The 114,904-nt window shown below is 63.7% G+C and carries 98 protein-coding genes and 4 tRNA genes (1 of these 102 only partly in view); 41 read left to right on the top strand and 61 right to left on the bottom strand.

The features are described 5' to 3' along the window. On the top strand, positions 1-4,002 hold a 4,002-nt coding region (locus tag CKW13_RS04295; protein ID WP_141233951.1), incomplete at its 5' end, for an Ig-like domain-containing protein. An 80-nt stretch (positions 4,003-4,082) separates the two neighbouring features. Here CKW13_RS04295 and lapD read toward each other — a convergent pair. From lapD to CKW13_RS04315, 4 genes are all read right to left on the bottom strand, one after another. Continuing rightward, entirely contained in the window at positions 4,083-6,023 is a 1,941-nt protein-coding gene (lapD, locus tag CKW13_RS04300) for a cyclic di-GMP receptor LapD (protein WP_095107360.1), read from the bottom strand. Between the two features lie 21 nt (positions 6,024-6,044). Next, the gene (gene lapG, locus CKW13_RS04305) at positions 6,045-6,749 is read right to left on the bottom strand and encodes a cysteine protease LapG (RefSeq protein ID WP_095107361.1); all 705 of its coding nucleotides are present in this window, start codon (positions 6,747-6,749) and stop codon (positions 6,045-6,047) included. Between the two features lie 74 nt (positions 6,750-6,823). Further along, positions 6,824-7,222, bottom strand: coding sequence for a YbaN family protein (locus tag CKW13_RS04310; RefSeq protein ID WP_176465045.1), 399 nt, complete (start codon positions 7,220-7,222; stop codon positions 6,824-6,826). Between the two features lie 10 nt (positions 7,223-7,232). After that, positions 7,233-7,820, bottom strand: a complete 588-nt coding sequence (locus CKW13_RS04315; protein ID WP_095107363.1) for a YecA family protein — start codon at positions 7,818-7,820, stop codon at positions 7,233-7,235. 275 nt (positions 7,821-8,095) lie between these two features. Between CKW13_RS04315 and recQ the strand changes: the two genes are divergently transcribed. Together recQ and CKW13_RS04325 are read left to right on the top strand one after the other, a co-directional pair. Beyond that, positions 8,096-10,222 carry a DNA helicase RecQ gene (recQ, locus tag CKW13_RS04320; protein WP_095107364.1) on the top strand — a complete coding sequence of 709 codons (2,127 nt, stop codon included), beginning with the start codon at positions 8,096-8,098 and terminating at the stop codon, positions 10,220-10,222. Between the two features lie 120 nt (positions 10,223-10,342). After that, entirely contained in the window at positions 10,343-10,777 is a 435-nt protein-coding gene (locus CKW13_RS04325) for a MarR family transcriptional regulator (RefSeq protein ID WP_095107365.1), read from the top strand. 56 nt (positions 10,778-10,833) lie between these two features. On the opposite strand, the gene CKW13_RS04330 is transcribed toward CKW13_RS04325, so the two are convergent. Then, on the bottom strand, positions 10,834-11,349 hold the full coding sequence (locus CKW13_RS04330) for a cytochrome b (protein ID WP_095107366.1): 516 nt from the start codon (positions 11,347-11,349) through the stop codon (positions 10,834-10,836). A gap of 393 nt (positions 11,350-11,742) precedes the next feature. Next, positions 11,743-13,932: a patatin-like phospholipase family protein gene (locus CKW13_RS04335; RefSeq protein WP_095107367.1), complete on the bottom strand. Its 2,190-nt coding sequence runs from the start codon at positions 13,930-13,932 to the stop codon at positions 11,743-11,745. A gap of 71 nt (positions 13,933-14,003) precedes the next feature. On the opposite strand from CKW13_RS04335, the gene CKW13_RS04340 reads away from it, so the two are divergent. Further along, entirely contained in the window at positions 14,004-14,291 is a 288-nt protein-coding gene (locus tag CKW13_RS04340; protein ID WP_095107368.1) for a SelT/SelW/SelH family protein, read from the top strand. A gap of 41 nt (positions 14,292-14,332) precedes the next feature. On the opposite strand, the gene CKW13_RS04345 is transcribed toward CKW13_RS04340, so the two are convergent. Next, positions 14,333-14,623, bottom strand: a complete 291-nt coding sequence (locus tag CKW13_RS04345; protein ID WP_095107369.1) for a hypothetical protein — start codon at positions 14,621-14,623, stop codon at positions 14,333-14,335. 151 nt (positions 14,624-14,774) lie between these two features. Next, positions 14,775-15,659, bottom strand: a complete 885-nt coding sequence (locus CKW13_RS04350; RefSeq protein ID WP_095107370.1) for a DMT family transporter — start codon at positions 15,657-15,659, stop codon at positions 14,775-14,777. Between the two features lie 192 nt (positions 15,660-15,851). Between CKW13_RS04350 and CKW13_RS04355 the strand changes: the two genes are divergently transcribed. After that, a complete protein-coding gene (locus tag CKW13_RS04355) occupies positions 15,852-16,673 on the top strand; it encodes a UDP-2,3-diacylglucosamine diphosphatase (protein ID WP_095107371.1) in 822 nt (273 codons plus the stop codon). On the opposite strand, the gene CKW13_RS04360 is transcribed toward CKW13_RS04355, so the two are convergent. Beyond that, positions 16,670-16,981, bottom strand: a complete 312-nt coding sequence (locus tag CKW13_RS04360) for a DUF962 domain-containing protein (RefSeq protein WP_095107372.1) — start codon at positions 16,979-16,981, stop codon at positions 16,670-16,672. The two genes, CKW13_RS04355 and CKW13_RS04360, sit on opposite strands and share 4 nt — an antisense overlap. A gap of 166 nt (positions 16,982-17,147) precedes the next feature. Between CKW13_RS04360 and CKW13_RS04365 the strand changes: the two genes are divergently transcribed. Next, on the top strand, positions 17,148-18,209 hold the full coding sequence (locus CKW13_RS04365) for an AraC family transcriptional regulator (protein ID WP_095107373.1): 1,062 nt from the start codon (positions 17,148-17,150) through the stop codon (positions 18,207-18,209). Here CKW13_RS04365 and CKW13_RS04370 read toward each other — a convergent pair. After that, positions 18,166-19,620, bottom strand: a complete 1,455-nt coding sequence (locus CKW13_RS04370; RefSeq protein WP_095107374.1) for a TrkH family potassium uptake protein — start codon at positions 19,618-19,620, stop codon at positions 18,166-18,168. The two genes, CKW13_RS04365 and CKW13_RS04370, sit on opposite strands and share 44 nt — an antisense overlap. Positions 19,621-19,740: 120 nt before the next feature. Between CKW13_RS04370 and CKW13_RS04375 the strand changes: the two genes are divergently transcribed. Next, on the top strand, positions 19,741-20,313 hold the full coding sequence (locus CKW13_RS04375; RefSeq protein ID WP_095107375.1) for a nitroreductase family protein: 573 nt from the start codon (positions 19,741-19,743) through the stop codon (positions 20,311-20,313). A 119-nt stretch (positions 20,314-20,432) separates the two neighbouring features. Here CKW13_RS04375 and CKW13_RS04380 read toward each other — a convergent pair whose 3' ends face one another. The 6 genes from CKW13_RS04380 to CKW13_RS04405 form a co-directional block, all read right to left on the bottom strand. Beyond that, positions 20,433-21,776: a HAMP domain-containing sensor histidine kinase gene (locus CKW13_RS04380; RefSeq protein ID WP_095107376.1), complete on the bottom strand. Its 1,344-nt coding sequence runs from the start codon at positions 21,774-21,776 to the stop codon at positions 20,433-20,435. A gap of 105 nt (positions 21,777-21,881) precedes the next feature. After that, on the bottom strand, positions 21,882-22,319 hold the full coding sequence (locus CKW13_RS04385; RefSeq protein ID WP_095107377.1) for a Spy/CpxP family protein refolding chaperone: 438 nt from the start codon (positions 22,317-22,319) through the stop codon (positions 21,882-21,884). Positions 22,320-22,499: 180 nt separating this feature from the next. Then, positions 22,500-23,177 (bottom strand): response regulator transcription factor, encoded by a 678-nt coding sequence (locus tag CKW13_RS04390; protein WP_095107378.1) that lies wholly within the window; start codon positions 23,175-23,177, stop codon positions 22,500-22,502. Between the two features lie 7 nt (positions 23,178-23,184). After that, complete coding sequence (locus tag CKW13_RS04395) at positions 23,185-23,595, bottom strand: translation initiation factor 2 (protein ID WP_095107379.1); 411 nt, start codon at positions 23,593-23,595, stop codon at positions 23,185-23,187. A 109-nt stretch (positions 23,596-23,704) separates the two neighbouring features. Then, positions 23,705-24,004: a YciI family protein gene (locus tag CKW13_RS04400; RefSeq protein WP_095107380.1), complete on the bottom strand. Its 300-nt coding sequence runs from the start codon at positions 24,002-24,004 to the stop codon at positions 23,705-23,707. A gap of 1 nt (position 24,005) precedes the next feature. Next, positions 24,006-24,602: a septation protein A gene (locus CKW13_RS04405; RefSeq protein WP_095107381.1), complete on the bottom strand. Its 597-nt coding sequence runs from the start codon at positions 24,600-24,602 to the stop codon at positions 24,006-24,008. An 87-nt stretch (positions 24,603-24,689) separates the two neighbouring features. On the opposite strand from CKW13_RS04405, the gene CKW13_RS04410 reads away from it, so the two are divergent. The 8 genes from CKW13_RS04410 (at position 24,690) to arfB (ending at position 32,404) form a co-directional block, all read left to right on the top strand. Further along, positions 24,690-25,553 carry a PHP domain-containing protein gene (locus CKW13_RS04410; protein ID WP_095107382.1) on the top strand — a complete coding sequence of 288 codons (864 nt, stop codon included), beginning with the start codon at positions 24,690-24,692 and terminating at the stop codon, positions 25,551-25,553. Positions 25,554-25,566: 13 nt separating this feature from the next. Next, positions 25,567-26,196, top strand: coding sequence for an L-threonylcarbamoyladenylate synthase (locus CKW13_RS04415; protein ID WP_095107383.1), 630 nt, complete (start codon positions 25,567-25,569; stop codon positions 26,194-26,196). A 120-nt stretch (positions 26,197-26,316) separates the two neighbouring features. After that, positions 26,317-27,015 carry a ScpA family protein gene (locus tag CKW13_RS04420; protein ID WP_176465061.1) on the top strand — a complete coding sequence of 233 codons (699 nt, stop codon included), beginning with the start codon at positions 26,317-26,319 and terminating at the stop codon, positions 27,013-27,015. A gap of 12 nt (positions 27,016-27,027) precedes the next feature. Continuing rightward, positions 27,028-27,978, top strand: a complete 951-nt coding sequence (gene scpB / locus CKW13_RS04425) for an SMC-Scp complex subunit ScpB (protein ID WP_095107385.1) — start codon at positions 27,028-27,030, stop codon at positions 27,976-27,978. A 6-nt stretch (positions 27,979-27,984) separates the two neighbouring features. Continuing rightward, entirely contained in the window at positions 27,985-28,176 is a 192-nt protein-coding gene (locus CKW13_RS04430; protein WP_095107386.1) for a DUF1289 domain-containing protein, read from the top strand. Between the two features lie 142 nt (positions 28,177-28,318). Next, positions 28,319-29,521, top strand: coding sequence for a 23S rRNA pseudouridine(2605) synthase RluB (gene rluB, locus CKW13_RS04435; protein ID WP_095107387.1), 1,203 nt, complete (start codon positions 28,319-28,321; stop codon positions 29,519-29,521). Positions 29,522-30,395: 874 nt separating this feature from the next. Then, positions 30,396-31,817 (top strand): amino acid permease, encoded by a 1,422-nt coding sequence (locus tag CKW13_RS04440; RefSeq protein ID WP_095107388.1) that lies wholly within the window; start codon positions 30,396-30,398, stop codon positions 31,815-31,817. A gap of 173 nt (positions 31,818-31,990) precedes the next feature. Next, the gene (arfB, locus tag CKW13_RS04445; RefSeq protein WP_095107389.1) at positions 31,991-32,404 is read left to right on the top strand and encodes an alternative ribosome rescue aminoacyl-tRNA hydrolase ArfB; all 414 of its coding nucleotides are present in this window, start codon (positions 31,991-31,993) and stop codon (positions 32,402-32,404) included. 62 nt (positions 32,405-32,466) lie between these two features. Here the strand turns inward: arfB and CKW13_RS24390 are convergent, their stop codons facing one another. The 5 genes from CKW13_RS24390 to phhA all read right to left on the bottom strand — a co-directional run bounded on the left by CKW13_RS24390 (position 32,467) and on the right by phhA (position 35,440). Further along, complete coding sequence (locus CKW13_RS24390) at positions 32,467-32,643, bottom strand: hypothetical protein (RefSeq protein WP_095107390.1); 177 nt, start codon at positions 32,641-32,643, stop codon at positions 32,467-32,469. A gap of 71 nt (positions 32,644-32,714) precedes the next feature. Next, a complete protein-coding gene (locus CKW13_RS24710) occupies positions 32,715-32,846 on the bottom strand; it encodes a hypothetical protein (RefSeq protein WP_256576508.1) in 132 nt (43 codons plus the stop codon). 149 nt (positions 32,847-32,995) lie between these two features. Beyond that, a complete protein-coding gene (locus CKW13_RS04455; protein ID WP_095107391.1) occupies positions 32,996-34,192 on the bottom strand; it encodes an amino acid aminotransferase in 1,197 nt (398 codons plus the stop codon). After that, on the bottom strand, positions 34,192-34,548 hold the full coding sequence (locus tag CKW13_RS04460; protein ID WP_095107392.1) for a 4a-hydroxytetrahydrobiopterin dehydratase: 357 nt from the start codon (positions 34,546-34,548) through the stop codon (positions 34,192-34,194). The genes CKW13_RS04455 and CKW13_RS04460 overlap by 1 nt, the downstream gene beginning before the upstream one ends. Before the next feature lie 106 nt (positions 34,549-34,654). Beyond that, positions 34,655-35,440: a phenylalanine 4-monooxygenase gene (gene phhA / locus CKW13_RS04465; RefSeq protein ID WP_095107393.1), complete on the bottom strand. Its 786-nt coding sequence runs from the start codon at positions 35,438-35,440 to the stop codon at positions 34,655-34,657. A gap of 370 nt (positions 35,441-35,810) precedes the next feature. On the opposite strand from phhA, the gene CKW13_RS04470 reads away from it, so the two are divergent. Next, the gene (locus CKW13_RS04470; RefSeq protein ID WP_095107394.1) at positions 35,811-37,361 is read left to right on the top strand and encodes a sigma-54-dependent transcriptional regulator; all 1,551 of its coding nucleotides are present in this window, start codon (positions 35,811-35,813) and stop codon (positions 37,359-37,361) included. 228 nt (positions 37,362-37,589) lie between these two features. Here the strand turns inward: CKW13_RS04470 and CKW13_RS04475 are convergent, their stop codons facing one another. Next, on the bottom strand, positions 37,590-41,060 hold the full coding sequence (locus CKW13_RS04475; RefSeq protein WP_095107395.1) for a PAS domain-containing hybrid sensor histidine kinase/response regulator: 3,471 nt from the start codon (positions 41,058-41,060) through the stop codon (positions 37,590-37,592). Positions 41,061-41,247: 187 nt separating this feature from the next. Between CKW13_RS04475 and CKW13_RS04480 the strand changes: the two genes are divergently transcribed. From CKW13_RS04480 to CKW13_RS04490, 3 genes are all read left to right on the top strand, one after another. Beyond that, on the top strand, positions 41,248-41,559 hold the full coding sequence (locus CKW13_RS04480) for a cupin (protein WP_095107396.1): 312 nt from the start codon (positions 41,248-41,250) through the stop codon (positions 41,557-41,559). A 104-nt stretch (positions 41,560-41,663) separates the two neighbouring features. Further along, positions 41,664-42,815 (top strand): TDT family transporter, encoded by a 1,152-nt coding sequence (locus CKW13_RS04485; RefSeq protein WP_095107397.1) that lies wholly within the window; start codon positions 41,664-41,666, stop codon positions 42,813-42,815. Between the two features lie 85 nt (positions 42,816-42,900). Then, a complete protein-coding gene (locus CKW13_RS04490; RefSeq protein ID WP_095107398.1) occupies positions 42,901-44,775 on the top strand; it encodes an MFS transporter in 1,875 nt (624 codons plus the stop codon). A 55-nt stretch (positions 44,776-44,830) separates the two neighbouring features. Here the strand turns inward: CKW13_RS04490 and sugE are convergent, their stop codons facing one another. Then, positions 44,831-45,148 carry a quaternary ammonium compound efflux SMR transporter SugE gene (sugE, locus tag CKW13_RS04495; protein WP_095107399.1) on the bottom strand — a complete coding sequence of 106 codons (318 nt, stop codon included), beginning with the start codon at positions 45,146-45,148 and terminating at the stop codon, positions 44,831-44,833. Between the two features lie 116 nt (positions 45,149-45,264). Then, on the bottom strand, positions 45,265-46,185 hold the full coding sequence (gene rdgC, locus CKW13_RS04500) for a recombination-associated protein RdgC (protein ID WP_095107400.1): 921 nt from the start codon (positions 46,183-46,185) through the stop codon (positions 45,265-45,267). 160 nt (positions 46,186-46,345) lie between these two features. On the opposite strand from rdgC, the gene CKW13_RS04505 reads away from it, so the two are divergent. The 9 genes from CKW13_RS04505 to CKW13_RS04545 all read left to right on the top strand — a co-directional run bounded on the left by CKW13_RS04505 (position 46,346) and on the right by CKW13_RS04545 (position 49,807). Continuing rightward, positions 46,346-46,421: transfer RNA gene (locus tag CKW13_RS04505), tRNA-Val, on the top strand. A gap of 19 nt (positions 46,422-46,440) precedes the next feature. Then, positions 46,441-46,517: transfer RNA gene (locus tag CKW13_RS04510), tRNA-Asp, on the top strand. Positions 46,518-46,704: 187 nt separating this feature from the next. Then, positions 46,705-46,780: transfer RNA gene (locus tag CKW13_RS04515), tRNA-Val, on the top strand. Positions 46,781-46,799: 19 nt separating this feature from the next. Continuing rightward, a tRNA-Asp gene (locus CKW13_RS04520) sits at positions 46,800-46,876 on the top strand. Positions 46,877-47,127: 251 nt separating this feature from the next. Then, positions 47,128-47,841, top strand: a complete 714-nt coding sequence (locus tag CKW13_RS04525; RefSeq protein ID WP_095107401.1) for an FKBP-type peptidyl-prolyl cis-trans isomerase — start codon at positions 47,128-47,130, stop codon at positions 47,839-47,841. A 285-nt stretch (positions 47,842-48,126) separates the two neighbouring features. Continuing rightward, complete coding sequence (locus CKW13_RS04530; protein WP_095107402.1) at positions 48,127-48,582, top strand: YkvA family protein; 456 nt, start codon at positions 48,127-48,129, stop codon at positions 48,580-48,582. 113 nt (positions 48,583-48,695) lie between these two features. Continuing rightward, positions 48,696-49,037, top strand: a complete 342-nt coding sequence (locus CKW13_RS04535; protein WP_095107722.1) for a helix-turn-helix domain-containing protein — start codon at positions 48,696-48,698, stop codon at positions 49,035-49,037. Then, positions 49,034-49,405: a hypothetical protein gene (locus CKW13_RS04540; protein ID WP_003179080.1), complete on the top strand. Its 372-nt coding sequence runs from the start codon at positions 49,034-49,036 to the stop codon at positions 49,403-49,405. The genes CKW13_RS04535 and CKW13_RS04540 overlap by 4 nt, the downstream gene beginning before the upstream one ends. Then, positions 49,406-49,807 (top strand): hypothetical protein, encoded by a 402-nt coding sequence (locus CKW13_RS04545; protein WP_095107403.1) that lies wholly within the window; start codon positions 49,406-49,408, stop codon positions 49,805-49,807. Here CKW13_RS04545 and CKW13_RS04550 read toward each other — a convergent pair. Further along, positions 49,773-51,584, bottom strand: a complete 1,812-nt coding sequence (locus CKW13_RS04550) for a bifunctional diguanylate cyclase/phosphodiesterase (RefSeq protein WP_095107404.1) — start codon at positions 51,582-51,584, stop codon at positions 49,773-49,775. The genes CKW13_RS04545 and CKW13_RS04550 overlap by 35 nt on opposite strands. Positions 51,585-51,706: 122 nt before the next feature. Further along, a complete protein-coding gene (locus CKW13_RS04555; protein ID WP_176465046.1) occupies positions 51,707-53,782 on the bottom strand; it encodes a carboxy terminal-processing peptidase in 2,076 nt (691 codons plus the stop codon). Between the two features lie 139 nt (positions 53,783-53,921). Between CKW13_RS04555 and CKW13_RS04560 the strand changes: the two genes are divergently transcribed. Continuing rightward, positions 53,922-54,884 carry a zinc-binding dehydrogenase gene (locus tag CKW13_RS04560; protein ID WP_095107406.1) on the top strand — a complete coding sequence of 321 codons (963 nt, stop codon included), beginning with the start codon at positions 53,922-53,924 and terminating at the stop codon, positions 54,882-54,884. A gap of 128 nt (positions 54,885-55,012) precedes the next feature. Here the strand turns inward: CKW13_RS04560 and CKW13_RS04565 are convergent, their stop codons facing one another. From CKW13_RS04565 to CKW13_RS04590, 6 genes are all read right to left on the bottom strand, one after another. Beyond that, entirely contained in the window at positions 55,013-55,666 is a 654-nt protein-coding gene (locus CKW13_RS04565; protein WP_095107407.1) for an HAD family phosphatase, read from the bottom strand. Positions 55,667-55,700: 34 nt separating this feature from the next. Next, positions 55,701-56,690, bottom strand: a complete 990-nt coding sequence (locus CKW13_RS04570) for an ABC transporter ATP-binding protein (RefSeq protein WP_095107408.1) — start codon at positions 56,688-56,690, stop codon at positions 55,701-55,703. Further along, positions 56,687-57,487, bottom strand: coding sequence for an ABC transporter permease (locus CKW13_RS04575; RefSeq protein ID WP_095107409.1), 801 nt, complete (start codon positions 57,485-57,487; stop codon positions 56,687-56,689). Before CKW13_RS04575 ends, CKW13_RS04570 begins: the two co-directional genes overlap by 4 nt. Further along, positions 57,474-58,319, bottom strand: coding sequence for an ABC transporter permease subunit (locus tag CKW13_RS04580; RefSeq protein ID WP_095107410.1), 846 nt, complete (start codon positions 58,317-58,319; stop codon positions 57,474-57,476). The genes CKW13_RS04575 and CKW13_RS04580 overlap by 14 nt, the downstream gene beginning before the upstream one ends. After that, on the bottom strand, positions 58,316-59,122 hold the full coding sequence (locus tag CKW13_RS04585; RefSeq protein ID WP_095107411.1) for an alkaline phosphatase family protein: 807 nt from the start codon (positions 59,120-59,122) through the stop codon (positions 58,316-58,318). Before CKW13_RS04585 ends, CKW13_RS04580 begins: the two co-directional genes overlap by 4 nt. 142 nt (positions 59,123-59,264) lie before the next feature. After that, entirely contained in the window at positions 59,265-60,332 is a 1,068-nt protein-coding gene (locus CKW13_RS04590) for an ABC transporter substrate-binding protein (protein ID WP_095107412.1), read from the bottom strand. 326 nt (positions 60,333-60,658) lie between these two features. On the opposite strand from CKW13_RS04590, the gene CKW13_RS04595 reads away from it, so the two are divergent. After that, the gene (locus CKW13_RS04595) at positions 60,659-61,372 is read left to right on the top strand and encodes a UTRA domain-containing protein (protein WP_095107413.1); all 714 of its coding nucleotides are present in this window, start codon (positions 60,659-60,661) and stop codon (positions 61,370-61,372) included. Here CKW13_RS04595 and CKW13_RS04600 read toward each other — a convergent pair. From CKW13_RS04600 to minC, 12 genes are all read right to left on the bottom strand, one after another. Further along, the gene (locus CKW13_RS04600) at positions 61,348-63,714 is read right to left on the bottom strand and encodes an RND family transporter (protein ID WP_176465048.1); all 2,367 of its coding nucleotides are present in this window, start codon (positions 63,712-63,714) and stop codon (positions 61,348-61,350) included. The genes CKW13_RS04595 and CKW13_RS04600 overlap by 25 nt on opposite strands. A gap of 19 nt (positions 63,715-63,733) precedes the next feature. Continuing rightward, positions 63,734-64,915, bottom strand: coding sequence for a hypothetical protein (locus CKW13_RS04605; protein ID WP_095107415.1), 1,182 nt, complete (start codon positions 64,913-64,915; stop codon positions 63,734-63,736). Beyond that, entirely contained in the window at positions 64,912-65,715 is an 804-nt protein-coding gene (locus tag CKW13_RS04610; RefSeq protein ID WP_095107416.1) for an outer membrane lipoprotein-sorting protein, read from the bottom strand. Before CKW13_RS04610 ends, CKW13_RS04605 begins: the two co-directional genes overlap by 4 nt. 55 nt (positions 65,716-65,770) lie before the next feature. Next, a complete protein-coding gene (locus tag CKW13_RS04615; RefSeq protein WP_095107417.1) occupies positions 65,771-67,066 on the bottom strand; it encodes an aminotransferase class I/II-fold pyridoxal phosphate-dependent enzyme in 1,296 nt (431 codons plus the stop codon). Between the two features lie 25 nt (positions 67,067-67,091). Further along, positions 67,092-73,169, bottom strand: coding sequence for a type I polyketide synthase (locus tag CKW13_RS04620; protein ID WP_095107418.1), 6,078 nt, complete (start codon positions 73,167-73,169; stop codon positions 67,092-67,094). Positions 73,170-73,647: 478 nt separating this feature from the next. After that, on the bottom strand, positions 73,648-75,801 hold the full coding sequence (locus CKW13_RS04625) for a mechanosensitive ion channel family protein (RefSeq protein WP_095107419.1): 2,154 nt from the start codon (positions 75,799-75,801) through the stop codon (positions 73,648-73,650). A gap of 75 nt (positions 75,802-75,876) precedes the next feature. Further along, a complete protein-coding gene (locus tag CKW13_RS24395) occupies positions 75,877-76,053 on the bottom strand; it encodes a hypothetical protein (RefSeq protein ID WP_176465049.1) in 177 nt (58 codons plus the stop codon). 115 nt (positions 76,054-76,168) lie between these two features. After that, positions 76,169-77,458: a M18 family aminopeptidase gene (locus CKW13_RS04630; RefSeq protein ID WP_095107420.1), complete on the bottom strand. Its 1,290-nt coding sequence runs from the start codon at positions 77,456-77,458 to the stop codon at positions 76,169-76,171. A gap of 85 nt (positions 77,459-77,543) precedes the next feature. Beyond that, positions 77,544-78,179: an RluA family pseudouridine synthase gene (locus tag CKW13_RS04635; protein WP_095107421.1), complete on the bottom strand. Its 636-nt coding sequence runs from the start codon at positions 78,177-78,179 to the stop codon at positions 77,544-77,546. Positions 78,180-78,312: 133 nt separating this feature from the next. Next, positions 78,313-78,567 (bottom strand): cell division topological specificity factor MinE, encoded by a 255-nt coding sequence (minE, locus tag CKW13_RS04640; protein WP_019693048.1) that lies wholly within the window; start codon positions 78,565-78,567, stop codon positions 78,313-78,315. After that, positions 78,567-79,379, bottom strand: a complete 813-nt coding sequence (minD, locus tag CKW13_RS04645) for a septum site-determining protein MinD (protein ID WP_020295538.1) — start codon at positions 79,377-79,379, stop codon at positions 78,567-78,569. The genes minE and minD overlap by 1 nt, the downstream gene beginning before the upstream one ends. 191 nt (positions 79,380-79,570) lie before the next feature. Then, positions 79,571-80,308 (bottom strand): septum site-determining protein MinC, encoded by a 738-nt coding sequence (gene minC, locus CKW13_RS04650; protein ID WP_095107723.1) that lies wholly within the window; start codon positions 80,306-80,308, stop codon positions 79,571-79,573. A gap of 119 nt (positions 80,309-80,427) precedes the next feature. On the opposite strand from minC, the gene CKW13_RS04655 reads away from it, so the two are divergent. The 3 genes from CKW13_RS04655 (at position 80,428) to CKW13_RS04665 (ending at position 85,364) form a co-directional block, all read left to right on the top strand. Beyond that, the gene (locus CKW13_RS04655; protein WP_095107422.1) at positions 80,428-81,357 is read left to right on the top strand and encodes a lipid A biosynthesis lauroyl acyltransferase; all 930 of its coding nucleotides are present in this window, start codon (positions 80,428-80,430) and stop codon (positions 81,355-81,357) included. Between the two features lie 30 nt (positions 81,358-81,387). Beyond that, the gene (locus tag CKW13_RS04660) at positions 81,388-82,539 is read left to right on the top strand and encodes a patatin-like phospholipase family protein (RefSeq protein ID WP_095107423.1); all 1,152 of its coding nucleotides are present in this window, start codon (positions 81,388-81,390) and stop codon (positions 82,537-82,539) included. A 95-nt stretch (positions 82,540-82,634) separates the two neighbouring features. Beyond that, a complete protein-coding gene (locus tag CKW13_RS04665) occupies positions 82,635-85,364 on the top strand; it encodes an RHS repeat domain-containing protein (protein WP_095107424.1) in 2,730 nt (909 codons plus the stop codon). 119 nt (positions 85,365-85,483) lie between these two features. Here CKW13_RS04665 and CKW13_RS04670 read toward each other — a convergent pair whose 3' ends face one another. The 8 genes from CKW13_RS04670 to puuE all read right to left on the bottom strand — a co-directional run bounded on the left by CKW13_RS04670 (position 85,484) and on the right by puuE (position 93,567). Then, positions 85,484-86,269 carry an outer membrane protein OmpK gene (locus CKW13_RS04670; RefSeq protein WP_095107425.1) on the bottom strand — a complete coding sequence of 262 codons (786 nt, stop codon included), beginning with the start codon at positions 86,267-86,269 and terminating at the stop codon, positions 85,484-85,486. Positions 86,270-86,651: 382 nt separating this feature from the next. Further along, positions 86,652-87,437, bottom strand: a complete 786-nt coding sequence (locus CKW13_RS04675; RefSeq protein ID WP_095107426.1) for an outer membrane protein OmpK — start codon at positions 87,435-87,437, stop codon at positions 86,652-86,654. A 132-nt stretch (positions 87,438-87,569) separates the two neighbouring features. Further along, positions 87,570-88,928 carry a nucleobase:cation symporter-2 family protein gene (locus CKW13_RS04680; RefSeq protein WP_095107427.1) on the bottom strand — a complete coding sequence of 453 codons (1,359 nt, stop codon included), beginning with the start codon at positions 88,926-88,928 and terminating at the stop codon, positions 87,570-87,572. Between the two features lie 140 nt (positions 88,929-89,068). After that, positions 89,069-90,370: a urate hydroxylase PuuD gene (locus CKW13_RS04685; protein ID WP_095107428.1), complete on the bottom strand. Its 1,302-nt coding sequence runs from the start codon at positions 90,368-90,370 to the stop codon at positions 89,069-89,071. Positions 90,371-90,421: 51 nt separating this feature from the next. Beyond that, positions 90,422-90,925, bottom strand: a complete 504-nt coding sequence (locus CKW13_RS04690; RefSeq protein WP_095107429.1) for an ureidoglycolate lyase — start codon at positions 90,923-90,925, stop codon at positions 90,422-90,424. 120 nt (positions 90,926-91,045) lie between these two features. Continuing rightward, positions 91,046-92,041, bottom strand: a complete 996-nt coding sequence (alc, locus tag CKW13_RS04695; RefSeq protein WP_095107430.1) for an allantoicase — start codon at positions 92,039-92,041, stop codon at positions 91,046-91,048. 87 nt (positions 92,042-92,128) lie between these two features. Next, entirely contained in the window at positions 92,129-92,644 is a 516-nt protein-coding gene (gene uraD / locus CKW13_RS04700; RefSeq protein WP_095107431.1) for a 2-oxo-4-hydroxy-4-carboxy-5-ureidoimidazoline decarboxylase, read from the bottom strand. Continuing rightward, positions 92,641-93,567 (bottom strand): allantoinase PuuE, encoded by a 927-nt coding sequence (gene puuE / locus CKW13_RS04705; protein ID WP_095107432.1) that lies wholly within the window; start codon positions 93,565-93,567, stop codon positions 92,641-92,643. The genes uraD and puuE overlap by 4 nt, the downstream gene beginning before the upstream one ends. A 434-nt stretch (positions 93,568-94,001) precedes the next feature. Between puuE and uraH the strand changes: the two genes are divergently transcribed. The 3 genes from uraH to CKW13_RS04720 all read left to right on the top strand — a co-directional run bounded on the left by uraH (position 94,002) and on the right by CKW13_RS04720 (position 103,927). Then, on the top strand, positions 94,002-94,355 hold the full coding sequence (gene uraH / locus CKW13_RS04710; protein ID WP_095107433.1) for a hydroxyisourate hydrolase: 354 nt from the start codon (positions 94,002-94,004) through the stop codon (positions 94,353-94,355). Positions 94,356-94,539: 184 nt separating this feature from the next. Beyond that, complete coding sequence (locus CKW13_RS04715; protein ID WP_095107434.1) at positions 94,540-99,747, top strand: dermonecrotic toxin domain-containing protein; 5,208 nt, start codon at positions 94,540-94,542, stop codon at positions 99,745-99,747. A gap of 91 nt (positions 99,748-99,838) precedes the next feature. Then, positions 99,839-103,927, top strand: a complete 4,089-nt coding sequence (locus CKW13_RS04720) for a dermonecrotic toxin domain-containing protein (protein WP_141233952.1) — start codon at positions 99,839-99,841, stop codon at positions 103,925-103,927. Between the two features lie 6 nt (positions 103,928-103,933). Here CKW13_RS04720 and CKW13_RS04725 read toward each other — a convergent pair whose 3' ends face one another. The 3 genes from CKW13_RS04725 to CKW13_RS04735 all read right to left on the bottom strand — a co-directional run bounded on the left by CKW13_RS04725 (position 103,934) and on the right by CKW13_RS04735 (position 106,749). Continuing rightward, positions 103,934-104,560 carry a LysE family translocator gene (locus tag CKW13_RS04725; protein ID WP_095107436.1) on the bottom strand — a complete coding sequence of 209 codons (627 nt, stop codon included), beginning with the start codon at positions 104,558-104,560 and terminating at the stop codon, positions 103,934-103,936. A 78-nt stretch (positions 104,561-104,638) separates the two neighbouring features. Then, positions 104,639-105,988: an NCS2 family permease gene (locus tag CKW13_RS04730; protein WP_095107437.1), complete on the bottom strand. Its 1,350-nt coding sequence runs from the start codon at positions 105,986-105,988 to the stop codon at positions 104,639-104,641. Between the two features lie 326 nt (positions 105,989-106,314). Further along, the gene (locus CKW13_RS04735; protein ID WP_095107438.1) at positions 106,315-106,749 is read right to left on the bottom strand and encodes a MarR family winged helix-turn-helix transcriptional regulator; all 435 of its coding nucleotides are present in this window, start codon (positions 106,747-106,749) and stop codon (positions 106,315-106,317) included. An 83-nt stretch (positions 106,750-106,832) separates the two neighbouring features. Here CKW13_RS04735 and CKW13_RS04740 point away from each other — a divergent pair, with 83 nt between their 5' ends. Further along, entirely contained in the window at positions 106,833-107,990 is a 1,158-nt protein-coding gene (locus CKW13_RS04740) for a PLP-dependent aminotransferase family protein (RefSeq protein WP_095107439.1), read from the top strand. Between the two features lie 40 nt (positions 107,991-108,030). Here the strand turns inward: CKW13_RS04740 and CKW13_RS04745 are convergent, their stop codons facing one another. The 5 genes from CKW13_RS04745 to CKW13_RS04765 form a co-directional block, all read right to left on the bottom strand. Further along, positions 108,031-108,402: a glutathione S-transferase N-terminal domain-containing protein gene (locus CKW13_RS04745; protein ID WP_095107440.1), complete on the bottom strand. Its 372-nt coding sequence runs from the start codon at positions 108,400-108,402 to the stop codon at positions 108,031-108,033. 100 nt (positions 108,403-108,502) lie between these two features. Further along, complete coding sequence (gene folE, locus CKW13_RS04750) at positions 108,503-109,048, bottom strand: GTP cyclohydrolase I FolE (protein WP_003204506.1); 546 nt, start codon at positions 109,046-109,048, stop codon at positions 108,503-108,505. Positions 109,049-109,124: 76 nt separating this feature from the next. Continuing rightward, positions 109,125-109,682, bottom strand: coding sequence for a Smr/MutS family protein (locus tag CKW13_RS04755; RefSeq protein ID WP_095107441.1), 558 nt, complete (start codon positions 109,680-109,682; stop codon positions 109,125-109,127). Between the two features lie 73 nt (positions 109,683-109,755). Continuing rightward, positions 109,756-110,076 carry a hypothetical protein gene (locus CKW13_RS04760; RefSeq protein ID WP_095107442.1) on the bottom strand — a complete coding sequence of 107 codons (321 nt, stop codon included), beginning with the start codon at positions 110,074-110,076 and terminating at the stop codon, positions 109,756-109,758. A 133-nt stretch (positions 110,077-110,209) separates the two neighbouring features. Continuing rightward, positions 110,210-110,800 carry a cysteine hydrolase family protein gene (locus tag CKW13_RS04765; RefSeq protein WP_095107443.1) on the bottom strand — a complete coding sequence of 197 codons (591 nt, stop codon included), beginning with the start codon at positions 110,798-110,800 and terminating at the stop codon, positions 110,210-110,212. A gap of 236 nt (positions 110,801-111,036) precedes the next feature. Here CKW13_RS04765 and prmB point away from each other — a divergent pair, with 236 nt between their 5' ends. Next, positions 111,037-111,945 carry a 50S ribosomal protein L3 N(5)-glutamine methyltransferase gene (gene prmB / locus CKW13_RS04770; RefSeq protein WP_095107444.1) on the top strand — a complete coding sequence of 303 codons (909 nt, stop codon included), beginning with the start codon at positions 111,037-111,039 and terminating at the stop codon, positions 111,943-111,945. A gap of 89 nt (positions 111,946-112,034) precedes the next feature. Here prmB and CKW13_RS04775 read toward each other — a convergent pair whose 3' ends face one another. Further along, positions 112,035-113,429: a class II fumarate hydratase gene (locus CKW13_RS04775; protein WP_095107445.1), complete on the bottom strand. Its 1,395-nt coding sequence runs from the start codon at positions 113,427-113,429 to the stop codon at positions 112,035-112,037. 192 nt (positions 113,430-113,621) lie between these two features. On the opposite strand from CKW13_RS04775, the gene CKW13_RS04780 reads away from it, so the two are divergent. The 3 genes from CKW13_RS04780 to CKW13_RS04790 all read left to right on the top strand — a co-directional run. After that, on the top strand, positions 113,622-114,137 hold the full coding sequence (locus tag CKW13_RS04780; RefSeq protein WP_095107446.1) for a DUF2059 domain-containing protein: 516 nt from the start codon (positions 113,622-113,624) through the stop codon (positions 114,135-114,137). Positions 114,138-114,145: 8 nt separating this feature from the next. After that, entirely contained in the window at positions 114,146-114,445 is a 300-nt protein-coding gene (locus CKW13_RS04785) for a BolA family transcriptional regulator (RefSeq protein ID WP_095107447.1), read from the top strand. A gap of 102 nt (positions 114,446-114,547) precedes the next feature. Beyond that, on the top strand, positions 114,548-114,904 hold the 5' end (the start) of the coding sequence (locus tag CKW13_RS04790) for a rhodanese-related sulfurtransferase (RefSeq protein ID WP_095107448.1). 582 nt of this gene lie beyond the right edge of the window; only the first 357 of its 939 coding nucleotides appear in the window; the start codon lies at positions 114,548-114,550; its stop codon lies off the right edge, out of view.

Below are 114,904 nucleotides of genomic sequence, written 5' to 3' on the forward strand. Positions count from 1 at the left end.
TTGGTGGACGGTAACGGCACCACGGCCACCGACTCGCTGGACGTGAACATCGTCGATGACGTGCCAACGGCCAAAGACGACAGCAACACCCAAACTGCGACTGAAACCCTCACCAGCCTCACCGGCAACGTGCTGGACAACGACATCCAAGGCGCAGACCGCGTAACCACCGGTCCATCGGCCGGCCCCATTACCGGCGGTACATTCACTGGCACCTACGGCACCCTGGTTCTGGGGGCGAACGGTACTTATACCTACACCCTTGACCCCAACAATCCCGCCTTCAAGGCGTTGAAAACCGACACAACGGACACCTTCACCTACACCTTCACCGACAAGGACGGCGACGTCAGCACGGCGAAACTGGTGCTTAACGTCCACAACAACGACGACCCGGCGGTTATCAATGACCTGAACGTCACGGGCGGGGAGTTGACGCTGTATGAAAACGCCTTGAGCGATGGCACTGCGCCGGGCAGTTCGGCCCTGACGCAAGGCAGCACGTTCAGCGTGACGGCCCTGGACGGGGTGAAAACCCTGACCGTGGCCGGGATGAATGTGGTCAGCAATGGCGTGGTGGCGAACTTCCCGCAGGTGTTTGTCACGCCTCTGGGCAACACCCTGACGGTCACGGGCTACAACCCGGCGACCGGGGTGGTGAGCTACACCTACACCCTCAACGACAATGAGAACCACAGCGCCGGCAATGGCACCACCCTGGCCGAGCCGTTCACCGTGACCCTGGTGGACGGCAACGACAGCACGGCCACCGGCACCCTGGACGTCACCATCGTTGACGATACGCCGCTGGCCAAGCCGGATACCGGCACGGTGATCGAAGGCAGCACCCTCAATATCGCGGTGCTGGGCAATGACGTGCTCGGTGCCGACGGCGCGACGCTGGGCGGTGCGGTGGTGGGGGTGAAGGCGGGCAATGGCACCGGCACCCCGGTGACCACCGGCCTGAACAGCAACATCGCCGGCAACTTTGGTTACCTGACGCTGGATGCGGCGGGCAACGCGGTGTACCACAGTTACGCGAACTCGGTCAGCGGCACGGTGACGGATACCTTCACCTACACCATCCGTGACGGCGACGGCGACCTGAGCACCACCACCATCACCGTGACGATCAATGACAGTGGCCTGAAGGCCATCGTCGATCAGGACGTGACGGTGTACGAAAAAGCCCTGGACCTGGGCAAGGATGGCCTGGACCTGGTCGGCGGCACGGTGGTCGGCAGCGATCCTACGTCCACCGGCGAAACCGCCACCGGCACCCTGGTGGGTTCGGTCACCGGTGGCGTCGGCGCCATTACCTACACCCTGGTGGGCAGTGCTACCGGTGCCTATGGGCAACTGTTGCTCAACCCCAACGGCACCTACACCTACACCCTGAGTTCGGCGCCGAAAACCACGCCCAATGCCAACGACGGCATCACCACCAACCAGACCGAAACCTTCACCTACAAGGCCACGGACGCTGCGGGCAACACCCAGACCAGCACCATCGTCATCAACATCGTCGACGACGTGCCCAAGGCTGTGGCCGCCGAGCGTTCGATGACCACGGTGGAGGTCGATACCAACCTGCTGATCGTGCTCGACACCTCCGGCAGCATGGACTGGGAGTCGGGGGTGGCGGGCAAATCGCGCCTGCAACTGGCCAAGGAAGCCATCACCGCATTGCTCGACAAGTACGACGCCATGGGCGATGTGATGGTCAAACTCGTCACCTTCAGTTCCACGGGTGTCGAACAGGGAACGACCTGGGTCAGTGTGGCCGTGGCCAAAAGCCAAATCGCCGGGCTGATCGCCGACGGTGGCACCAACTACGACGGCGCAGTGGCCAAGGCGATGACGGCGTTCCTCAAAAGCGGCAAGCTCACGGGCGCACAGAACGTCGGCTACTTCTTCTCCGACGGTGAGCCTACCGCTGGCCAGGAAATTTCTGGCAGTGATATCACCAACTGGCAGAACTTCCTCAACACCAACGGCATCAACAACTACGCCATTGGCCTGGGGCCGAACGTTTTTGCCTCCAACCTTGATCCTCTGGCGTACAACGGCAATACCGGGACAGACACCAACGCGGTGATCGTCACCAACCTGGCGCAACTGGACTCGGTACTCGCCGGCACTGTGCAGGGCACGCCGGTTACCGGCACGTTGCTTGGCGAAGGCGGCTCGTTCGGCGCCGATGGCGGCTTTATCAAATCCATCGTGGTCGATGGCATCACCTACACCTACGACCCCAAGGCCTTGAACAACCAGGGCTCGGTGACCGCCACCGGCGTCGGTACAGTCACCGGGATCTTCAACACGGCGAACAACACCCTTAGCGTCTCCACCACCAAGGGCGGCACCCTGTTGGTGAACCTGGATACCGGCGAATTCACCTACACCTCGCAAACTGTCTCGACTACGCAAAAGGTCGAAAACTTCACCTACACGGTGAGCGACAACGACGGCGACCTGGCCGGTTCCACCCTAACCATCAAGGTCAACCCCAACGCGGCGCCCGTGGCCGGTGACGACAACATCATCACCAACGTGGCCTCTAGCACTATCGTGATCCCCGGCGATGTACTGCTGGCCAACGACAGCGACGCCAATGGCGACCCGTTGACGCCGTCCACCACCAGCTTCGCCACGGGGTGGATCGCCCGAGGGGCGGACTTCTCGGGCACCGGTTCGGTGAGTTTCGCCGGGACCCAAAACAACTCGGGCAACCAAAACCTGGCGAACGTGCGCACCAACTTCGCGCGCACCCCGGGCACCATGACGGCGGCGCTGGCCATCAGTGCCTTCTTGGGCGCGGTCAACGCCAACAACGCCAACGACGAGGACTTGGTTACCGTCAACCTCAAGCAGGGCGAGGTGCTCAAGGCCTCCCATAACCTGGGGGCAGGCCAGGTAACACTGGCGTACTCGATCAACGGTGGGGCTTTCGTGCTTATCAACAGCGGCGATTTGATCCCTGCGGCCACGGGGGCCAATGACGTGTATCGCATCCGTGTGGTTAACGTGGCCGACACCCCCGGCGGCGACACGGGCTCGGAAACCTACACCCTGAGCCTGTCCATCGATTACACCGCCACGTCCCCCATCACCCCGGACGTCAACGCCAGCTACACGGTCAATGACAACCACGGCGGCAGCGACAGCGCCGCGGTAAACATCCACTACCAGGACGGCCTCACCCTGACCGGCACCAGTGGCAACGATGTGCTGGTGGCCGGCGAAGGCGACAACACCCTCAACGGCGGCGCCGGCAACGACGTACTCACCGCGGGCTCGGGCAACAACACCCTCAATGGCGGCGATGGCAACGACCTGCTGTTCAGCGGCATCGGCAACGACACCTTGATCGGCGGCAGTGGCAACGACACCGTCAGCTACGCCCACGCCACTTCGGCGGTAAACGTCAGCCTGCTGGAGGGCGGTGGGCAGATCACCGGCGGGGCGGGCACGGACATTCTGAGTGGCATCGAGAACCTGATCGGCTCCAACTACAACGACACCCTGACCGGCGACAACAACGCCAACGTCATCACCGGCGGCTTGGGCAACGACATCCTCAACGGCGGTGGCGGTGACGACTTCCTGATCGGCGGCCCGGGCGACAACACCCTGACCGGCGGCACGGGCAGCGACACCTTCCAGTGGGGCGCGGGCAACACCGGGCACGATGTGGTCACCGACTTCACGCCGGGCACCGACAAGCTCGACCTGTCCCAGTTGCTGCAAGGGGAAAACGCCACGGCGGCCTCCCTGGATGACTACTTGCACTTCAAGGTCACGGCGGCGGGCACCACCATCGACGTCAGCGCGGCGGCGGGGGCAGCGACCACCCAGACCATCGACCTGGCCGGCGTCAACCTGGCCACCCAGTACGGGGTCACGCCGGGGGCGGGCGGGGTGATTGCCGCCGGGGCGGACACCGCGACCATCATCAACGGCATGCTCAACGACCACTCGTTGAAGGTCGATACGGTGTAAGGGAGCAAGCACCGAAAACCCGCCATCCTCAGCCGAGGGTGGCGGGTTTTTTTTGCTTTCTTTGTTGTAGCAAGCGTTGCCTACATGGGTTCGGGCGGGCCGATGAGGCGGCCCATGACGCCGAACAGGCCCAGGGATTTGATGGCGTCCAGTTCGCCCTGGGTTTCGACCATTTCTGCGATCAGGGGCAGGTCGATGCTGTTGGTGGCGCGGAAAATCGCCTCGATGAACAGGCGTTTGTCGCTGTGTTGGTCAATGCCGCGCAGGTAGCTGCCGTCGATTTTCAGGTATGCCAGGCCCAGTTGGGTGAGGTTGCCAATCTGGCTGAAGCTGCCACCAAAGTGCTGCAGGCCGATGGCGTAGCCGGTGGCTTGCAGGCTTTTGCTCAAGGCTTGCAACTCGCCCGGGGGCGGCAGTTGGCGCTCGTCGATTTCCAGGGTCAGCAGCGGCGCGAGCTCGGGCTGGGCCTGGAGCAGGTCCAGCACGCTGCGCAGCGAGGCACTGTCGCGCAGGGTACTGCCGCTCAAGCTCAAGGCCAGGGGCCAGGGGTGTTCGGCCAGGTAGTCGAGGGTGTGCCGCAGCATCGCCAGGTCCAGGCGCGACGACCAGCCCAGGCGTTCGATCCAGGGCAGGAACTGCCCGGCGGCGATGGCTTCGCCTTGGGGGGCGAGCAGGCGCGCAAGGACTTTGTGGTGCAGCACTTGGCTGGTGTCGGCGCATTCGACCACCGGTTGGAAGTACAGCTGCATCTTGCCCTGGGTGAGGGCTTCGTCGATCCAGGTGCGCCAGTCCTGCGGGGCCTGGCCTGGGGCGCCATGGAAGTGCTCCAGGTGCGCCCAGGGTTTTTGCGGTTGCTGCTGGGCCTGGGCCAGGGCTTGGTCCAGGTGCAGTAGTACCGTTGGCGCGGTGTCGCCGGGTTGGTAGGCGACCACGCCCAGGTGGGCCACCGGGGTGCAATCACTGGCGCCGGTCAGGCGCAGGTTTTCCAGGGTGGCGCTGAGTTCGCCGGCCAGGCGTGCGGCGTCGGGGCTGTCCAGGCCCGGGGCCAGCAGGCTGAACTCGCCGCCGCGATTGCGCGCCGCCAACCAGTGGCGGCGCTCGGGTTGTTCGAGCAAACGCTTGAGCACCTGGCCGATGCTGCTTATCAAGGCATCGGTGCGCTGCCCGCCCAGGCGCTGGTTGAGCCCGGCCAGGTCATTGACCCGCAGCAGTAGCAAGTGGCCGGCGCGGCTTTGTTCGGTCACCAGCAATTGGTCGGCGAGTTGCTCGTCGAGCAAGCGGCGGTTGGCCAGCCCAGTCAGGCGATCCTGATAAGACTCGGCCCGCAGGGCTTCGCTGCGCGCCGCTTCTTCGGCGAACAGGGCCTTGAGTTTTTCCACCATCTGGTTCATCGCCAGCACCACGCGCTTGAGCTCCGGGGTGCGCGGCAACTGGGGCAGGCTGAGGAACTCGCGTTTGCTGATGGCTTGGGCCTGTTTGACCATGTTGTCCAGCGGCTGTAGCTGTTTGCGCAACAACCAGCCGCCGAACACCGCGCTAAGCAGGCCACAGGCCAGCAGCCAGGCCAGGCTACCCAGGGCGCTGTCCCACAGGCGCGCCAGGGCGAATTGCGGGTTGCTCAGCACCTCCACCCGCGCCGCTTGCTCCCAACCGCGCATCACCAGTGCATCGCCCCCTTGCGGGCGCAGGCCGACCAGGTTGACGAACCAGGCCGGCACGCCTTCGGCGCTGGCCGCTGTGCTGCGCTCGGCCAGTACTGCGTTGTCGGCGATGTTGACCACGCGGATGCTGGTGAAATAGCCGCTGTCGAAGATCGAGCTGACCAGCAATTCGGTCATGGCCGGGTCGTCGATTTCCCGGGTCAGGGTCAGCCCCAGGGCGGTGGCCGCGTCTTGGGCGTGGGCGCGCAGCTGGCTGAGCATCTGCCCGCGGGACGCTTCCAGGCTGACAAAAAAACTGCCGCTAAAGGCCACCAGCAAGAACAGGCATATGGCCAGGAAGAGTTGCTTGAGTAGGGACATGCAGCGCTCCTTTTCGTGCGGTCAGCCATCGCCCACGGCGAAGCCTTCGGCCTGCATTTTTTGCAGCACATCCTGCCAGCGCGAGAGCTTCTTCGAGTCGCTGCTGCGCTTGCCGCCATTGGCGCCGGGCAGGTACAGGCCTTCGGCATTGAAGGCGTAAACCGGTAGCAGATCCTTGCGTTGGGAGGCGGGGCGGATCTCGCCGATCAGGTTGTCCAGCACCAGGGGGTCGGCGGTGGGGTTGGGGTAGTAGGTGAGCACCATGTGCGCCTGGTTTTGGGTCAGGGCCTTGACGTAGGTGATGCGCAGCTTGTCGCTGGCTACCCCCAGTTTGCGCAGGCTGAAGTACTTGGCCAGGGCGTAGTCCTCGCAGTCGCCGGCGCCCTTTAGCAGGGCTTGCACGGGGGTGGCCCAGTAGTCGGTCTGACGCCAGATGCGGCGGTCGTCCTGGAAGGTCAATTGCCGGTTGAAGAAGCGGTTGACCGCGTTCAGTTGTTCGCGCTCCGCTTGCCCGGCCTCGCCTTGCAGCAGGCGGCTCCAGGCTTCGATCCGGGCCTTGCCGGTGCCCAGGCTGCCGTAGCGTTGCTGGGCGGTCTCGAGAATGCGCGAAAAATCCCAGGTGGCCGCCACACTGGCGCTGGCCAGCAGCCAAATCACCACCCACAGCCAGGCACCGAGCCCAAGTCGGGGCGCTGACCATCCTGGACTACGCGCACTTCGGACCATATCGAGCTGCTCGCCTGCAGATGCCTGAAGTCTAGGCGTTATGCAGGCGAAGCGAGGGCAGGTCGTCGGGTGGCTCAGGGCCGTTGTAGGGTTTTCTGGCGCAGGATGTAGAGGCTGACCAGCACCGCGCTGGTCAGCATGAAAGCACGCGCCCAGGGCAGCGGTACCAGGTAGCAGGACAGGCCGATGCTCAGCCACATCAGGCCAATGGCGTAGACCTTGCCCTTGAGCGGGATGCCGTTGCCATCGAGGTAGTCGCGGATCCACGGGCCCAGGCGCGGGTGTTCCACCAACCATTGGTAGAAGCGCGGGGAACTACGGGCGAAACAACCGGCGGCGAGCAGCAGGAACGGGGTGGTCGGCAGGACTGGCAGGAAGATCCCGACCACCCCCAGCACCACGCTCAGCCAACCGATGGTCAGCAGAACGTAGCGCACGAGCAGGGAGCGGTCGCCTATGGGCGTGGGCGCCACAGGCACGACCTTAGTGGTGGCGGGGCTTGAGGATCGCCGGTTTTTCGTCCGGGGCCTGGCACAACAGGTACAGCGCGGTCAGCGCCTCGGGGATCTGCACGATCATGTCGTCCATCAGGTTGGCATCGCTGGCGATGTCGGAGAACTCTGGCTGCTCATCGAACAGGCCAGAACCGACCATGATCGGCAGGAGCATTTCGCTGACTTCGTCTTCGGCGGTCTCGAACCAGGCTTCTTCACGCAGGAACACGCCTTCCATGAACCCGATGCACCAGCCGCGCAGTTCGGAGTCGTCCGGATCGTCGCCCAGGTCCAGGTCGCACGGCAGCTCGAACTCTTCGTCGGCGGCCAGTTGGCGGGCGATGTGGGCCTTGAGTTGGATCAGCGTGGCTTCGATCATTTCGCGCTCGGCGTCGTCGGCGTAGTGCGGTTCTTCGGAGAACAGGGCGTCGATCCATTCACGGTCCGGCACTTCTTCGGCACAGATCGACAGGGCGGTCAGATAGCCGTGGGCGGCCACGTAGTCCAGCGCCTCGTCATGCAGCTCGTCGGCGTCGAGGAAGACTTGCAGGCGGGTTAGTTGCTCAGCGAAGGACATTAAGGGCTACCTTGGGGAATAAACGATGCTGAATTCTAGGCCTTCTTGCGGCCCCAGGCCAGCCGCCGCGCCGATTTGCCCGGTAATGCCTGCGGGCGCCGATTCGCAGGCGGCGCCCTGCGCCCGGGAGCGCTCGGGTATACTGCCGCGTTTTGCAATGCCCTGCGGGTGTGGTTGAGGGGGGCGGACACGTTCGCTTACCGATCGGCCCAGGACGAATCGCTCGTTTTGAGCCAGCCTGCCCCAGGGATATTCGGCGATATTTGGAGTTTTTCATGCTCGAACAGGCTCAACGCGTCCTCAAGGACATCTTCGGCTACGACAGTTTTCGCGGTCGCCAGGGTGCAATCATTGAGCGCGTGGCCAGTGGTGGCGATGCGTTGGTGCTGATGCCCACCGGCGGCGGCAAGTCGCTGTGCTTCCAAGTGCCGGCGCTGTTGCGCGAAGGCCTGGCGGTGGTGGTTTCGCCGCTGATCGCGTTGATGGACGACCAGGTGGCGACCCTCGAAGAACTGGGTGTGGCCGCCGCCGCCCTGAACTCGACCCTGAGCGCCGAGCAGCAGCGCGAGCTGGCGGCGCGCATCCGCCGTGGCGAAGTGAAAATGCTCTACCTGGCCCCCGAGCGCCTGGTGCAGCCGCGGATGCTGGCGTTCCTGCAGAACCTCGATATCGCCCTGTTTGCCATCGACGAAGCCCACTGCGTGTCGCAATGGGGCCACGACTTCCGCCCCGAATACCTGCAATTGGGGCAGTTGGCCGAGTTGTTCCCCAACGTGCCGCGCATCGCCCTGACCGCCACCGCCGACAAGCGCACCCGCGAAGAAATCGTCACACGCCTGCACCTGCAAAACGCCGAGCGGTTCCTGTCGAGCTTCGACCGGCCGAACATTTTCTACCGCATCGTGCCCAAAGAGCAGGCGCGCAAGCAGTTGCTCGCGTTCCTCGGCGAGCGGCGCAGCGACGCCGGCATCGTTTACTGCCTATCGCGCAAGAAAGTCGACGAAGTGGCGGCCTTCCTCTGCGACCAGGGCTTTCCGGCGTTGCCTTATCATGCCGGGCTGCCCAGCGAAACCCGGGCGGCGAACCAGAAGCGCTTTCTCAATGAAGAAGGCCTCATCATGGTCGCCACCATCGCCTTCGGCATGGGCATCGACAAATCCAACGTGCGCTTCGTCGCCCACATGGACCTGCCCAAGTCCCTGGAGGCGTACTACCAGGAAACCGGCCGGGCCGGCCGTGATGGCTTGCCGGCAGATGCCTGGATGGTCTACGGCCTGCAAGACGTGGTGATGCTCAAGCAGATGCTGCAAAACTCCGAAGGCGACGACCGCCACAAGCGCTTGGAGCAGCACAAGCTCGACGCCATGCTGGCCCTGTGCGAGGAAACCCGCTGCCGCCGTCAGACGTTGCTGGCGTACTTCGACGAAGACATGCCGCAACCCTGCGGGCACTGCGATAACTGTGTCGATGGGGTACAGACCTGGGACGCTACCGAGCCGGCGCGCCAAGCCCTTTCCGCGATCTACCGCACCGGCCAGCGCTATGGCGTCGGCCACTTGGTGGACGTGCTGCTGGGCAAGGACAACGAAAAAGTCCGCAGTTTCGGCCATCAGCATCTATCGGTGTATGGCGTCGGCAAGGCCCGCAGCGAAGGTGAATGGCGGTCATTGTTCCGGCAGTTGGTGGCGCGTGGTCTGGCGGATATCGACCTAGAAGGCTACGGCGGCTTGCGCTTGAGCGACAGTTGCCGGCCCCTGCTCAAGGGCGAAGTGACCCTGGAACTGCGCCGCGACCTCAAGCCGCAAACCACCACCAAGACCAGCACCAGCCAGGCCAGCCAACTGGTGCGCGGCGAAGAGCGCGAGCAATGGGAGGCGTTGCGCGCCCTGCGGCGCAAACTGGCCGAGGAGCATGGCGTGCCGCCCTATGTCATCTTCCCGGACTCGACCCTGCTGGAAATGCTGCGCAGCCAGCCCACCTCCCTGGCGGACATGGCCCGGGTCAGCGGTGTCGGCGCACGCAAGCTGGAGCGTTATGGCGAAGCCTTCCTGCAAGTGCTGGGCGGCGCGGCCGAGGCGCCTGCGGTGGTCGCCGACATTCGCCACGAACTCATCACCCTGGCCCGCGCCGGGATGACGCCGACCCAGATCGCCGGGCAATTGCAGTGCTCGGAGAAAAACGTCTACACCTTGCTGGCCGAGGCCATCGGCAAGCAGCAGTTGAGCCTGGAGCAAGCGCTGGATCTGCCGGAAGACCTGCTGGGGGAAATCCAGGACGCTTTCCTCGACGGCGAGGGCGAGCTGCCCCCCGCGGCCGAGGTGATGGCGCTGTTTGCCGGGCGCGTGCCAGAGGGCGTGCTGTACTGCGTGCGGGCCGCGTTGCAGTCGGAGTTCGAGGTTTAAAACACCTTATAACCAAGATGTAACGATTCAGTACATACCCGACCTTGCCTCGGCTCGGAGGGCATGCTTAGCTGACTAATTATTAGTTTCTATTAATTTCAGTCAGATCATGAGTGTTCTATGCCGTTAACCGATCAACACCGTTTTGGCATGCAGTTGGCGCAGATGTCCCGGGGCTGGCGCGCCGAGTTGGACCGCCGCCTCGCGGGCCTGGGGCTGTCCCAGGCCCGTTGGCTGGTGCTACTGCACTTGGCGCGTTTCGAGGAAGCGCCCACCCAGCGCGAGTTGGCGCAGAGCGTGGGTGTTGAAGGGCCGACCCTGGCGCGGCTGCTCGACAGCCTGGAAAGCCAGGGCCTGGTGCAGCGTCAGGCAGTGGTAGAAGACCGCCGTGCCAAGAAGATTGTCCTCTGCGCCAGCGCACGCCCCCTGATCGAGCAGATTGAAACCATCGCCACCGCGTTGCGCCACGAGCTGTTTGTGGGCGTCAACGAAGAAGACCTGGCCGTGTGCATGCGCGTGCACGGCCATATCCTGGGCAACCTGGAAAAATCCTGAGGTTATGTGAGCGCGAGCTCTTGTCCTGGAGGCGGTACGCACGCAGCCGTATCGCCTCAGCGAAAGCGCATTCGCTCGAGAACGGGTTTGCCGCACATTTCGTGCTTAATCACAGCGGCGATGTGCAATAGAACCAGCAGTGCCAGTAACCCACAGGCCCAAATATGCAGGGTAAAAAACTGAGTGATGAGTACCCGGTCTTTCAAGGGGTGAGGAACCTGGAATAGTCCAAAGACGTTGATCGCCTGATCCATCATTAAGAACCCCGTCAGCATTACTGTGGCGGTGGTGAAATGAATCAGCATGTGGATGCTCGATGCCAGATAATCGGCAAATTTTCGGTGCAAGCCTTTCATCTGGCGATAATAGGCCTGCGTCGCATATAGCCTGGCAATGAAAAAAGGCAAATACACCGTTGTCAGTGAAATGTTAATAAATGACACCCATTCTTTTAATGTCGCCGAGACATTGAATAGCGATACATAAAAGCCACTTGTAAGCGCCCAGATAATCACCGCGGCCGACAGCCAGTGCAGAAATTTATGCACGCGTGAGTACTGCGGTTTACTCATGCTTTGATCCTCGATTGTTAGTAAATAGATGTCGCTTGCGCGGATACTTGTGCGCGATAAGTGCTCATTAGTTTTATGCGCAAGTCATGGTGTTAATGGGTGAGGGGATTCTGTATGAGGAAAATGATCTGGCCTACAGTAAGCATCTTCAGAATTTGTAGGTTGTTTCGTAGATTTTATTCAGAGGTGTGTGGCCTATATGTGGGGGATGTGTTTTCGGTGTCCCATTCCCGGGCGAGCGCAAACATAGCCAACTGAAATCAGGGAGGCTGTTCGGGTTTACGGTCGGCGGCGATTCCTGGAAAACGCCCGCGGGGGTAGTGCCTCGCCGCAGGTCACGCGGCGAGGGGGGGGCACGGCTATGGAGTGGGGAAGATTGCGGCAGTACAGCGCCTAGAACGTTTGCCCCAGGTTCAAGTAGAGGGCTTGCTGGTCATCATCGTTAAAGCCATAACTGAAATTCAACGGCCCCAGCGGCGTATCGAAACCCAGGAAAACACTGGCGGCATTGATGTAGCCGCTGTCGAACTCGTTGTCGTTGTTCCACGCTCGGCCCCGTTCCAGGGACGCGCCCAGGTACAGCGGGAAGTCCAGGGGCAGGTAGGCCCTGGGTGTGAGGCGCCGGTAGTAGACGGCGCGGGCGAGGCTGATGTTCTGCCCCGATAGCGCGTCCTGGCGAAAGCCCGACAACTGCCGCGCACCGCCCAACTGGAAGCTGGAAATCACCACCTCGGCGTCATCCAGGGTGCGCCCGTAGCGCCCGCCGAGGATGAAGGTGTTCGGCCCGCTGCTCAGGGCTTTGTCGAACTTGATTTCCCATTGGCGATAACGCTGGTCCGAGCCCAGTTCCGGCTCGTATTGGCGAAAGGCCACGCCCACATCCTTGCCCGCATGGGGGAAGTAGACGTTGTCCAGCGAGTCGTAGGAATACTTGAGTTCGTAGAAGGCTTCAGTGAAGTCCTCGCTAGGTTGGTCGTGGTCGCCGATGCGCACGTCTGCCTTGCCCCAGGTTTCGCCGACGCCAAAGCGTAGTTCGCCGTTGTTGCCGATCTGGCGGCCCAGGTTCAGGCCAAAGCCGTAGCGCTCGAGGCGATATTGGGCGATGGGGTCGTTGTCGAGTACCGCGTCGACGTTGCGCGATTCCATACCGGCATAGGGCGCGACGAAGTAGCGCGAGCCCACGTCCAGCGGCTGGTAGAACTCGCTGTACAGTTCCTGTTCGTTGCCGATCTGCACCCGGGTCAGCCATTCGGCGCCGAGGCGGTTGATGCCGTTGACGCGGTAGCTGGCGCCGATGTTGTAGGCGCTGTCGCCACGCATGTCATCGGACAGGTTGATGCCCAGGCGCAGGTAGTCGGTGCCGCTGCGCTTGCCCCGGGCGCTGATGACCAGGGTCTGTTGCTTGCCCTTGTGCGCCACGCGGTATTGCACCTGCTCGAAGTAATCGAGGCCGTACAGGGTGCCCATGTCGCTTTGCAGGCGCCCCAGGTCCAGGGGTTGGCCAAGCTGCTGGCGGATGTAGTAGCGGATCACGTCGTCGCCGACCTTGGAATCGTTTTCGATCTTGATCGCGGTGATGACCGGCGTGCGCTGGCTCGGCGTACGTGCGGCCACCAATTCGGCGTCCATGCCTTCCTTGGGCCGCAGGCCGGCCAGGCGTGCGTCGAGAATGCGCGTGGCGCGGTAGCCGGCGTCGATCATGTCCTGGGCACGGCCGAAGTCGGTGACGCCGAAACTGGCCAGTGACGGCTGGATCAGTACGTCCTCGGGGCGTAGGGCGGCCAGTTGTTCCTCGGAGTTGCGCCGGGTCATCAGGGTGATCGACTGGTTGAGTACATCCACCACCGTGGCCAGCTGTTTGCGGCTGCGCAGCGGGGTGCCGATGTCGACGACGATGGCCAGGTCCACGCCCATCTCCCGGGCGACGTCCAGGGGAATGTTGTCGGTCATGCCGCCGTCCACCAGCAGCCGCCCGTCCAGCTCCACCGGAGCGAATACCGCCGGGATCGACATGCTGGCGCGGATCACCTGGGGTAAATGGCCTTTGCGGAACACCACTTTTTCGCCGCTGGCGATGTCGGTGGCTACGGCGCGGAAGGGGATCGGCAGTTTGTCGAAGTCCCGGGTGTCGCTGGCGTGGGCGAGCATGCTTTCGAGCAGCAGCGCCAGGTTCTGGCCCTGGATCACCCCCAGGGGCAGGCCCAGGCTGCCGTCGTCGCGGAAACTGAGTTTTTGTTTGACCAGGAAGTCGCGGTCGTCTTGCTTGCGGCGAAACGGCACGTCCTCACGCGGCGGGGCGTCGGACAGGGCCTGTTGCCAGTCGATGTTGAGGGCCAGTTTTTCCAGCTCGTCGATCTTGTAGCCGGAGGCGTAGAGCCCGCCGATCACCGCGCCCATGCTGGTGCCGGCAATGGCGTCGATCTTGATGCCTTGCTCTTCCAGGGCCTTGAGCACGCCGATGTGGGCCAACCCGCGGGCGGCACCGCCGGACAGCACCAGGCCGACTTTGGGCCGCGGCGCTTCGCCGGCGTGTAGGATCACGGGCAATAGGCACAAGAACAGGCAAGACAGCAGACGGCGCATCACGGGACTCGGGCTGGGCGAAAAAAGGCGGCTATTATAGCGGCCCATCGCGTCCAGGAGACTTCTCGAACATGAGCGCCCAAAAACCGCACATCGTCATTACTTACTGCATCCAATGCCAATGGCTGCTGCGCGCTGCATGGCTGGCCCAGGAGTTGCTCAGCACCTTTGGCGACGACCTGGGAATGGTATCCCTGGTGCCGGGCACGGGCGGGGTGTTTCACATCCAGTGCGATGGCGTGCAGATCTGGGAGCGCAAGGTGGATGGCGGGTTCCCGCAGGCTCAGGTGCTCAAGCAACGGCTGCGCGACCAGATCGACCCCGAACGCGACCTGGGGCACAACGAAGCCAAGGTCTGAAGGGGGCGCGGCAGGGCCTTGGCTGGCCGTGCCGCGCACCTTTACTTGGGCGCGAGTTTGGACTTGATAAGGCCCACGACGAAGGTCAGCACCGCGCCGCCGATACCGCCGCCGGCGATGCTGCTGATGATGGCGGGTAGGTCCAGCGCGCCGCCGGCGGTGGCCGCCGTAGGCTCGCCGGTGATGGCGGCCAGGATCTGCCCCAGCACCACACCGCCCACGCCGCCGACGACGGAGTTGAGCGCCGGGCCCATGCCTTGTTTGCTCATGCCGGCCACGTTGCCGCCGATCACACCGCTGATGATCTGAATAATCAGGCTGACGATATCCATAGGAAACCCCTTGTAGAGCGTTGATGGAGGACGACTCGCATCCAGCTACTTCAAGGGGTGGCGCCGCTGTATCGAGCTGTCGGTATCCGGAGAACGACGGCGAACTGTTGCGGATGCCTGGAGTATAGGTATAGCAAAGTGCCTGCGCCAATCAGGTGGCGGCGGCCCCGCGTTTGCCCGGCCCTGCGGCGCTTTGGCGGCTGGAAATGACGATAGCGACTACGATCACCGCGCCGCCGATCAGCATGCGCAGGGTGGGATTTTCGCCAAACAGCAGCCAGGCCACGGTGATGCCGTACACCGGCTCCATGGCGAACACTACGGCCGCGGTGCGCGCCTTGACCACCGTGAGGCTGGCGACGAACAGGCTATGGGCCAGCCCTGTGCAAAAAACGCCGAGCAGGCCGATCCACAGCCAGTCAAGTGCACGCACCTGGGGCAACTGAGGCGCGGCGAAGGGCAGCAGGCACAGGGCGACCACCAGGTTTTGCCACAGTGCGGCCTGCACCGCCGGTACCTTGCCGGAGCCGGCGCGGTTGGTCAGCGACAGCAGGGCGAACAGCAGGCCCGAAGCCACGGCCCAGAGCAACCCGGCAGTGGCTTCGCTGGCAAGGTCAAAGGCCGGGGTGACCAGCACCAGGCCCACGCTCACTGCCAGCACCAGGAACAGTTCATTGGCGCGGATTCGCTCGCGGAAAATCAGCCCTTCAAGCAGCACAGTAAAAGCCGGGAAACTGGCAAAGCCTAAGGTTGCAATCGCCACGCCGGCCACCTTCACGGCAATGAAAAAACTCACCCAGTGCCCGGCCAGCAGCAGGCCACCGAGGGCCAGGCGCAAGCCGTCGGCCAGGGTGAGCCGATGCCAGCGGGTCTGGCGGGCGAAACTGGCGAAGCAGGCCAGGGCCGCCACGGCAAACGCGGCCCGGCCAAAGGTGATGACGGCGGGGGAGGCGGCGGCGAGTTTGCCCAGCACGCCGGTCAGGCCGAACATCAGTGCGCCAATGTGCAGGGCGCCAAGGGCGGTACGCGGCGTCATTGCAATCCTTACCGGGGGCGGAGCGACAGGGCGGCCATTCTAGAGCCTCGCACCGTTGCCGTCTGTCGCCATTGCGGGTTTTTTTGGCCAGGGGTTAAGGCCATGGCGCGCTGTCATCGCCGTGCCGCATTTCTGTCATGGGCGCTTCACCGCCCGGGTGCAAGCTCGCGAAAACTAGCCCGGAGCCTGCCCATGACCAGTGCCGAACGTGCCAGACCCAGCCGTAAACAGCGGGTGCGCACCCTGTGGATCTCCGATGTGCACCTGGGTACCCGCGATTGCCAGGCCGAGCACCTGTCGCAATTCCTCAAGGGCTACCACGCCGACCGGGTGTACCTGGTGGGCGACATTATCGACGGCTGGAAACTGCGCAGCGGCATGTACTGGCCCCAGGCCCACACTAACGTGATCCGCCGCCTGCTGACCATGAGCAAGCGCGGCACCGAAGTGATCTACGTCACCGGCAACCACGACGAATTTCTGCGCCGCTATTCCAAGCTGATCCTGGGCAACATCCAGTTGGTGGATGAGGCGGTGCACGTGACCGCCGACGGGCGCCACTTGCTGGTGATCCACGGCGATCAGTTCGACGTGATTACCCGCTATCACCGCTGGCTGGCGTTTTTGGGCGACTCGGCCTACGAATTCACCCTGACCCTCAACCGCTGGCTCAACCATTGGCGCGCCCACTATGGCTACGGCTACTGGTCGCTGTCGGCGTACCTCAAGCACAAGGTGAAAACGGCTGTCAGTTTTATCAGTGACTTTGAAGAAGCCATCGCCCACGAATGCACCAAACGGGGCCTGCACGGGGTGGTGTGCGGGCACATCCACCATGCTGAGATGCGTAAGGTCGGCGAGGTGGATTACCTCAATTGCGGGGATTGGGTGGAGTCCTGCACGGCGTTGATCGAACACTGGGACGGCTCGATTGAATTGTTCCGCCTCGCCGACGCCCAGGCCCGGGCGGCGCAGTTGCTGGCCCAAGCGCTGGAAGAAGCCCAGCCGAGCTAGAAAGGCACCTTGCCCAGGATCATGTCGCGGTACATCACGAAATCCCCCAGCAGGCTGTAGAACGGGTGCTGAAAGGTGGCGGGGCGGTTCTTCTCGAAGAAAAAATGGCCGACCCAGGCAAAGCCGTACCCCGCCACCGGCACGGCCAGCAGCCAGGGCCAGGCACCCTTGCCGATGACAAACGCCAGAATCACGATCACCAGGGTGGTGCCGATAAAATGCAGGCGCCGGCAGGTGCTGTTGCCGTGCTCCCTGAGGTAGTACGGGTAAAAATCCTTGAAGCTATTGAAATGCTTGGTGTTTTCCACGGTCGGCGTCTCTGCGGTTATTGTTCTGATTGCCAGATGCTCGGCGGGTAGCATGAATGAGTCTAGAGTCATCGGGGGCTGTGGCCAGTGACAATGGGCGCCACTTTAGTATCCTTGCAAATCCGCCGCATCCGGCGGTTCACCTGTCATAAGTTAAGCAAACACCATGAGTGAACGAACGACCTCTGCAAGCTGGGCGATGGGAATTGTCAAAGCGCTGGAAATGGACGGCCTGGATTGTCGTGTGCTCTTCAAGCAATTGGGGCTCGATTACGCCGCGCTGGACGACCCGGACGCGCGCTTTCCCCAGGACTCGATGACGCGCCTGTGGCAGCGGGCGGTGGAGTTGTCGGGCAACCCGGCGATCGGCTTGAACATGGGCAAGGTGGTGCGCCCGGCGTCTTTTCATGTGGCCGGCTATGCATTGATGTCCAGCCAAACCCTGGCCGAAGGCTTTCAGCGTTTGGTGCGGTACCAGCGAATCATTGCCGAAAGCGCCGACTTGAGCTTCCGACTTTTACCCGAAGGCTATGCCCTGATTCTGACGGTGCACGGCGATCACCTGCCGCCGACCCGGCAAAGCGCCGAAGCCTCGCTGGCCTGTGCCCTGGCGCTGTGCGGTTGGTTGACCGGGCGCAGCCTGCAACCGCGTAAGGTCATGCTGCAAGGCGACCAGCCGCTGAACCAGGAGCCCTACAAACAAGCCTTCCATGCGCCGCTGGTGTTCAACGCGCCTTACGACGCGCTGATTTTCGAGCGCGCCGACATGGAAGCGCCGCTGCCCACCGCCAACGAGGCCATGGCCCTGCTCCACGACCGTTTTGCCGGGGAATACCTGGCGCGGTTTTCCGAGAGCCGGGTGACCCACAAGGCCCGGCAGGTGCTGTGTCGCTTGCTGCCCCAAGGCGAGCCCAAGCGCGACGCGGTGGCGCAGACGCTGCATCTGTCCCAGCGCACTTTGCAGCGGCGTTTGCAGGAGGAGGGCACCAGTTTCCAGACGTTGCTCGACGATACCCGCCGTGAACTGGCCGAGCAGTACCTGGCGCAGCCGCGCATGACTTTGCTGGAAATTGCCTACCTGTTGGGCTTTGCCGACCCGAGTAACTTCTTTAGAGCGTTCAGGCGCTGGTTCGACGTCACGCCCGGCGAGTACCGGGCGCGGTTGACAGGCACGCCCGAGGCTATCAATGACGCCAGAACGCCGGAATACACAGCACGAACACCGTGATGATCTCTAACCGGCCCAGCAGCATGCCCAGGGACAGGATCCACTTGGCGGCGTCCGGCAAGGTGGCGAAGTTGCCCGCCGGGCCGATGGTCTCGCCCAGGCCCGGGCCTACGCCGGACACGGTGCTGGCAGCGCCGGTCAGGGCGGTCATCCAGTCCACGCCCAGCAGCGACAGGGCCAGGGCGATCACGCAGATGGTGATGGCGAAGAAGAATGAAAAGGTCAGGATCGAACGCACGATCTCTTCGTCGAGGCGATGGCCGTTGTACTTCTGCTTGATGACCGCCCGTGGATGAATCAGTTGATTCAAGTTGGCCTTGAGCAGGATGTAGGCCACCTGGAAGCGGAAAATCTTGATCCCGCCGGCCGTCGATCCCGAACAGCCGCCGATGAAGCCCAGGTAGAAGAACAACATCAGTGAGAAATTGCCCCACAGGCTGTAGTCACCCAGGGCGAAACCGGTGGTGGTGACCACCGAGGTCACGTTCAGCGCCACGTGGCGCAGGGCGTCGAGCCAATGCAGTTGGGTGGTCCACCAGTACCAGGTGCCGAGCACCAACCAAGTGGCCAGCAGCAGTGCCAGCAGGCCCTGCACCTGTTGGTCCTTGATAAGCGCCCGGCGATGGCCGCGCAGGGTGGCCACGTACAGGGTGAAGGGCAGGCTGCCGAGGATCATCACCACAATCGCCACCCAGTGCACCGCCGGTTGGCTCCACTTGGCCAGGGACTGGTCGGAGGTGGAAAACCCGCCCGTGGAAATCGCCGACATCGCGTGGTTGATCGCGTCGAACAGGCTCATCCCCGCCCACCAGAACGCCAGGCTGCCGAGGATGGTGATGCCCACGTAGGTGGCAACGATCAGCCGCGCCACCATGTGCGAGCGCGGCATGACCTTCTCCGAGCGGTCCGAGGACTCGGTCTGGAACAGGCGCATGCCGCCGATGCGCAGCAGCGGCAGGATCGCCACCGCCATGCCGATAAAGCCGATGCCGCCCAACCAGTGCAGCAGCGAGCGCCAGATCAGGATGCCCGGCGACATGTCGTCCAGGCCGCTGAGCACGGTGGCGCCGGTGGCGGTGATGCCGGACATGCTCTCGAAGAAGGAGTCGGTGTAGCTGATGTGCTGGGTCAGCAGGAACGGCAGCGCGGCGAACACACACACCACCACCCAACTGCTCACCGTTAGCAGGTACATGTCCCGCGGGCGCAGGTGTACATGCTCGGGGCGCCCTGGGATCACCAGCGCCAGGCCGGCGAGGAAGGTAATCAGGCTGGCCCACAGGAACGAGGGCAGTTCGCGGGTGCGCTCGAAGAACACCAGTGTCGCCATGGGCACGACCATGGCGACGGCCAGGGTAATCAGGAAGATGCCGATAATGAAACCGATGATGCGTAGGGTCGGCAACGCCATGAAGTGGGCTCGGGCTGGTGGGCAAGGGCGCCATTCTACCTGCGGGGCGAGGCATGTAAACCGGCACCTTGCGCGGCGTTGCCGCTAGAATGGCGGCACATTTTTCTCAGGAGGTGGCCGATGCAGGCTCTCGACGCTTTGCTCAACCGTGTTTCCGTACCGCGCCTGCTCGACCCGGCGCCCAGCGCCGCCCAGCGCGAAGTGCTGTTTGCCGCGGCGTTGCGGGCGCCGGACCACGGCCAATTGCGGCCGTGGCGCTTTTTGACCGTCGAGGGCGCGGCCCGCGAGCAGATGGGCGAATTGTTGGCCCAGGCCGCGTTGCTCAATGACCCCCAAGCCCCCGAAGCGGTGTTGGACAAGGCCCGCAAAGGCCCGTTGCGCGCGCCTTTGGTGGTGGTGGTCGTGGCGCGCCTGCAAGAGCACTTCAAGGTGCCTAAGGCTGAGCAGCTGTTGGCGGCCGGTTGCGCGGCCCATGGCATTCTGCTGGCGGCTTATGCCCAAGGCATTGGCGCGGTGTGGCGTACCGGCGAGTTGTGCTACTCGCCCCACGTCGCCCAAGGCCTGGGCCTGGCGCAAGGGGAAGAAGTGATCGCATTCCTGTACCTGGGCACCCCGCAGAACGAACCGCGTGTGGCGCCCAAGGTAGACGTCGCGCCATTCGTCAGTGCCTGGCCGGGCCGTTCCGACACCTGAACCCCTTGGGAGCCTTCGTGGGAGCGAGCCTGCTCGCGATGACGGTCGTTGGGCCGGTGGCTGTGCCGGGCCCATCGCGGGCGGGCCCGCTCCTACACCGGGCTTAGTGCAGGCCCCATTCAGGGTTGGCCGGCGGCCTTGGGTGTGAGAGGCAGTTCCAGGCTGGCGACAAAGCCGCCCTCTGGGTGGTTGGCCAGGACCAGGCTGCCGCCATGGCGCTCTGCCGCCCGGCGTGCGATGGCCAGCCCCAGGCCATGGCCGGCCGCGGTCTGCCCCGGCGCGCGGTAGAAGGGCTCGCCCAACTGGCTCAAGTGCTCGGCGGCCACGCCCGGGCCGTGATCGCGCACACTGATGACGATTTTCTCGCCTTCGCGCCATGCGCTCATCTCGATCGGTTGCCCGGCCGGGTTGAAGCGCTGGGCGTTACGCAGCAAGTTATCCACAGCCCGCTCGATCATGGTGGGCCACCCCTTGAGCTGCAATGGCGACGGCGCCTGTAACTGCACGTTGGCGTCGACGGTGTTGAACTGCGCTTCTTTTTGCAGGGTGGCGAGCAGGGCGCTGAGGTCGATATCTTCGGCGCTGGCGTTGTCGGCATCGACCCGCGCCAGAACCAGGATTTCGCTGATTAAGGCTTCCAGGCGATCGCATTCGCGGGTCAGGCGCGGCCAGAGTTTTTCCCGCTCCTGGGGGCTGGCCCGCTCCGCTAGGGCCAGGGCGATGCGCAGCCGCGCCAGGGGCGAGCGCAGTTCATGGGATACGTCGCGCAGCAGTTGGCGCTGGCTGCCGATCAGGCTTTGCAGGCGTGCGCCCATGCGGTTGAAGTCGTTGGCCAACACGCCGAATTCATCGCGCCGGTTGGCCAGGCGCGCCAGGCTGTTTTGCTGATACGTGGTCTGGCCCAGGTCATGCACGGCGCCGCGCAAGCGGCTCAAGGGGCGGGTGATGGACAGGGTCACCAGCAGGCTGAACAACGTCAGCACCACCAATGCAATCCCCAGGGCACTGAGGGGCCAGAGCAGGCTTTCGCGATGCCAGGCGTCGAGTTCCGGGTGGGCGATGCGGTAGATCAGCAGGTAGGTGTCGCCGGTGGAGGGGCTGGTGTATTCGGTGGTCAGGCGCCGCCAGGGTAGGTTGCGGTCGTTGTGGTCATTCTGGCGGGCTTCGAACGCCGCCGCGCGGCGCGGGAAAGTGCCATGCACCACCGGCTCGCCGCTTTCGTTGAGTACCTGAACGTCAATGCGATAGCGCCGCTTGCGGTTTTCCAGCAGGCGTTGGGCGGCGTCCTCGCCCTGCGTTTCGTAAACCTGGGTCCACTTCTGGGCCAGGGTGCTCAGGCCCGGGTGGCGGCTGAGAATCCAGGCGTCCTGGTTGAGCATGTGCCCCAATGCGATGGATAACCCTGCGACCAGGGCAATAGCCAGCCAGAAGCTGGCAAGGATGCGCCAAAACAGTGATCGCACGGGGTGTCCTCAAGCAGAGAAAGCCCGATGGCGGGGACCATCGGGCTCTGGGGGGCTGTGTCGCCAGGGAGGTCAGCCGACGTGGCTGGCCGACCCGGTGGCGGGTTATTGCGCCTTTTGCGCTTGCTGAGCTTTCCAGGCCTTGAACTGGGCCCATTCGGCGCGGCGCTCGGTTTGCTTCTTCTGGATTTCGTCGAACTGCTTCTGCTGTTCAGGCTTGAGCAGGCCACGAATCGCTGTGTCGGTTTTCTGGTGGGTGGCGGCCAATTGGTCCTTGAGGGCCTTTTGCTCGGCGGCCGGGAGTTTTTCCAGGTAGGTGTCGACCAGTTGCTTGCGCTCGCGCATTTGCTCGCCCATCAACTTGCCGATCTGCTGGCGCTGTTCGCGGCTCAGGTCCAGTTCGCTGTAGGGGCCTTTGCCGTGCATCTGGCCGCCGTGGCGCGGGCCGTCATGGCCGGTCATCGGGCCTGCGCCTTCAGGCATGGCCATGGCAACGGTGGGCAGGGCCGCGGCGAACATCAGAGCGATCAGGGTCTTGCGCATGGTGTATCTCCTTGTCTCGTTCCCGGTCAGTTCCGGATGTCTGCAGATTACGCAGATCAAGGTCAGCGGCGGTCAGGGCAAGGTAAAGGTAGGGTAAAGAGGAGGGCAAGGGGTAAGCGGCAAGCTTCAAGCTGAAAGAGGGAGAGGTCGTGCTTTTACTTGCCGCTCCCAACTTGTCGCTCAAGGGCTGTAATAGTAGCCGCGGCTGCGCAGGGCGACGATGCGCGGGCGGCCGTCGGCGTGGGGGCCGATTTTTTTGCGCAGGTTGCTCACGTGCATGTCCAGGCTGCGGTCATAGAGGGTCAGTTTGCGGCCCAGGGCGATCTGCGCCAGTTCCTGTTTGTCCAGCGGTTCGCCCGGTTGCTTGAGCAAGGCTTCGAGCAGACGGCTTTCAGAGAGGGTCAGGGTGAACTCCTGAGCGTCGATGTTGACCACGCCACGCACGGGGCTGAAGCATAGGTCGCCCAACTCCATCTGGCTGGACACGGCGGCGGGGTGGCTGCGGCGCAGCACGGCACGCAGGCGTGCGGTAAGTTCGCGGGGGTCGCAGGGCTTGGCCAGGTAGTCGTCGGCGCCCAGTTCCAGGCCGAGGATGCGGTCCAGGGGTTCGCCGCGGGCCGAGAGCATCAGCACCGGCAGCTCGGGGTGGTCGTGGCGCAGTTGCTTGAGCAACTCCAGGCCGCTGCCGTCGGGCAGCATCACGTCCAGCACGACGGCGGCCGGGGCGGCCTCGGCCAATGCCGCGCGGGCGCTCAGGCCATCATGGCAGGCGCGTACCGCAAAGCCTTCCTGGCTGAGCCAGCTCGACAGCAGTTCGCACAGCTCCTGGTCATCGTCAATCAGTAACAGGTCGCTCATGACTCACTCAATTTAGCCATTGTCGGCGTTGTCTACGCCCGCCACTGGCGAAGATACCGCACAGCAACGCCAACAGCGCTACGCCGCCGCCCGTGACGAACCACTGCTGCTGATCGGTCAGCAGGCGCGGGTCGGCATTGGCCTGCAACTCTTTGAGTTGCAGCTTCAGGCGCTGGTTCTCTTGGCGCAGGCGGGCGAGTTGGGCGCTTTCGCGCTCGCCATCGGCTCGTTGCAGTTGGATGTTCAGCTCATCGCGCAGCCGTTCGCTTTCTTTCAAACGCTGCTGCAACTCGGTGATCTGGGCACCGGCGCTCAGGGACAGGGGCGTCGAATTGCCCGCATCCGTACCGGGTTCGGCTTGGGCGTAAGCCCCGATCGACAACGTGACCAACAGCAGACACAACGGACTTAAGCGCATCGGAACTCCTGATTCCAAACGAGTGTTGGGCAGGTTGTCGGCCGCGGAACGAGAATAATGAGCGATTGAGAGGCCGATGAGCCCATAAGGTTCATCGGCCAGTGTTTTTTTACGGCAGCACTTGCTTGAACGGTTTGACCGTAACGCTGGCGTAGACGCCTGCGCTGATGTACGGGTCGGCGTCCGCCCAGGCCTGGGCCGCGCTCAGGGAATCGAACTGGGCCACGATCAGGCTGCCGGTGAACCCGGCGGCGCCGGGGTCATTGCTGTCCACGGCCGGGTTGGGCCCGGCCAGTACCACGCGGCCTTCGGCCTTGAGCTGTTGCAGCCGTTCCAGGTGGGCGGGGCGGGCAGCGAGGCGGTTTTCCAGGGAGTTGGCGACGTCGGTGGCAACGATGGCGTAGAGCATGTCAGTCCTCGGTTTTTGGCGTGGTGGGGTCGGCGTCATGCAGGTGGCGCGACAGGTAGATGCCCTGGCCGACCAGGAACAGCACGGTCATGCCCAGGCTGCCGAACACCTTGAAATCGACCCAGATGCTCTGGAAGGTGAACGCGACGAACAGGTTGGCCGCGCCGCAGAACAGGAAGAATGCGATCCAGGCCAGGTTCAGGCGCACCCAGACTGGCTCCGGCAGGGTCAGCGCGTGGCCCATGATGCGTTTGATAAGCAGGCGGTCGCCGATGAAATGGCTGCCGGCAAAGGCCAGCGCGAACAGCCAGTTGACCACCGGCGCCTTCCATTTGAGGAAGGTTTCGCTGTGGAAGGCCAGGGTCAGGCTCCCGAACACCAGGCAGGCGATCAGGGTCAGCCATTGGCTTTTTTCCAGTTTGCGTTGGGAGATGAACAGCGCGCCGTAGACCACCAGGGAACTGACGATCAGCATGGCCGTGGCGCTGTAGATGCCACCGACCGTCAGCTCATGGCCGGCAATATCGACGACCCGTGGGTCGATTTTGTAGACGATGAAAAACAGGAGCAGCGGGATGAAGTCGATGAATTGTTTCACAGTGGCAGCCAGAAGCAGGATGTGGCGGCATAATAACAAACATCCATGACAGCGATAGCGCTGGCTAATTTAAGGTTGAACCCTCCCGTGAATGTTGATTTGCACTGCCATAGCACGGCCTCCGATGGCGCATTGGCGCCTGAAGTTCTGGTGGCGCGTGCCTTTGAAAAAGGCGTGCGAGTGCTGGCCCTGACCGACCACGACACCCTCGAAGGCCTGCACGAGGCCCGTGTGGCGGCCCAGGCGTTGGGCATGCAACTGGTCAACGGCGTTGAGCTGTCGTGCACCTGGGGCGGTGCCACCATCCACATTTTGGGCTACGGCTTTGACGTCGATGCGCCGCCGCTGGTGGACGCCATTGCCCAGTTGCACGACGGCCGCTGGCTGCGTTCCGAAGAGATCAGCCGCAAGCTCGCGCTTAAGGGCATGCCCGGTGCGCTCGACGGCGCCCGCGCGATCCAGCAGGAACTGGGCGACAGCGGCAATGCCCCGGCCCGCCCGCATTTCGCCGACTGGATGGTGCGTGAAGGTTTCGTCAAGGATCGCGCCGAAGCATTCCGCAAGTGGCTCGGCGCCGGTAAGCTGGGGGACGTCAAGCAGCACTGGCCGACCCTGGAAGATACCGTCGCGACCCTGCGTGCCGCCGGTGCCTGGGTCAGCCTGGCCCACCCCTGGCATTACGATTTCACCCGTAGCAAGCGCCGCAAGTTGATTGGCGACTATATTCAAGCGGGCGGCCACGCGATCGAAGTGGTCAATGGCCATCAGCCTGCCGAACAAGTGGGCAGCCTGGCCATCCTGGCCCGCGAGTTTGGCCTGCTGGTCAGCGCCGGCAGTGATTTCCATGGCCCTGGGGGCTGGTCGGAGATTGGGGAGTACCGTCCGCTGCCAGACGATCTGCCACTGCTTTGGTCCCGTTTCAAACATGAGCCAGCCGTTATCGCCGTCTGAACAGGTAGACAATGTGAGTCAATTTTTCCAGATTCATCCGGAAAACCCGCAAGCGCGCCTGATAAAACAGGCGGTGGAGATCATCCGCAAGGGCGGTGTGGTCATCTATCCAACCGATTCCTCCTACGCCATTGGCTGCCAGATCGGCGACAAGAACGCCGTGGAGCGGGTGCGGCGCTTGCGCCAATTGGACGATAAGCACAACTTTGCGCTGATCTGCTGCGATCTGTCGCAATTGGGCTTGTTCGCCAAGATCGATACCGGCACCTTTCGCCTGCTCAAGGCTCACACGCCAGGGCCCTACACCTTCATTCTCAACGCCACCCGGGAAGTGCCGCGCCTGTTGCTGCACCCGAAAAAACGCACCATCGGCCTGCGCGTGCCCAGCCACCCCATTGCCCTGGCGCTGCTGGCGGAACTGGGTGAGCCTCTGATGAGCGTGACCCTGATCCTGCCCGGCGAGACCGAGCCCCTGGAAGACCCCTACGAAATGCGCCAACTCCTGGAAAAACAGGTCGACCTGATTATCGACGGCGGTTTCGGCGGCAATAAGGCTTCTACCGTCATCAACCTGGCCGACGGCGAGCCCGAGGTGATTCGCGTCGGTTGCGGCGACCCGGCGCCGTTTTTGGTCGAGGCCTAGATGTCGGCGGCGGAAACTGTCGATAGCCAGGCCGGCGCCCAGCAGGAACTGCCGTTCGCCATGGTGTACGGCCAGGCTGTCCTGGAAATGCCCCTGGACCTGTACATCCCGCCCGACGCCCTGGAGGTGTTCCTTGACGCCTTCGAGGGGCCACTGGACTTGCTGCTGTACCTGATCCGCAAGCAGAACATCAACATCCTCGACATCCCCGTGGCGGAAATCACCCGCCAGTACATGGGCTATGTCGAACTGATGCAGTCGGTGCGCCTGGAACTGGCCGCCGAGTACCTGGTAATGGCCGCCATGCTGGCGGAGATCAAGTCACGCATGCTGCTGCCGCGCTCGGCCGAAGTGGAGGCCGAGGAAGACGACCCCCGCGCCGAACTGATCCGCCGCTTGCAGGAATACGAGCGCTTCAAGGCCGCCGCCGAAGGCATCGATGGCCTCAGCCGGGTCGGCCGCGACGTGGTGGTGCCCAAGCTCGACGCCCCCGAGGCGCGGGCGCGTAAGCTGCTGCCGGACGTCAGCCTGGAGGAGCTGCTGATGTCCATGGCCGAAGTGCTGCGCCGTGGCGATATGTTTGAAAGCCACCAGGTCAGCCGCGAGGCGCTGTCCACCCGCGAGCGCATGAGCGATGTGCTCGAACGCCTCAAGGGCGGCGGTTTCGTGCCCTTTGTCGAGCTGTTCACCGCCGAGGAAGGGCGCCTGGGTGTGGTGGTGACCTTTATGGCGGTGCTTGAACTGGTCAAGGAATCCCTGGTCGAGCTGGTGCAGAATGACGCCTTTGCACCCATCCATGTGCGGGCGCGAGCCGAATAACGAGCCAAATCCATGAACCTGAACGAACCCCGCGAGCTGGCGCCCCTGCTTGAAGCCTTTCTGCTGGCCTCGGGAAAACCCCAATCCCTGGAACGCCTGTTCGAGCTGTTTGAAGAGGGCGAGCGGCCCGAGCCGCCGGTATTCAAGAAAGCCCTGACCCTGCTGGCCAAGTCCTGCGAGGGGCGTGCCTTCGAGCTTAAAGAGGTGGCCTCGGGCTATCGCTTGCAGATCCGCGAGAAATTCTCGCCCTGGGTCGGCCGCTTGTGGGAAGAGCGGCCGCAGCGTTACTCGCGGGCGATGCTGGAAACCATGGCGCTGATCGCTTATCGCCAGCCGATCACCCGGGGCGAAATCGAGGACGTGCGCGGCGTGGCGGTCAACAGCCACATCGTCAAGACCTTGCTGGAGCGCGAGTGGATCCGCATCGTCGGCTACCGCGACGTGCCCGGTAAACCGGCGATGTTCGCCACCACCAAGGGCTTTCTCGACCACTTCAACCTGAAGAACCTCGACGACCTGCCGCCCCTGGCCGAGCTGCGCGAGTTGGAGCCCGACCCGGTCCTGGACTTCGACGACGCCCCTGTGCCCCAGGCCCTGCAGGCCTTGGCCGACGCCAGCGCCGAGGCGGACGAGCCCAAGGACGAAACCAGTTTCCACACCCTGCTGCTGGAACTGGACTCGATGGAAGAGGGGATCAAGACCGATTTCGACGACTTGCTGCGCGATGGCGCGGGCGAGGCGCAGGCCGAGGTGGACGTGGCTGAAGTTGAACGTCCGGCCCCGGCCCAAACGCCACAGGCGCAGGAAGACGACGTGCTGGGCGTGGCTCAGGCCCGGGAACAACTCCTGGCCGCCGTCGCCGCCCTGGAGCAACCCAAACCCCAGCTGAGCGACGAAGAAGCCGAAGCCTTGGCGCTGGCCGAAGCTATCGAAAACGAACGACGCCAGTTTGACGACGAATGACCCCCCATGACCTCAACCAAAGACCCGTGCATCAGCGTTTGCAAGTTCAGCGACGATATCTGCGTGGGCTGCGGGCGTAGCAAGCGGCAAATCAAGGCCTGGAAGAAACTCGACAAGGCCGGCAAACGCGCGATCCTCGCCGACGCCGCGCTGCGTCTGCTGGCCCTCAAGGCCACCGGCCGGCGGAAAAGCAAATAAGCCGGCGCTTATCCACTAGTCTGTGATGCGCATAGGCCTGCATGGGCGTATGATTCGCGACCCTTTGGCGATCCCTTCGCCAGACGACCAGATTCCAACGCTTCAGGCCAGGCCTGAACAGACCACACCGGGAGGTGCCCAGATGAGTATCAACGACCAGAAAGACGACCAGGAAATCGGCCCCGCAGGCGAAAAACTGCAGAAGGTATTGGCCCGTATCGGCGTCGGTTCGCGCCGCGACGTCGAAGCCTGGATCAGCCACGGCCGCATCAAGGTCAACGGCAAAGACGCCACCCTGGGGCTGCGCGTTGACATGCACGACGCCATCACCATCGACGGCAAAGTCATCAAGCGCGAAGAGGCGGCCGAGTCGGTGCGCCGCGTCATCATGTACAACAAGCCCGATGGCGAGATCTGCACCCGCGACGACCCGGAAGGCCGCCCGACGGTGTTCGACAAGATGCCGCGCCCTAAAGAAGGCCGCTGGATCAACATCGGTCGCCTCGACATCAACACCACGGGCCTGTTGATGTTCACCACCGACGGTGAGCTGGCCAACCGCCTGATGCACCCCTCCTATGAGATGGACCGTGAGTACGCGGTGCGTGTGCGTGGTGAAGTCGACGACGAGATGATCGAACGCCTGAAGGCGGGCGTGGTGCTCGAAGACGGCCCGGCCAAGTTCACCGACATCAAGCAAGCGCCGGGTGGCGAAGGCTTCAACCACTGGTACCACTGCGTGGTGATGGAAGGCCGCAACCGTGAAGTGCGGCGCCTGTGGGAATCTCAGGGCCTGGTGGTCAGCCGCCTCAAGCGCGTGCGTTTCGGCCCGGTGTTCCTCAACTCCGACCTGCCGATGGGCCGCTGGCGCGAAATGAGCCAGTACGAGGTGGACATCCTCGCCGCCGAAGTGGGCCTGACCCCCGTGGCCATGCCGCAGATGAACGCCAAGAGCAAAGACAAGCTTGAGCGGATGCAGCGTAAGTCGTCCCGCCCGGTGGGCAAGAGCGAGCGTGTGCGCACGCTGCGCCCGGTGGCCGGAACGCCGGCGACTGGGCCACGCCCAAGCCGCGAGCCGCAGATCGAAGGCGAGCGGCCGGCCCGCAAGCCCGCGCCACGCCAGGACGGCGAACGCGCACCACGCCCAGCCAAGGGCCGCGGTGCCCCGGCAACCGGGCGCGGCACGCCGGTGGCCGATCGTCCCGCCGACACCAAACGCCCGGCCAAGCCAGGCGCCAAGCGCCCGGGCATTGCCCTGGTCGACCGCGACGCACCGTCCGGCAAGCGCCGCGGCGCACCGGCAGGCTCCGGCCAGCGCCCGGGGTTTGGGCGTAAGAAGCCTTGAGGGCAGCGGCTAGGGTTTAGCGGCAAGCGGCAAGAGAGAGCGCCAACCTTTGGGTTGGCGTTTTTTTTGGGCTGGCGCAATGGCTTTTGCCAGCCAGATATGTTCTCCGGTGGGGCACTTCCCCTCTGTGGGCTGGGTCCGGGCGGCGATCCGACGTTGGCGTTGGTATACCCGGCAGTGATATTGGCCGAACTGGCGCCATCGCGAGCAGGCTCGCTCCCACGGGTGTGGGCGATGGAAAGTTATCGTGACGCCCCGTAAAGGCTGCTTGACGAAGCTCCCCGCGCTGCCAGGTCGCTGCGGCATTTGCGCGCAGCTGTAAGCAAAAGCTGCCAGATATGACCTTCAGTAAAGTTCCGCGCCGCTCGGGCGTGCTTGTTTCACCGGGCCTTCCCCGGTCTGATGCGCGCCAAGCCTGGTGTGCAGGCATATAACAAGAAGGAGGCGCAATGAACGCCGTGTATCCATTTCCTCTCTCCCCGTGGGGCCGCTCGTGCGTGGCTCCCGTCCCCGGCTCGCAAGGGCCTGACTGCGTTTTTGCAGGTGCCCGAGGCTGTCGTGGCGCCCACAGGCAATCCCGGCAAGGGCCGCGCTGATTTAGCGAGGCCTGGCAGCAGGGGGTTACAGGTGTACAATGCGCCGCGTTTTAGCTGTGACCCTCTGCGTTTTCGCCAAAACTCAGGCTACCCGCCTTGGTAACTCCGCCGCGCCACAAGCGTGACGGGTTCGATTTCGTCACAGATAAAAACAAACAGGTGACGTATGACCGTTAGAAAAACGTTGGATTCCTGGTGCCTGCGCTGGGGTTTGAGCCGCTTCTCTGTCAGCGGCGACGTGAAGCGATCCTCATCAAACCTTGCGTGAGACTCTTTCCATGAGTGGACAAAATGCCCCTTCAGGCGAACTGAAACGCGGCCTGAAAAATCGTCATATTCAACTGATCGCCCTCGGTGGCGCGATCGGTACAGGCTTGTTCCTGGGCTCGGCGGGCGTGCTGAAATCGGCCGGCCCTTCGATGATCCTGGGCTACGCGATCTGCGGTTTCATCGCGTTCATGATAATGCGCCAACTGGGCGAAATGATCGTCGAGGAGCCGGTGGCCGGCTCGTTCAGCCACTTCGCCCATAAGTACTGGGGCGGTTTCGCCGGCTTCCTGTCGGGCTGGAACTGCTGGATTCTCTACATCCTGGTGGGCATGTCGGAGCTGACCGCGGTCGGCAAGTACGTGCACTACTGGTGGCCGGAGATCCCGACCTGGGCCTCGGCGGCGGTGTTCTTCCTGATGATTAACGCCATCAACCTGGCCAACGTCAAAGTGTTCGGCGAGGCGGAGTTCTGGTTCGCCATCATCAAGGTGGTGGCCATTGTCGGCATGATCGCCCTGGGCAGCTACCTGCTGGTCAGCGGCAGCGGCGGCCCGCAGGCGTCGGTCAGCAACCTGTGGGAGCACGGCGGGTTCTTTCCCAATGGCGTCAGTGGCCTGGTGATGGCCATGGCGATCATCATGTTCTCCTTCGGCGGCCTGGAAATGCTCGGCTTCACCGCTGCCGAGGCGGACCAGCCCAAAACCGTGATCCCCAAGGCCATCAACCAGGTCATCTACCGCATCCTGATTTTCTACATCGGGGCCCTGGTGGTGCTGCTGTCCCTGACCCCATGGGATAGCCTGCTGGCGACCCTCAATGCCTCCGGCGATGCCTACAGCGGCAGCCCGTTCGTGCAGGTGTTCTCGATGCTGGGCAGCAACACCGCGGCGCACATCCTCAACTTCGTGGTCTTGACCGCAGCCTTGTCGGTGTACAACAGCGGCACCTATTGCAACAGCCGCATGCTCTTGGGCATGGCCGAGCAGGGCGATGCCCCCCGTGCCCTGGCCAAGATCGACAAGCGCGGCGTACCGGTGCGTTCGATCCTGGCCTCGGCCGCGGTGACCTTCGTGGCGGTGCTGCTCAACTACCTGATCCCGCAGCATGCCTTGGAGTTGCTGATGTCCTTGGTGGTGGCCACCCTGGTCATCAACTGGGCGATGATTAGCTACTCGCACTTCAAGTTCCGCCAGCACATGAACCGCACCGCGCAGACGCCGCTGTTCAAGGCCCTGTGGTACCCCTACGGCAACTACGTGTGCCTGGCGTTCGTGGTGTTCATCCTGGGCGTGATGCTGCTGATCCCGGGTATCCAGATTTCCGTCTACGCGATCCCGGTGTGGGTGGTGTTCATGGGTGTCTGCTATTGGATCAAGAACAAGCGCAGCGCACGCCTTGCGCTGGATGCGGCGGTGCCGGCCATGAAGTAACGGCCCCACACCTCCCGGCAAACCCCCTGTGGGAGCGGGCTTGCTGGCGATAACGGACCTCCAGTCAACCTCAAGGTTGGCTGGCAGGCCGCCATCGCCGGTGGGTCCGCTCCCGCATTCGTTTTACCTGCGGCTCGCGCTATCCTGTGCACCCTTCACCCGGACCCTCTTCCATGCTGGTGATTTCCAACAACGTGCATCTGCCGGATGCCGAGATCGAGTTGACGGCCATTCGCGCCCAGGGCGCGGGTGGGCAGAACGTCAATAAGGTCTCCAGCGCCGTGCACCTGCGCTTTGATATCCCGGCGTCGTCCTTGCCCGAGTTCTACAAGGAGCGCCTGCTGGCGCTGCGTGACAGCCGTATCACCAGTGATGGCGTACTGATTCTCAAGGCCCAGCAGTACCGCACCCAGGAGCAGAACCGCGCCGATGCCCTGGAACGGTTGGTGGAGTTGATCCACAGCGCCACCAAGGTGGAAAAGAAACGCCGCCCGACCAAGCCCACCCTGGGCTCGAAAAAACGTCGGCTGGAATCCAAGACCAAACGCGGCAGCATCAAGGCCGGGCGCGGCAAGGTGGATTTTTAGCCATCGGCGCGCAGCCCTGGCTTGCTACAGGGAGGCAGTGTTTTTTCGGGCGTCTACAACGCCTACAAAGGCGCGAGGAGACGGGTGGCGATGAGGGCGGCCAGGGCGTTTTCCGGGGTGCCGAAGCGCTGGAGCAGGGCGGTTTGTTTTTCTGTGCTGAGGCGGCTCCAGATCTCGACCATTTGTTGGGCGGTGTCGATCAATTGGCTGGCCTGGGTGTCGCTGAAGGTATCGGTCATGGGGCGGGGTCCGGCGGGGTTCAGGCGGTGTGGAAAGCGCGTAATACAGCGCTTTCCACACGGTCTGGGTTTCACTCTTCGCTGTCGGCCTTGTGGCTGTCGGCTGCTTCTTTACGCTCGGGCTGTTGGGCGCCGGCTTGTTGCGGGGTTGTCTGCTCAGTCTCGTGCAGGCTTGGGAAGGGGAGATTAGGGATTTCGTGCATCGTCGTCGCTCCTCGCAAGGTCTGTTTTTAAATCGCTGGTAGATCCGCGCTTTTAAAAAGCTTGGGCAGGATACAGCAGCGAAGATGACAAACAGACTTTTATCTTGGTGGGGGAGATGAAAGGGTCAGCGGCCACGGCCGCTGACGATTCAGCTCACGCAGACGTCAGCAATGGCCGCGGCCAGCAGGTCCAGGCGTGTGGCGTCGATGCCGGCGACGTTGGCCCGCCCGGAACTGACCATGTACACGCTGTGTTCTTCTCGCAGGCGTTTGACCTGTTCGGCATTGAGGCCGGTGTAGGAAAACATCCCGCGTTGCACGCCGATATGGGCAAAACGTTCGCCCAGGCCGTGTGGCCCCAAGGCCTCCACCAAGCCGCTGCGCAATTGTGCGATGCGCAGGCGCATGGCTTCTACTTCGTCGGCCCACAGGCTTTTCAGCTCGGGGTCGCCGAGGATGGTGGCCACTACTGCGGCGCCGTGATCAGGTGGCGTGGACCACAGGTTACGGGCCAGAAACGCCAGTTGGCTGCGGATATCCAGCAGCTTGTCGGCGCTGCCGGCGCAGACGATCAGCGCGCCGGTGCGCTCGCGGTACAGGCCGAAGTTTTTCGAGCAGGAGCTGGTGATAAGCAACTCGGGCAACTCCCGGGCAAACAGGCGCACCGCCCAGGCGTCTTGCTCCAGGCCATCGCCGAAGCCCTGGTAGGCGAAGTCGATCAGCGGCAGCAGTTCGCGGCGGCGCACCACGTCCAGCACCCGGTGCCAGTCGTCCTGGCTCAGGTCGAAACCGGTGGGGTTGTGGCAGCAGGCGTGCAGCAGCACCACGTCGCCCTTGGGGATCAGCTCCAGGGTGGCGAGCATCGCCTCGACGTCGAGGCGGTTGTCGCTGCCTACGTAGGGGTAGTGGCTGACCTTGATGCCGGCCGCCGCGTAGAGGGTTTCGTGGATCGGCCAGGTCGGGTTGCTCAGCCAAATGCCACGGCCCGGCAGGCAATGGGCGATGAAGTCGGCGCTCAGGCGCAAGGCCCCGGTGCCGCCCGGGGTCTGGGTGGCGCCGGCGCGCTGCTGGCCGATCAAGGCGTTGTCGGCGCCCAGCACCAAGTCATTGATGACCTTGCCGAACGCCGCATCGCCGTGGCCGCCGATGTAGGTTTTGGTGGTCTGGCGTTCTACCAGGCGCTGCTCGGCGAGTTTCACCGATTGCAGGATGGGCGTCAGGCCCAGGGCATCCTTGTACACGCCCACGCCCAGGTCGAACTTGCGCGGGTTGCTGTCGGCCGCGTAGGCCTCCATCAGGCCCAGGATCGGGTCGCCAGGCACCCGGCCAATGGCATCGAAGTGCATTATTTACGGCCCTCGGCGTCCTTGGCCACGTCATCGGTGCGCGCGGCCATGATGAAGTCGTTGCGGTGCAGGCCTTTGATGGAGTGGCTCCACCAGGTCACGGTAACTTTGCCCCACTCGGTGAGCAGGCCAGGGTGGTGGCCTTCGGCCTCGGAGATTTCGCCCATGGCATTGGTGAAGGCCAGGGCAAATTTGAAGTTCTTGAACAGGAAGACTTTTTCCAGCTGCATCACGCCATCGCGTACTTCGATGTTCCAGTCCGGGATCTGCTTGATAAGGCTCGGCAGTTCTTCGTCGCTGACTTGGGGCGCATCGGCACGGCAGGCTTCGCAATGGGCTTGGTTGAGTGTGTTCATGGTGTATTCCTGAATTCGATTGTTATGGGTGCAGCAGGGGCCGGTTGCCCACGCTAGAGCAAATCGGCCCGTTAAAAAAGACTCACCCGCAGGTGAAAGTCGCGGTTCACGCCGCCTTGGGCGGGAATTTCGGGCTGTGCAGGCCCAGGGCGCGGCCTTGCTGGACCATCCCCATGATGTCTTCGTGGGCCAGGTCGAACAGGCGTTTCATGTTTGGTAGCACGAAATACAAGGGTTGCAGGATGTCGATGCGGTAAGGCGTACGCATCGCTTCGAGTGGGTCGAAGGCCTGGTGCTCGGGCTCGGAGGAGAGGCTGTAGAGGGTCTCCTTGGGCGAGGAGAGGATGCCGCCGCCGTAGATGCGCAGGCCCTCTGGCGTGTCCAGCAGGCCGAACTCGATGGTCATCCAGTACAGGCGCGCCAGGTAGACCCGTTCTTCCTTGCTGGCTTGTAGGCCGAGTTTGCCGTAGGTGTGGGTGAATTCGGCAAACCACGGGTTGGTCAGCAGGGGGCAGTGGCCAAAGATCTCATGAAAAATGTCCGGCTCTTGCAGGTAATCCAGCTCTTGGGGCGTGCGAATAAAGGTCGCCACGGGAAACTGCTTGTTGGCGAGCAATTCAAAGAAGGTCTGGAAGGGAATCAGCGCCGGCACCCGGGCCACTTGCCAACCGGTGGTGGCGCCCAGCACTTGGTTGATTTCGTCCAGTTGTGGGATGCGGTCGTGGGGCAGGGCGAGTTTTTCGATGCCGTCCAGGTATTCCTGGCACGCGCGGCCTTCCAGCAGTTTGAGTTGGCGGGTAATCAGGGTGTTCCACACGGCGTGTTCTTGCTCGCTGTAGTGGATAAAACCCTGCGCATCGGGCTCGCGGGCCACGTAGTGCGTCTGTTTCATGCTGCTCTCCTGCAAGGGATACGTTCTTGTTATGTGCCGCTATGGCTATTACAGATACCGCAGTGGTGAACGGCTTGCAGTGGGGCGTCAGTCTTGGGTGTAGGATAAATCTGGTTTTTTCGTAAAGTAATCGTTACGTTTTGCCAGGCGGCCATCGGCTATTGGGCGTTGCGGGTTTGGAGGGTGGCTCGTTCGTAACGTAATATTTACGACTAAATGTGCGGGTGGCCAAAAAATTTGGCAAACCCGCCTTCCCCCTTCCTGTGGGAGCCTGCTCGCGATAGCGGTGTACTTGACGCTGCGCCATCGCGAGCAGGCTCGCTCCCACAAAGGAGACGGGTTGTTTCTCTCACCTTTGCCAGGCCTTTTTATGCGTATCAAAGTTCATTGCCAGAACCGCATCGGCATCCTGCGCGACATCCTCAACCTGTTGGTGGAATACGGGATCAACGTCGCCCGCGGCGAAGTGGGGGGCGAGCACGGCAACGCCATCTACCTGCTGTGCCCGAACCTGGTGAACCTGCAATTCCAGGCCCTGCGCCCCAAGTTCGAGGGGATTGCCGGGGTGTTTGGGGTCAAGCGTGTGGGCTTGATGCCCAGCGAGCGCCGGCACATGGAGCTCAATGCGCTGTTGGGGGCGCTGGAGTTTCCGGTGCTGTCCATCGACATGGGCGGCTCCATCGTCGCCGCCAACCGCGCCGCCGCGCAATTGCTGGGGGTGCGGGTGGATGAGGTGCCGGGCATTGCCCTGTCGCGCTACGCCGAGGATTTCGACTTGCCGGAACTGGTGCGCGCTAACAAGTCGCGGATCAACGGTTTGCGGGTCAAGGTGCGGGGCGACGTATTCCTGGCCGATATCGCGCCGTTGCAGTCCGAACACGACGACAGCGAAGCCATGGCCGGCGCCGTGCTCACCCTGCACCGCGCCGACCGCGTCGGCGAGCGCATCTACAACGTGCGCAAGCAGGAGATGCGCGGCTTCGACAGTATTTTCCAGAGTTCCAAAGTGATGGCCGCGGTGGTGCGCGAGGCCCGGCGCATGGCGCCCCTGGATGCGCCGCTGTTGATCGAGGGCGAGACCGGCACCGGCAAGGAACTGCTGGCCCGCGCCTGCCACCTGGCCAGCCCTCGCGGGCAATCGCCGCTGATGGCGCTCAATTGCGCCGGGTTGCCCGAGTCCATGGCCGAGACCGAGTTGTTCGGCTACGGGCCTGGGGCTTTTGAAGGCGCGCGGGCCGAAGGCAAGCTCGGGCTGCTGGAATTGACGGCGGGCGGCACGTTGTTTCTCGATGGCGTAGGGGAAATGAGCCCGCGTTTGCAGGTGAAATTGCTGCGTTTCTTGCAGGACGGCTGCTTTCGCCGTGTGGGCAGCGATGAGGAGGTTTACCTGGACGTGCGGGTGATCTGCGCCACCCAGCTCGACCTGTCGCAGTTGTGCGCCGCTGGCGAGTTCCGCCAGGACCTCTACCACCGCCTCAACGTGCTGTCGCTGCATATCCCGCCGCTGCGCGAGTGCCTCGATGGCTTGGAACCGTTGGTAGAACACTTTCTCGACCAGGCCAGCCGCCAGATCGGCTGCGCCTTGCCGGCCCTGGCCCCGGCGGCGATGGAGCGGTTGCGCCACTACGACTGGCCGGGCAACGTGCGGCAACTGGAGAACGTGCTGTTCCAGGCGGTTTCGCTGTGCGAGGGCGGGGTGGTCAAGGCCGAGCACATCCGCCTGCCGGATTACGGCGTGCGCCAGCCCCTTGGCGATTTTTCCCTGGAGGGCGGTTTGGACGCGATTGTCGGCCGCTTCGAGAAAGCCGTGCTGGAGCGCTTGTACGCCGACCACCCGAGCAGCCGGCAACTGGGCAAGCGTTTGGGGGTGTCCCACACGACCATTGCCAACAAGTTGCGTGAGTACGATTTGGGTAAGTGATCGGGGAGCCGCCATCGCGAGCAGGCTCGCTCCCACAGAGGAAAAATGAAAACCTCATCCGCACCACTGTTCAACTGTGGGAGCGGGCCTGCCCGCGATGAGGCCGGTACAGCCGATGCCCCTCTAGCGTTTGCAAGGCCGCCATCGCGGGCGGGCCCGCTCCCACAAAAAAACCGGCAACGCGGCCCCTGTGGGAGCGGGCCCTCACAAACCCTTGCACAGTGGGCCTCAGAGCGGTAAATGCCGGCTCAGCAGCGCCCGCAGGGCCGCCGGTTTCACCGGTTTGGCCAGGTAGTCCAGGCCGGCGGCGTGGACTTGGGCGATCATTTCCGGGCGCCCGTCCGCGCTGATGACCACGCCGGGCACCGGTTCGCCCAGTTCGGTGCGCAGCCAGGCCATCAGCCCGGTGCCGGTTTCGCCGTCGTCCAGGTGATAGTCCACCAGCGCCAGGTGCGGGCGCAGCCCATCGTTTATCAGTGCCGCGCATTCTTCGCGGTTACGCGCCGTCCAGACTTGGCAGCCCCAGCGCGTCAGCAGGCTGTTCATGCCGATCAGGATGCTGTCTTCGTTGTCCACGCACAGCACCCGCGCGCCATTGGGCAGTTGGCCGTTTTGCTCGGCGACTTTCGCCGGTGCGCTGGCCTGGCTGCGGGCCAAGGGCACGCTGACGCTAAAGAGGCTGCCCTTGCCCGGCCAGGAGCGCACTTGCAGGCTATGCCCCAACACGCGGCATAGGCCGTCGGCAATCGCCAGGCCCAGGCCCAGGCCTTTTTCGGCGCGGGTCTGGTGGCTGTCCAAACGCTTGAATTCCTCGAAAATCACCTGCCGCTTGTCTTCCGGAATGCCCGGCCCGCGGTCCCACACTTGCAGGCTCAGCTCATTGCCGCGGCGGCGCACGCCTAGCAGTACCGGGCCTTTGGCGTAGCGGAAGGCGTTGGTGAGGAAGTTTTGCAGGATGCGCCGCAGCAACTTGATATCACTGTCCACGCGTAAACGGCTGCCCCGCAGGCGGAAGGTCATTTGCTGTTCGCGGGCCAGGGCCTGGAACTCGGCGCCCAAGGTGTCGAACAACTCGTTGAGGGCGAAGGGTTTGCGGTCGGGGTTGATCTTGCCGTTTTCCAGGCGGGAAATGTCCAGCAGGTCGCTGATGAGGTCTTCGGCCGAGCGCAGCGAACTGTCCAGGTGCTGCACCAGTTTTTGTGCTTCTGCCGATAAGCCGTCGTCCTGGTGGGAGAGGGCGGCGGAGAACAGCCGCGCAGCGTTCAAGGGCTGCATCAGGTCGTGGCTGACAGCGGCCAAAAAGCGCGTTTTGGACTGGTTGGCGGATTCGGCGGTGCCCTTGGCTTCGGTCAGTGCCACGTTGAGTTGGGACAACTCGTGGGTGCGCTCGGTGACCCGTCGCTCCAGGCCTTCGTTGGCTTCGGTGAGGGCTTGCTCGGCTTCGCGGAACGCGGTGATGTCGGTAAAGCTCATGACGAAACCGCCGCCGGGCATGGGGTTGCCGATCAACTCGATCACCCGGCCATTGGGGAACAAACGTTCGGAGGTGTGAGCACGGCCCTGGCGCATCCAGTGCAGGCGGCGAGCCACATGCACTTGCGCCTCGCCTGGGCCGCATAGGCCGCGTTCGGCGTTGTAACGGATGATGTCGGCAATCGGCCGGCCCACGCTAATCAGGCCTTCGGGGTAGTTGAACAGCTCCAGGTAGCGGCGGTTCCAGGCCACCAGTTTCAGCGATTGGTCGACCACGCTGATGCCTTGGGTGATGTTCTCGATCGCCCCTTGCAGCAGGGCGCGGTTGAATTGCAGCACCTCCGAGGCTTCGTCGGCGATGCGCACCACATCTTCGAGCTGCATTTCCCGCCCTTCGATGGCGGCTTTCACCACCGCCCGGGTCGAGGAGGCACCGAGCACGCCGGCCAGCAGGCGTTCGGTATGGGCGATCCATTCGCCATCGGCGTTCTGGTTGGGGTTGAAGCCTTTGCCCTGGCGATAGGCGAAGCGGATAAAACTCTGCCGCGCGCGCTCTTCGCCGACGAAGCGGGCGGCGAGGCTCAGCAGGTCGTTGATCTGCACCGCGAGCATGGAGCGGGCGTTGGGCCGCGCGTGGATTTCCTGGCCGATAAAACGCCCGGCCTGCCAGTGCTCCGAAACCCGGGTGCGCGACAGCACCGAGACCCAGGCGAACAGGGTGAAGTTGCCCGCCAGCGACAGCACCACGCCTTGGGTTAGCGGGGTGATCGGCAGGTTCAGCGGGTTGCCATGCAGCCACGCCAGCCCGGGGAAGGTACTCAGCGACCAGCCCAGGCTGTGGGCGGCGATCGGCAGCACCAGGGTGTAGAACCACAGGAAGGTGCCCGCCGCCAAACCGGCGAACACGCCGCGGCGGTTGGCCTGTTTCCAGTACAGCGCGCCGAGCATCGCCGGGGCCAGTTGGGTGACGGCGGCGAAGGCGATCTGGCCGATGGTCGCCAGGCTTGCGGTCGAGCCCAGCAGGCGATAGCTGACGTAGGCCAGCAGCAGGATCACCACGATGCTGACCCGGCGCACCGAGAGCATCCAGTGGCGGAACACCTCGAACGGGCGCTCGGCGTTTTTGCGCCGCAGCAGCCAGGGCAGCAGCATGTCGTTGGACACCATGGTGGACAGCGCCACGCTGGCCACAATCACCATGCCGGTGGCCGCCGAGGCGCCGCCGATAAACGCCAGCAAGGCCAGCGCCGGGTGGGCCTGGGCCAGGGGCAGGCTGATGACGAAAGAGTCAGGCAGCACCGAACTGGGCAACAGCATTTGCCCGGCCAGGGCAATCGGCACCACGAACAGCGCGGCGAGGGCGAGGTAGGCGGGGAACACCCATTTGGCCAGGCGCAGGTCCGCCGGCTCGATGTTTTCCACCACCGTGACGTGGAACTGCCGGGGCAAGCAGATGATGGCCATCATCGCCACGCCGGTCTGTACCACCATGGAGGGCCAGTTGATGGTTTCCTTCCAGTACTGCTCCAGACGCGGGGCCAGCATGGCTTGGTCGAAGAGGTCGTCGAAACCGTCGTAGAGGCCGTAGGTAACGAACGCACCGACGGCCAGAAACGCGAACAGCTTGACCAAAGATTCAAAGGCAATCGCCAGCACCATGCCCCGGTGGTGCTCGGTGGCGTCCAGGTTGCGCGTGCCGAAAACGATGGTGAACAGGGCCAAAATGAGCGACACGATCAGCGCCGTGTCCTGGGCGCGGGTGCCCATGGCGTCGGCGCCGGCGCCGATCAACAGGTTCACGCCGAGCACGATGCCCTTGAGTTGCAGGGCGATGTAGGGCAGCACGCCCACCAGGCAGATCAACGCCACCACCACCGCCAGGGATTGGGATTTGCCATAGCGCGCGGCGATGAAGTCGGCGATGGAGGTGATGTTCTCTTGCTTGCTAATCATCACCATTTTTTGCAGCACCCAGGGCGCCAGCACCAGCAACAGGATCGGCCCCAGGTAGATCGGCAGGAACGACCACAACTGCTCGGCAGCCTGGCCCACGGCCCCGAAGAAGGTCCAACTGGTGCAATAGACCGCCAGCGACAGGCTATATACCCAGGCGCGCACTCGCGGCGGCAGGGGTTTGCTGCGCCGGTCACCGTAGAAGGCGATGGCGAACATGATGGCCATATAGGCCAGGGCAACGGCGGCAATCAGCCCGCTGGACAACGACATGGGAGCTCCCGGCAAAAGACACCGGGCCTCAAGCCCGGTCGGACAGTCTCGCACGGCCCCGGGCGTTCGTCAGTCTCGACCAAGGTCTCAGCGTGGTGTGGTGTCGCAGCGCTCTGGCCGGTGCGGTGTCGAGTAATTAGTAGCACAATGCCCGGCCCGGTTTCCTTCTTACTCGGCAGGCTTATTCATGCGCGTCATCCGTAGCAAATCCTTCATCGGCGAGCGCCCCTGGGCGGCGTTGGATATCGCCACCATGAACGGCATCACCACGCGCCTGCACTGGACCGACCAGCCTTATAAATGGCACATCAACGATGGCCAGGAAGTCTTCGTGGTACTCGACGGGCAAGTCGAGATGCACTATCGCGAGCAGGGCGTGGAACAACGGGTGCTGCTGGACGTGGGGGACATTTTCTACGCCACTGTCGGCACCGAGCACGTGGCCCATCCACAGGGCGTGGCGCGGGTGCTGGTGGTGGAGAGCGAGGGCAGTGTGTAGGGCATATAGGTAAAACAGATAACAGTTAGAGAAATTACCCGTTATATAGATATTCGATTCGGGTCTAGCATGGGCGCTACCTCATCAGAGCAGCGGAGTCGCCCATGACGTGCCCCAATACCCTGGCTCGCAGCTATCGCCCGTTGCGGCATTTGCCCCATCCGCGCGAAGCCATTCGCCAATTCACCCCTAACTGGTTCGCCGCCACCATGGGCACCGGCGTGCTGGCCTTGGCGCTGGCGCAACTGCCGTTGCCTCTGGCGGGCCTGCACGCGGTGGCCGAGGGCCTGTGGTGGCTGACCATCGCCCTGTTCGTGCTGTTTTCGGCGCTGTACGCCGCCCGTTGGTGGCTGTTCTTCGACGAAGCACGGCGAATTTTCGGCCATTCCACCGTATCGATGTTCTTCGGCACCATCCCCATGGGCCTGGCCACCATCCTTAATGGCCTGTTGTTGTTCGGCCTGCCACGCTGGGGTGCAGGCGTCGTGCCGCTGGCCGAGGCGATCTGGTGGCTGGACGTGGCCATGGCCCTGGCCTGCGGGGTGTTGATCCCGTTTCTGATGTTCACCCGCCAGGAGCACAGCATCGACCAGATGACCGCAGTCTGGCTGCTGCCAGTGGTGGCGGCGGAAGTGGCGGCGGCCAGCGGGGGCCTGCTGGCGCCGCACCTGGCCGATGCCCACGGGCAATTCGTGATGCTGGTGACCAGTTACGTGCTGTGGGCGTTTTCCCTGCCGGTGGCGTTCAGCATCCTCACCATCCTGGTGCTGCGCATGGCCCTGCACAAACTGCCCCACGAGAGCATGGCGGCGTCGAGTTGGCTGGCCCTGGGGCCGATCGGCACCGGCGCTTTGGGCATGCTGCTGCTGGGCGCCGATGCCCCGGCGATCTTTGCCGCCAACGGCTTGCCCGGTATCGGTGAAATCGCCGCCGGGCTGGGGCTGGTGGCGGGGATCACGCTGTGGGGGCTGGGCCTTTGGTGGATGCTCATCGCCGTGCTGATTACCCTCAAGTACCTGCGCAGCGGTATTCCCTTCAACCTGGGCTGGTGGGGCTTCACCTTCCCGCTCGGGGTGTATGCCCTGGCCACCCTGAAACTGGCCGAGACCCTGCACCTGGGTTTTTTCAGCGTGGTCGGCTGCCTGCTGGTGGCGACGCTGGCGCTGATGTGGCTGGTGGTGGCCACCCGCACCGTGCAAGGGGCTTATCGCGGTGAGTTGTTCGTCTCGCCTTGCCTGGCCGGTTTGCCCCGCTAGAGCGCCGGGGGGTTGGCGAAGTGTGTGGCTTGGGCCAGTATTCGACCCTCTAATAAGGCATCCAAGCCACTCAGGGACATGGACGATGAGTCACCCTTCGCAGTTCACCTTGCTCCGCACGCGGCGTTTCTTGCCGTTTTTCATCACGCAGTCCCTCGGGGCGTTCAACGACAACATTTTCAAGCAGTCGCTGATCCTCGCCATCCTCTACAAATTGGCCATCGAGGGCGACCGCTCGATCTGGGTCAACTTGTGCGCATTGCTGTTTATCCTGCCGTTTTTTCTGTTCTCGGCGCTGGCCGGGCAGTTTGGCGAAAAGTTCGCCAAGGACGCGTTGATCCGCCTGATTAAACTCTGCGAAATCGCCATCATGGCCGTCGGCGCGGTGGGTTTTCTGTTCAATCACCTGTGGCTGATGCTCCTGGCGCTGTTCGCCATGGGCACCCACTCGGCGCTGTTCGGCCCGGTGAAGTACTCGATCCTGCCCCAGGCTCTGCGCGAAGAGGAGCTAGTGGGCGGCAATGGCTTGGTGGAAATGGGCACCTTTTTGGCGATCCTGGCGGGCACCATCGGTGCTGGCGTGATGATGTCGTCGACCCAGTACGCCCCCGTCGTTGCCACGGCCATTATCGCGGTGGCGGTGTTGGGCTACCTGGCCAGCCGCGCTATTCCGAGGGCTGCGGCCTCTACGCCTGAGCTGCGCCTCAACTGGAACATCTTCAGCCAGTCCTGGGCCACCTTGCGCCTGGGCCTGGGGCAGACGCCTGCCGTGTCTCGTTCGATTGTCGGCAACTCGTGGTTCTGGTTTGTCGGCGCGATCTACCTGACGCAGATCCCGGCCTACGCCAAAGAGTGGCTGCACGGCGATGAAACCGTGGTCACCCTGATCCTCACGGTGTTTTCGGTGGGCATCGCCCTGGGTTCGATGCTTTGCGAGAAACTTTCGGGGCGCAAAGTGGAAATCGGCCTGGTGCCGTTCGGCTCCTTTGGCCTGACGGTATTTGGCTTGCTGCTGTGGTGGCACTCCGGCGGTATCCCGGCCAGCGCCTCGGGCCACGACTGGCTCACCGTGCTGGGCTTCGGCCAGGCCTGGTGGGTGTTGGTGGATATCCTCGGGCTGGGGGTTTTCGGCGGCTTCTATATTGTGCCGCTGTACGCGTTGATCCAGTCGCGCACCGCCGAAAACGAGCGGGCGCGGGTGATTGCCGCCAACAACATCCTCAATGCCTTGTTCATGGTGGTCTCGGCGATTGTCTCGATCGTGCTGCTGAGCCTGGCGAAGCTGTCGATCCCCCAGCTGTTTTTGGTGGTGTCGCTGCTCAACGTCGCGGTCAATGCTTACATCTTCAAAATCGTCCCCGAGTTCAGCATGCGCTTCCTGATCTGGCTGCTGAGCCATTCCATGTACCGAGTCGAGCATCGCAACCTGGAGCAGATTCCCGATGAAGGCGCGGCGCTGTTGGTGTGCAATCACGTGTCCTTTGTCGATGCCTTGCTCATTGGTGGGGCGGTGCGTAGGCCGATTCGCTTTGTTATGTACTACAAAATCTACAACCTGCCGGTGCTGAACTTTATCTTCCGCACCGCCGGGACCATTCCGATTGCCGGGCGGCAGGAAGATATCCAGATCTACGAAAAGGCTTTCACCCGGATCGCCCAGTACCTCAAGGACGGCGAACTGGTGTGCATCTTTCCCGAAGGCAAGTTGACCTCGGACGGTGAGATCAGCGAGTTCAAGGGCGGGCTGACGCGGATTCTCGAAGAAACCCCGGTGCCGGTGATTCCGTTGGCGTTGCAGGGGTTGTGGGGCAGCTTCTTCAGCCGCGACCCGGGCAAGGGCTTTTTCCACCGCATCTGGTCGCGGGTGACGCTGGTGGCTGGGCAACCGGTGCCGGTTGTAGACGCCGCGCCTGAGCATCTGCGCGAGTTGGTGGGCGGGTTGCGCGGTAGCCTGCGTTAGGTTTTCGGCGCATACAAAAACGCCCGCGATTGCGGGCGTTTTCATGCCTGGCTACTTAGCTGGCGCTGACTTTCAACCCCACCAGCCCGGCGATAATCAACGCCACGCTGGCCAGGCGAAACAGCGCCATGGATTCGCCGAACAGGATGATCCCGGCGATTACCGTGCCGATTGCGCCGACCCCGGTCCAGATGGCGTAGGCCGTGCCCAGGGGCAACTCCTTCATGGCCAGCCCCAACAAACCGAGGCTGATGGCCATCGCGACGATGGTCAGTGCCGTGGGCAGCGGGCGGCTGAAGCCGTCGGTGTACTTCAGGCCGACGGCCCAGCCCACTTCAAAAAGACCGGCGAAAAACAGAATGATCCAGGACATGATGCCCCCCTATCCAATGGTGGGGTCGTCCCCGGATTGAAAGTTCGATAGAGCCGCGGGGTCGTCCCCGCGGTGGGTCGTATGGTGCCCGGCATTAATCCAGGGGGCAAGTTGGCCTAGATTCCCTGAGGCGTCTCTTCGCCGCCAAGGGCTTCGACCAGGGCCGGGAGGAACTCGCCGAAGGTCAGCATCATCAGGGTGAAACTGGCGTCCTGTTGGCCCAGGGCATCATCGCCGCCGTCCTGTTCGGCCTGGTCTTGCAACAGGTCCTCGAATTTCAGGCGCTTGACCACCATTTTGTCGTCCAGCATGAACGACAGCTTGTCCTGCCAGGCCAGAGACAACTGGGTCACGACTTTGCCCGTGCTCAGGTGCAACTGGATTTCTTCGCCGGTCAGGTCCTGGCGCTTGCAGCGCACGATGCCGCCGTCTTCGTGGGTGTCGCGCAGCTCGCACTCGTCGAGGACGAAGAAATCGTCCGCGGCTTTCTGGGTCTTGACCCAGTCGGTAAGGGTGGCGCTTGGCGCAACCTTGACGGTCAACGGGCGCACCGGCAGGGAGCCGATCACTTCACGCAGGGTCGAGAGCAGGTCTTCGGCGCGCTTGGGGCTGGCGGAGTTGACGAGGATCAGGCCCTGTTTCGGCGCAATCGCGGCAAAGGTGGACGAGCGACGGATAAAGGCGCGGGGCAGGAAGGCCTGGATGATTTCATCCTTGAGCTGGTCGCGTTCCTTCTTATAGACCTTGCGCATTTGCTCGGCTTCGATCTCGTCGACTTTTTCCTTCAAGGCATCGCGCACCACGCTACCCGGCAGGATGCGTTCTTCCTTGCGTGCGGCGATCAACAGGAAATCCTGGCTGACGTGGACAAGCGGGGCGTCTTCGCCCTTGCCGAACGGCGCGACGAAACCGTAGGTGGTCAACTCCTGGCTTGCACAGGCACGGGCCGGTTTGGTCGCCAGTGCAGTTTCCAACGCCTCGGCATCAAAAGGCAGATCTTGGGTCAGGCGATAGATAAGCAGGTTCTTGAACCACATGGGGCGGGTCTCTCCTTTATACAAAGGTGCGCATTATTCGCTTCCAATTCCGATAGGCCAACCCTTCGCTAAGCCTTTGGAAGGCCTGAAAAAATTATTTTAAAAAGTGCTTGCCAGAGTAGGGGGTGCTCCGTAGAATGCGCGCCACACCGAGCGTGAAGGGTGATTAGCTCAGCTGGGAGAGCGTCTGCCTTACAAGCAGAATGTCGGCGGTTCGATCCCGTCATCACCCACCATTCGCATTCAGTGTTACGCGCAGCGGTAGTTCAGTCGGTTAGAATACCGGCCTGTCACGCCGGGGGTCGCGGGTTCGAGTCCCGTCCGCTGCGCCATATTCGGTAACCTGGAACGCTGAACGCCAGGTCACCACAGAGAAGCCCGCTCACGCGGGCTTTTTTATGTTCGAGGTTTGTGTAGGGCGCGTCGATTCACGGTTTTTCCGTTTTTTTAATAAATTTATTAATTAAATCAACACGTTATGAAAAACTGTGGCACAATGCGCCCCGCATCGAAGGTAAAGGGTGATTAGCTCAGCTGGGAGAGCGTCTGCCTTACAAGCAGAATGTCGGCGGTTCGATCCCGTCATCACCCACCACTTGCTTTCAACGCTACGCGCAGCGGTAGTTCAGTCGGTTAGAATACCGGCCTGTCACGCCGGGGGTCGCGGGTTCGAGTCCCGTCCGCTGCGCCATATTCAAGTTCCCTGGCCCTCTGAACGCCAGGTCACGCTAGAAAGCCCGCTCAATGCGGGTTTTTTTTCGTCTGTGGTTTGGCTTTTTCAGTTCGCTTCTAACGAAATTATCGCGATGCCCTCAAATGCGCGGCAATGCCTGAACTTATCAGCCATATCCGGCTCTTATGCCGGTAGCCATTGGTCGTGGCCGCCTGATAAGCTCGCGGCTTTACTCGATTGCCCTCTCGGCGCATGAACAAGGAAATAGCATGAAACAGCATCGGTTGGCGGCGGCGGTTGCCCTGGTTGGCCTGGTTCTGGCGGGTTGTGACTCGCAGACCAGCGTAGAGCTGAAAACCCCGGCGCAAAAAGCTTCCTACGGTATCGGCCTGAACATGGGCAAAAGCCTTGCCCAGGAAGGCATGGATGACCTGGACTCCAAAGCGGTAGCCCAGGGCATTGAAGATGCCGTCGGTAAGAAAGAACAGAAGCTCAAGGATGACGAACTGGTCGAAGCCTTTGCTGCCCTGCAAAAGCGTGCTGAAGAGCGCATGGCCAAGTTGAGCGAAGAGTCGGCAGCCGCCGGCAAGAAGTTCCTTGAAGACAACGCCAAGAAAGCCGGCGTGGTCACCACCGCTTCCGGCCTGCAGTATGAAGTGGTGCAGAAGGCTGACGGTGCCCAGCCTAAGCCGACCGACGTAGTGACCGTTCACTACACCGGCGCACTGACAAATGGCAAGGTGTTCGACAGCTCCGTCGAGCGCGGCAGCCCGATCGATCTGCCGGTCAGCGGCGTGATCCCAGGTTGGGTCGAAGGTCTGCAACTGATGCATGTCGGTGAGAAGTACAAACTGTACATTCCAAGCGAACTGGCCTATGGCGAGCAGAGCCCGAGCCCGGCGATCCCGGCTAACTCGGTGCTGGTATTCGACCTGGAACTGCTGGCAATCAAGGATCCGGCAAAGCCGGAGGCCGCCAAGTAAGCAGCCGCGTCTGAGTCCACGACAACGCCCCGTTCCTGCGGGGCGTTGTCGCATCCGGCGTATGGAAAAACGAACCGATGGCACGGATAGGAGTCACAGGGAGAACTGGCGCCGCGCTAGAGGGTGATGGGCGCCAAGTCAATGAAATATTGGATTTTTTTATGTGAGTGAAAAACGCCCGATCTGAGTCTGGCCCTTGTAAAACGGGGCTCTCAGCAGGTTTATGAGGCTCTGTTCACAAGGTTATCCACAATTTGTGTGGATAACATTTCAGTGGGAGAAATGATGAAAACACCCTGGAGTTTCGCCCGTTTCCTCCCTATGGCTGGTCGGCTCCTGAGCCGTGGCCGTTTGCCTACCCTGTTGTTCGCCGTGGCCAGCAAAGGCGCGAGCCAGGGCAATCGCCTGGGCAAGCTCAAGGACGATCTGCGCTTGCTGCAGGCGCTGTGCCTGGCCTACTGGCGGGGCGAGTACCGCGCCATTAGCCCCAAGGCTTTGCTGTCGGTGGTGGCGGGGTTGATGTACTTCCTGAGCCCGGTGGATGCGATCCCGGATTTCATTCCGATGTTTGGCATGCTCGATGATATCGCCGTGCTGGCCTGGCTGATGAAAACCCTCACTGGCGAACTCGATGCCTTCCGCGCTTGGCGCAGCCGTCAGGCGCCGGAAAAACTGGCGGTGGTGGAGCGGTTGCCTGATACGCCGCAGCAGTTGCAACTGGAGCGGCCGAAAAAAAATTGATGGGTTTTCGCAACGGTTTGGATTGATCCCCCATTACGCTCTTGGCCGCTGTTAGGATTACACTCCTAAGGAAAGTGCTGACGCGCTAAGTGTTGTTGTCCTACGGGGTGGTAATGGATATTCAGATAATCGCACGCGATGGCGAGCCCGAGTACGCAGTGGTGCCATGGGCTCAGTATCAGGCTTTATTGAAGGCCGCCGGCCAGGACCCGGCACCGCCACAACCCGCGCCGGCCCGTCAAGCGCCAGCGCCAGACCAGGTTCTGCCGAGCCTGGGTCAACTGCGCAGTCTGCGCGAAACCAAGGGCATTGCCATTGAGGCGCTCGCCCGTACCGTCGGTATCAGCCCGTCCTACCTGGCCTTGATTGAAAGCGGCGAGCGTCTGCCCGACGCGGCGATTCGCCGGAGCCTGGCGTGGGAATTGACGGTGCCAGGATGGAGAGACGAGCTATGAGCGTGCGCATCAGTCGACAGCATTGGGACGGTTTGCTGGGCGAGTTGGACCAGGCCCGCCGCCAGCGCCACCTACTGACTTACCGCGCCCTGTTGGAGCGTCTGCAACTGCCCAGCCCGGCGATGCAGACCCTGACTGCCGCCTTGGAGCATTTGGCGGCGCTGGACGCCCGGGCGGAGCAGCCGCTGCGCAGTTCCCTGGTCATCAGCCAAGGCGCCAGCCGTTTGCCGCGCACCGGTTTCTTTGAGTGTGTGGAGCGTCTGGGGCGGTTCTCCGGCCCTTCCGATGGTGTGGCTGCCGCGTCGTGGCACGCCTCGGAAGTGGTGCGGGTTTTTGAATATGAATATCCCGAATCGGCGGAGGCTTAAGTGTTCTTGCGACTCAAAGCACGTGTCAGCTATTGGCTGGCGCGCCGGCTGTTTCATTGGTCCTGGCTGGTTCGCCAGCCGCGCGGTTGGAGCTGGATGGAAGGGCAGTTCGCGCGCATGGCCAACCTGGGGGATGTCGGCGCCCAGAGTTTCTATGGCCATATCCTGGCCTTCCGTGGCCAGGGTTTGGGCGCACGGGAGGAGGGCGTGCGCCTGCTGCGCTTGGCAGCGCTGGCCGGTGACGGCAAGGCCGCGTATCAGGTGGGCGTCTTCAGCCTGGCGGGAACGCCTAGCAAAGCGCCGGATCCGGCCGAAGCCGCGCGTTTCTGGAGCCTGGCGGCCAAGGCCGGGCACCCGTTGGCTGAGCTCAAGCTGGCGCAGTTGGCAGCGTCCGCGCACTAGGTGCCGGGTGGCTGTCCCGCGGTTTCAGGGCCAGGCTGTCGATCACATGGATGCTATGGCCGGGTACGTTCTTGGCGTGGTGCTTGGCTTGTGACGCCAGTTCGGCCAATTGGCTGGCGTCGAGGTGCTCGCAGGCCTGCGGGTACAGGTGCACGACGCCGATGGACAGCGACAGCAGGGCAAACTCCTGACGCACGCCTTGGCGGTTGGGCGCGATAAAGCAGCCGGCCTCCAGGTGCTCGCTGCGATAGAAACGTCGGCACTGGCTGTGAAAATCCTCCAGCAACTGGTTCAAGCGTTTGCGCCAGTCTTGCGGCCCCAACACCAGCAAGAAGTCATCGCCGCCAATGTGCCCGACAAAGTCGCGGCTGGGGTCGATGCGGTCGTTCAGGCATTGAGCGAGGCACAGCAGCACTTCGTCACCACGGCCGTAGCCGTAGATATCGTTGAAGGGCTTGAAGCTGTCGATATCCACATAACAGATCACCGATTCGCGTTGCTGCTGGAGTAGCCGCGTCAGGCACTGCTGGATCGGCACGTTGCCGGGTAGCAGGGTCAGCGGGTTGGCGTAGCGCGCCTGTTGGATTTTCAGCTCGGTAATCAGCTTGAGCACGTCGATTACCCGGCCCAGGCCCAGGTAACTGCCGTTGAGGGTGATGATGAAATCCTCCTCGATGCGCTGGCGTGCGCGGCTGGTTATCAGGCGGCTGACCTGTTGCAGCGACTGGCTCAGCTCCACGGCGAGAAAGTCGTCGTTCATCAGGCGGCTGATGGGCTTGCGGGCAAACAGGTCGGTGGCGAAGGGCTTGAGCAGGGCGTCGGACAGCGAATGGCGGTGGACGATGCCGCAGGGTTGGTCCAACTCGTCCAGCACCGCCAGGGAGTTGAGGTTGGCCTGGCGGCGAAAGGCCTCCAGTACCGTGGCGGTGGGTGTGTCGCGGGCCACGGCGGGTTGTTCGTTGAGCAGGGCGCTGAGGTCGCCGGCCTCTTCGGTCAGTGAGGCCGCCGGGTTGTCGAGCTTGGGCATCATGGGGTGGGCGTCCCGCGGCGGCTGTTCCTGGGGCCGGCAGAGCAGATACCCCTGGACCAGGTCCACGCCCATTTCGGTCAATACTTCCAATTCTTCCGGCAGCTCGATGCCTTCGGCGATCACCTGTGCCCGCGAGGCCCTGGCGATTTGCAGAATGGAGCCGACGAACTCGCGCTTGAGGGCGTCCTGGTGGATGCCGTCGATGAAGTGTCGATCGATCTTCACGTAATCGGGGCGTAGTTCCGACCACAGGCGCAGGCTCGAATAGCCGGCGCCCAAGTCGTCGAGGGCAATCGAAAAACCCATGGCGCGGTAGTGATGCAGGGCCTTTTGCAACAGTTGGAAGTCGTCGATGGGGGTTTGTTCGGTCAGCTCGATCACCACCTGGCTGGGTGGGATGCCGAAGTCCTGGAGCAATTGCAGGGTACGCCCGGGTTGGTGGGCGGCTTCCAGTAGGGATTCGGGGGAGACGTTGAGGAACAATTTGCCGGGCAGTTGCTGCTCATTGAACCGCCGGCAAGCACTGCGCCGGCAGGCCATTTCCAACTCGCTCAGGCGCTCGGCCTGGCGGGCCACGGCGAACAGGGCGATGGGGGAGTGCAATGGGCTGTTGGACGGGCCGCGGCTGAGGGCTTCGTAGCCGACGATGCGCCGCGCCGACAGCGAGATGATGGGCTGGAACAGGCTGTGCAACGCCCCTTGCGCGAGGATTGAACTCAGGGCGCTCAGCTGTTCGGTCGTGGTCATGGCGATCTCTGTCGAAAAAAAAGGACCGGGCTCCTTGGGGAGCCCGGTCCTGTATTTCACGACAGGATGATGACTGTTTAATGACGCTCCACTGGAGCGCCAATATTAAATTGCCACTACTGTCAGTGCTTGGCGATCGCCGTGTTCAACTTGAGGTAATCGAGCAGGATGCGCCCGGTTTCGCTCAGGTAGGCATCGTCTTCGGGCTTGGTTTTATCAGGCTCGGCGGCGATCACGTCTTCGTCTTCTTTCTTCAGCTCCTTGAGCGGCGCTTCGCCCTTGGCCTTGCGCCGGATGTTTTCCATCACCAGTTGCTGGGCTTCGATATCGGTGTGCTGGGCGCGGCGTTCGGTTTCGTTGAGGCTGACGGTTTTTTCCGCCATCAGCTTCTGGGCCAGGGCCAGCTTGTCGCGGATGAACACGAACTCGGCGTCTTTGGCCGAACGGCTTTCATGCTCGGCCTTGAGCTGGGCCAGGAACGGCTTGAACGGGTCGAGCGCGGGGCGGATGGCCGGGCGGATGGTGTCCCACGGCATGGCTTCGGGCAGGGCGCTTTCGCCGATTTCCTTGGTGTCGATCAGGGACGGGAAGTCCAGGTCTGGCAACACGCCCTGGTGCTGGGTGCTCTGCCCGGAAACCCGGTAGAACTTGGCCAGGGTCAGTTTCAGCTCGCCATGGTTGAGCGGCTGGATGGTTTGCACCGTGCCCTTGCCGAAGGTCTGGCCGCCGATGATGAGCGCGCGGTGATAGTCCTGCATGGCGCCGGCGAAAATCTCTGAGGCCGAGGCCGAGAGGCGGTTGACCAGCAGCGCCATCGGGCCTTTGTAGAAGGCACCGGGGTTTTCGTCTTCGAGCACATCGACCCGCCCGTCGGCATTGCGCACCAGCACGGTAGGGCCCTTGTCGATGAACAGGCTGGTCAGCTCGGTGGCTTCCTGCAACGAGCCGCCACCGTTGTTGCGCAGGTCGATAACCACGCCATCGACCTTGTCTTTCTGCAACTCGGTCAGCAGTTTCTTGACGTCGCGGGTGGTGCTCTTGTAGTCCGGGTCGCCCGCACGGAACGCCTTGAAGTCCAGGTAAAAAGCCGGGATCTCGATCACGCCCAGCTTGTAGTCGCGGCCGTCCTGCTTGAGGTTGAGCACCGATTTTTTCACGGCCTGGTCTTCAAGCTTCACCGCTTCGCGGGTGATGGGCACGATCTTGCTGGTTTGGTCGTTGGGCGCGTTGCTGGCGGGGATCACTTCCAGGCGTACCACGGTGCCCTTGGGGCCGCGGATCAGCTTGACCACTTCGTCCAGGCGCCAGCCGACCACGTCCACCAGCTCTTTGTCGCCCTGGGCGACGGCGATGATCTTGTCGGCGGGGGCCACTTGCTTGGTCTTGTCTGCGGGGCCCGCGGGCACCAGGCGCACAATCTTGACTTGATCGTTGTCGCTCTGCAGCACCGCGCCGATGCCTTCCAGCGACAGGCTCATGTTGATGTCGAAGTTTTCCGCGTTATCCGGCGACAGATAGTTGGTGTGCGGGTCGTAGGACATCGCGAAGGTGTTGATGTACGCCTGGAAGATGTCTTCGCCGCGGGTCTGGTCCAGGCGCACCAATTGGTTCTTGTAGCGCTTGGTCAGCAGTTCCTGGATGGCCTTGGGTTCCTTGCCGGCAATCTTCAGGCGCAGGACCTCGTCCTTGACGCGTTTGCGCCACAGGTCGTCGAGTTCGGCGGTGTTTTTCAGCCATGGCGCGTCCTTGCGGTCGATCAGCAAGGTTTCCTTGGCATTGAAGTCGATCTTGTCCACGCCTTTGTTCAGTTCGGCCAGGGCGAAGTCCAGGCGCGATTTGACGCGGTCCAGGTAGCGTTTGTAGATGGTGAAGCCCGGGTTCAGGTCGCCGCTTTTGAGCAGGTCGTCGAACTGGGTCTTCCACTTGTCGAATTCGCTGATGTCGCTGGCCAGGAAGTAGCTGCGCGAAGGGTCCAACAGCTTGATGTAGCTGTCGTAGATGATGACCGAGCGGGCATCGTCCAGCGGCGGTTTGCTGTAATGATGGCGTTTGAGCAACTCGACGACGTTAAGGCTGGCAATCACCTCGTCACGATCGGGCTGAAGTTTGTCCCAGCTGTTGGCTGCGAACGTTTGGCTGGGCAAAAGGCCCAGGCCAATGAAAAGAGCGAGTGCGGTGCTGGGGAACAAATGCTTCATGCTGATTCGACGCGGGGGCAATTGATAACGCATATTAGGCCGTCTTTGAAGTCGCCGGTTCCATAGGGGCCGGTCGCATAATGCAAAAAGCCCGACGCTACAGCGAACGGGCTCAGTCCGGACTCACTATGGAGGCACTGTGAAGGCATTGCAAGGCGTTGAAGGTCATGTGGAGTGGGTTCAAAGCCCGCGTCCTACCTGTGATGTAGGGCAAGTTCGTATCCGTGTGGCGGCGGCGGGTTTGAATCGCGCCGATTTGCTGCAACGCGCGGGGCTCTATCCGCCGCCGCCCGGCGCTAGCCCGGTGCTGGGCCTGGAATGCTCCGGGGTTATCAGTGAAGTGGGCGCCGGGTCGTCCTGGCAGGTAGGTGACCGGGTATGCGCGCTGCTGGCCGGCGGCGGTATGGCCGAGGAAGTGGTGGTGGACGGCCGCCATGTGCTGCCGGTGCCCGAGGGCTTGTCCCTGGCCGAAGCGGCGGCGTTGCCGGAGGTGTACAGCACGGCGTGGCTGAACCTGTTCCGCTTGGCGGCGTTGCAACCGGGCGAAAAAGTGCTGCTGCACGCCGGCGCCAGTGGCGTGGGCTCGGCGGCGATCCAGTTGTGCAAGGCGTTCGGCAACCCGTGCTGGGTCAGTGTCGGTTCGGCCGACCGTTTGGCGTACTGCGAAACACTGGGGGCCCAGGGCGGCGTGGTGCGCACCGATGGCCTGGAAGGCTTGGGGGACTTCGGCCCGTTCGACGTGATCCTCGACCCGGTGGGTGCCAACTACGCCCAGCTCAACCTCAAGTTGCTGGCCCAGGATGGCCGCTGGGTGTTGATCGGCCTGATGGGCGGCCGCGAAGCGCCGTTCGACCTGGCGCAGGTGCTGGCCAAGCGCGTGCAGTTGCTGGGCTCGACCCTGCGCAGCCGCGACGAGCAGTTCAAGGCAGACCTGCTCAGCGACCTGGGCCGCCAGGTCTGGCCGCTGTTCAGCGAAGGCCGCCTGAGCCCGCAACTGGCCCGCACCTTCGCCATCCACGACGCCGAAGCCGCGTTCGCGCAACTGGCGGGCAACCAGGTGTCGGGCAAGTTGGTGTTGGTGATTGACGATAGTTTGGTGTGAGTTAACCCCAGCGGTTGGCTGTGGGAACCGTGGGAGCGAGCCCGCTCGCGATAGCAATGGACCGGCCCCTTAAGAGTTGACTGACAGTCCGCCATCGCGAGCGGGCTCGCTCCCACAATGCACGCCAGCTACTTCCAGTGATGCACCGGCCACCCCGCCTGTTCGGCATGGGCACGCAGTACCGGGTCGGGATTGACCGCGTGGGGGTGGTCGACCTTGCGCAGCAGCGGCAGGTCATTGCGCGAGTCGGAATAGAACGCCGCGCCTTCCAGGTTTTCCTCTTCCTCATCCAGCCATTGCAGCAAACGGGCGATCTTACCTTCGCGGTAGGTCAGGGTGCCGACCGTGCGCCCGCTGTAGACGCCCCTGGCCACTTCCAAGTCGATCGCCAGCACTTCGTCGATGCCGATGCGCGCGGCAATGGCGCTGACCAAGTGGGTGCCCGAGGCGGAGATCACCAGGATGCGGTCGCCGGCCTTGCGGTGGCGGGCGATGGTGGTGGTGGCGTCGCTGTAGATCAGCGGCTCGATGACGTCTTCCACCCAGGGTTCGACCAAGTGAGTGATTTCCTCGGGGGTGCGGCCGATCATGGGTTCCAGGCTGAACGTCATGTAGTCCTCCATGGCCAGTTCGCCGCGGCTGTAGGCGTCCATCAGCTCATTGTTGCGGCGCATGAAGGGCTCGGGGTCGACCCAACCCAGGCGCCCCATTTGCTCGCTCCATAAGGTGGCGCAGTCGCCGTGAATCAAGGTGTCGTCCAGATCGAAAATTGCCAACGCCATCAGTGCGGTTCTCTCTTAAAAAGCGCGAAGGCCATCAGGCTACCTCACACAGGGCCGAAGGATCGATGCTCAATGCCAGGCGCTGACCGTCGGCATAGAGGTCCGCCGCCGAGCGGTTGAGCACGTCTACCACCAGTTCCACGCCACGGGCTTCGATGCGGTAGCGGATGACGTTGCCCAGTAGGCTGTGGCTGCGTACCTGGGCATCGAGGTCGCCGTGCAGGCTCAGGGCGATGGCTTCCGGGCGTATCGCGATGCGGCTGGCGATGGGCCGTTGCAGCAGGCTGCTGGCACTGGCGGCGTCGAGCAGGTTGTAGTTGCCGATAAACCCGGCGGCGAACAGGTCCACTGGCGCCGTGTAGAGGGTTTCGGCATCGCCGCTCTGGACGATACGGCCCTGGTTCATCAGGAAGATACGATCTGACATGGTCAGCGCCTCTTCCTGGTCGTGGGTGACGAAAATCGTGGTCAGGCCTAGCTCACGCTGGATCTGGCGGATCTGTTCGCGCAGGTGCTTGCGGATGCGCGCGTCCAGGGCCGACAGCGGCTCATCGAGCAGCAACAGGCGCGGGCGGGTCACCAGCGAGCGGGCCAGGGCCACGCGTTGGCACTGGCCGCCGGACAGTTGATGGGGGTAGCGGCTGGCGAAGTCGTTGAGTTCCACCAGGCGCAGCACCTCCTGTACCCGCTGGCGGCTGTCGTCGGCTTTGACCTTCTGCATGCGCAGGCCGAAGGCGACGTTTTGTTCCACGGTCATGTTGGGGAACAGCGCATAGCTCTGGAACACCATGCCGATCCCGCGTTTCTGCGGGCTCAGGGGCACCAGGTCCTGGCCATCGAGGAGGATCTGCCCGCCGTCCACCGCCGTCAGCCCGGCGATGCAGCGCAGCAGGGTGGATTTACCGCAACCGGAAGGGCCGAGCAGGGTGACGAATTCGCCCTTGGCGATTTCGCAATTGATGTCACTGAACACCGGGGTGCCGGCGTAACTTTTTTGCAGGTGTTGGACGCTGACAAAACTCATTGGCTTTTGTCCTTGTTCAAGATGTTCGCCGCCCAGGTCAGAACCAGCACGAAGAGGAAGTAGGAAATCACCACGGCACTGGTGAAGTGGCCGCTGCTGTTGCGCATGTTGTTGAGGAACACCTGCAGGGTTTCGTAGCGCGTGCCCACCAGTATGTTGGCGAACACGAACTCGCCGAACAGGAACGAGAACGACAGCAACAGCGCCACCATCAGGCCTTTGCGCAGGTTGGGCAGCACCACCAGGAACGCCGCCTGCCAGGTGCTGGCGCCGAGCAATTGGGCGGCGTCCATCAGGTCGCGCAGGTTGATCGCTTGCAGGTTGTTGGTGATCGCCCGGTACATGAAGGGCAGTGCCACGGTGAAGTAGCAGCCGATCAGGATCCACGGCGTGCCCACCATCGCCAGCGGCCCGGAACCATAGAGCTGCAACAGCCCCACCGAGGACACCACCGGCGGCACCGCAAAGGGCAGCAGGATGAGGATGTTCATCAGCGCATCGAGCCTGGGGAAGTGGTAATGCACCACGAACAGCAGGGGCAGGATCAGCACCACCGACAGCACCAACGCGCCGACGCACACCAGCAGCGACTGGCCGAACGCGGCGAGAAAGCGCGGGTCGCTCCACAACTGGGTGTACCACTTGAGGGTAAAGCCGCTGGGCAGGATGGTCGCCGACCAACTGCTGGCCAGGGAATACACCAGGGTGCCAGCCAGGGGCAGCAGCAGGATTATCAACAGCACATAGACCACGGTGCGGTGATACAGCGTGGCAGGGCCTCCTTCAACGCGAGACATGGTAGCTCCTCTTCAACAGCAACTGATGGACGATGGTCACCAGGGTCATCAGCGCCACCAGTACCACGGCCAGGGCGCTGGCCATGTTCGGGTCCAGGGAGATATCGCCCGACACCATCGCCGCGATGCGGATCGGCAGCACGTTGAAGTTGCCGGTGGTCAGGGCGTAGACCGTGGCATACGCGCCCAGGGCATTGGCCAGCAGGATCACGAAGGTGCCCAGCAGCGCCGGGGTCAGCACCGGCAGGCCGATGTGGCGCCAGAACTGCCAACTGTTGGCCCCCAGCAGGGCGGCGGACTCGCGCCAGTCCTCGCGCAGGGCGTCGAACGCGGGAAACAGCAGCAACACACCCAAGGGAATCTGGAAGTAGGTGTAGAGAATAATCAGCCCGGTCTTGGAGTAGAGGTTGAAGTCCTGAATGATCCCGGCCTGCTTGAGCATCAGGGTGAAGGTGCCGTTGAAGCCCAGCAGGATGATGAAGGCGAAGGCCAGCGGCACCCCGGAGAAATTGCTGGTCATGTTGGCGAACGCGGTGACGAAGTTGCGCAGCCGCGAATCGACCCGGTGCAGCGAATAGCTGCCCAGGATGGCGATGATGATGCCAAACAGGCTCGACCAGAAGGCCAGTTCCAGGCTGTACCGGATGGCCTGCATATAGAAGCGCGAACTGAATATCTTGCTGAAGTTGGCCAGGCCCCAGCCGAACGCTTCGGACTGCACGCTGTGGATCATCACCCAGGCCAGCGGCGCGATCTGGAACACGATAAAAAACAGGGCGAAGGGCAGCAGGCACAACACGGCCAGCCACTTGCCACGGGTGATGGCGTTCACTTGAGTAGCCCCCGGCATACAGGTTTGTCGTGGGTGACGCCCAGCAGTTCGCAGACCGTGCCGCACAACTCCACCTGCCGGGGCGCGGCGCCGGGGTCGAGGCTGAAGGCATCGCCCAGGACAAACAGCGGCACCTGGCGTTCCTCGGCCAGCAGGCCATTGTGGGAGCGGTCGTTGTTCATGCCGTGGTCGGCGGTCACCAGCACCTGGTAGCCGGCGTCGAGCCAGCCTTGCAGGTAGTCGGCCAGGATGATATCGGCCGAGCGGGCGCTGTTGCGGTATTGCGGGGTGTCGAGGCCGTGCTTGTGGCCGGCGTCGTCGATGTTCATGGGGTGCACCAGCAGAAAGTTCGGCGCATGGCGCAGGCGCAAGTGCTCGGCGTCGGCGAACAGGTGGGCGTCGGGATAATGGTCGCTCCAGTAGAAGTGGCCGTGCTGGATCGCCAGGCTCGGGTCGTCGGTGTGGCGGTCCCGGGCGGCGTTGAAGGGCGAGCGGTTGTACAGCTCGCTGACCCAGTGATAGGCCGCCGCCGCTGTGGCCAAACCGGCCGCGCGGGCGTAATGGAAAATGCTGCGTTGGCTCGACAGGCGCGACACCTGGTTATGCACGATGCCGCTGTCGATGGGCGCCACGCCGGTGAGGATGCACTCGTAGAGCGGTCGAGACAGGGCCGGCAATTCGCAGTCGAGCCGATAGAGCGCGGCGCGCCCGGCACCGACATAGGCCTGTAGATGGCCCATGGCATGGCGCGCGACCTCATGGTTCAAACCGTCGAGCACCACCAGGATGACGTTGTGCTGCATGGGTTGGGGGCTCCGTGACAAAAAGAGGAATCGCAGTAGCGGTGTGCGGGAGCGGGCCGGGCGGCGCCCGCGAGGGCGGTGTATATGACCCACCGCCCTCGCGAGCAGGCTCGCTCCCACGGGCTCGGTATGGCTAAGCGCCTTACGGCATTTCGACGATGACCTGTTCCTGCCATTGCTGTGGCAGGGCCTTGGAGGTTTTTTCCCAGGCGTCGGCGTCCTTGATCGGCGTGACTTTTTTGTACTGCTCGTTGGGCAGCAACTGCGCCTGGACGTCGGCGGGCAGGGTCAGGTGTTCGGCGCGGATCGGCCGGGCGTTGCCGCGGGCCAGGTTGGTTTGCCCGGCGTCGCTGAAGATGTACTCACGGGCCAGTTTCGCGGCATTGGGGTGCTTGGCGTACTTGTTGATGATGGTGGTGTAGCCGGAAATCACCGAGCCATCGGCCGGGATCAATACGGTGTAGTCATCCGGGTTGGCCATTTTGGCTTTGTAGCTCAGGCCATTGAAATCCCAGACCACGCCCACTTCCACTTCGCCCTTTTCCATGGTCGCGATGGTCGGGTTGGCCAGGGACAGACGCCCCTGCTTGGCGATCTCGGCGAACATCAGCAGCGCCGGTTGGATGTTCTTTTCATCGCCGCCCTTGGCGATGGCCGCCGCCAGCACGCCGTTGGCCGCTTGGGCGGCGGTGCCGACGTCACCGATGGAAACCTTGTACTTGCCCTTTTCCAGGTCGGCCCAGTTCTTCGGCGCTTCGGAGCCGTGCAGCAACTTGTTGTTGATGATGAACGCGATGGTGCCGGTGTAGGCCAGGGCCCAGTGGCCGTCGGCGTCCTTGGCCCACGCCGGGACCTGCTCCCAGGTGCTGGGTTTGTACGCCTGGGTCACGCCCTGCTTGACCGCGATGGGGCCAAAGGCGGCGCCGACGTCACCGATGTCGGCGCTGGCGTTGTCTTTTTCGGCGGCGAACTTGGCCACTTCCTGGGCCGAGCTCATGTCGGTGTCGATGTGCTTGAGGCCATAGAGCTTGGCCAGGTCGTCCCAGGTGCCTTTCCAGTTGGCCCAGTTGTCGGGCATGCCGACGCTGTTGACTTCACCTTCGGCCTTAGCGGCGGCTTCCAGGGTTTTCAGATCGGTTCCGGCGGCCAGGGCGGCGGTGCTCATGGCAAGGGTCGTGCCTAACAGTGAAGCCAGGAAAAGCTGTTTCATCGAAAGCTCCTTTGGGCGTTTTCACGCGGCGTACTAGCGACAGCTGGGGTGGGGTTGGTCTAGGTCAGCAAACCTTGAGCCAATTTAGGCGTGTTGGATGACACTTTGATGTCGGCGGCCCGGCTCGCGGGCAATGCGAGGTAAGCGTAGACCATGGCCGCACGGCCGCAGCGCCTGGACTTGGCGGCGGTTTTGCAGGCAAATGGCGGGCGCCTGTCATGGATCAGTCACATGCCGTGCCTAGGCTGGCGGCAGGCCTTTCGGGGCATTCGAGAGGGCGAGGGTGCCCTGAAACAGTGCTGGTCTAGTCCAGATAGGTAACGTTGATGCGCGTCGATGCCAGTAAAACGGTGACAACCATAGGCCAAGCCCTGCAAGAGCAGATCGACCACGGCTTGCTCGCCCCGGCCAGCCAATTGCCGGCCGAACGCAAGTTGAGCGAGTTGTTCGCCACCACCCGCATCACCGTGCGCGAAGCGCTGTTGCAGCTCGAAGCCCAGGGCCAGATCTACCGCGAAGAACGCCGTGGCTGGTTCGTCTCGCCGCCGCGCCTGGCCTACAACCTGATGCAGCGCAGCCACTTCCACGCCATGGTCAGCGCCCAGGGCCGCAGGCCGTCCACCGAGGTGATTTCGGCGCGCCTGCAACCGGCGTCGGCGGCGGTCTGCGCCTGGCTACGGATGCCGGCGCTGTCGAGCGTGATCCAGATCCGCCGCGCCCGGCGCATTGACGAGCGCCTGGTGCTGTACGTCGAGCATTACCTCAACCCGCAGTATTTTCCCGGCATCCTCGATTTCGACCTTAACCAGTCCATCACCGAACTGTATGCCCGCCACTACGACCTGCACTACGGCCGCGTGCGCTTCGAGATCGTGCCCACTTCACTGCCGGTGGAGGCCGCCGCCGCGCTCAAGGTCTCGGCGGGCAGCCCGGGCCTGCGCATTGCCCGGGTCAATTACGACCAGCACGAACGCCTGATCGACTGCGACCTGGAGTTCTGGCGCCACGACGCCATTCACGTCGGTGTGGACGTGGTCTGAGCGGCGCCCCTGCGCCGACACACCAGCAGCACGCAGGGGATGAACAGCACGTCGAACACCAGGGCAATAAGGATGGTGATAGACGCCATCAAACCCATCCAGGCGTTGATCTGGAACCCGGAAAACGCCAGGCAGGCAAACCCGCCGGCCAGCGCCAGGGTCATGGCGATCATCCCGGCACCAACCTGTTTGAAGGTGACGTGCAGGGCCTCTTCCACCGCCAGGCCCTGGCGGCGCAGGCGTGCATAAGCAGTGAGCAGGTGGATGGTGTCGTCCACCACCACGCCGAAGGTCACCGAAGCCACCGTCGCCACCGCCATGCCCACTTCGCCATTGACCAACGCCCACACCCCCAGGGTCGCCAGGGACGGCACGATGTTGGCGACGGCGCCCACCAGGCTCAGGCCCAGGGAGCGGAACGCGCCGAGGAAAATCAGCCACACCACCACAGCCGCCACGGCCATGCCCTGGTACATCTGCTCGATATTGCGGTTGCCGATGTGGGCGAACAGCACCGAGGTGCCGGTGGCCTTGGCGCTCGCTGCCAGCAACGGCGTGTGCTCGTTGGCCCAGGCCTGGGCGCTGGCCTGTAACGCGGCGATGGCGGCGGTGGACATATCGTTAAGGCCCACGCTCAGACGGCTGCTGCGCTTGTCGGCGCTCACCAGGTTTTTCAGGTCGGCGCCGGCGGGCAGGGACATTTCATACAGGGCCAGGAACTGCGCGGCGTTGTCCCGCGACTCGGGCAGGCGAAATTGCGCCGCGCCACCGCCGTGCAAAGCGCGGTTCACGGTTTTGAGAATGTCCGTCAGGCCATGCACGTGGGTCACCCCCGGTTGCTGGCGCAGCCATTGGCCAAATTGCTCGGTTTGGTGCAGGTACTCGGGGGCCCAGATGCCCTCGGCCTCCTGGGCATCGAGGGAAAACTCCAGTGTGTAGAACCCGCCCAGGGCCTGGTTCAAACGGTCGGTGGCCTGGCGAAACTCATAGCGCTGGTCGAAGTAGCGCACGTAGCGGTCATCCAGCGTGTTGGAAAACGCAAAAGCGCCTAACACACCGCCGGCCAGCACCACGCCCGCCAGCGCCTGGCGTGGCCGGCCCAGCACCTGGCGGGCCAGCCACAGGCTCAGGGCCTGGGCCGGTGCCGGGCGGGTCGAGCCTTGCCACGGCAACACGCACATCAGCGCCGGCAGAAAGCTCAGGCTCAGCAGCCAGGCCAGCAGTGCGCCGATGGCGACAATCGCCCCCAGGTGGGCAAACGGTGGCACCGCGCTGAACAGCAACGACAGAAAACCCGCCGCCGTGGTCAGGGTGGTCAGGGTCACCGGCCACCAGCACTCGACCAGCACCTCGCGCACCGCCTCGCGCCGGCTCAGGCCTTCACCGCGCAGGCGCAGCATGCCGGCGCACAGGTGCAGGCAATCGCAGCAGGCGATGGTGAGGATGATGTTGGGCGCGATCACGCTGGGCGACGACAGCGGCACCCCCAGTAGCGCCGCGGTGCCCAGCGCCGCCAGGGTGCTCATGAGAATCACGCTGAACGTGGCCAGGGCCCCGGCGAACGAGCGCAGCACCAGGACGATGATGCCCAGCAGCACCAGCACCATGATCGGCAACAGCACGCTGCTGTCGAAGGTGCTCGCCTCGACGAATGCCTGGTCCAGGGCCACCGAGCCCGACAAACCGATGTGCAGGTCCGGGTGCTCGGCCGCGAACCGGCCCATCAGCGCTTGGGCCGCGGCCATGGCCTGCGCAGCCTGGTCCGCACCCTGAGTGGCATCGAGGCGCAGGTTGGCGGCCACCAAGGCCAGGCGCGCATCGGCGGACAACAAGCGGCCGACTAGCAGGGGCTCATCGTTGATCTGCTGGCGCAAGTCGCGGGCCTGGTTGTCGCTCAGGCGATCGCCGGAACGCAGCAATTGGTCGATGTGGATATCGTCCGCCAGGGCCTGCACGCGTTGGAAATTGGTCAGCGAATCGACGCGTTTGACCTGGGGCAAGTGCCACGCGGCATCCGTCAATTGGCTGATGGCGTGTAGGCGCGCGGCGCTGAACAGGTCGCCGTCGCGGGCGCTGACCACGAACACCAGGGTGTCGTCGCGGCCGTAGGTTTGCTCGAACTGTTCCAGCGCTTGCAGGTCGGCGTTGTCCTGGGCGAAAAACACCCGGCTGTCGCTGCGAAAACTCAACTGCGCCATGCCCAGGCTCAGGGCGACGACCAGCAGCAACGACGCCGCCAGCACCCACCACGGGTGGCGGGTGACCCCGCTCGCGTAGGCGTGCAGGAGGGCGGTGAACCGGTGCTGCGCGCCGAGGGGCGCGGCTGCGGGGGGAGTGTGCATCGAAGGGGTTCCTAACAAATCAGAAGTACCAGGCCAATCCCAGCTTGAGGTAGGTGTCGTTGCCATAGCCGTTCAGCGCGGGATCGCGCCGGGCCTGGCTGGGCGCGTGCAACGCGGCGGAGAACACCGTGCTGGCGAACACCCGCCGGCTGGCGCGCAGTTCGAACAGGTGCGAGGACCACTGCAGGTCGTGGCTGGCGCGCAGTTCCAGGACGCTGTCCTGGGGGTCGTTGAGGCTCAGGCGCGCGCCAAAAAACAGGTCGCGCTGAAACGGCGTGACCGGTGCGTCGGCACTGCGGGCGTCGTAGTAGAACTCGCTGTAAAGGGTCAGGTCCGCCGTGCTCGCCCCGACACGGCTGAACGTCGTCTCGGCGCCCACGCCACCGCCCCAGAAGCGCTCGCCGGTGCCGCGCTGGTGGATGACTTCGCTCTTGAGCACGCTGTCGCCCACCACGTACTGGGCTTGCAAAGCGGTTTGCTCGATTTGCGCGTAGGTGGCGCGAAAGCCGCGCAGGCCCCTGGCATCGACCAGCGGTTGCAGCAGCGGCTCGCGGGCGTGGCCGCGGTAATGGGACAGCGCCAGCTCCAGGTCGCTGCCCAGTTTGAACGCGGCGCGGGCAGCGAAGCCGGGGGCCCAGCGGCCGTCCTCGAAGGCTTCTTCGCGCACGGCGGCCGGCAGGCTGCGCAAGCGGTCGCGACCCTCGCCCAGGCGCTGGCCACGGGCGTACGTCAGGGCGTACAGCGACAGCACCGTGTCGTCCAGGTTGAGGCTGACCATCGCCCCGGGTTGGCCCAGTTTGGCCTTGCCTTGGAAGTCTTCGGCGAGGTCGCGGACGTTGATGACGTCCACCGGGTTCCACGCTTCGAGCACGCCCCAGGTCTGGCTCAGCACCCCCACTTGCCAGTCGCTGGCATCGCTGCGCAGGTTCCAGGTGGCTTGGCGCAGGTCTGCGCTCCAGGCCTGTTCAGCATTGGCCGAGGCGCGGCTGAACAGCTCCAGGTGGTAGTCGCGGTCGCTGAGGGTCAGGTTCAAGGTGGCCGCGGCGTTGCGGTATTCGTCGGCCTGCCCGGCAAACTGCGGCGGTTCGGCGAATACCAGGCTGTCGAGCCCCAGGCTGCCCCGCAGGCTGGCCCCCTGGGCCAGCGGCAGGCACAGGCTGGCCGCAAAGGCCAGGCACAGGAGGGAGGCGGGCCGGCTCATCGCGACCATGAAGGCAGGCGGCTGTCGGTCATGTCGGCGGCTCTGAGGCCGGTGTTGAAGCGGTAGTCGTCCCAGATGATTTGCGAGCTGGCGTTGTCCTGCAGGTTGGTCATGACAATCCGCCCTGGCCGCCAATACGTGCCGTACTGCTGGTAGTCATGGAAATCCAGGCGTTTGGCGGCTTGGCCGACCTTGTCGTAGTAGACGATGCGCACCGGTTGCCAGATGCGTGGGTCGATGGTTTCCACCAAGCGCGAGTAGCCGGAGTGAGCGTATTTGGGCAGGTTGGCGATGGTGTGGCAGGTCGCCTGGGGCTCGCCGCAGGGTTCGTCCTGGACGAACTCGTAGTCGTAGTTTTCGACCTGCCAGGTGGTGATGTCTTCGTAGGTGAACTCCGATCCGCCGAAGGAGCCGGTCTTGTCCCGTGCCGCCAGGCGCTTGACCCGTTTGACGGCAGGCAGGTAGATCCATTGGTCATCGGCGGCCTGGGCGTTGCTGAAGGTGAGCGAGGCGAACCCGGCCAGATCGCGCGGCTGGGAAAACACCACCAGGCGTTTATCGCCCACGGTGTCGCCTTCCAGGGTGCTCATCTGGAAGCTGCGTTCGGTGCTGCGCCCGTCGGGGCGGTTGAGGGTCATGCGCCCGTTGACTACGTAGTCGCCGTAGCCACTGTCTTTGCGGTCAACGGTGAGGGCAATTTCCCGGCCCCGCTCACGCAGCTCGGGGGTGCTGGCGCTGACGGTCGGGGCGAGCAGCAGGTGGCCCGCCGCCAGGGCGAGCAGGGGAGGCAAAGTGTTCATCGGTGTTCCTTGGATACGGCGCTCGACCCTGTTGCGGTCGAGCGCGGCGTTGGGCTTAGAGAGGTTGGGTGAGCAGGTCGAGGGTGTGGGCGATCATCGCTTCGTCGTGCTCGCTACTGATGAAGCAGCGCAGCCGCGCCTCGTTGTGCGGCACCACCGGGTGCATCACGGCGTGGGCGATCACGCCGTGGTCCAACAGCCTCGACATCAGGCGCAGCGCCCGGTCGTCGTCGATCATCAGCGGCACGATGGGCACCCCGGGCACCGCGCTGCCGCACTCGAAGCCGCGCTGGCGGGCCTGTTCGACGAAATGCCGCGCATTGCTTTGCAGGCGCGCCACCCGCTGTGGCTCGGCGCAGGTCACGCGCAGGGCGGCCAGGGCGGCGGCGGTATTGGCCGGGCTGATGCCGGTGCTGTAAAGCTGCAGGCCGGGGCAGAAGTGATGGAGCAGGTCGATCCATTCCTTCTTCCCGGCGACAAACCCCCCGCAACTGGCAAAGCTCTTGGACAGGGTGCCGACGATCAGGTCGACCTCCGCCGGGGCGATGCCGAAGTGCTCGCACACCCCGCGCCCGGTGGCGCCGACGGTGCCGCACGAGTGCGCCTCGTCGATCATCAGCCAGGCGTTGTGACGCTTTTTCAGGGCCACCACTTGGGGCAGGTCCACCAGGTCGCCGTCCATGCTGTAGGCGCCTTCGACCAGAATCAGTACGCGCCGGTAGCCGTCGCGGTGCTCCTTGAGCAGGGCCTCCAGGGCGACCATGTCGTTATGGGGAAAGGCGATGCGCCGCGCCCCGGACATCACCGCGCCCATCAGGCCGCTGTTGTGCATGTATTCGTCATGCAGGATCAGGTCGCGCCGGTCCAGCAGGTAGCCGATCACGGTGACGTTGGCGCTGTAGCCGCTGACGCTCACCGTGGCCGCTTCGCACCCGATGAAGCGGGCCAGTTCGGTTTCCAGTTGGGCGTGCAGTTCGATTTCGCCGCCCACCATGCGCGCGGCGCCTGCATGGCAGCCGTAGCGGTCCACCGCCTCGTGCACAGCGTGCTTGACCCGAGGGTCGTTGGCCAGGCCCAGGTAGTTGTAGTTGGAGAAGCTGATGTAGTCGCGCCCGGCCATCTGCAAGGTCGCGGCCACGTCGCCGCTGCGCGCGCGAAAGTACGGGTTGATAAGCCCGTTGCCCTCCTGATAGCGAGCGCGCAGGCCCTTAAGCATGGCGTACTCGGGCGACTCGGTGAGGTTGCCCGACTCGCCCGGCGCCACCCTGTGCAGGGCGGGCTGCTGGCTGGTGATGTTGGCGCGCATCTTGGCCAGCAAAGTGTCGACGGCGGCATTGGAAGAACGGTTCATGGGTAAAGGTTTCCTCTTGGAAAAATCAGGCCGCGCTGGCCAGTTCGATCTTGCTGCGCACCTCGCTCAGGGCCCGTTGGGCTAGCTTGGCGATGGTGGCCTGGCCTTGGAGCTCGATCACCGAGTAGGTCACGCCCAGCTGCTGCTCCAGGAGGAACTTGATCTCGGTGGAGAGCAGGGAGTCGACGCCAAAGGAATCGAACGACTGCTCGGGTTTGAGGCGCTGGGCGCTGGTCTTGAGGCCGGCCGCCACGCACTCGGCAATCAGGCTTTGCAGGACGCCGCTGGCCTCGTTGTCATCGACACTGGCGACCACCGCGTGCAGTTGCTCCACCAGGGAGCTGTTGTCGCTCTGGCTGGCGCGGCTGGCCTGGACCAGTTCGGCGAAGGTCGGCGAGGCGCCGCCGACGCTTTCGTATACCGCCCACTTGCCCCAATCGGCCTGCTCGGACACCGCCACCTGGGCCAGGCCCTTGGCCAGCGCCCGGCCAAGGGCGCGCAGAGCCACGTGCACGTCCAGCGGGGTGAGGCCGATTTGCGTGAGGTGCTGGCCGATGCGCTCGTCGCTTTCGAGCATGCCGACACCGGCGATGGCCCCGAAGTTAATGCTCAAGGCCGGCAGGCCCTGGGCGCGACGCAGGTGCGTGAGGCCTTCGAGGAAACCGTTGGCGGCGCAGTAGTTGGCCTGGCGGCTGTTGCCCACCAGGCTGGCGATGGACGAGAACATCACGAACTGCTCCAACGGCGCGCCGATGGCCAGGGCGCCCTGGTGCAGGGCCCAGGCTCCGCCGGCCTTGGGTTGCATGACGGTGCTGACGTGGGCGGGCGTCATCTGCTCCAGCAGGTGGTCCTGCAACACGCCGGCGGCGTGGTAGATGCCCAGCAGCGGTGCCTGCGGTTGGTGCAACTGGCCCAGCAGGCGCTGTACCTGGGCCGGGTCGCTGACGTCCAGGGCATGGGCGCTGGCCTGGGCACCGAGGTTGTGCAGTTGCGCCAGCAGGGCTTGGGCCTGGGGCGTGTCGGCGCCACGCCGGCCGACCAGGGCAATGTGCCCCGCGCCGTGGCGGGCCAGCCAGCGGGCCAGTTCCTGGCCCAGGCCGCCGAAGCCACCGGTGACCAGGTAGACCCCGTCACGGCGCAGCGCCGGCGTGTCGCTGGCGGCTGCCGTGAACGGTCGTTCGTCCCCGGCCACTTGCAGCTCGACCCAGCCATGCAGCGCGGTGCCGTCCAACAGGTCGGCGAAGCCGGGCAGTGCTGTGGCGAGCGCCGCGGGCGGGGTGGCCAGGGCGCTGCGCAGGGCGGCGCGGTAGGCCTCGTCCTGGCGGCACGCCGCAAGGTCCAGGGTGGCGCGGATCAGGCGTTGGCACTGTACCGGCAAGGCGAAGGGCGCCGGGTCGTTGCCCAGGTCGAGCAACTGCCCGCCCGTGGCCAGGGCGAAGAAACCGGCCTGATGGCTCCACTGCGCCAGGTCGGCGGCGATCAGGTCAAAGCCTGGTGCGTTGGGTAGGTCACTCAGGTCCGCCGCGACGCGGGTGACGACGGCGCCGTGCTGGCTCAAGGCCGCGCTCAGGGCATCGCCCAGCACACCTTCGACCACCAGGGCACGCGCCCCGGGGCGCAACGCGCAGGTCCGGGCCAACGCCACGGCGCGGGCCTGGATGGGCGCGATCAAGGCCGAGGGCGTGTCGTGCTGGCCGATCGGTGCCAGCACACACTCGGCGGGGCGCAAGCTCAACTCGGTGCCAAGGTGGCGCGGGGCCAGAGCGACGATCCGCTCACCCACGCTGAACCCGCTCAGTGCCTGGCCAACGGCGGTCACCACCGCGACCACGCCCATGGGCTGTTCCGGGTGTTCCAGGGCCACGGCCAGGCGTTCGACCCGCACCTGCAAGGCCTCGGGGTCCAAGGCTTGCGGTGTTTGCAGGTGGGCGCTGAAGGCGCTGTGGTGCTGGCGCAGGCTGATGGCCTGCGGCCCGGTGCAGCGGCTCGGCACGTGCCCTGGTTGCTGCAACAGCCCGCTGGCGATCAAGTGGGCGCCGTAGCGCTGCTGCTCGCGCAGGGCCACTTCGTCGATCAACTGATCGGCCATGACCTCGGCGAACAGTGCCGCCAGCCCTTGACCTTCGTCGATGTCCACCAGCGCCGCGTCCAGCGATGGCTGCTCGTTGCGCACCACCCGCACGAAACCGGCCACCGCCGCTTGCGCCGGTTGCACTGGATCGTCCTCGCGCACCCCATGGGCGCCCCGCGTCACGACCCGCAGCGGCAACGGCCGGCCCTGGGCCGCGAGGGCCTGGACCGCCAGCAGCAGCTCGCGCAGTTCATCTTCGCCGGTCACCGCCATGGCGGCATTTTGCCCGGCCCAGGACAAACCGATCACCCGGTCTACCGCGCCGAGGCCAGGGTGGGCCGGCACTTGGGCCCAGGTGCAGCGCTCGCAGCCCAGGCCGCGTTCGCCGGCCAGTTGGGCGAAGCGCACCGCCAACGGGTCGTCGCCGTGGGCCACCAGCAGCAGCTGTTGCGCGCTCATGGGTGGGTTGGCGAGGGCGGGCAATTCGCGCCAGGTGCGCTGATAGTCGCCGGCCGGGAACACCTGGGCCTTACCGCGGCCTTGCAGGGAGCGGCAGGTCAGGCCCTGTAAGTGGGCCAGGACAGCGCCGTGGCGATCGGTCAATTGGAAGTCGCAGACGATGCGCGAGGCGTCGCGCTCGACGATCTGCACCCGGCAGTCAATCGCCTCGGGCAAGGGGCGGTAGACGTGCAGCGCCGCGAGGCTCACCGGCAGGAACACGCCCTCCTCGGGGCGCATCAGTGCCAGGGCCGCTTGGAAGCAACCGTCCAGCAGCGCCGGGTGCAACAGGTAGGCCGGTGCGTCAGCGGCCAACTCGACGGGCAGGCTCAAGTGTGCCTGGGCCAGGCCCTGTTCGAGGTCGCGGTGCAGGCGGCGGATCGACTGGAAGGCCGGCCCGTACTGCAAGGATTGGCCGTGGAGTTGGGCATAGAGGGCGGCCGGCTCCAGTGCCTGGAGATCGCCGGTGGCCAGCAGCGCAATGGCCGTCGGGGCGGGTGTCGCCAGTGGGTGCAGGGTGGCCTGGGCATGCACCAGGGGCGCGGCGTCTTCGGCGATATCGTGGGAGGCGAGGGTGGCGCGATGGCGCGTGGCGTCGAACTGCACGTGCAGGCGCAGCTCACGGGCGTGGTCGAGCAGTAGCGATTGTTGGATATCGACGTCACGTACGCTCAGGCCCGTGCTGTGCGGCCAGCGTTCGCGGGCCTCTTCGCACAGGGCTTCGAGGAACCCCGCGGCGGGCATGATCGGCGAACCGTCGACGATGTGGTCGTAGAGGTAGTTGAGGCGCCGCAGGTTGAGGTCGATACCGCCCTGGTCGGCGTGCAGCGGCCAACCTTGGGCGTTGAGGCGGTCGTCGCGCTGCCATTGCGCTTCGCGCCACAGCAACTGGCGCTGCCACGGGTAGGTGGGCAATTGCACCTGTTGGCCGGCGGGCGTACGCGCGGCCCAGTCGAGGGCGGCACCCTGGGCGTAGATGGCGCAGACAGCGCGGCGCAGTGCGTCGGTTTCCGGCTTGTTCATCGCCAGGGTGGCGCTGGCGTGGATCTCGATGTTGCGGGCGCTGGCGGTTTCCTCCAGGGAGCGGCGCAGCACCGGGTGCGGGCCGACTTCGACGAAATGGGTGTAGCCGTCGTCCAGTAGCGCGGTGATGGCGTCACAGAAGTACACCGGGTTGCGCACGTTGTCGCACCAGTATTGGGCGTCGTACAGGCGTTCGCCGTTCAAGCCGCCGCTGACGGTGGAGTACAGCGCCGTGGTCGCGGGCACGGGTTGCAGGCCGGCCAGGGCTTCGCGGATCTGCGGCTTGAGGGCCTCCATCAGCGGGCTGTGGTAGGGCACTTCAACGTCGAGCATCTTGGCGAACACCTTGCGCTCGCCCGCCTCGGCGAGTAGGGCCTGCAAGGCCTGGCGGTCGCCGGCGATGGTCACGCTGCGCGGCGAGTTGATGGCGGCCAGGGAGATCAAATCGCCATGGGGCGCCATCAGTTCCAGGGCCTGCTCGGCGCCCAGGCCCACAGCGAGCATCGCCCCGGTGCCGGCGGCCGTGGCCTGGATGCGGCTGCGTTCGCGGCTCACCCGCAGGGCGTCTTCGAGGGTCAACATGCCGGCGGCCCAGGCCGAGGCGACTTCGCCTACCGAGTGGCCGACCACCGCATCGGCCACTACGCCTTCGGCCTTGAGGGCGGCCGTGAGGCCGATCTGGATCATCAGGTTGGCGGGTTGGGCGAACTCGGTGTGCTTGATTCGCGAGGTTGCTTCATCGCGCAGCATTTCTTCCAGGATGGAGAACCCGGCAATGCCCTGGAACACGCTATCGGCTTGCTCCAAGGTGTGGCGGAACACCGGGTTTTCGCTTAGCAACTGGCGGCCCATGGCCCACCACTGCGGGCCCATACCGGTGTAGACGAAGGCAATGCGCGGGCTGGCGTTGAACGGGCGCGCCCCTTCAACGCCGGGGAAGTCCCCGCTGTCGGCGGCAAACGCGCGCAGGGCGCTGGCCAGTTGCCCGGGGGTATCGCCCCACACCGCGACGCGATGGTCGAGGTGGCTGCGGCGCAGGGCAGTGGTGAACAGCACATCGTTGAGGGCGGGGGCGTCGGCCGCCTCCAGCATCTGGGCCAGTTGCCCGGCGCGTTCGCGCAGGGCCTGGGTGTCGCGGGCGCTCAGCGGCAGGATGGCCACCGAGGGGGCGCAACCAGGCTGGGGCACGCGCGGCGTGGTGGCGGGCGGCGAGCTGAGGATGGCATGGGCGTTGGTGCCGCCGTAGCCGAACGAGTTGATGGCGATGCGCCGCACCTGTGCGGGGTCGCCCAGGGTCTCGGTACGCCGGGGCAGGTCGATTTCCTCTGGGATTTGCGGGTTGACCACTTCCAGCCCCGCCACTTCAGGTACCTGGTTGTGGCGCAGCATCATCATCGACTTGATGACGCTGGCCACGCCGGCCGCGGCTTCCAGGTGGCCGATGTTGGCTTTCACCGAACCCACCCGGCAGCGCCCGCCCTGGGCGTAGACATCGGCGATGGCGCGGGTTTCCAGGGGGTCGCCCACGGGGGTACCGGTGCCATGGGCCTCGACGTAGTTCACCGACGCGGCGTCGATACCGCTTTGGGCCAGCACCTCTTCCATCAACTGGCGCTGGGCCTGGGGGTTGGGCACGGTGATACCGCTGGTGCGGCCATCCTGGTTGACGCCGGCACCGTCGACCAGGGCAATGATTTCGTCTCCGTCCCGCAGGGCGCAGGCATAGTCCTTGAGCACCACGACGCCACAGCCCTCGCCCCGGCCATAGCCATCGCCTCGGGCATCGAAGCTCTTGGAGCGGCCGTCCTTGGCGAGGAAACGGCCCTTGGCCATGGCCACCATGTACTCAGGACGCAGCATGAAACTGGAGCCACCGACCAAGGCTGTTTCGCATTGCCCTGTAAGAATGGCGCTGACGCCCTGTGCGAATGCCACCAGGGAAGAAGAGCACGCGGTATCGACCGACAGGCTCGGCCCTCGGAAATCGAAGGCGTAGGAAATGCGGTTGGAGAGCATGGTCAGGGTCGAGCCTGCCGCACTGTGGGCACCGATCATGCCGCGGGCATGGCTGCCGAACTGGTTGAGTAGGTGGTCGACAGTGAAGCCGCCGACGAACACGCCGGTCTGCGAACCCGCCAAGGCCTCGACGCACAGCCCGGCGTTTTCCATGGCTTCAAAACTCAGTTCCAGCAACAGGCGCTGCTGGGGGTCGAGGAATTCGGCTTCGCGGGGGGAAAAGTTGAAAAAGTCCGCGTCGAAGCCACGAAAGTCGTACTCCTCGAGAAAGTGCCCGTGGCCGACATAGGTTTTACCGCACACGTCCTGTTCATTCAGATAAGTATCGTTCGACCAGCGATCCGCAGGCACCGGGCGCACATAGTTGCGGCCACTCAATAGGCTGTCGAAGAACGCTTGCGGTGTGGTTGAACCACCCGGAAAGCGGCAGGCGGAACCAATGATGGCAACTTTGCGAGCAAGTGGAGTTGTCGGGTTATTGCGGGTGTTGGGCACGTAGATGCCTCCTGAGTTGTCAGAACTGATATTGCAACTTGTAAGTTGCTTATCTGGCTTTTGTAGGTGGCGGATTCTAACGAGGGGTATTTAGTGCGGGTAGATATCAATTTGACAAAAGCGGGAGTTTGTACAAGTCGTGTGTGTGCGGATATTAATGAATGTAGGAATAATTACTATACTCTGAGTTACTTGTGAGTTGCTTACGTAGTCATGTTTACGGGGTGTGGGTGATGTTTCTGAATGTGATGGTAAGTTTGGCGCTGTGTCTTGACTTATACCTCGTCTTGGTATTTGTGCAGCTTCGCGAGTTGCGAATGAAAGTTTGGGGTTTTGGATAGAGGGCGATGTCTTGAATTAACTTTAAAGTTTGTGGCGTTTTATAACGCCTGGCGTTGTGGGGGGCATACGCCAGCAGCCCGGCAGTATTAATTGTCGGGCTGTGTTTTAGGCGTGGCGATGTAGAAGGGGCGTAGCGTTATTCCTTGGCCGGCCCCGCGCTGGTGGTCACCACTTGCACGCTCAGGCGTGGGGTGGCCAGGTCGAACCCGGCTTCATCGAGGTGGCGTTTGAGGGACAGGTTGAACGCCCGCGACACTTCCCATTGTTTGATTGGCGCCGTCTTGAAGCGCGCGCGCAGGATGGCGCTGCCGGACTCGAAGCTCTCCACGCCCTGGATTTCCAGGGGCGACCAGATATTGCGCCGTTGCAGCGGGTCGGTGCGCATCTTCTGGCCGACGTCGCGCATCAGCTTGATGGCGTCGTCGATGTCCATGTTGTACGGCACCGCCACCCGGAAGATCGCGTAGCCGAACTCGCGGGAGTAGTTCTTGATGCTCTTGATTTCGCTGAACGGGATGGTGTGTACGATGCCGTCGATGTCTCGCAGGCGCACGGTGCGGATGGTCAGGCCTTCGACGGTGCCCAGGTGGCCGCCGACGTCCACATAGTCGTCGATGGCCAGGGAGTCTTCGATGATGATGAACAGCCCGGTAATCAGGTCGGCCACCAGGGACTGGGCGCCAAAACCGATGGCCAGGCCGATCACCCCGGCACCGGCCAGCAGCGGCGTGACGTTCATGCCCATGTTCGCCAGGGCGACGATTAGGGCAATGATGAAAATCGCCACGAACAGCACGTTGCGGATCAGCGGCATCATGGTTTGCGCCCGGGCATTGGCCAGGCCTTTGCGCGAGCGGGTGAGGGCGTGGTGCACGGCGGTGTCGCTGAGGATCCAGACCAGCCAGGCGAAAATCAGCGTGCCGGCCAGGCTGAACAACTTGACGCTGACTTCATGGCCGTCGCCCTCGGTAAAGCGGATCAGCGACATGCCCCACACCCGCAGGCCCAACTCGATGAACACCAGCCACACCACCAGGTGCACGAGGGTGTAGCAGAAGCTTTTCAGGCGTTCGGAATACAGCGCATGGCGCTTGTGCCCGCGTTGCGGCTTGAGGGCGTGGCGCCGTACCAAGCCGTTGATGACCATGCACACCACCAGCAGCACCGTGCAGATCAGCGCCTGGCGCAGGGCGGTGCTGGTGTCGCCGGCGGAGACGAAGGTGGCGAACAGGGAGATGCCCACCAGCACCAGTGCCGGCAAGTACCAGAAGGTGCCGATGATTTCGATGGTGTCGCTCAGCGCGCGGCGGGTCAGGCGCCGGGACAGCGGCTGGTTGCGGATCAGGTGAGCGATGGGGCGGCGGAAACGCAGGATGAACACCCCGGTGGACAACGCCGCCAGCACATTGGCGCAGGTTGCCGCCGCGTGGGCCAGGTGCGCGCCCAGGCTGGCCACCAGGCGCGGGTCGCCCAGGGCCTCGCCGAACGCGGCGAAACTGCCGATCAGCCACAACGGGCGGAAGGCCTGGTGGCGCAGGATGTACAGGGCGCGGTGGCGGTGCGGGCCGTCGAGTACGGAAAACGCCACCACGCAGATCGCCGAAAAACAGGTGCCGATTACCAGGGCATAGGCCAGCACCATCGCCAGGACTTTGCCCAGGGACGAAGGCAGGGCGTAGCTCAGGTACACGGTGATGACCAGTGCCACCAGCCACGGCCCGAGTTTGCGCAGGGCAAAGCGCAGCAGGTCCCAGGGCTTGGGGTGCTGGGGCAGTTCTTCGGTGAGGCCAAAGCGCCGGCGTACATGGTTGCCGACCCAGATCAGCGCGGCGGCCAGCAGGCTCCAGAGCATCAGGATCAGGGCGAAGGCAAAGATGATCGGCCCCCATTCGCTGGCCGGCAGCAGCAGGGCATCGAACTCCTCGCGGGCCAGCTCGAACTCAGCGGTCCAGCGGTTGAGCGGGCTGTCGGCGCCGGTGAACTGTTTCTCCAGGTCGGCCAGGGTGCCGCCGATCAGGCCCAGCACGCCGATTTCTGCCGGGGGTTGAGCCTGTTTCGTGGCATCGCGCAGTTTTTTCAGGTCGGCCAGCAACTTGCTGCGTTGCTGGTCGTTTTCCAGGGACTTGATGACTTCGTCCAGGGATTGCCCCAGGGGCTCGCTCGCCTGCGCCTGTTTGGTGGGGCTGGCGAGCAGGCCCGGCAAGCCGACAGCCTGGGCGCCGGTGGCGGGCAACAGCGCCATCAGGCACAGCAGAAAAACAGTCGGCAGGGACAACAGGCGAGCAAGCACGGGGCGGTCAACCTCAAACGGGGGGATTGACCGAGTGTACGAGTGGGGCAAACCCAATGCGAGCGTGGTGGGGTTTTATTCGTTGAGCTTGGCCAGGATCTTGTAGACCACCGTGGCCAGGATCAGCAGCATGCCCACCCACATGCTGAACACGCCCGCGTTCTTGTCGCGGAAGTTGAACCCGATGGCCAGCAGGAGCATGCCGGTAAGGATCGGGATAAGCATGGAGTGGAACGCAGACATCGAGATCATGGAGACAGCCTTGTCAGAAAGGATAAATAGAGTCTAGGTCGGTTCGCCCCGGCCCGGGTTGACCTGTATCGCCTTTAAGTAGCAAGCGGGCGAGCCCGCTTGCTACACAGGCGCACTAGGGCAAATCACGGCAGGCGTAGAACGCGCTCAGCACTTTGACCAAGTGGGCCAGGTCGTGGCTGCCGCACAGTTCACGGATCGAGTGCATGGCGAACGTCGGCAGGCCGATGTCCACGGTGCGCACGCCCAGGTGGCTGGCGGTGATCGGGCCGATGGTCGAGCCGCAGCCCATGTCGCTGCGCACCACGAAGCTTTGCACCGGTACTTCTTCGGCCATGCACAGGTGGCGGAAGAACCCGGCGGTTTCGCTGTTGGTGGCGTAGCGCTGGTTGCTGTTGACCTTGATGACGGGGCCGGCGTTGAGCTTCGGGCCGTGGTTGGCGTCGTGCCGGTCGGCGTAGTTGGGGTGAATGCCGTGGGCGTTGTCCGCCGAGACCAGCAGGGATTTCTGCATCGCCCGCACGAACGCCTCGCCTTCGGGCAGCAGGCGGCGCAGGGTTTGTTCCAGCATCGGGCCGTCGGCACCGCAGGCGGAACAGGAGCCGACTTCCTCGTGGTCGTTGGCCACGAACACGCAGGTTTCCTCGCTCGGGGCAGTGAGCAATGCTTGCAGGCCGGCGTAGCACGACAGCAGGTTGTCCAGGCGCGCACCGGCGATGAAGTCACCGTGCAGGCCAATCACCGCAGCGCTTTGGGTGTCGTAGAAACTCAGCTCGTAGTCCAGCACCACGTCGGCGTTGAGGCCGTGTTCCAGGGCCAGTTGGTTGGTGAGCACGGCGCGAAAATCCACGCGCTCGTCACCGGCGAACTGGGCGAGGATCGGCGGTAGCTCGGTTTGTGCATTGATCGCCCAGCCCTGGTTGGCCTCGCGGTTGAGGTGGATGGCCAGGTTGGGAATGGTGGCGATCGGTGCCTTGAAGTCGATCAACTGGCTCTCGACCTTGCCGTCGCGGCGGAAGGTCACGCGCCCAGCCAGCGACAGGTCGCGGTCGAACCACGGCGCCAGCAGCGCGCCGCCGTAGACTTCCACCCCCAATTGCCAGAAGCCCTGGCGTTGCAACTCCGGCTGCGGCTTGACCCGCAGGCACGGGCTGTCGGTGTGGGCGCCGACCATGCGGATGCCGTCCTGCAGGGGCGAGTGGCGGCCCATCTTGATGGCGACAATTGAGGAGTCGTTGCGGGTCACGTAGTAGCGGCCGTTGGCTTCGGTGGCCCACGGCTCGCGCTCGTCGAGGCGCTGGTAGCCGGCGGCTTCCAGGCGCTGTGCCAGGCTGGCGGTGGCATGGAATGGGGTGGGGGAGGCCTTGAGGAAGTCGATCAGGCCTTGGTTCAACTCTTCGCGCATAAGTAGCTCCAGACAGCAATGGGCGCGAGTTTAACGTATTGGACTTGGCTTTTGTGGGAGCCAGCGGCTAGCTCCCACACGGGGGCTAAAACGGTGCCGGGCACTCGAAGCGCAGCCGCTCGCCACTTTGCGGGTGGGTGAAGCTGAGCATGCTGGCATGCAGACACAGGCGCGGCCACGCGGCCAGGGCCTGTGGGTGGGCGTACAAACCGTCGCCCAGCAGCGGGTGGCCGATGGACAGCATGTGCACGCGCAACTGGTGCGAGCGGCCGGTGATGGGGGTCAGCTCGACGCGGCACCAGTCGCCACAACGCTCCAGCACTTTCCAGAAGGTCAGGGCGTGCTTGCCGAACTCGTGGTCCACCACATGCCGCGGTTTGGTCGGCGGGTCATAGCGCAGGGGCAGGTCGATGCTGCCGCTGTCCAGTTCGGGTTGGCCCCAGCACAGCGCGGTGTAGGCTTTTTCGGTTTCGCGGTCGTGAAACTGCCGGGACAGTTCGCGGTGGGTGTCCGCGTCACGGGCCAGCAGGATGATGCCGGAGGTTTCCCAATCCAGGCGATGGACGATCCGGGCTTCGGGGTAGCCGTTTTCTTGCAGGCGGGTGATAAGGCAATCCTTGTTGTCTTCGGCCCGGCCGGGCACGGAAAGCAGCAGGGTTGGCTTGTCCACCACCAGCACGCCAGCGTCCTGGTGGATGATGCGGATATTGGACAACGGCATTACAACAGCCTCATGACAAACGTATGGGAGCGGGCCTGCCCGCGAAAAGGTCGGTGACGACGCCTTCGCGGGCAGGCCCGCTCCCATATTGGATCAGCAGGTGTTCAGCCTGCTGTGGCCTCCACCGGTTCGATCAACGATCCGGCAGGGTGATGTTCAGTTCCAGGATCGAACAGCTGCCTTGGTTTTCCAGGGCAACGTGCACATCGTCGGAGCCGATGTTGACGTACTTGCGGATCACTTCCACCAGTTCCTTCTGCAGGGCGGGCAAGTAGTCCGGGGTGCTGCGCTGGCCGCGTTCATGCGCCACGATAATCTGTAGACGCTCTTTCGCTACCGACGCGGTGCTTACTTTTTTGTTGGCACGAAAGAAGTCAAAAAGATTCATTATCTACCTCCAAACAGGCGCTCGAAGAATCCCTTCTTCTCGACATCAAGGAACCGATGTTCCACGGTTTTGCCCAGCAAACGATCGACCGCATCGCTGTACGCCTGGCCGGCGTCGCTCTGGTCGTCGAGAATCACCGGCACGCCCTGGTTGGAGGCCTTGAGCACCGCTTGGGATTCGGGGATGACACCCAGCAGGGTGACGGCGAGGATTTCCTTGACGTCTTCAACGCCCAGCATTTCGCCGTTGCTCACGCGCTCGGGGTTGTAGCGGGTCAGGAGCAGGTGTTCCTTGATCGGGTCTTCGCCTTTCTCGGCGCGCCGCGATTTGCTCGCCAACAGGCCCAGCATGCGGTCGGAGTCACGCACCGAGGACACTTCCGGGTTGGTCACGACAATCGCCTCATCGGCGAAGTACATGGCCAGGTGGGCGCCTTTCTCGATGCCAGCAGGGGAGTCGCAGACCACGAACTCGAAGGTTTCCTTGAGTTCCATCAGGACCTTTTCCACGCCTTCGACGGTCAACGCGTCTTTGTCGCGGGTCTGGCTGGCGGCCAGGACGTAGAGGTTTTCCAGGCGCTTGTCCTTGATAAGGGCTTGCTGCAGGTTGGCCTCGCCGTTGACCACGTTGACGAAGTCGTAAACCACGCGACGCTCGCAACCCATAATCAGGTCGAGGTTACGCAGGCCCACGTCGAAGTCGACGATCACTGTTTTGTGGCCGCGCAGAGCGAGGCCGGTACCGATAGCGGCGCTGGTGGTGGTCTTACCCACACCACCCTTGCCGGATGTAACCACGAGAATCTTGGCCAAGGTGTTTCACCCCTAAGGAAAAAGGACTTTTAGCCCCTGAAAAACATCTCTGGAAAACGCCAACTGCCGAACAACCTTGGCTGAAATTTGAGCAAAAGCGCTATTAACGGCCGGCTTTGGGTCAATTTCCTACTTCGTTTGGGCTGTTTTCGCTACGCGTTAGAGATGTTTGGAAAATGCGGCAGTATCCGTTAAAGCCCAATGATGTTCAACACATCACCCGACAGACTGATCTGCACGCCAGAACCCCACAGCGGGTCGCGCCGCAGGTCTTCGCAAACTTTGTATTGGCCGGCAATCGACACCAGTTCGGCGCTCAATTGCTGGCAGAAAATCCGTGCCTTGGTATCGCCCTTGACGCCGGCCAGCGCCCGGCCGCGCATGGGGCCGTATACATGGATGTTGCCGTCGGCGAGAAGTTCCGCCCCCGGGCTGACCGAGGAAATCACCACCAGGTCGCTGCCCTGGGCGTAGATCTGCTGCCCGCCGCGCACGGGGGAGGTGATGATCTTGGTCGGCTTGATGGTGGGTTCTGGCGGTTTTTCCGGCTTTTTACGCGCCACGCCTTCCTGCGGGTCGAGCGGCCGCTCGCGGGCGCCGGAGGGGGGCAGCACGGGCAGGTCAACGGCAATGGCGGCGGCGATGTCTTCGATGCGGCTGGCGCGGATGGCCAGGGTCCGCAGGCCATGATGGCGGCAAATGCGCATCAGGCCGGGCAGGTCCACCGCGCCTTCCTGGGCCGGGAGTTTGTCCAGGGCCAGCACCAGCGGGGCGTTGCTGAAGAAATTCGGGGCCTGGGCGACCTTCGCGGCCAATTGGCGATCCAGCCCCTCAAGGTCATTGCGGGCCAGTTCCAGCACCGTTATGGCGAGCATGCTGCCCTTCAACTGGAACACAGGATCTTGGTCTAGCGGTTCGGTTTGGCTCATGGTCGGCATTAAACGGCTTGTCACTAAAAGTGCCGAGACTTATAACGAGAACGCCCGCGAGCCGCAACCCGCTGCGAACCGATGTAGAATGCGCGGCCTTTGTCTTGACGGAATCTTTAATGGATCGCCCGCGTTTACGAGCCGAATTTTTTCTTCCGCGTTTCTGGCCACTGTGGCTGGGCCTGGGGCTGCTGTGGCTGATCGTGCAGTTGCCGTACCCGCTGCTGCTCAAGATCGGCCGCGTCCTGGGCGCCCTGATGTACCGGGTGGCAGGCGACCGGCGGCGCATCGCCCAGCGCAATCTGGAACTGTGTTTCCCGGAAAAAACCGCCGCCGAGCGCAAGCGCTTGCTCAAGGAAAACTTCGCCTCCACCGGCATTGCCTTCTTCGAGATGGCCATGAGTTGGTGGTGGTCGCGCGCCCGTTTGGCACGCCTGGCCCATGTCGAAGGCCTGGAGCACCTCAAACAGGCTCAGCGCGAGGGCAAGGGCGTGATCCTCATGGCCCTGCATTTCACCACCCTGGAAATCGGCGCTGCGCTGCTGGGCCAGCAGCACACCATCGACGGCATGTACCGCGAGCATAAGAACCCGCTGTTCGACTTTATCCAGCGCCACGGCCGCGAGCGCCACAACCTCGATTCCCTGGCGGTGGAGCGCGACGATGTGCGTGGCATGCTCAAGCTGCTGCGCGCCGGGCGGGCGATCTGGTACGCGCCGGACCAGGACTACGGCGCCAAGCAGAGCATTTTCGTGCCGCTGTTCGGCATTCAAGCCGCGACGGTGACCGCCACTAGCAAATTCGCGCGCCTGGGCAAGGCCCTGGTGGTGCCCTTCACCCAGGAACGCCTGGCGGACGGCAGCGGTTATCGCCTGGTGATCCACCCGCCATTGCAGGGTTTCCCCGGCGAGTCCGAAGAGGCCGACTGCCTGCGCATCAACCAGTGGGTCGAAGCTTCGCTGCGCCAGTGCCCCGAGCAATACCTGTGGGCCCATCGCCGCTTCAAGAGCCGCCCGCCGGGCGAGCCGAAACTCTACGCCCAACGCTGATCCCTTCTTGACCTGCCCTGGAGCCTTGCAATGAGTCGTGCCGAACCGGTAACGGGTTTGATTCTTTCCGGGGGCGGGGCGCGGGCGGCGTACCAGGTGGGCGTGCTGGCGGCAATTGCCGAGTTGCTGCCGGCGGGGGCGGCGAACCCGTTTCCGGTGATCGTCGGCACGTCCGCCGGGGCGATCAACGCTGTGAGCCTGGCCAGTGGCGCGATGGACTTTGGCGCCGCCATCGAACGCCTGACCGCGTTCTGGCAAAGTTTTCGCAGCCATCAAGTGATGCGCAGCGACTGGCCGGGGGTGATCCGCCAGGCCAGCCGTTTTGTCGGCCATAGCCTGCTGGGCCTAGGCGCCCAGGTGCCGGTGGCGCTGCTCAACAGCAGCCCTTTGCGCGACTTGCTGCAAGAGCGCATTCACCTGGGCGGCATCGACGAGGCGATCAAGGCGCGGCAACTCAAGGCCGTGGCCGTCACCGCGTTTGGCTACGAGTCCGGCCATGCGGTGACCTTCTATCAGGGCGGCGGCACCATCGATGCCTGGTTGCGCCATCGCCGCATTGGCCTGCCGACGCCGTTGAGCGTCGAGCATTTGCTGGCCAGTTCGGCGATCCCGCTGCTGTTCGCGCCAGTGAAGATCGGCGACGAATTTTTTGGCGATGGTGCCGTGCGCCAATCGGCGCCCATCAGCCCAGCCCTGCACCTGGGCGCGAGTCGGGTGCTGGTGGTGGGCGTCAGCGGCAACCCGCGCGGCGCTGACCCCCAGCACCCTTTGCAGCGCAGCTACACCGGGCAGCAGCCGACCCTGGCGCAGATCGGCGGGCACCTGCTCAATAGCACCTTCATCGACAGCCTGGAAGGCGATATCGAGCTGTTGCAGCGCCTCAACCAGTTCGGCCACCTGCTGCCCCACGGCACGCCCACCCGCAGCCTGGGCGCGGCGCCGGTGGACGTGCTGGTGATCGCCCCCAGCCAGCCCATCGACGAAATCGCCGCCCGTCACCGCCAGGAACTGCCGCGGGCCTTGCGCATGTTCTTGCGCGGGCCTGGTGCCACCAAGACCAGCGGGGCCGGGGTGCTCAGCTACTTGTTGTTCGAGGCCGGGTATTGCAGCGAGTTGATCGACCTTGGGCGGTGCGACGCGCTGGCCAAGGCCGATGAGTTGAAGCGCTTCCTGGGGCTGTAGGGCCTCTACCTACCTGTAAGTTCTGACAGTATCCGTGCCTCGATCCGTCAGGCATCGTAGGGCCTGTGTTCAGCCTGATATGAACGAGGCGTCGCATGCCCCGCGCAACCCGGCTCCATGCCCACACCCCGACCCTGTCGGCGGTTGACCCGCGAGGCCTGCCGGTGCGCACAGTGGCCTATTGCCGCGAGCTTTCGCGGCAAGCCGCCGAGGCGCGGATCACCCGCCAGGTGTACGACGGTGCCGGGCGCCGCGTCGGCAATTGGGACCCGAGACTGTGGGGCCTTTCACCCAAGCCCAACCTGACCTCGGTGTACAGGTTATCCGGCCAGCCATTACTGACCGACAGCCTCGACGCCGGGTGGCAACTGAATTTGCCCGCGGTGGCGGGCCAGGTGCTGTCGGCGTGGGACAGCCGGGGCAGCCAACAGCATACCCAGCACGATGCGCTGCTGCGGCCGCTGGCGGTGCGCGAGGCTGTGGCGGGCGAGGCGGCCCGGGTCGTCGAACGCATGACCTACGCCGGCCCCGACGTGCCAGCCCATAACCAGTGCGGCCGGTTGATTCGCCATGACGACCCGGCAGGCACGTTGCACCTGCGCGATTACGGGCTCGATGGCACGGCGCTGGCGGAGCAGCGCCAGTTCCTCGCCAGCCTGGAGCCGCCCGACTGGCCCATCGGCACCGGGCAGCGTGATGACCTGTTGGAGCCCGGGCCGGGTTTTACCAGCAGGCAAACCCACATCGCCACCGGCCAGTTGCACAACCAGGCCGACGCCATGGGCCACCTGCGTTCGTTCACCTACACCCGGGCGGGGCAGTTGAAGTCCGCCAGCCTGCGCCTGGTGGGGGCGGGCCAAGTGCCTCGCCTGCTGGTCAGCGCGCTGGCCTATGACGCCTTCGGCCAAGTCGAGGAAGAAACCGCCGGTAACGGCGTGCAGACCCGGGCCGAGTACGACCCTCGGGATGGTCGCTTGCTGCACCTGCGGGCGGCCGCTGCCCAGGTGCTGGCGGATGTGCATTACACCTACGACCCCACGGGCAACGTCCTCAGTATTGAGGATGTTGCCCAACCCGTTCGCTACCACGGCAACCGGCGCATCGAGCCGATCAACCGCTACCAGTACGACACCCTCTATCAACTGGTGCAGGCCAGCGGCCGCGAAGTCATCACCCCGGCCTATGGCCCGCAACTGCCGGCGTTGCAACCTTTGCCGGCCGACCCCAACCAACTGCGCAACTACACCCAGGCGTTTACCTACGACGCGGCGGGTAACCTGCTCAGCCGCCAGCACAGCGGCGCGCCCACCTTCGTCATGGCCGTTTCCCAGCGCAGCAACCGCAGCCTGGCCCAGCGCCCGGACGGCGGCCTGCCCGGCGAGGACGACATCGCCCAGGGCTTTGACGCGCAGGGCAACCAGCAAACCCTGCAACCCGGCCAAGCCCTGCACTGGGACGCCCGCAACCAGTTGAGCCGGGTTACCCAGGTGCAGCGCCCGGACGGTACGGACGACGAGGAGCATTACGTCTACGACCGCCCCGGCCATCGCCTGCGTAAAGTCCGACTGGCCCAGGCGCACCGTCGCACCCTGCGTGGCGAAGTGCGCTACTTGCCCGGGTTGGAAACTCACCAGCACGGTGCCGAGCGCTACCACGTCATCCACCTTGAGGCCGGGCGCAACAGCGTGCGGGTGTTGCACTGGGAAACTGCGCCGCCGGCGGGTGTCACCAACGATCAATTACGCTACGGCATCAGCGATCACCTGGGCTCCTGCACGTTGGAGGTGGATGAACACGCTGCCCTTATCAGCCAGGAAAGTTACTACCCCTTTGGTGGCACGGCGTGGTGGGCGGGCAGAAGTGCGGTGCAGGTCAAATACAAGACCGTGCGTTATTCAGGTAAAGAACGCGACGCCACGGGGCTTTATTACTACGGTTATCGCTATTACGCGCCGTGGTTACAGCGGTGGTTAAGTGCAGATCCGGCGGGGGAAGTCGATGGGCTTAATTTTTATTGGATGGTCAATAATCGGCCCACTTATTTGACTGATAAGAAGGGGTTGGTAGGGGGGAATGACTTGCCCGTGCCTGCGCAACAGTTGGGCCGTTGGAAGTTGGAGAAACTTGAGTTGTCACATTCAGCTTTGAAGTCTCGGGAGTCTGAAGGGCATGATCTCAAGGTGAGGTTAGTATTGTCTTACAAGGGCAGGTGGTTGGATAAGGTAAGAGGCCGTATGGAAGAGCCACCTGCGTTGACTTGGGATGAAAGTATTCATGTAAATGATCTGGAGAAAAAAGAGTCCTGGCAATTCAATGTGAATATGTATGAACACAACCCGTCCAGCCGGACCCTTGAGGCTTGGCCAAGGAGGTACATCGAAGCCTATAACACCGCTGCGGGCCAGCCAGGACTACAACGGGGAAGTGTCCGTCTATTGGATGTCAATGATTCGCCGGTGAGTATCGCGAAACTGGGTGAAGGGGTCGAGGGTAATGAAAATAAAGCCAATGCGGTCAGGTCATATTTAATTGCTTCGGGTGGAAAGCTGGAATTTGAGATTCATGATGTTCCATCCATTGTGCTACGGGAAAATACGCACAAGGAACGCTTGCTTCAAATCAGTATTGGATTGCAAGGTGCGCAGGGGAGGGCGTTATTTAGCCAATATTTGCTCGTGGATAATACCCATGGAGAGGTTAGGCGCGAGAGTACAGTGAATGCCGAGTACATTAGGATGGACCGCGCCGGGCTGGTGAAAGTCGAGGCGCCAAGCATCGTGAGAACACCCAGAGCCTATATTCGCATGCCAGGGGAGTATGTTTGATGTGCTGCTTGTGCGTTAGTCGGCTGAGCAAAGCGGGAACTTTTAATTTTAGAGGTCACGAGTTTTTGTCGCAGGAGTAGCCAGCGGGCAGGCCCGCTGGCTATAGACGAGAATGTTGTTTAGAAGTGCAACTTCACCAACAAGCTCGCGGTGTTCTGGTCGGTGTCGAAGTAGTGGCTGTCGTTGATGCCGTACTTGTTCTTCCAGTAGTCGTATTCAATACCTACGTACAACTGCTTCTCGCCGAAGTTGAGCGCTTTGCCCAGGTCGTATTTGATTTGCGGGTTGATGTGCAAGTTGGCGTGGTAGGTGCCCTTGCTGTTCTGGTCGTTGTCCACGACCCAGTCGATAAAACCGTCGATCAGGATGTCGGACTTGCCCACGGGAAGGGTGTAGGCCCATACCGGGGTGATCTGCCAGACGTTGTCGCCGGCGCGCGGGCCTTCGGTCTGGCGGTTGTAGAAGTTCAACTGGAAGAAGTCGAAACCGGGGATGGCCAGGTCGAAACCCGGGCCGATCAGGTAGGACTCGTTGTCGCCTTCGCCAAACTCGTAGGTCATGGCCAGCAGCACGTCCTTGATCGGGCCGAACTCGATTTTCTGGTCGAAGATCTTGCCGAACGACAGGCGTGGGCTGAACTCGCCGTAGTAGGTGTTGGGCCCCGAGTTACTGTCTTTTTTACCGTTGTAGAAGATCTTGTCGACGAACAGGAAGTTGTCGCCGTACTTCCAACCATCGGCGTGTTCGAAGGTGAAGGTCTGCTGTGTTTCGGGGTTGACTTCGAAGTTTTGCCCATACAGGTACGTCAGGCTGTTGTTCTGCCATTGCAGCAGGTCGCCCGCCATGGCCTGGCCGCCGGCCAGCAGGCCGGCAGCGAGCATCACACTGTTCACGGTACGTTTCATTCGGTTGCTCCCAAAAGTTGGTGGTTCTACGTTGTTCTTCAGTCAGCGCTCTGCTGTGGCGCCTGTTTTCACTGCAGTTAAAAGTTATCCGGTTGGTCAGCTTTGCTGTGCTTTGCAAGCGCTGAGCCAAGGTGAAGCGAAAACCAAACAACGCCCGTCGGCTGTCCGCAAAACAACCGAGTGGGAGTGTTTTTTTGTTGTGTTCGGGACGCCTTCGAACTAACCGGGGCCTGGATAAGTTGGCTACCCGGTCAGGTTCGGGCGGTACGGCGGGTCAGCCGTGCCGCGGCGCGGGCGCGGAGAATACTGGCTCCCACGGCCCGGCTCAAGTGCCCTGCAACAGCGCACCGCCAGCAATGTGGGCGCGCTATTGCCGGGCATTTTAGAAATGCACCTTGAGCAGCAGGCTCGCGGTGTTTTGGTTGGTGTCCAGGTTGGCGCTGTCGGCGATGCCGTACTTGTTTTTCCAGTAGCTGTACTCGGCGCCGACATAGACCCGTTTTTCGCCCCAGTTCAAGGCTTTGCCCAGGTCGTATTTGATCTGCGGGTTGATGTGCAGGTTGGCGTGGTAGGTGCCGCGCGCGTTCTGGTCGTTGTCCACCACCCAGTCCAGGTAGCCGTCGATCAGCAGGTTGGAGCGGCCCAGGGGGATGCTGTAGGACCAGGCTGGGGTGATTTGCCACACGCCATCGCCAGGGCGTGGGCCTTCGGTCTGGCGGCGGTAGACGTTGAGGGTGAAGTAGTTGAAACCCGGCACCGCCAGGTCGAAGCCCGGGCCGATCAGGTAGGCCTCGCTTTCGCCTTCGCCGTACTCGTAGGTCATGGCCAGCAGTACGTCCTTGATTGGGCCGAGCTCGAACCTGCGGTCGAAGATCTTGCCCATCGACAGGCGCGGGCTGAACTCGCCGTAGAAGGTGTGCGCGCCTTTGTTCCGGTCTTCGGCGCCGTTGTAGAAAATTTTGTCGACGAACAGGAAGTTGTCGCCGTACTTCCATTTGTCGGCGTGCTCGAAGGTCACGGTTTGCTGGATCGCGGGGTTGATGGCGAAGTTCTTGCCATACAGGTAACTCAGGCTGTTGGTCTGCCACAGCAGCAGGTCGCCGGCCATGGCCGGGCCGGCCGCCAGCAGTGCGCCGCCCAACAACAGGCGTGAGGGGGTGAGTTTCATCGGTGTGCTCCCTGATTGTTTTTATTGTTAAAGGCGCAGGCAGACCGCTGACCGCGTGCGATCAAGCGCCGTCATGGGTGTTGCAGGTGGAACCGGTGGCGATGCGGGGCGCGTTTGCCGCGCCCGGGTCGATCAATGGGGGTGGGCGCTGCACTCACTGGCGGCGGCGCGGTGGCTGCCGCCGAGGATGTTGAACAGCAGGTTCAGCGCCAATGCGCTGAGGGTGGCCATGGCGATGCCGCTGTGGGTGATGGGGCTCATCCACAGGGGCAGGTGCGCGAAAAAGTCCGGGCGCACCACGGGGATCAGGCCCATGCCGATGCTCACGGCCACCAGCAACTGGTTGCGGCGGTCGGCGATGTCGGCTTCCTGAAGGATCTTGATGCCCGTGGCGGCGACCATGCCGAACATGGCGATTGCCGCGCCACCCAGCACCGCCGGGGGAATCGACGCCACCAGGAACGCAGCCTTGGGCAGCAGGCTGAGGAGGATGAGAAACAGCCCGGCGACGATGGTCACCGAGCGGCACCGCACCCCAGTCATCTGCACCAGGCCGATGTTCTGGGCAAAAGAGGAATGGGTGAAGGTGTTGAAGAACCCGGCGAAGAACGACGCGCCGGCGTCGCACAGCAGGCCCCGGCGCAGCATGCGTGGGGTGACGTCCTGGCCGGTGATCTTACCCAGGGCCAGGAACATCCCGGTGGATTCGACGAAGATAATCACCACCACCAGGCACATCGACAGGATCGGCGCGAGGTGGAACTGCGGCAGGCCGAAGTGCAGCGGGGTGACGAATTGCAGCCACGGCGCCAGGGCCATGCCGCTCAGGTCGACCATGCCCAGCGCGCCGCACAGTACGTAGCCCAGGGCCATGCCGATGAGCACCGAGATGTTCACCCAGAAACCGTGCATGAAGCGGTGGATCAGCAAAATAGTGCCCAGCACCAGGGCGGCGATGGCCAGGTAGATCGGCGAGCCGAACTCGGCGGCGGCGTTGCCACCCCCGGCCCAGTTCACCGCCACCGGGAACAGCGACAGGCCGATGGAGGTAATGACGGTGCCGGTGACCAGGGGTGGGAAGAAGCGCACCACCTTGGACATGAACGGTGCGATCAGCATGCCGAAGAAGCCGGCAGCGATGGTCGCGCCGAAAATCCCCTGCAAACCGATGCCCGGCATGCCGGCCATGGCCACCATGCTGCCGACGGCGGCGAAACTGGCGCCCATCATCACCGGCATGCGAATGCCCATGGGGCCGATGCCCAGCGACTGCACCACGGTGGCGATGCCCGCCACCAGCAGGTCGGCGTTAATCAGGAAGGCGATTTCTTCGCGGCTCAGGCCCGCAGCCTGGCCGACAATCAACGGCACCGCGATGGCGCCGCCGTACATCAGCAGGACGTGTTGCAAGCCCACCAGGATCAACTGCAACAGCGGCAGACGTTGGATGGCAGGCGCGTCGGCGACGTGCGTGGGGGATAACACGGACATGCAACACCTCGGATCTTTTTTATTTTTGTAGGGTTTGGCCAGCAGCGGCTGGCGCCTGCCTGTGAGGGGAAGGCGTGCGTGCCTGGGCTAATGGTGGGGGCGGGCCTGCCCCCACAATAAATCACCCTCGCCAGGGGCGATCAGTTCGTGGGCGCCCCCTGCACAATCCAGGCGCCGATGAGGTCACGCTCCTGCTGGGTCATCTGGGTGATGTTGCCCAGCGGCATGATCTGCGTGGCGACAGCCTGGGCCTGGATGCGCGCAGCCTGTTGCTGGATTTGCTGCGGGGTATCGAACATCACCCCGCCCGGCGCGGCGCTGAACAGTGGGCTGGTGGGCTTGGCCGAATGGCACACGGCGCAGCGTTCCTGGATCACGCTATGCACCTTGCTGAAGTCGCCGCTGCCGGCCTGGGCGTTGGCCGCTTGCGGTTGCTGCGCCGGGGCCGCGGCCGCGGCAGGTTTGGCGCCGCCACCCAGGGCGGTTTCCGGCAGGGGTTGGTACTCGATGGCGGTCGGGGCCTTGGCGGTGTCCGGGGCCAGGGCCACGGGTTTTGGCCCGGTGACGTAGGCCAGGCAGATCATCGCCAGGGCGCCGGCCGGCAGGGTCCAGGCGAACTTATTGCTGTTGTGGCGGGTGTTGAAGTAATGGCGCACCAACACCGCCGCCACCGCGATCCCGGCCAGGATCAGCCAGTTGTACTGGCTGCCGTAGGTGCTGGGGAAGTGGTTGCTAATCATGATGAACAGCACGGGCAGGGTGAAGTAGTTGTTGTGCCGCGAACGCAACAGGCCCTTGGCCGGCAATGCCGGGTCGGGGCTGCGGTTCTCGGCGATGGCGGCCACCAGCGCGCGCTGGGCCGGCATGATGATGCGAAATACGTTGCCGACCATGATGGTGCCGATTACGGCGCCCACGTGCAGGTACGCGCCACGGCCGCTGAACACCTTGCTGAAACCGTAGGCCGCCGCGATCAGCAGCACGAACAGGATCAGGCCGAGCAGGGCAGGGCGCTTGCCCAGGGCCGAGTCGCACAAAAAGGAGTAGACGAACCAGCCGACGAACAGCGAGCCCAGGCCCAGTAGCACGCCTTCGGGGCCGCTCAGGCTGCTGCCCGGGGCCAGGAGGTAGAGCGTGGGGTTGGCGTAGAACACCACGCACAGCAGCGCGACGCCCGACATCCAGGTGAAATAGGCTTCCCATTTGAACCAGTGCAGGTTGTCCGGCATGGTCGGCGGGGCCAGTTTGTATTTTTCCAGGTGGTAGATACCGCCACCGTGGATCGCCCACAGATCGCCCGCCAGGCCATCCTTGGGGTTGACCCGGTTGAGGTTGTTCTCCAGCCAGACGAAGTAGAACGAGGCCCCGATCCAGGCCACGCCAGTAATCATGTGAACCCAGCGCACGCTCAGGTTCAGCCATTCCATCAAATGTGCTTCCACAGTGCTTACCTCTTGCCCGACACCCTCGTCGTGGGGTGTGCGGGCCTTCTCTTATTGGTGGGGGGCAAGGATCAACCGCTCATCCTCTTTGAAAAAATGCTCATCGCAGTTATTGCCTGTGCCACTGCGATCAACCACCAGGAAGTCATCCCGCTTTTCGATCGTCAGCACCGGGTGGTGCCAGACGCCGCGATGGTAATTGATGCCCTGCCTGCCATTGGTGCGGAAGGCGCGGACCAAGCCTGATACAGGTGCATCGCCAACGGGCGCGACCACGATCAGAAAGGGGTTGCCGAGCAGCGGGATGAAAGCCTGGCTGCCCAGCGGATGGCGCTCCAGCATGCACAGGGTCAACGGCATGTCCTGCGCCTCGGCGCGGAAGATGCTGATGATCGCCTTGTCTTCGGGCAGGGCCGTTTCAACCTCGGCCAAGCGGTGGAAGCGCAGGGTCGAACCGTTGTTAATCATGAAGTGAGCACTGCCGTCGGTTTCGATCACGTCACCGAAGGGGGCGAAGGCTTCTTTGCTTAAGGGTTCGATCGTGAGTGTGCGCATGCTGTTCTTCTTATTCAGGGTTCTGTGTTGTTTGCTCTGGTGCTATCGCGAGCAGGCTCGCTCCCCCAACTGGAATTCATTCCCCTGTGGGAGCGAGCCTGCTCGCGATCGGGTTGTCGCTTACTTGGCCACCTTGCCCAGGATGCGCAAGCGGCTCACGCCACCGTCCGGGAAGATGTTGAGGCGGATGTGGGTGATCGGGCCCAGGGCCTTGATCTGCTCGGCGAAGGTGTGTTCGGCGTGCATTTCCAGCTTCTGGCTGGGCAACAGTTCCCGCCAGAACAGCGATTGGGTTTCGATCTGGCTGTCGGTGCCGCCCTTGACGAATGCGCCCTGGATCGAGCAGCTATCAGGGTAGTTGCCCTTGAAGTGCAGGGTGTCGACGACGATTTTTTCCACTTCGCCGGCATGGCCCAGGGCGACGATCACCCAGTCATTGCCCGGCGTGCGGCGGCGTGCGGTTTCCCAGCCGTCGCCCATGTTGATGCCACGGCCCGGGTTGAGCAGGTTGCTGATGCGCCCAAAGTGCTCGTCGGAGCAGGCCAGGGCCCGGCCGCCGTTGAGGGCGCTGGCCAGGTCGAGCTGTTCGTTGTCGCCTACCGCCGACCAATCGCGGAACGGAATGCCGTACACCCGCAGGCGCGCAACGCCGCCGTCGGGGTAGATGTTGAAACGCAGGTGGCTGAACGCCTGCTCGTTGTTGATCTCGTGGTAGTGGTGGCTGTTGCCCTGCAACTCCACCGCCGACAGCACTTCGCTCCACTGGGTGTTTTCGCCCGGCTCGCCGTCGGCCAGGAAGCAGCCTTCCAGGGACGCGGAGGGCGGGAAGTTGCCGGTGAAGAATGAAGTGTCGATGTCCAGGCCTTTGATCTGGCCCGGCACGCCGAGGCGGATCACCGCGCTGTCGTAGCCTTCAAAGCGCTTGCGGCGCGACTCCCAGCCGTCCATCCACTTGCCGTTGTCATCGAAAACGCCCTCCTTCCATACGGCCGGGGTCGGCTGGAACATGCGGTTGGCATCGGCGAACCAGTCATCGGTGACCGAAACGATCTTGGTGCCCAGGCGGGCATCGGCCAGGTTGACGAACTTCTCGAAAGGTACGGCGTAAGCTTTCATTCTTCTTGTCTGCCTTTAATAAAGTGGCTTGGGATGCTTGCAGGGCCCTGGGCGACGGGGCGTTGTGTGCCGCTCGGGCCAGGCTCGCTATAGGGTCAGTAAACGCAGCAGGGCGATTTTGTTGATCTCGCTCAGCGCGCACTGGAACTCGGTGTCTACCGGGTTGTGGATGCGCGTTTCGAACGCCGCGAGGATCTGGTGCCGGTTGCTGCCTTTTACCGCCATGATGAAGGGAAACTTGAACTTGGCTTTGTAGGCCTCGTTCAACTCGGTGAAGCGCTGGAACTCATCGCTCGAGCATTGGTGAATACCGGCGCCAGCCTGTTCGCTGGTGCTGGCTTCGGTCAGTTGGCCCTGGATGGCCGCTTTGCCCGCCAGGTCCGGGTGAGCGTTAATCAGCGCCAGTTGCCTGGCGTGGTCGGCGCTCAACAAAATGTCGCTCATGCGCTGGTGCAGGGTTTCGATCTCGTCGATCGAAGGGTCCTGGCCCAGCTCGAAGGCCTTTTCGGCCACCCATGGCGAGTGTTCGTAGATGTCGGCAAAGGCCTCGACGAAGGCCTCGCGGCTCAACGTCGAAGGCTTGAGGGTTTGGAACGCGGTCATTGCGCGGCCCCTTGGAATGGGTGGACGTCGTGCCAATGGCGGGCGATATCGACGCGGCGGGTGAACCACACCTGCTCGTGGCCCTTGGCGTATTCGATAAAGCGCTTGAGGGCGGCCAGGCGCGCGGGGCGGCCGATCAGGCGGCAGTGCAGGCCGATGGAAAGCATCTTCGGCGCCTCGCTGCCTTCGGCGTAGAGCACGTCGAAAGCGTCCTTGAGGTAGTTGAAAAAGTCGTCGCCGGTATTGAAGCCCTGCACCTGGGTGAAGCGCATGTCATTGGTGTCCAGGGTGTAGGGGATCACCAGGTGCGCCTTGCCGGTGGGGTTGCGGCTTTCCCAGTAGGGCAGGTCGTCGTCGTAGGTGTCGCTGTCGTAGAGGAAGCCGCCTTCTTCCATCACCAGGCGCCGGGTGTTGGGCCCGGTGCGGCCGGTGTACCAGCCCAGCGGGCGTTCGCCGCTGATGTCGGTGAGGATGCGGATGGCTTCGAGCATGTGCTCGCGCTCCTGGGCCTCGTCCATGTACTGGTAGTCGATCCAGCGGTAGCCGTGGCTGCAGATCTCGTGGCCGGCGGCGACCATGGCGCGGATCACGTCCGGGTGGCGCTGGGCAGCCATGGCCACGGCGAACACGGTGAGCGGGATGTCGAATTGCTTGAACAGCGCCAGAACCCGCCACACGCCGGCACGGCTGCCATACTCGTACAGCGACTCCATGCTCATGTTGCGCTCGCCTTGCAGCGGCTGGGCCGAGACCATCTCCGACAGAAAGGCCTCCGACTCCTTGTCACCGTGCAGGATGTTGCGCTCGCCGCCTTCTTCATAGTTAAGGACAAAGGACAGGGCGATACGGGCATTGCCCGGCCAGTGTGGGTGCACGGGGTTGGGGCCGTAGCCGATCAGGTCGCGTGGGTAGTCAGCGCTCACTGCGTGGTTCCTTCTTGTTCGTGGCTAGGTCAGTAGCAAAGGGTGGCGTGGCGGCCTGACGGTGGAGGGGCAGGCTGGCGTCACAGCGATGGGCTGATTGTATACAAGTTTATATTCAATTTGTAAGCCTGTTTTTTCCCCAATTTCATTTTCGGGTTGGCCGGGGAGCACTGCAAGAAACCTGCCTCGTTAGTCAGTTGTTGGACGAAAGGTCTGGGCCGCCTGTGGCGGGGGGCTGTCTCCCGGTGACGGCAGCCCTGGGTTGAAGCGTGGAAAAAAATCTGGATCTATTGTGTACAATTTTTGTTGAAAGTGTCTTAATCAGCTCCGCGCCGCACCTTTTCACGATCTGAAACGGTGCGGCCTCCACATTTCACTGACTCCGGGAGGCGCGAGGCCTGGCGGTACACACCGCACAAGGGCCCGCAGAATCAATGGGACGTTTGACTACTCACGTATTGGATGCCGCACACGGTTGCCCTGGCAGCTCGATCAAGGTCGAGCTGTATCGGGTCGAGGGTTCGCAGCTGGAATTGGTCGCCAGCACGCTGACCAACGCCGATGGCCGTTGCGACGCGCCGCTGCTGCAAGGCGGGGACTACCGCACGGGCGTTTACCAACTGCAATTCCATGCCGGCGATTACTACCGCGCCCGTAGTGTGGCACTGCCCGAGCCGGCGTTTCTGGATGTGGTGGTGCTGCGTTTTGGCATCAGCGCCGAGCAGGAGCACTACCACGTGCCGCTGCTGATTTCGCCCTACAGCTATTCGACCTACCGAGGTAGCTAAACCCCAAGCTAGCCATCTCACTTAAAGAAGCTTTCGCGCATCGAGCTTCTCTGGTCTTTCGCCCGCTCACACTGCGGGCTTTTTTTCGCCCGGGATTTACCGTGGCCCAGGCGTTAACTATCTAGGGCACGGCGCGCTGCGTGGGGTTTTAGGCTCGGGTTTTGACTGCGCGAAGAGGCCCGATATGACCCCACCGACCACGCCTTTGGCCGAGCCCGGCGACCACCTGCCGTGGCTTGAGCACGACGGGTTTCAGGCGCGCGTGCGCGATTGCCTGACCCGCCGCCTCGAAGAGGCCGCCCACCCCAGCCGCTTTATCAACGACCTGCACGCCGCGCACCTGCGCTGCAGCGAAGCGGCCCGTGCCCTGCGGCGCCTGATCGAGCGGGCGCCGCGTATCGCAACGTGGGTGGGCGAGGCGGTGCAACAGCACTTGGGCCTGGCTCCCGAGACGGTGTTGTTTCTGGAACCCGATGCCCCTGACGCCCCCCGGTTATCGGCAAGCGCCTTAGAGTGGGCGTTGCGCCTGATGCGCCAGCCTCCCGGGGACGAGACTGCGCCCGAAGGCACCCGCGCCCGCCTCCTGGCGCTGGATTTACGCACGCAGGTGCAGGCGGCCACCGACCAGTATTGGGCGCAACTGGCGGACGGCGCCCGGCATTCGCGCACGGCGCAATGGCGGGCGTTGTACCGCAGCCTGTTGGCGGACAAGGCGTTTATCGCCCACCAGTTGTACGAGTTGTCCGAGACCGGGTTCGACCTGGTCCAGCGTTTGCTCGACGCCCCCACGCCCGAGGATCGCGCCCTGGCCGGCGGGCCCTGGGCCCAGGTGCAGGTGCGCGAGTTGGTATGGGCTGGGGAGGGCCAGGCCCGGGTGGCCATTGGCGGTGCGCTGCATATCGCCTATGCCCCCGGCGCCGAGCACAGCCAGCAAGTGGTGTACGTGCCGGGGCTGACGCGCGAGTTCCATGAGTTTGCCTCCCTGGCCGAGCTGGAGTTCAAGCTGCCCGCGTTGCTCAATGGCCACGATCAGGCCCGGCTGTGGCAGCGCCTGCCCCTGCGTTGGCGTACTGACCTGCTTGATGCTCGCTTCCGCCAGCCGATGCCGTTCAGCTTTACCCCGGTGGCCTTGATTGCTGGCGACGCCGTGGGCGACAGCGCCAGTAGCCTGCTGCACCTGCAAAGGGACAACGAACTGGCCTGTGCCCTGGGCATCGACCTGGCCTGGCTGAGCATCCGCGGCGACACGCCCCCGGAGCAGGGATTGGCCCCGCTGATCGCCCACGTGGAGGCCGACCGCAGCGCAGGCGTGGGCTGTCCGAACCTGCGTCGGGCCTTGGAGCACCTCCTGGGCTGGGACGAGCAACGCCGCGCGCGGGAGATCAGCTTCGATGCCCTGGCCGCGAGCCTGGCGGTGCGCACCCGCGAGCACGCGGTGCGGCGCTACGAAAACGGCCTGCTGGGCCTGCTGGACAGCGCTGACCCGGCGGCCGAGACCGAAGCCTTCAGTCAGTGGGTGGTCTTGCAGGAGCACTGGCAGGCGCGAGTGACGCAATTGCATGACTACATCGAGCAACAGGTCGCGCGCTTCGATCAGCGCCCGTTCTGGAATGAAAAGGCGAAGGCCGGGCATAGCCACGCGGTGCTGCACCTGGTGCTGCAACGCCAGGCCCTGCGAGATGAGATGCGGCTGCAACAGCGCCTGAACCTGATCGACAGCGCAGCGTTGGACCTGCTGAGCGAAGTGCTCGATGAGTCGTTCGCCACTCGCCGTCCGGCCAGTGATACCCGCGCCCTGCACATCAGCGTCGGCCAACCGTTGTGCCAACTTACCGGCGCCTTCGTGGTGACCACCGCCCAGGCACTGGCGGACCACAGCGTGGGGCAACCGGTGCTGTTGTATGTGGGGGGCGGGCAGGGTGGCCTCACCCCATTCGCCTCGCTGGCGCAACTGAGCAGCGCCCTCGACGCCAGCCTTAACAGCCCCGACGGCTCGGTGCTGTGGGATTGCATCGGCCGCCATGAACGCGCTGGCGTGCGGGTGCAGGTCGCGGCGTTGGGCGCTGGGCGAAAACTGGAGGTGGCTTATGGGGTGATCGAGGAACAGGTGCTGGGCTATAGCTTCAAAGGGTTGGTGAAGGGCTTTTTCAAGACTCTCAAGTGGCTCGACGAGGGTGGCCAGCCCTTCAGTGAAGTCAGCGACGCCAGCTTGGCGTTGGGGTTGTTGCGCCGCGAACTGGCCGAGCGCTTGGCGGCGCCGAGCAGCGCCGCGCGGGATGTGGCGCTGGTCAACGTGCGCCTGCTGCGGCTCGCCGCCGAGCACCGCAAGACCCTGGCACCGTGGTTTGCAGGCGCCGACGCCGCGACGCGCCGGCGCTACCGGCATCTGTTGCAGCACTACCTGGCCAACGCCCAGGCACTGGAACATGAACTGCTGGAGCGTCTACCGGGTTTTGATACCTATGCCCGCGCGGCCTTGCTCGCGCGCCTGACCCGGGACGGGCTCTACCCCGGCCTGGATATCGACCAGCCTCTATTCGACATGCCTGACGATGTCAGCCGCCCCTGGCAATCCCACCCACAAAGCCCCGCCGGGGACTCGGGGCCGGTGGAGCGGGTCAGCCAGGAGCGCACCACCTACAGCCTGTTGCAACTGGCCGTGCATAACCTCGACCCTGCCGCGCCCTGGACCCTATGGCGCCTCAACCACACGGTGTACCTGGACCCGGCCTGGAAAACCCGGCTCTCGCCTGCGTACTTGATCGACACCCTGTCGGACCTGAACCTGAGCGGGCGCTATGAACGCCTCATCGAGCAGGCCTTCTACGGCGATGGCACGGCAGCCGCGGGCGAGCCGCTGGTTAAGGCGCTGCTGCAGCGGGTCTTGAAGCAGCGCGCCCAGGTGGAGTTGTACAGCGCCCGGGAACAAGGCCTCTCGGCCAACGCTCAGAGCCTGTTCACCACTGCCCTGGCGGCGCGCACCGCGGCGGACCTGGAGCGCAACGGCCATCGCCTGCAATTGGCGTTTATCCACCTGGCCGGCGCCACGTCGCAAAAGGCGCGACATGTGGCGGAGGTGCTACTGATTCACGACCAGGTGTCATCCGTGTGGGTGCTCTATTGGCCGGGGGTTCAAGGCCATCCGGCCATCACCGCCCACGCCAGTGAGCAAGAGGCCTTGCAGGCACTGATGCAACGCTGTGCCGCGCCGCCCTATGTCACGGAGTTGGCCCAGCGGGTGGCCGCCGGTTGGGAGGCGCAGGCCATCGAGAGTTATCCGGGGACGGTCCGCACGGTCGCCCCGCCCTTGGCCTGGGACCAGGAACTGGAGCAACTGCGGCGGCTGCTTTTTCCCAATCATTTGGACAGGATGTGGATGGTGGCCAAGTCCACATCGCTGTGGTTAAACGATGTGAATGTGTTCCCGGTGGTCACCCTGCAAGACATCGAAAACGAGATCGCCAAGCAGCGGGCCAACGCCCCCGGCCAGTGGCTGGGCGTCACACCGACCAGCGGCCATGACGTGCTGCAGGTGTTGGCCCACGCCCAGGTGCTCAAGCGCCAGCGGCGCGTGCGCGCAAGTGGTAACTCGGGCCAAGCGCTGGATGAGTACCGCGAGTGGCGTCTGGACGAGCAATCGGCGGCGCGGGTGCGTGGGCTACTGGGCCTGGTGCCGATACTCGGATCGCTGGTGCAGGTTTACGAATTGCTGCTGGCGATCCGCCGGCTGTATCACAGCGGCAATGCCCACGATGGCGTGGACGTGGTCTACCTGGCGCTCATGGTGGCCGTCGACCTGGCGCTGATCCTCTATCCACCGGCCAAGGCCGGTACAGCGGCCAAATTGCGCCCAGCGCCCGCCCTAAGCCTGCTGCGCAAACGCCAGGCGTTGCACAACCAGGGCCATTCCAGCCTGGCGGTGCCGACGCGGGCCAAGCCCCTGCCAGGACTGCAACGCTATCAAAAGTCCCTCGACGCCGAGGGCGCCATCGTCCTGCGCGGCCCTTTCGACAAGGGCACCCAGGTCAAGCATGGCCAGCAGTTTCTGGTCGATGGCGACGCCCGTTACCCGGTCTACCGGCGCAAGGGCGAGCCCTTTGTGCGCTTGAGAAAAACCGACGCCAGCAGCGCTGATGAACTGATTCTGTACCTCGACGAACCCGGTGAACGGCTGCTGGGTGCCGATGCCCCCGAACCTCAACCTGGGTCCAGCCGCGCCGCGACGCGCCAGGCTACCCCCGGTTGGCGGCCCTGGGACAGCCCCACCACCGGCACCGAATGGCGCATGCCCGCGCAGCCGCCAGTGTTGCGTGTGTGGTTGCAGCCGCCCCTGGCATCGACCCATTGGCACGCCTGGGGGTTGACCCTGGCCGACAACCCGCCCCACGAAGTCCTGCCGGCGCGCCAGTTGTTCCGGGTGATGGGGCGTCGGCCCTATGACGCAGTGAAGATCGGCGAGTACTACTATGAAGTGCTGCCCAACGGCTCGAAAATCCCCGAAAAAACCCTTTTCCTCAGGCGAACCGAAACCACAAGCGGCAATGCCATCAATGATTTGAGTCGCTGGCTGGGGCGCGACACCGCTCAGCAAGCCATTCCCATGACCTTTGAAAGCAATGGCCAGTGGCAGGCCCGTACGCCGTTGTTCACCCGCACCATCAGCGACTCGGTGCGGGGGGCGTTCCCCGGGATAACCCGGCTCAGTGGCCGGTTTGCCGCCGAGCGCCTCATCGAACAAGCGGACTACGGGCGCCTGAGCACCGCCACGCGCCTGCTCAACCTTCGCGACACCCTCGACCGCTGGCAGGCGTCCATGGTCGCAGGCACGGCCCAAACCGACGACCTGCTGCGCCTGCTCAGGCCCACCGACCGCCAGTCGAGAACCGGTATCTACATGGGCGCGGCGACGGACGGCCCGGGTTTTCATCGCCTGGATTTCGACCTGCCGCTGCCGTTGCCTAGTGCACAGGAGATGCAGTTGCCGCGCTCGCAGGCAAGGTCCATGGCGGCCCAGGACGCCGTCAGGACCATCCTGCAACGCCAAGGCTTCGTGGTGCGGGACGTGTTCAAGGGCTACTCATCGACGCTGGTCAATTTTGTCTGCACCCACCCGGCGTCCAACAATCTCTATTTCATACTCACTCGCTGGGTCGACCGGGGCTGGGTTGACCTGACCTCCCGCAACGAGTTTTTCCAGCTTTCCAATGGGTGGTTCGAGCTGCAGTTTCGCTCCCGGCGTAGATCCATCGACGATGTGTGGGGCCCGGTGAAAGAGGCGATGGAGCAACAGCGCCTGGTCAGGCTTCTGGGTGGCATCCATGGCGGCCCGGACCCGAGCTACGCCACGGTGTACTTCGTGAAAATGGGCAGCACCGATTATCGGCCGCTGTGACGGGCGGACCCTGGCGATATCTATGTAAAGACCTTTGGCGAAGCGGCGTCGGCATGCTGAACGGACTCAACCTCGTTTAGGGATTTTGAACATGACGACACCTTCCGTTTTGCCGGCCGCCCCCATCAAGGTTTCTGCCCTGCGCAGTGCCTCGACCCAGGTGCGCCTGTTGGACACGTTGACGCGCCTGGATGGCGAGTTACGCACGCTGCTGGCGGGGCAGCCGAGCTTCGACAGCATGGCGCAAGAGGCCTGGGCGATGACCTTTTCGCGGGCGCCATTAATGAGCCAGTGTTTTGTCTGGCGCGAACTCAAAGAGTTGGGCGACAGCGTGAACGAACTGCGCGAGGTCATGCAGGCGCCCCGGGTGACGGACGAGTTGCATGAGCGCATGCGCCTGGGGCGACCGCAGACCTACGCGGCGACCGCGACCCAACTGCTCGATACCCAGGGCGAGGCCATCGCGGATCTGGACATGGCGGCGTTCGAGAACTTCATCAACCGCCTTGGCGGCGATGCCGCGGGCCACTATCGCCAGGCCCTGGACCGCTACTGGAGCGCACCGCGGGCACCGTCCTCGGCGCAGACCCGCCAGGCGCGGCTGCTGGAGATCCGCCGCGAACAGTTACAGGCTGAAGTCGACCTGCTGTATGCCGATGAAACCCTGGCGGCGCCCAACAAGAGCCTGGCCGAGCAGGTGCTGCTGTACCCCTCGGCGGCTGTGCGCAAGGCCTTGCCGGTGTCGTTGCGCCCCGCACTCTATGAGGTGGCATTGCAGGTAGGGGAGCGGCGTATGCCTGTGGCGGGTGCCTTTATCATCACCGAGCGCGATGGCAATGCGGTCAAGGACATCAGCGGTGTGTATTCCATCGCGCAAACAACGGTCGCCAGCGACTTGGCGCCGGAAGCGGACACCGGCGCGGCGCTGCTCTACAGCCCAGGCCGGGGCCTGGAGGAGTTTGACTCCCTCAAGGCCCTGGACGAGGCCCTCAAGCGGCGCTGGCAGGCCGCGAGCGAGTTCGAGTTCGTCTTCCAGTCGCTGGCCCGCGCCGACGTTGCGCGGGTGCAAGCGTTGGCCGCGCCGGCATTGCGCTACCGCGAGCTGGCAGAAGATGTGTTCGAGCAAACCTGGCAAACCCTGCGCGCCACCCAACTCGCTAACCTGAGTCACGCCCTGGAGCAGGCCCATAGCGACCCGGACGCGGACTGGGAGCAAGCCCTCACCCAAGCCGTTGCCATGGAACACACCTTGCAAGGCCGCGATGTGCTGGCGGCCCGCGAGCAAAAACGCCTGGCCAAGGGCCTGGCGGGTTGGCTCAAGGGGGCTTCGGCCGAGGACCGCGACCAGTGGCTGAACGCGGTGGCCGACTACCGCGAGCAGGTACAGGGCACGGAGCTGCAGGGCTTGCCTTCCCTCGCCCAATTCGGCGACCGCGCGTTGCTCCTGGCCTATGCCCGGCAGGAAGTGATGCCCTATGTGCAACTGCATTACGGGGTGCAGATCGACCCGGACAAGGTGCTGATTACCACCACCAAGGCCTACCAGACCGGGCCGCTGATCCCGCCCGGCGCCTCGGCCTACAGCACGGCCATGAGCCTGGACCGCACCGGGCCGACCCTGACCCTGGTGCACAACACCCGCAGCCTGACGGCCCTGCTGCTGGAGAATGTGGGCGCGCTGGACATCGACTACGCCTTGACTGCGCGCATTTCTGGCGACGCCAAGGGGTTGTCTAGCGCCGAGGTGAAAGACATCGTGCGGGCGCTGAACATCGGCCAATCCTACGAGCGCTTTCTGCGTGAACGCCTGCTCCATGGCCCCCAGGCCCAAGCGGACCAGGAGCGCTTCGCGGCGCTGATGGCCGCGCAACTGCGGGTGGACCTGTTGGAGGCGAAAATCAGCGGGGCGTTCGCCCATGACCGCCAGGCCCGAGGGTTCGGTTGGGTCAACAGCGTGCTGGAGCACCCGGTGGACGATGACCGGCGCCTTGCGGTCGAGGGCCATCGCATCCAGGTCCAGCAGTTGCTGGTGCAGGGCGCGACCTTGCTTGACGTCCTGGTGTTCGCCCCGACGGCAGTGCAGTCGGTGCCGTCGCTGGTCATCTATACGCCTCAGGCACCGGGCGGCGTGCGTTTTCGTGAATACGAAAGCCGTGCGGCCCTGGTGGCCGGGTTGTTGTCTGACAGCCACCTGCGGGACTACTTCGTCAGCCGTGCGGCGCTGACCGCCCGCCCCGAGGTGGCGCGCCTGTTACAACGAGGCGTGCGGGGCACGGAGTTGGCCTTGCAACCGATCAAGGGGGATTTTCTGCACCAGGCCTACGCGGCGCAGGTGGAGCGCCTGCTCGCCGATGTCGACGCCCAGAGCACCACCACCGGGGAAAGCGACCGCGATACCAGCCTGGATGTACTGGAAGCCGTGTTGGACGTGGTGTCGTCTGCATTGCCGCTGAAAATCCTCGCGCCGCTGGCGCTGGGCCGCAGCCTGTTGGCGGTGTGGAATGGCATCGACGCTTTGCGCCGCGAACAGTACGAGGAGGCCCAGGGCCAGTTCTTACGGGTCATCACCCACTTTGCCGATCTTGCGTCCGATGTCGCCCAACCGCCCACCGGCCGGGTCCGCCGCCCGACCGTCCTGAACCCGCGGTTCGCAGTGGGCAAGAAGCCCGAACCCCTGACCCTGCGCAGCGATGGTGTCTACGAAAACCTGCCCGCCCAGGGCGGTTTCGCCCGTTACTTCATCGAAGACGCGGGGCGTTGGTTCCAGCTCCAGCGCGATGACCTGACCTGGCGCCTGGTGGATATGCGCCGCCCCGGTGCCTATTACAAACGGCCCGTGGCCCGCCAGGCCGACGGCACCTGGCGCTACGCCGATGCGCCGGGGCTCAAGGGCGGTGGTAAAAGCTTTATCGCCCCCACGCGGTTACAGGTGGCCTTTCCGCGGTTTTCCTTGAAAGAGGCGCGGGTCTACCTCGATCAGTTCCGCTTTCCCGAGGCCCGCCAGCGCCGCATGGAGTTGGACCTGGCCGAGGACCTGATCCGTACCCGCGGCACCCTGCCGGATTGGGCCAAGCCGTACTTTCATGGGCATGTCAGCCAACCCCAGCCCTCCACCAGTGCCGGCCCCTCCAAACGCCCGGCCTTGCCAGCGGTGGTGACGCCGCCCAAGCGGCCACGGCCCGACACGGGGCAAGATTGGACCACTTGGGGGCAGGTGCTGGAGGGGCGTGACCTGAACCGGGTCAGCGACTTGGAAACGGCTATGCCGGTGTATCGGGTGGTGAGCAAGGATGGTATTTACCCGGCGATCGAAATTGATGGCAGCTACTACGAAATCCTTCCCGACGGCCCCAGCCCCAGGGCCGGTAGCGTGTTTCTCAAGCCGCCGTCCTGGGCCGGCGACGACCTGCAAGGCGTGTGGCAAAAAGTGGCGCTCGACCCCAGCGACCAACCGCGCCTGGTGACTTTCAAGGCCGGTGTCGGTTGGAAGGTGGCGCTGCCGCTGTTCCACAAGCCTTTGCACAGGTTCATCGATGACCTGTACCCCAACTTGACCACCCAGTCCCTCTGGGTATTGGCCGAACGGCTGTTTCAGGTGGCAGACGCCGAGTCTGTCGGGGAATTGACCGCCACGCGCCTGCTCAACACCTCCTACACCCTGCATGCCTGGCGGGCGAAGACAGCCGCGCCGGTGGCGAGCATGAGCGATCCGTTGACCTTGTTGGCCGAAGCGCGGCTGCTTTCGGGGCGCACGCACTCCATCAGCTCCGAAAGCCGCCTCGACACTTTTCGTCGGCTGAACTTCCGTCTCGACGAGGAGGACATCAAAGCACAGGGCTACCTGCCGATGGGCGATATTGGCTTTACCGACCGGATTTTGAGCCGCAATGGCTATCAGCTGCAGGCCGGGGTCACCGACTTGAACATGATGATGTTCACCCGCCCAGGGTCGCAGACGGTGTACCTAATGTTGTTCCGCGACATCATCGGCCGGGGCCTGTACGTACCTATCGTGGGGCGCTGGGTCGAGGCATTCGTCGAAAAATGCCGCAACCCGGACGCCGTACAAAGGCTGCGCACGGCTCAGAGCGAGGGCCGCGTGGCCAAGTTCATGGTTGGTGTGCAAACCGTGGAAGAGCCGGTCTTCTTTGTGGTGCGTGTCGACGACAGCCTGTCCTGACGTGGCCTAGCGGCTGAGCAGCGAGGCCGCCCCGGCCCCGCTGAACAGCCCGGCGCTGACGCGGTTGAACCAACTCTGGCCCTTGCCGCTGCGCAGGTAACGCGCAGCGCCATGGGCCCCCAGGCCATAGGCCAGCTTGCACAGCAGGTCGAGCACGGTCCAGGTGGCGATCATCACCAGCAACTGCGGCAAAAAGGCGTGTTCGGCGCTGAGAAACTGCGGCAAAAATGCCGCAAAAAACAGGATGTCCTTGGGGTTGCTGGCCCCCAGCACAAAGGCGCGGCCAAACAGGCTGCGAAAACGCGGGGCGATGGCGGCTTGGGGCACCTGGGCCGCCCGGGCCGGTTGCCGCGACTGCTGCCAGCTCTGCCAGGCGAGGTAGAACAGGTACAGCGCGCCAACGATTTTCAGGGCGCTGAACAGCTGCTCCGAGGCCAGCAACAGTGCGCCCAGGCCCAGGGCCGAAGCGCTCAACAGGCAGATCGACGCCACCACACCCCCGAGAAACGCCGGGTACGAACGCAGCAAACCGTAGTTCAGGCTGTTGCCGATCATCAGCAACGACAGCGGGCCGGGGATGAGAATCACCACCAACGCCGCGCCACTGAACAACAACCAGGTTTCCAGACTCATAGCATTACTCCAGCTTTTAGTTGTGAGCGGCAAGCGGCAAGTTAAGAGCTTGCGGCGTGCCGCTGCCTTTTCCCGTTTTTAAAGAAAGACGAATTTGGCGATGAAGATTGCGCACAGCACCCACAGGCTCACCGAGATTTCCTTGTGTTTTCCGGTGCCGGCCTTGAGTGCCACGTAGGTGATAAAACCCAGGGCGATGCCGTCGGCCACCGAGAAGGTCAGGGGCATCATGATTGCCGTGACGATGGCCGGGATGGCGTCGGTGGCTTCGTCCCATTCGATATGGGCCATGCCGCCCATCATCAGCATCGCCACGTAGATCAGTGCGCCGGCAGTGGCGTAGGCGGGGATCATCCCGGCCAGTGGGGCGAAAAACATCGCCGCAATGAACAGCACGCCCACGGTGACGGCCGTGAGCCCGGTGCGCCCCCCGGCGGCCACGCCGGCGGCACTTTCCACGTAACTGGTCACCGGCGGCACGCCGACCACCGCGCCGAACACGCTGGAGGCGCTGTCGGCCTTCATGGCGCGCGAGAGGTTTTCGATGCGCCCTTGCGCGTTCACCAGCCCGGCCCGTTGCGCCACGCCCATCAGGGTGCCGGCGGTGTCGAACATGTGCACAAAAAGGAACGCCAATACCACGCTAATCATGCTGATATTGAATACACCGGCCACGTCCATGGCCATCCAGGTCGGCGCCAGGCTCGGCGGCGCCGACAGGATGCCGCTGTACTGCACCAGGCCCAGGCCCCAACCCGCCAGGGTCACGGTGATGATGCTGATAAGGATGGCGCCGAACACCCGGTGGTAACTGAGGATGGCGATCATCAAAAAGCACACCGCCGCCAGCAGCGGGCCGGGTTCGCGCAGGGAGCCGAGCTTTATCAGGGTGGCCGGGCTATCGACGACGATGCCGGCGGTTTTCAGGCCGATCAGCCCCAAGAACAGCCCCACGCCGGCGCCCATGGCATAGCGCAGGCTGACCGGGATGCTGTTGAGCAGCCATTCGCGGATGCGTGAAAAGGTCAGGAACATGAACAGCACGCCGGAGACGAACACCGCGCCCAGGGCCGTTTCCCAGTGGTAGCCCATGGTGCCGACCACGGTGTAGGTGAAAAACGCGTTCAGCCCCATGCCCGGCGCCAGGCCGACCGGCCAGTTGGCGTACAGGCCCATCAACAGGCAACCGAGGGCGGCGGCGATGCACGTGGCGACGAAGGCCGCACCGTGGTCGATGCCGGCGTCGGCCATGATGTTGGGGTTGACGAAAATGATGTAGGCCATGGTGATGAACGTGGTCAGCCCGGCGATCAGTTCGGTTTTCACCGTGGTGCCATGGGCGTTCAACTTGAACAGGCGTTCCAGCCAGCCCTGGCGTAGCGGCGGCGAAAGATCCAGCGTCGGGGATTGGGGTTTGCGGCTATCCACAGCGAGTACTCCTCAAGCGTTTTATTGTTATTTCCAGAGCCGGGCACGCACGGGTGGGCAGCGGCTCTTTGAGGTGAGCATGGCTGGCGGGTTTTATTGACTTATTGGTCAGGAACTCGCACGAAGCGAATTATGCTTTTGTATACAAATAAAGCAATTAATGTTTTAGATTGTGTATCCGAAAAATGACGAAAGGCCAACCCTCTGTAGCAAGCGGGCTTGCCCGCGCTCGGCCGCGTAGTGGCCGTAAACGCGCTCGGCTTGAAAGGGATTGGGCCTGCTGCGCACCCCAGCGCGGGCAAGCCCGCGTGCTGCACGGCGCCGGTTCAGGGGCGTTCGGCGAGAGCTTTGTTCACCGTCAACCAGCCATCCACCGCCGCTTCGCCGGCCTGGGCGAACACCCGCTCCAGCAGTTTCACTTGTTCACGGCGCAGGGCCTGCTCGAAACGGGCGCCGTCCTCGGTCAACTCCAGCAGGCGTTTGCGCTTGTCGGCCTGGCTGGCGACGCTGCTGACCAGGTGCATTTCCTGCAATTGGCGCAACGGCATGTTCAGCGCCTGCTTGCTCACCCCCAGCAGGGCCAGCAGTTGGGTGACGCTCAGGTGGGGGTGCAGGGCGATGAAAAACACGATGCGCTGATGTACCCGGCTCAGGCCCCGGCGTTCGAGCATTTCGTCGGCCTTGGCGGTAAACGCCTGGTAGCCGAAGAAAAACGCCTGCATGGCGGCTTGTTGCGAGGCGCAGTGTTTAAGGTCAAGCATATTGACGTATCCGTGGCGGGCGGCGTAATTTCGGTCAAGCAGTTTGACGTATTTTTCTCCGCCTTCGCTACCGGTGACTCTCCATGGCTTTCTCTGAACGTGTGTCGCGCCTTAAAGGTTCCTTGATCCGTGAAATCCTCGCTGCGGCCCAGCGTCCGGAGGTGATGTCCTTCGCCGGTGGGTTGCCGGCCGAAGCCATGCTGCCCCAGGTGCAATGGCAGGACATGCCGCGCAGTATCGGCCAATACGGCATGAGCGAAGGCGAGCCGGCCCTGCGCGAACTCCTCGCCGCCCAGGCGCGGGCGCTGGGGGTGCCGTGCGAGGCGAGCCAGGTGCTGGTGGTCAGTGGTTCGCAGCAAACCCTGGACCTGGCCGCCAAGCTGTACATCGACAAGGGCACCGAAATCCTCCTGGAAGCGCCGACCTACCTGGCGGCGTTGCAGATTTTCCAGCTGTTCGGCGCCGACTGCCTGACCGTGCCCCAGCAGGCCGACGGCCCGGACCTGGCCTGCCTGCGCGAACGGCTGGAGCGCCATCGCCCGGCCTTCATCTACCTGATCCCGACCTTCCAGAACCCCTCGGCGGTGCGTTACAGCGAAGCCAAGCGCGATGGCGTGGCGGCGTTGCTCGATGAGTTTGGCGTGACCCTGATCGAGGACGAGCCGTACCGCGAACTGACCTTCGACGGTGGCCAGGCCACGCCCATTGTCAGCCGCTTGAAAAATGCCAGTTGGATCTATACCGGCACAGTGTCCAAGACCCTGCTGCCTGGGCTGCGGGTGGGTTACCTGATCGCCAGCCCGGACCTGTTCCCCTATCTGCTCAAACTCAAGCAGAGCGCTGACCTGCACACCAACCGCGTCGGCCAGTGGCAGGCGCTGCAATGGTTGGGCAGCGAGAAGTACACCGAACACTTGAGTGAGCTACGCAGCTTTTACCGTGTGCGCCGCGATGCCTTCCAGCAGGCGTTGGAGCGCCACTTCGCCGACCTGGCTGACTGGCAGGTACCGCAGGGGGGGCTGTTTTTCTGGTTGACCCTCAAGCAACCGCTGGACACGCGCACCTTGCTTGCGGCGGCGCTGGCGGCGGACGTGGCGTTCATGCCAGGCGAGCCGTTCTTCCCGCAGCCGGAGGAAAACCTGGGGCACCTGCGGCTGAACTTCAGCCACATCGCCCCTGAGCGCCTGGACGAGGGCCTCAAGCGTTTGGCGGCGGTGGTGCGCCAGGGGTTGTTGCAGTAGCAAGCGGGCTTGCCCGCTTGCTACGACGAGAAGGGGGTAGTCAAACCGCCGCGAAGCGCTTGTCCAGGTAGTCGATGATGACCTTGGACTCGTACATCCAGGTGACCTGGCCGTTTTCTTCGATGCGCAGGCATGGCACTTTGACCTTTCCGCCGTGTTCGAGCAGGGCCTGGCGGTCCTGTTCGTTGTTCTTCGCGTCGCGCAGCGCCACCGGCACGTTGAGGCGGCGCAGGGCGCGGCGGGTTTTTACGCAAAACGGGCAGGCGTGGAACTGATACAGGGTCAGGTCCTTGGCGGCGGCATTGACCTGAGCCTGGACGGCGGCGGGGCGCTGCTTCTTGCCGGGGCGGGTGAGGAAGTCGATGAAGATAATGATCTGGCCGAGGCCGACTCGAAGGGCTTTGACGAACACGATGGTGGCCTCACGGGGCAGGGTTTGCGGGGGCGCAGCTTACCTGATTTTTCAGGGGCGAAAAAAAACCGGCGCTCGATGCCGGTTTTTTGGGGGCGTATCACTTGATAAGGCTGAGGAACTCGCTGCGGGTGGCGGCGTTTTCGCGGAACTCACCCAGCATCACCGAGGTAATCATCGACGAATTCTGTTTCTCCACACCGCGCATCATCATGCACATGTGCTTGGCCTCGATCACCACGGCCACGCCCAGGGCGCCGGTCACTTGCTGCACCGCGTCGGCGATCTGGCGGCTGAGGTTTTCCTGGATCTGCAGGCGGCGGGCGTACATGTCGACGATCCGCGCCACCTTGGACAGGCCCAACACTTTGCCGCTGGGGATGTACGCCACATGGGCCTTGCCGATGAACGGCAGCAGGTGGTGTTCGCACAATGAGTACAGCTCGATGTCCTTCACCAGGACCATTTCGCTGTTATCGGAGCTGAACAGGGCACCGTTGGTGACCTCTTCCAGGGTTTGCTCATAACCACGGCAAAGGTACTGCATGGCTTTGGCAGCGCGTTTTGGCGTGTCGAGCAGGCCTTCGCGAGAGACGTCCTCGCCCAATTGGCCGAGGATCGCCGTGTAATTCTGTTCCAGGGACATGAAACTACCTGTGGTTTTTACGCAAACGGCAAGGGTACGGGGGCGGGGCGGGCGCTGCAAGCCTGGTGATACGGCTTTACTCGTCGCGGCCTTCCATCATGGTGCGCTTGAGCATCACGTACACCGCGCCGGCGCCGCCGTGGCGGGCCTGGCAGGAAGCGAAGCCGAGCACCTGGGGGTGCTGGCGCAGCCAGGTATTGACGTGGCTCTTAATCATCGGCCGCTTGCCGTCCAAGCGCACGGCCTTGCCGTGGGTCACGCGGGCGCAGCGGATCTCGAACTGGGTGGCTTCGGCGAGGAACGCCCACAGGGTTTCGCGGGCCTTTTCCACGTTCATACCGTGCAGGTCAAGGCTGCCCTCGAATGGGATCTGGCCGGCCTTGAGCTTGCGCATCTGGCTGTCCTGGACGCCGTCGCGGGCCCACATCAACTCGTCTTCGGGGCCGACGTCGATCACGAATTGATCGGACAAGCCGTCCACGGTGGTGGCATCGGTGCGGATGGTCGCCGCTTGGCGCAGCTTGGCGATCTGCGCGCGGTCGGCCTTGGGTTTGCCTGTTTCGGCGCGGTCGTGCTTGATCGGCTTGACGCCTTGGATCGCGCTTTTGAACAGGGAAAAATCGTCGTCTTGCATGTCAGCCTCCGCGAAGGGCGGCTAGTCTACCCAACTCCCGCGCGATCGCGCAGGACAAAACGCAGCGCCGCCCTCAGTCATTCTTTTTCATCAGGTGCGGGGCCATGTTCAGTTCGTGGTAGCGGCGGCGATGGCGACGGCAGCGGCGCCACAACCAGACCCCAACGTACAACAGCACCAGGCCCAAGCCCAGCAACACGCCGGAACCGGCCGCGCTGGCATTCAACTCGCCCAGCGCGGGCGGGCGGCCCAACAGGCTGGCGGCCCCGGCCATGGCCAGCAGCACGCCGAACGTTGCCAACAGCGCGGCAAAACCGGCGCTCAGGCGAAAACGCCAGTTGCTCGGGCCTTTTGGGCGCAGGCGGCGGGCGTCAAATCCATCGGATATTTTCATTCCGACCATTCCTCAATGGGTATCGGCCCTTCGACCGGAAGTCGTGCGGGTGGTTCCTGAAGCTAAGCCATTTGGCGGGAATGAGAGGCTTTTGCGGATGAGCGGCCAGCGTGCCGCTCACCGGGGGAGGCGGTCAGATCAGGTCTTTGGTCTGCGCCAGGGTGGCGAAGTTGTCGGCCATGATCGCCATTTCAGTCTGCTGCACGTGCTCGGCCGTCAGCACACCGCCCTTGTAGGGCAGGTCGCGGGTGGCGCAGGCGTCTTCGACCAGGGTGCAGCGAAAGCCCAGGTTCTTGGCGGCGCGCACCGTGGTGCTGACGCTGGAGTGGCTCATGAAACCGCAGACGATCAGGTCCAGGGAGCCCAGCTCTTGCAGGCGTTTTTCCAGCTCGGTGCCGTGGAAGGCGCTGGGCAGCAGCTTACCGATGATGGTTTCGTCGCCTTGCGGCTCCAGGCCCGGGATGAATTCACCGCGCTCGCCCTGGGGGTCGAACAGGCCGCCGACGGTGCCCAGGTGGCGCACGTGCACCACCGGCCGGCCGGCAGCCCGGGCGGCAGCGAGCAGTTGCTGGATGTTTACGACGGCAGCGTCCATGCCGGACAGGGCCAGGGGGCCGCTGAGGTATTCCTTTTGGGCGTCAATGATGACCAGGCTGGCATGGCTCAAATTGGCCGGTGCGTAACCGCGGCCGCTGAGTTGAAACATCGTCTTTGGAACGGACATTCTGGGGCTCCTTCGGGTGGGGCTTTTGGGGCATTGTCCTCTGGCTGAGCGGTTCTGTGAATCGCTACCAACGTAAGCTACGTGGTTGTTGGCTTACAGCGATGTCAAGGGGCGCTTGCGTTCAACCAAAAACGGCTGCCTGGGATTTTTCCTACTTTTCTCGAGCTGTTTTCATGCGTCGTCGGCGGACGTTTTGGCTGTTAGAATCACCGGTCGTTTTTTCTGGAGTCTGTTCCGTGATTACTTCCCGTCTGCGCACGTTGCGCGACCACATCCGTTGGGCCGTCAGTCGTTTTCATGGGGAGGATCTGTTTTTCGGCCATGGCACCGACAATGCCTGGGACGAAGCCCGCCAACTGGTACTCGGCGCCGTGCACCTGCCCTGGGAAATCGCGGACAGCTACCTCGATTGCCGCCTCGAAGACGACGAACTGATCCACGTGCAGCACCTGCTGCACCGGCGTATCGAAGAGCGCGTGCCCACCGCCTACCTGCTGGGCGAGGCGTGGTTCTGCGGCCTGTCGTTCATCGTCGATGAGCGCGTGCTCATCCCCCGTTCGCCCATCGGTGAGTTGATCGAAAAACGCTTCGAGCCCTGGCTGGGCAGCGAGCCGGCCCGCATTCTCGACCTGTGCACCGGTTCCGGTTGTATCGGTATTGCTTGCGCCTATGAGTTCCAGAACGCTGAAGTGGTGCTGGCCGATCTGTCGTTCGAGGCCCTGGAAGTGGCCAACCAGAACATCGAGCGCCATGGCGTGGATGAGCGGGTATTCACCGTACAGGGCGACGGCTTCGACGGTTTGCCGGGGCAGCGTTTCGACCTGATCGTGTCCAACCCGCCGTATGTGGACGCCGAAGATTTCGCCGACATGCCCGACGAGTACCAGCACGAACCGGAACTGGCCCTGGCCTGTGGCGACGATGGCTTGAACCTGGTGCGGCGCATGCTCAGCGAAGCGGCGGACCACCTCACCGAAAAAGGTCTGTTGATCGTAGAAGTGGGCAACAGCCAGGTGCATGTTGAGGCCTTGTACCCGGGCGTCGACTTCGCCTGGCTGGACTTCGAGCGTGGCGGCCACGGTGTGTTCATGCTCACCGCCGAGCAATGCCGCGACCATCAGGCGCTGTTCGCCTCCAAGGTGTAAGTGCGCAACGCCTGCGTGCCTCGTGAACGAGGCGCAAAAAAAGAGGCCGCCACGGTAGTGGACGGCCTCTTTTTCATTCCCTCAGGGCTTCAGCCCTGTTTGCCGGCCTCCAGCATGTGTTCTGGTTTGACCCATTCGTCGAACTGCGCATCGGTCAGGTAGCCCAACTGCAACGCCGCTTCGCGCAGGGTCAGGTTTTCGCCATAGGCTTTCTTGGCGATCTCTGCGGCCTTGTCGTAGCCGATGTGCGGGTTCAGCGCGGTGACGAGCATCAGCCCGCGTTCCAGGTGCGCGGCCATTTGCACCGGGTCCGGCTCCAGGCCCGCCACGCAGTGTTCCTGGAAGTTGCGGCAGCCGTCCCCCAAGAGGCGGATCGATTGCAGCAGGTTGTGGATGATGACCGGTTTGAACACGTTCAGCTGCAAGTGCCCTTGGCTGGCGGCGAAACCGATGGTCACGTCGTTGCCCAGCACCTGGCAGGCGAGCATGGACAAGGCCTCGCACTGGGTCGGGTTGACCTTGCCCGGCATGATCGAGCTGCCCGGTTCGTTGGCCGGTAACTTGACCTCGGCGAACCCGGCCCGTGGCCCCGAGCCCAGCAGGCGCAGGTCGTTGGCGATTTTCATCAGGGCCACCGCCAGGGTTTTTAGCGCCCCGGAGAGGGCGGTCAGCGGCTCATGGCCGGCCAGCGCAGCGAATTTGTTCGGCGCGGTGATAAACGGCAAGCCGCTCAAGGCCGCCAGTTCGGCGGCGATGGCCTCGCCAAAGCCGTGGGGCGAGTTGAGCCCGGTGCCCACCGCGGTGCCGCCCTGGGCCAGTTCGTACACCGCCGGCAAGGCGCCGCGCAGGGCGCGTTCGGCGTAGTCGAGCTGGGCGATGAAGGCCGAAAGCTCCTGGCCGAAGGTGATGGGGGTGGCGTCCATCATGTGGGTGCGCCCGGTCTTGACCAGTTTCATGTGCCGCGCCGACTGCTCGGCCAGGCCCCCGGACAACTCGCGCAGGGCCGGCAACAGGTGCTCGTGCACCGCTTGCGCGGCGGCGATGTGCATGGCGGTGGGGAAGCAGTCGTTGGAGCTCTGGGAGCGGTTGACGTGATCGTTGGGGTGCACCGGGCTCTTGCCGCCACGGGGGTTGCCGGCCAGTTCGTTGGCGCGCCCGGCGATCACTTCGTTGACATTCATGTTGCTCTGGGTGCCGCTGCCGGTCTGCCAGACCACCAGGGGGAACTGTTCATCATGCTGACCGTCGATCACTTCGTCGGCGGCCTGTTCGATCAGGCGGGCGATATCGGCGGGCAGGTCGCCATTGCGGTCGTTGACCCGCGCGGCGGCTTTCTTAATCAGCGCCAGGGCGTGCACCACGGCGATGGGCATGCGTTCCTCGCCAATGGCGAAATTGACCCGCGAACGCTGGGTCTGCGCGCCCCAATAGGCGTCATCCGGGACTTCAACCTGGCCAAGGCTGTCAGTTTCGATACGGCTCATGGGTCTTACTCCTGTAGGTCGGGTTGCGCAGCTTAGGCTGCATGGGGTTGCCGGGGTTCCATCGGTCGCCTTTTGCGCCGTTGGCGCGTTGCAAATGAGAAGCGCCCCGCCCCGGGGTTGAGTGGCGGTGATTGTTAGGCGCAGAATGGTCGCCCTTGGGGTTTTACCTCGTCTGCTAGAAAAGGAAACTTGATGACTCGTCTTCGTGCGATCTGTACCGCGGTTGTTCTGGTTTGCGCAAGCGGCCAGGCGCTTGCCGACACCGCCAGCCACAACGCCAGTGCCGAGGCCTTCCTGACCCTGGCACACGCTGACAAGCTCGGCACGCCGGTGTACATGCAAGTGCAGCAAATGTTCGCCCAGCGCTTCGAGCAAACCAAGGCCCCGGCCTCCAAGCAAGCCCTGCTGGAAACCTATCAGGCCAAGGCCAATGCCGCCCTGGACAAAGCCATCGGCTGGAACAAGCTCAAGCCGGACATGGTCAAGCTCTACACCAGCAACTTCAGCGAGTCCGAGCTCAAGGACCTGGTCGCGTTCTACCAATCGCCGCTGGGCAAGAAAGTCCTGGAAAAAATGCCGCAGCTGACCCAGCAATCGGCCCAGTTGACCCAGGCCAAGCTCGAAAGCGCGGTGCCGGTGGTCAACAAGCTGTTGGCTGACATGACCGCCGAGCTGGAGCCTAAAGCCGCTCCCGCGAAGAAAAAGTAAGCAGGCCTATGAACATGCAGCAACGTATCGAAGCGGCACTCGCGGCCCTGAACCCCGAGCACCTGCAAGTGTTGGACGAAAGCCACATGCACAGCCGTGGGTTGCAAACCCACTACAAGGCCGTGCTGGTCAGCGAGCAATTCGCCGGGCTCAACAGCGTCAAGCGCCACCAGAAGGTCTACGCCACGCTGGGTGACCTGATGGGCCAATTCCATGCGTTGGCGCTGCACACCTATACGCCCGAAGAATGGGCACAAACCGGCGCGGCCCCGGCCTCGCCCACCTGTGCCGGCGGCAGCAAGCACTGACCTTGGGTTTTTGCTAGACTGCGCCACGCGCCGCTCAGTCGGCGCGTTTTTTTTGTCTATCCGGTTCACCCCTTGCGCGGGTAGCCACCTGGAGAATCACCCATGACACACCCCATTGTCGTGGCGGCACTGTATAAGTTCGTCACCCTCAACGATTACGTCGCCCTGCGCGAGCCACTGCTCAAGGCCATGGTCGATAACGGCATCAAGGGCACCCTGCTGATCGCCGAAGAAGGCATCAACGGCACCGTCTCCGGCAGCCGCGAAGGCATCGACGGGCTGATGGCCTGGCTCAAGAACGATCCGCGCATGGTCGATATCGATCACAAAGAGTCGTACTGCGACGAGCAGCCGTTCTACCGCACCAAGGTCAAGCTCAAGAAAGAGATCGTGACCCTGGGCGTCGAAGGGGTAGACCCGAACCGCCAGGTCGGTACTTACGTCGAGCCGCAGGACTGG

The sequence above is a fragment of the Pseudomonas sp. Irchel 3E20 genome (assembly GCF_900187645.1).
Classification (GTDB): Bacteria; Pseudomonadota; Gammaproteobacteria; order Pseudomonadales; family Pseudomonadaceae; genus Aquipseudomonas.

Coding starts and splice junctions, on each gene's coding strand:
- lapD (WP_095107360.1), bottom strand. CDS start 6,023: ATGTCCCTACTCAAGCAACTCTTCCTGGCCATATGCCTGTTCTTGCTG.
- lapG (WP_095107361.1), bottom strand. CDS start 6,749: ATGGTCCGAAGTGCGCGTAGTCCAGGATGGTCAGCGCCCCGACTTGGG.
- CKW13_RS04315 (WP_095107363.1), bottom strand. CDS start 7,820: ATGTCCTTCGCTGAGCAACTAACCCGCCTGCAAGTCTTCCTCGACGCC.
- recQ (WP_095107364.1), top strand. CDS start 8,096: ATGCTCGAACAGGCTCAACGCGTCCTCAAGGACATCTTCGGCTACGAC.
- CKW13_RS04325 (WP_095107365.1), top strand. CDS start 10,343: ATGCCGTTAACCGATCAACACCGTTTTGGCATGCAGTTGGCGCAGATG.
- CKW13_RS04330 (WP_095107366.1), bottom strand. CDS start 11,349: ATGAGTAAACCGCAGTACTCACGCGTGCATAAATTTCTGCACTGGCTG.
- CKW13_RS04335 (WP_095107367.1), bottom strand. CDS start 13,932: ATGCGCCGTCTGCTGTCTTGCCTGTTCTTGTGCCTATTGCCCGTGATC.
- CKW13_RS04340 (WP_095107368.1), top strand. CDS start 14,004: ATGAGCGCCCAAAAACCGCACATCGTCATTACTTACTGCATCCAATGC.
- CKW13_RS04345 (WP_095107369.1), bottom strand. CDS start 14,623: ATGGATATCGTCAGCCTGATTATTCAGATCATCAGCGGTGTGATCGGC.
- CKW13_RS04350 (WP_095107370.1), bottom strand. CDS start 15,659: ATGACGCCGCGTACCGCCCTTGGCGCCCTGCACATTGGCGCACTGATG.
- CKW13_RS04355 (WP_095107371.1), top strand. CDS start 15,852: ATGACCAGTGCCGAACGTGCCAGACCCAGCCGTAAACAGCGGGTGCGC.
- CKW13_RS04365 (WP_095107373.1), top strand. CDS start 17,148: ATGAGTGAACGAACGACCTCTGCAAGCTGGGCGATGGGAATTGTCAAA.
- CKW13_RS04370 (WP_095107374.1), bottom strand. CDS start 19,620: ATGGCGTTGCCGACCCTACGCATCATCGGTTTCATTATCGGCATCTTC.
- CKW13_RS04375 (WP_095107375.1), top strand. CDS start 19,741: ATGCAGGCTCTCGACGCTTTGCTCAACCGTGTTTCCGTACCGCGCCTG.
- CKW13_RS04385 (WP_095107377.1), bottom strand. CDS start 22,319: ATGCGCAAGACCCTGATCGCTCTGATGTTCGCCGCGGCCCTGCCCACC.
- CKW13_RS04390 (WP_095107378.1), bottom strand. CDS start 23,177: ATGAGCGACCTGTTACTGATTGACGATGACCAGGAGCTGTGCGAACTG.
- CKW13_RS04395 (WP_095107379.1), bottom strand. CDS start 23,595: ATGCGCTTAAGTCCGTTGTGTCTGCTGTTGGTCACGTTGTCGATCGGG.
- CKW13_RS04400 (WP_095107380.1), bottom strand. CDS start 24,004: ATGCTCTACGCCATCGTTGCCACCGACGTCGCCAACTCCCTGGAAAAC.
- scpB (WP_095107385.1), top strand. CDS start 27,028: ATGAACCTGAACGAACCCCGCGAGCTGGCGCCCCTGCTTGAAGCCTTT.
- CKW13_RS04430 (WP_095107386.1), top strand. CDS start 27,985: ATGACCTCAACCAAAGACCCGTGCATCAGCGTTTGCAAGTTCAGCGAC.
- rluB (WP_095107387.1), top strand. CDS start 28,319: ATGAGTATCAACGACCAGAAAGACGACCAGGAAATCGGCCCCGCAGGC.
- CKW13_RS04440 (WP_095107388.1), top strand. CDS start 30,396: ATGAGTGGACAAAATGCCCCTTCAGGCGAACTGAAACGCGGCCTGAAA.
- arfB (WP_095107389.1), top strand. CDS start 31,991: ATGCTGGTGATTTCCAACAACGTGCATCTGCCGGATGCCGAGATCGAG.
- CKW13_RS24390 (WP_095107390.1), bottom strand. CDS start 32,643: ATGACCGATACCTTCAGCGACACCCAGGCCAGCCAATTGATCGACACC.
- CKW13_RS24710 (WP_256576508.1), bottom strand. CDS start 32,846: ATGCACGAAATCCCTAATCTCCCCTTCCCAAGCCTGCACGAGACTGAG.
- CKW13_RS04455 (WP_095107391.1), bottom strand. CDS start 34,192: ATGCACTTCGATGCCATTGGCCGGGTGCCTGGCGACCCGATCCTGGGC.
- CKW13_RS04460 (WP_095107392.1), bottom strand. CDS start 34,548: ATGAACACACTCAACCAAGCCCATTGCGAAGCCTGCCGTGCCGATGCG.
- phhA (WP_095107393.1), bottom strand. CDS start 35,440: ATGAAACAGACGCACTACGTGGCCCGCGAGCCCGATGCGCAGGGTTTT.
- CKW13_RS04470 (WP_095107394.1), top strand. CDS start 35,811: ATGCGTATCAAAGTTCATTGCCAGAACCGCATCGGCATCCTGCGCGAC.
- CKW13_RS04475 (WP_095107395.1), bottom strand. CDS start 41,060: ATGTCGTTGTCCAGCGGGCTGATTGCCGCCGTTGCCCTGGCCTATATG.
- CKW13_RS04480 (WP_095107396.1), top strand. CDS start 41,248: ATGCGCGTCATCCGTAGCAAATCCTTCATCGGCGAGCGCCCCTGGGCG.
- CKW13_RS04485 (WP_095107397.1), top strand. CDS start 41,664: ATGACGTGCCCCAATACCCTGGCTCGCAGCTATCGCCCGTTGCGGCAT.
- CKW13_RS04490 (WP_095107398.1), top strand. CDS start 42,901: ATGAGTCACCCTTCGCAGTTCACCTTGCTCCGCACGCGGCGTTTCTTG.
- sugE (WP_095107399.1), bottom strand. CDS start 45,148: ATGTCCTGGATCATTCTGTTTTTCGCCGGTCTTTTTGAAGTGGGCTGG.
- rdgC (WP_095107400.1), bottom strand. CDS start 46,185: ATGTGGTTCAAGAACCTGCTTATCTATCGCCTGACCCAAGATCTGCCT.
- CKW13_RS04525 (WP_095107401.1), top strand. CDS start 47,128: ATGAAACAGCATCGGTTGGCGGCGGCGGTTGCCCTGGTTGGCCTGGTT.
- CKW13_RS04530 (WP_095107402.1), top strand. CDS start 48,127: ATGAAAACACCCTGGAGTTTCGCCCGTTTCCTCCCTATGGCTGGTCGG.
- CKW13_RS04535 (WP_095107722.1), top strand. CDS start 48,696: ATGGATATTCAGATAATCGCACGCGATGGCGAGCCCGAGTACGCAGTG.
- CKW13_RS04540 (WP_003179080.1), top strand. CDS start 49,034: ATGAGCGTGCGCATCAGTCGACAGCATTGGGACGGTTTGCTGGGCGAG.
- CKW13_RS04550 (WP_095107404.1), bottom strand. CDS start 51,584: ATGACCACGACCGAACAGCTGAGCGCCCTGAGTTCAATCCTCGCGCAA.
- CKW13_RS04555 (WP_176465046.1), bottom strand. CDS start 53,782: ATGAAGCATTTGTTCCCCAGCACCGCACTCGCTCTTTTCATTGGCCTG.
- CKW13_RS04565 (WP_095107407.1), bottom strand. CDS start 55,666: ATGGCGTTGGCAATTTTCGATCTGGACGACACCTTGATTCACGGCGAC.
- CKW13_RS04570 (WP_095107408.1), bottom strand. CDS start 56,690: ATGAGTTTTGTCAGCGTCCAACACCTGCAAAAAAGTTACGCCGGCACC.
- CKW13_RS04575 (WP_095107409.1), bottom strand. CDS start 57,487: ATGTCTCGCGTTGAAGGAGGCCCTGCCACGCTGTATCACCGCACCGTG.
- CKW13_RS04585 (WP_095107411.1), bottom strand. CDS start 59,122: ATGCAGCACAACGTCATCCTGGTGGTGCTCGACGGTTTGAACCATGAG.
- CKW13_RS04590 (WP_095107412.1), bottom strand. CDS start 60,332: ATGAAACAGCTTTTCCTGGCTTCACTGTTAGGCACGACCCTTGCCATG.
- CKW13_RS04595 (WP_095107413.1), top strand. CDS start 60,659: ATGCGCGTCGATGCCAGTAAAACGGTGACAACCATAGGCCAAGCCCTG.
- CKW13_RS04600 (WP_176465048.1), bottom strand. CDS start 63,714: ATGCACACTCCCCCCGCAGCCGCGCCCCTCGGCGCGCAGCACCGGTTC.
- CKW13_RS04605 (WP_095107415.1), bottom strand. CDS start 64,915: ATGAGCCGGCCCGCCTCCCTCCTGTGCCTGGCCTTTGCGGCCAGCCTG.
- CKW13_RS04610 (WP_095107416.1), bottom strand. CDS start 65,715: ATGAACACTTTGCCTCCCCTGCTCGCCCTGGCGGCGGGCCACCTGCTG.
- CKW13_RS04615 (WP_095107417.1), bottom strand. CDS start 67,066: ATGAACCGTTCTTCCAATGCCGCCGTCGACACTTTGCTGGCCAAGATG.
- CKW13_RS24395 (WP_176465049.1), bottom strand. CDS start 76,053: ATGATCTCGATGTCTGCGTTCCACTCCATGCTTATCCCGATCCTTACC.
- CKW13_RS04630 (WP_095107420.1), bottom strand. CDS start 77,458: ATGCGCGAAGAGTTGAACCAAGGCCTGATCGACTTCCTCAAGGCCTCC.
- CKW13_RS04635 (WP_095107421.1), bottom strand. CDS start 78,179: ATGCCGTTGTCCAATATCCGCATCATCCACCAGGACGCTGGCGTGCTG.
- minE (WP_019693048.1), bottom strand. CDS start 78,567: ATGAATCTTTTTGACTTCTTTCGTGCCAACAAAAAAGTAAGCACCGCG.
- minC (WP_095107723.1), bottom strand. CDS start 80,308: ATGAGCCAAACCGAACCGCTAGACCAAGATCCTGTGTTCCAGTTGAAG.
- CKW13_RS04655 (WP_095107422.1), top strand. CDS start 80,428: ATGGATCGCCCGCGTTTACGAGCCGAATTTTTTCTTCCGCGTTTCTGG.
- CKW13_RS04660 (WP_095107423.1), top strand. CDS start 81,388: ATGAGTCGTGCCGAACCGGTAACGGGTTTGATTCTTTCCGGGGGCGGG.
- CKW13_RS04665 (WP_095107424.1), top strand. CDS start 82,635: ATGCCCCGCGCAACCCGGCTCCATGCCCACACCCCGACCCTGTCGGCG.
- CKW13_RS04670 (WP_095107425.1), bottom strand. CDS start 86,269: ATGAAACGTACCGTGAACAGTGTGATGCTCGCTGCCGGCCTGCTGGCC.
- CKW13_RS04675 (WP_095107426.1), bottom strand. CDS start 87,437: ATGAAACTCACCCCCTCACGCCTGTTGTTGGGCGGCGCACTGCTGGCG.
- CKW13_RS04680 (WP_095107427.1), bottom strand. CDS start 88,928: ATGTCCGTGTTATCCCCCACGCACGTCGCCGACGCGCCTGCCATCCAA.
- CKW13_RS04690 (WP_095107429.1), bottom strand. CDS start 90,925: ATGCGCACACTCACGATCGAACCCTTAAGCAAAGAAGCCTTCGCCCCC.
- alc (WP_095107430.1), bottom strand. CDS start 92,041: ATGAAAGCTTACGCCGTACCTTTCGAGAAGTTCGTCAACCTGGCCGAT.
- uraD (WP_095107431.1), bottom strand. CDS start 92,644: ATGACCGCGTTCCAAACCCTCAAGCCTTCGACGTTGAGCCGCGAGGCC.
- uraH (WP_095107433.1), top strand. CDS start 94,002: ATGGGACGTTTGACTACTCACGTATTGGATGCCGCACACGGTTGCCCT.
- CKW13_RS04715 (WP_095107434.1), top strand. CDS start 94,540: ATGACCCCACCGACCACGCCTTTGGCCGAGCCCGGCGACCACCTGCCG.
- CKW13_RS04720 (WP_141233952.1), top strand. CDS start 99,839: ATGACGACACCTTCCGTTTTGCCGGCCGCCCCCATCAAGGTTTCTGCC.
- CKW13_RS04725 (WP_095107436.1), bottom strand. CDS start 104,560: ATGAGTCTGGAAACCTGGTTGTTGTTCAGTGGCGCGGCGTTGGTGGTG.
- CKW13_RS04735 (WP_095107438.1), bottom strand. CDS start 106,749: ATGCTTGACCTTAAACACTGCGCCTCGCAACAAGCCGCCATGCAGGCG.
- CKW13_RS04740 (WP_095107439.1), top strand. CDS start 106,833: ATGGCTTTCTCTGAACGTGTGTCGCGCCTTAAAGGTTCCTTGATCCGT.
- folE (WP_003204506.1), bottom strand. CDS start 109,048: ATGTCCCTGGAACAGAATTACACGGCGATCCTCGGCCAATTGGGCGAG.
- CKW13_RS04755 (WP_095107441.1), bottom strand. CDS start 109,682: ATGCAAGACGACGATTTTTCCCTGTTCAAAAGCGCGATCCAAGGCGTC.
- CKW13_RS04760 (WP_095107442.1), bottom strand. CDS start 110,076: ATGAAAATATCCGATGGATTTGACGCCCGCCGCCTGCGCCCAAAAGGC.
- CKW13_RS04765 (WP_095107443.1), bottom strand. CDS start 110,800: ATGTCCGTTCCAAAGACGATGTTTCAACTCAGCGGCCGCGGTTACGCA.
- CKW13_RS04775 (WP_095107445.1), bottom strand. CDS start 113,429: ATGAGCCGTATCGAAACTGACAGCCTTGGCCAGGTTGAAGTCCCGGAT.
- CKW13_RS04780 (WP_095107446.1), top strand. CDS start 113,622: ATGACTCGTCTTCGTGCGATCTGTACCGCGGTTGTTCTGGTTTGCGCA.
- CKW13_RS04785 (WP_095107447.1), top strand. CDS start 114,146: ATGAACATGCAGCAACGTATCGAAGCGGCACTCGCGGCCCTGAACCCC.